The sequence below is a fragment of the Bacillus sp. FSL K6-6038 genome (genome assembly GCF_038050455.1).
Lineage (GTDB): Bacteria > Bacillota > Bacilli > Bacillales > Bacillaceae_G > Bacillus_A > Bacillus_A pseudomycoides.
On sequence record NZ_JBBOUH010000001.1, the window covers coordinates 2,134,804 to 2,250,146 of the forward strand.

The window sequence follows — 115,343 nt, forward strand, 5'->3', positions numbered from 1 at the left end:
CCCCTTCCTCAAGCACGTGTAGGGCATAGCCCAGGTGGTAGGGAGGGGATGAATGTTGGTCGTGCATAGCACGAAGTTTCTATTTCCTTTTTATGTAATTTTGTGTATACTAGCAGAAAAGGGAACGTACATTCTATTTCGTGTTTAGGAATCTGAAAAACTATATCGAAAAAAGGGGGAGGGGATGACAATGTTGCTAAGCCAAAAATACGAGATTTTCCCAACCAAAGAACAAAAAGAAACGTTAGATGGTTGGCTACAATATTGTCGTCAAGCTTATAACTCTGCTTTTTTAGATAAACAAAGAAAATATAAGGAAAACAAACGATTGTATACACGTTCTGATATGCAAAAGCAACAAGTAATCGATAAGAAGAGGTATCCTTTTCTCAAAGAAGTGCCATCACAGCCCTTACAAGAAGTATTTTTACGATTGGAAAAGGCATATGATGGCTTTTTTCGTGGGGATGTGGGCTATCCAAAATTGAAAAAGTATAAAGACTATAATAGTTTCACTTTTCCTCAATTTGGATTCAAACCGAACGGGAAACACCGCTTTGCGATGTCATTTGCAGAGAACGGAAAATTATATAACAAACGATTAGGGGAAATGGATATCCATCTGCATCGTCCAATAGAAGGAACCATTAAACAATTGATTATAAAACGCCAATCTAAGAGATGATACGCTATTTTTAGTGTCGAAAGACAAGTTGTACCTTCCTCTATTACGATAGAAAATGCGATTGGTATAGATGTGGGACTGAATAAATATGCTGCTCTTTCCAATGAAACCGTATTTGAAAATCCAAGATTTCTTCTGCAAAAAGAAAAGCTACTGAAGAAAGCGCAGCGTAACCTTTCGAAGAAAAAGAAAGGCTCTGCGAACTATAAGAAACAAGCAGAACGGATTCGGAACCTTCACGAAAAGGTAGCGAACCAAAGAAAAGATTTTTTGCATAAATTAAGTTTTCACCTTACGCAAATGTATTCGGTGATTTGTATAGAGAATCTCGATATCCGAAGCATGGTTCGGAATCGAAACGTATCAAAGTCGATTTCTGATGCAGGCTGGGGCGCTTTTCGCAAGGTGCTTATGTATAAGTGCGAAAAAATTGGAGGTCTTCTTGTGAAAGTAGATCCAGCATACACATCACAAGATTGTTCTGGTTGTGGAAATCGTGTGAACAAATCACTTTCTATTCGGACGCATATTTGTGCAAAGTGTGGAACGGTATTAGACAGGGATCATAATGCAAGTCTAAACATTTTGCGAAAAGGGTTAGAACAATTACTTGTGAGAACGACTGAAGACTGAAACTGTAGGGCAAGGTTGTGTCCCAACAGTATAAACGACGCCTGTGGAGAGTATGTAAGACTGCTTGGATTCTCAAGCAGCAACACTCTATGAAACAGGAAGCCCCTTCTTCAAACGACTCGTAAGAGTGTTAAGGAGGGGGCATTCACTTAAAAGACCTTTCTATTTTGAAATAATTGGTAGAGTCGTGGCCGTTTTTTGACCACAAATGTGCAGAGCGTTTTGGATTAAAAGTGATATATTTGTATTGTGAGAAGTGGCGGAAAACACCTTAATCGAACTTAATTAAATACGAGCACACAAACATAACTTGTCTACTATGAAGACCGTTATCCTATGGGGTAGCGGTCTTTAATTTGTTTAAGTGAGGTGGAAAAACGATGGGAAAGCGAGAGCTTATTAATTTAATTAAAGGGCTATTTTTTGCTCACAAATGATATAAAAGCGCGTGAAAACATATGAAATTTATTTTTATGATAAAATAAAAAGTGCCATAAATGCTTGTTACACAAGCATTTATGGCACTTTTGTAATTTTCATATTTTACAATATGAACGCCTTTGAAACTGTTCATTCTTCTCCAAGATTCAACGAGATAGGCTTAGAAACCTTGGTATATAAGAGTCTCTAAGCGCTATTCTTTCTTTATGCTCATATTAGAATTTTTCAGTGTTTTATTTGATATTTTCATAAGGTTTTACTATGTTCTCAAAGTTTTCTGCAGCTTGTTGCTGCATATTTTGTGTGATATGGCTATACTTGTCTAAAGTCATTTGAATAGAAGAATGACCTAAGCGATCTTGAACTATCTTAATGAGAATTATAATTTGTAGAAACAATATACTCTTATACTTAAAGTATTCAGCATGACATTACAGTACAGACTCTCGTTCAATATCGAAAATGTCTATCTCATTTTGCTCAAATAAATCTTCAAGCTTAGTTGAACCATTTTGTTGAGCAAATAAATATTCTTTTTCTGATATTGGGACAGCAAGCAACCATGCGACTTTTTTGTCTGGGAAATCAATTGTTTGTAACTGATCTTCCCACAGAAATGGTGGCACAAAAAACATATGTTTCATTTCACTGTTAGGATAATAAAACTTCAACACATCCAAAAATATTTGACCTGGATAGATTGACATTTTTGAATTGATTAGACAAAAAGCACATGTTGCTAGTACATTTGTGTAATTATTATAAGTTGTTGCGCTCGCACCAACAATTTCTACTCGTAAAGACTTTTCATCTATAGATCGTCCTATTGAATGCATATACAAGCCAATAGTAGAATACGATGTAACCCCCTCACAAGGTCTATCCCTTGTTGATAAAATATCTATATTACTTATACTATTATCATCCCAATATTTAGAAACAACAGGATTACTTCCAAACGCTTTTAAAGCTGATTTAGCAATTATTTTACTTTCATTTGATATCCCCATTATACTCTCCTCTCTTTCGCTAATACTTCTTAATAATTTCAGTCTCCAAAATAATCATCCGTTAAATCTTCACCTTTATGACTCCTATTCGATGACGGAAGTTCAGGGCGGTAATGATCAGGATTGTTATGTTCATCTAAAAACTGTTCTCTTGTTATTCCTCTTTCTTGAGCACTGTTCTTATGCTTTCCAAATTCATAACCTGGTTTATGCCCCATATCATATCCCAAGGCTCATCTTTATTCATTATTTCATTGGTTATTGGATCCCTTACGTGACTATCTTCACCTTTAGCATTATCCCAGACATCATCTTTTACGCCCTTTCTATATCCTGAAGGTCTTGTGTAAGTTTTATCGCCTGAGTCACTTTCAATACCATTTTCTTTTTTATACTCATCCCAAGCTCTTACTCATTTTATCCTTACTATAATTACCTTTGTTGGCAGTTTGAAATTCATTCCATGTCAATGGATTAGAACTACTACTACCAGAAGACGAAGAAGACTGGATTTTTTGAAGAGCATCCTTACCATTTTGAATTGTATTATACCAAATGAATCCACTATGTGTAATTTTGTTCTTTTCAAGCGATTTCTGTAATTAGAGATTGGTGAGTGCTATCTTCCATAATTTATTGAGAAGGAGAGGGGAGGGCGCTTTTGTATTAGACGAAGCACAAGTGAAAGAAGAAGAGAAGGGGAAGGTATAGTATTTCTCAAGATATCTAACGCAAAAACAGAGGTAGGGTAGACTCTCTTGCTTATATAATGCTTTAAAAGTCAGTTCACTCATTAAAAGGTGGAAAATGAGTAATAATGGTGATTATTCTTTATCTGTAATTTTCTCTTCTAAAGTACTACGTTTCTATGATTCTCTATCTTGGGAGGATATTGATGTTGTTGGTACTTTAGATGCAAGATTAGGGTTTATAATTGATGAAAAAATTAATGGATCACCACAGTACAAAGTACACAATTCGAAATGGATTACGTACTATATTACCGCTAGTGAGTCTTATGTAAATTGGTTTAGATAACGGTATGCGAAAAGTACCGATTACAAACGGTACGAAAAATGCTATTAAACGATGGGTTTCCGTTAGGGGAGAAGTGAGTACGAAGCAATTATTCTGTAATATATCTGGTGAGTTGTTTAAACAGCGAGGACTACACCAAATGATTGCTCGTTATGGAAGGATGGCGATGATAGAGAATGTTAGAGTAAGCCCGCATACGTTTCGTCATACATGCGCTAAGTTTTACTTAAAGAATGGTGGAGACTTATTTTCTTTACAAAAAATACTGGGTCATACAGATATTGCAATGACGCGACGTTACGTACAATTTATGTACGAGGATGTTGTAGCGCTTCATAAACAATATTCGCTAATAAAATCGTTGGAATTATAAATAGCTTTAAGGTATAACGTCACTTTTAACAGTGGCGTTATATTTATGGTATGTATTTCTTATTATTCGAATATCGGTTAACATATAGTCATAAAAAGTTTTATGACTATAAAAACCTTGAAAAGCTAAAAGCCAATCAAGGTCAAAGTTTAAGTAGTGATTATTATTTATGATCTTCCATTTCCCATACTTTCTTTCCATCCGCTAAGAATATTGCACTTGGCGGATCATCATAGAGAGAAATTTCAACCAATGAACTTCTCTCTTGTCTTAACCAATCATATACACTGCCTTCGTTAGTAGCAGGATGGGATAAAATATGATTTACTTGAAATGAAACTGCATAATATTCTGTATAATTCACATCATCGTCATCCAACCCATTGTCTGTTTCAAAGAGTGTGTCTGGTTTACCGATAATCTTTAATCCACTTTGCCATTCTATTATCAGTTCACTACCTCCATACTCATCTAATGTTTTTATTAAAGAATTATATTCCATTTGTATCATCCTTTTCTTATGGTTCTAATGGTTTTGAAGGAACTATGTGCGCACCGTCTTTTCCATAGTGTATCATGCCTCTAGTAGTCTCTATATATTTCCCAGTTTGCATATCATAGTATTTTCCTATTACTTGACCAAAGGTATGTGAGTGTAAAGTAATAGTAAAAGCTGACTCAAATTGATATGAGTCAGCTTTGTTAATTGCAACTTTATTCTTTACTTTTTATAGATTCTTTTTAGTGTCTTAAGTGTCTGCTTTAACCATTCTATAGGTGTTAAATTTAAACAGTATATTTAATAATATGTTCTCATTTAAATGTTCAATTTATTTAATAATTTTTCTATTCTCTTCAATTCATTATTACTCTGTTCTACAAGATATTCATCAGGACATTCTTTCAATATATCAAAAAAGTTTTCTGCTCCTTTTAATAAAGCTAATAATAATTCATCTTTATTAAAACATGTTTTTTCTCCTGCAATAGATAATAAAATTTGCTCTTGCGAAATAACCTGCATTTTTACCTCTAAAGGTTGGTCTGGAAAATAAAAACTTACATCGTTTTGATTTTCAAGCAATTCTTCAATTGCATTTATGAAATATGACCATAACTGATCAATCATATCCCACTCTTTAAATCCTAAAATAGTATTTCCGTAATAGTTTATTATTATTGCACCTTCCATATAATCAAAATCAATAACTAGTTCTAAACATTTCGCATCGTCAAAATGTATGAAATATTCAAGAAAGTTACTTTCAATATTATCTAATGAAGTTATTATTTTATCATTTTTTATATACGATTTTACACGAATCATATTAACATCTCCTCGGATTTCTATTTAGGATATAATTGTCCTATTCTGCCATTTTTAAATCCAACAATATATGTTATTCCATCTGCTTTTCCCTCAATTTGATACATACCTTTTGTTCCTTTGGAAATAATTATATCTCTATTCTTACTGATAATTTCTCCTGCTATATTTTGTATATCAGATATTGACAAATCTTTGTTTAAAAATGATTGTTCTTTTTTTACTGAACCATCCCAATAATCTGGATGATGTCTTTCTAAAACATGTTTCATGCCTTTTTTATCAAACATTATTTTGTTTCCATCAACATTCCATTTTTTGATGTGTAATCATGTAAATCATTAATAACTTTTTCTGGTTTTGCAGCTTTACTTACCCCTTTACCACCACCAGAAGACGAAGAAGACTCGAATTTTTGAAGAGTATCCTGAGCATTTTGAATTGATTTATTCAAAACAAACCCACCATGTCCAACAGCACCAAGACCAGCTGCTGTAGCAACTGCATCTAATGGAAGAACAATTGGTGATGCTAACCCACCACTTCCTACTTCTACGACGAAGGTTAAGAAATTAGCCCCGCCTATGACTGAAATACCTTCAAAAATTTCTACAATAGATCCTACCGTTGATAAAACATGTCCAGTAAACCTTCCAGCTTGATAAGTTGTATTGCTTTCTAATTTATTATTATCAGGTGGTGTTAGTCCAATATAGTCTTCTGCAACTACACTGCCAGCGCCTTGTATAAAGTCCCAAGCACTTTCATAAATATCTTCGACATCATGTTTAAACTTATCCAGTAAAGATTCATCTTTTTTCTCACTATTTAATGGACCACACATTGCTCCTTCTTCAATTGAACTACCATTTAAAAGGTTGTCAGCCTGACGCTTCCTATCTTCTTCAATCGCCTGAATGGAAGCCGTCCACTCCATATTCAATCCTTGTGTACTAAACGTACCACTTGCGAGACTAAAGCCTTTTCCACTTTGTACTTCTGCAAGACCTGTTGCAATACTAGCTGCTAATTGAATTGCTGCACTATAGTTATTGCTAGAGGTCTGATTGAATTGATACAGATGATCTAACTTTTCTTGCAGTTTTTTCCTCATGACAGTAAAAAGATTCGCCATAGCGTCCATACCCGGGATTGGCATAGTTTGACTGATGGCTTCCATACTGGTTTTCATTCGGTCAATTTCTTTAATTTGTTCGAGTAACTCTTGTTCAATGACATCAGTTGAAGATACCTTGGATTCAAATTGACTTGGAAAGGCATCATTCTGACGGATTAGTTCCTCACATAAGTAAATGATTCCTTGTGCTAAAGGACGAAAGGTTTGCACAATTTTGCGCGACCGTGGTATTAGCGTAGAAAAAGGATTATGGACGCATAGCGACGTAACGCATCATCTTGGCGGTACAGATCACGAAGACCCACTAGACTATTTACGGAGTCACGGAGTATCAGAAGCTCAATTCCGTGCAGATGTGAAGCGTGCATACAATAATGCTAATATAGAAGTTTCTATTCCTGAGTAACCATCTAAACCAGAAGAAAAGCCTACTGCTGTAACTGATGGTGTAGCGTACATTCAAGGCTACAATGTGAATTTACGTAAAGGTCCTGATGCAAGCTATTCTGTTATTCGTCAGTTAAATAAACCAGAATCATATATTGTGTGGGCTGAAAAAGATGGATGGTTAAATCTTGGTGGAGAGCAATGGATTAAATACGATTCTTCTTATGTGAAATTCGATAAGAAAAGCGCAGTGGATTCATCTATCGTAGGAAAACGTGTTGTGTCCAAAGTGGACAACCTACGTTTCTATGATTCTCCATCTTGGCAGGATAAAGATGTAGTTGGTACCTTAGATGTAGGACTAGGATTCACTATTGATGCGAAAGTAAGTGTGAGTGGTTCACTTCAATATCAAGTGCACAATTCGAAAGGCAACACGTTCTACATCACCGCAAGCAACTCCTATGTAAATGTACGTTAACGCAAAAGAAACCGGCTCTGTAATCGGAGTCGGTTTTATATATTACATAGCATACTTCGTCCGTGTTAAATAGGATTAGGTGGAAGTATAGAATCACCAATTGGATCTAATTTACGAGGTGTAAGCCGTTTTGAATGTATTTGTATTAACGTACTTGATTTCACTGATAACTCTCTAGGGAAACCGGCTTTAAAAAGTAAGATATAATCGCTGATTAGTAAATTAGAAAAGATATACGTACTACATTAAGGTAAGTAACGCATATGTTTACATGAAATAATAAAGAAAAGCCGACTCCTTGTCATGAAGTGCACCCCGATTGTTAGACACAGTCTAACAATCGGAGGTGCACTTTTTTATGGCTAAATTTTCTTCAAAAGAAAAAATACGAGCGATAAGACGATATTTAGAGGGGACTGAAGGTGGAAAAACAATTGCTAAATCTATTGATGTTCACCCCAGTATGCTCTATCAGTGGATTAAACAATATGAATCCTTAGGTGAAAATGCTTTTGAAAAACGCTATACATCCTACTCTACCCAGTATAAACTAGATGTACTTAATTATATGAACGAACAAGGGACATCTATCAGGGAAACAGCGGCGCTTTTCAATATTCCTTCTTACGAAACACTTCGAAAATGGAAAGTAGCTTATGAAACAGGAGGATTGGATGCCCTACAATCAAAGAAAAAGGGGCGTCCATCCATGGAAAAGAAAAAAACAAATACAACTAAAGATCAAGGAATAGTTGAAGGTTCGATAGAGGCACTACAAGCGGAAAATGAGCGTTTACGTATGGAAAATGCATATTTAAAAAAGTTGAATGCCTTAGTTCAAAACAAGGAGAAATCACGAAACAAGACAAAGCCCAAGTAGTCTATGAATTAAGGCATGAATTTTCAGTGAAGGTGCTACTTCAGCTCGCAGGTATTCCGCGCAGTACGTATTATTATTGGGTTAAAAGATTCAATCTTCCTGATTCAGATGTAGAACTAAAAGGATTGATTCGAACCATTTATGACGAACATGAGGGGCTTTATGGTTATCGTCGTATTCGTGATGAACTTACGAATCGCGGACATAAAGTAAATCATAAAAAAGTGTATCGTATCATGAAAGAATTGGGATTAAAATGTCTCGTTCGTATGAAAAAATATCGCTCTTATAAAGGAACAGTTGGAAAAATTGCACCTAATATTTTAAATCGTAACTTCCAAGCTGAAAAACCAAATAAAAAGTGGGTTACGGATATTACGGAGTTTAAATTATTTGGAGAAAAGCTATATCTATCGCCAATGTTGGACGTATTTAATGGTGAAATTATCACATACACAATTGGTTCAAGACCAACTTATTCACTTGTTTCAACGATGTTAGACCAAGCGTTTGAACACTTAACAGTCAAAGATACACTCTTGATCCATTCTGATCAAGGTTGGCACTATCAAATGAAACAATACCGTCATTCCCTTGCTAAACGTGGCATTACACAAAGCATGTCTCGTAAAGGAAACTGTTACGATAACGCAGTGATTGAAAACTTCTTTGGCATCATGAAGTCAAAATTTCTGTATCGAAAAGAATTTAAGAGTATAGAACATTTTAAGAAAGAACTAGCAAAATATATAAAGTACTATAATCATAAAAGAATTAAGGCAAAACTAAAAGGCATGAGCCCGGTACAATACCGGACCCATGCCCAAAAGGTTGCCTAATGAAATAACCTGTCTAACTTTATGGGGTCACTTCAGTCAGGAATTGGCTTTAATAAATACCTTACTCTAGTTAGAGTCACGGTTTCGTAAGTAATTTTCATACTCTGCTAACCATACTAACATCAAGTTTTTTAATTCAATAGTTTCAATTTCACAAGTATTTTCTCCATCTTCATAAAAACGGTGTAAAATTTTTGTGCAATCTGCTTTTATTGCTAAGTTACAACTATTTCCGCTTATCTCAAGAAAATCTAATTCCCCATTTAGTACTTTATCTAAATACTGTATACCATGATTGCTATGAATATCATCTTCTAATAAATCTGCAATTAAAGAAATTTTTTCTGGTAATTCAATCATTAGGGTATTTAAGGGACCCTCATAAATTCTATATGTATATTTCATAAGCAAATATTGTCTCCTTTATAAATTAATAGAGTGGAAATGCTGAAATGATTCTTCCGTTTGAAGCAATAAATAATCTAATCTTCATACCATTTGGAGCGGTACCAATATATCTATTTCCTGTTCCAGAGTAAACTTTATTATTATACGCTACTTCAATGGCTTTGAGGACCTCTATTCTACCACAATGATCTGGGAAAAATGTTGAAGGTAACCGTTTTGGTATACCATTTACTGAAACTTCAGCTTCGTATACACCATAACGGTTTGGTGGTCTTGTAACTCTTAGAACTTCCCCTTCACCCATTATACTTTTATGATGATATCCTCCAGCATCTCCTGCGCGATCAATATTCCCGTGAAATATATGTTCAACGGTACGATTGTTTTTATAAATAGAATTAGGATGAGATTTAAACGGATTAAAGAATAAGAAAGTATCTTTAGCTTGTCTAAGATCAGGCGTATCAAATCTAGATCGTATGTTATTTCCACCTGCATAAGCAACTTGATTTTTTGGCATTAGAATATTATTCAACATGTCAACGCTTTGCTTAAACTTATCGAAATTTATTACGTTTTTAATACCTTGTATAAAGTTTACACTTTCACTAAGTTTTGAGGTTTCACCTAACCTTGAAAATTTACCGAATTTTGAAATTTTATCTACACCTTTTGTTCCTACCAATAATTGGGCAGCTGCTAATTTAACTTGCATTTCTACATTTCCAAACCATTTAGCTCTGCTATTCCAATCTCCATTTACAACATCTTGATTCCATGAATCAGAAATAGCTTGTTCTACAGCAGCAAATGTTTCGTCGATATGAGAAAGGGCATACACAGCGCTCTCAAAACTATCTATTGGGTGTAAGACTGTATTTAATATTCCTTTAAGTTCATCTAATACAGCTTCATTTTGTCCTTTTTTGTAGTTATAATATTGCCCGAGCAAAGGAGTATTTTCTATCTGATGAAAAAGTTTTTCGGACAACTGATCCATCGCTTCTATTTTGTTTTCGACAGCATCTTTAAATTTATCAAGTAACGATTTGTCTATTGTACTCTCTTCCTCAGACTGACGCTTCCTATCTTCTGTAATCGCTTGGATAGAATTCGTCCACTCCATATTTAACCCTTGTGTACTAAACGTACCACTTGCGAGACTAAAGCCTTTTCCACTTTGCACTTCTGCAAGACCCGTCGCAATGCTAGCGGCTAATTGAATTGCTGTACTATAGTTATTGCTAGATGTTTGATTAAATTCATGCAGATGATCTAACTTTTCTTGAAGTTTGTGCCTCATGGCAGTAAAAAGATTCGCCATAGCGTCCATACCTGGGAGTGGCATGGCTTGACTGATGGCTTCCATACTTGTTTTCATTCGATCAATTTCTTGAATTTGTTCTAATATTTCTTGTTCGATTACATCCGTTGAAGCTACCTGTGATTGAAATTGACTTGGAAAGGCATCATTCTGACGGATTAATTCTTCACATAAGTAAATAATCCCTTGTGCTAAAGGACGAAAGGTTTGTACAAAAAATGATTTTGCACTGCTATATGTTTGTCCTTGTAGAACCGTATCAATTGCAAAAGCGTCAATCGACTGAATAGCTTGTTCCATACCTTGAATGGTAGCGGTACATACAGCATTCATGCTTTGAGTTTGGTTTTGTACTTCTCCTAAATACATATTTAAACTCATGCATTGGCCTCCCTTGCTAATTGTTGTTGCTGATAGGAAAGGTCGTTTTCTAAATCGCCAAGGTCTCGTTTCTCTTTAAGCAACGTTTCTTTTTGATTTTCCAATTCGAATGTAAGTTTTCGCTCAATGTGTTGTGCTTCTTGACGCATATTTATAAAGAAATGAGATAATTCTTTATCCCCATATTATATTGATGATGCAAAAGGCTGGTTAGGTTGGGTTGAACATCCATCGTTTGAAGATGTGAAAAAACTGTTTGCATCATGGAGTTTTGATGAGAAGAGATTACTTTTGAATGGTAAATCAATTTTAGAAGAAGAAACGGATGCTTTAGTTATTAGTAAAGACTCGAAATATAAAAAAGTTAAAGTTGAAGCTGATCTCTTAATCCACAATAAACTTCAAGCTCCTTCTAATGTGGCTGTTTGGTTTCATAAAGAAAAACGTTACAATAGCGGAAAGTGGATTGTAGAGTTTAATGATCTTCCTCGTTGGGGTTTTAATAGAAGTGTAGATCGTTCTGGTGGTCTATTTCACATTAAAGAAAGTGGTATCTATGATGTACATGCTTACCTGTCTGCATTAGCCCAAACAGCGGATGCTGAACATATTCTAGAAATCCCCATATTAGATGCAAGTGGAAAAACAATTGAAGAACATGAAATTGCAGGTGAAATTGCGGGCTATGTAGGTAAATGGGTTAGGATGACAGGTAGTTTTCAGTGGTACTTTACAGCAGGGCAAAAATTCAAAGTTGTTTATAACAATAAAGACAAAGATCAGATGTATGTTTGGGAAGCAAGAACTACTGTTACCCAGTTATCAAAAGGTTTAGATGAAAATAATGCGGTTTAATAAGTAAGCGTACAGAAGTAGGCTTTTTTATTTTGGATAAAATACGGCTTTGATACGCAAACATCTGAATTACATTCACAGTGAATAGGGTTGTCTCATAATATATAAAGATTGATTTATTAAGGTGGACGAAGGGTGTGAGCGTATGGAAGACGTATATAAAAAAATTGACAGCCTAAAAACGGAACAAAAAGAAATCATGAGAGATATTCGCAATTTAGAAACTCGTACAACTATTAACGAAAAAGACATTTTTACAATTAATAAGCAGTTAGAAAAAATTAGCATGAATACAACATGGATTTTACGAATTGTTATTAGTGCAATAGTTATGGCAGTTTTAGGATTGATAATAAAAGGTGGTATTTAAAGTATATGTTTAAATGTGGTTATAAAGGGGGACAATCGTCTCTCTTTTTATTTTGCTCGAAAGGGTGTGAGAACAATGTAGAAAAAGATAAATAAGAGTCGATTAAAGAGAATCAAAAAATCAAACAAAAAAATTCGATGGAGATGTTTAATAATGACTAATAATTCTAATGAGGTAAATCAAGCAGTAGTTGAAGAGGTAATTAAAGAGGTCCGAAGACGTTTCGGTTTAATTCCAGGATTCTTCAGTGAGGATAAGGAAGCAGGTGCTATCTTCCTAAATAAAGGTAATTATGAAAGTAGCATTTGGATGGATGGTGAAGGGCTTTTTTATGAGGACGATGTACCTTGGGAAGAGCTTATTATTACAAATGCAGTAGCTGACACTGATACACCCCCAATGCTACGTAGACATGGAAACTGGGTTCACATGACAGGTGCGATTAGATTGGTTAAAAACCAACAAGTATTCACAAGAATAACACCAGATATTGCACCACGCCAAGACTCACCATTCTCTGCTACAGCGTATTTAGATAATGACCCAAATTATCCAGTTGCAGCCGAAGTGATTGTTCATAAAGACGGAAGAGTTTCTACCTATCTTCCAGTATCAACAGCTCGTTATGTATCATTCTCGTTATCATACCCAATTAAGTGATGGTAAGCAGTAAAGGATATTATCAGTTAAATAGCAATAAAAAGGGAGCATAAATGATGCTTCTTTTTTATTGTCAAAAAGGGGATGAGAACATTGGAGAAATACAACGAATGTGAGATTGATAAAAAAGATTATGAAAATGTAAAAATCCGTCTCGCAATTGTGGAAAGTAAAGTTGAAAAGATTGAGGAAAACATTGAAAAAATTCTAAGTAATACTAATTGGTTAGTAAAAACCATTGTTGGTGGTATTATCGCAACTATTCTCACGTTCCTTTTGAAAGGAGGTGGTATGTAATGATTGAAATTAGTGTAATGATTGCCATTGTAGTAGGTCTTTCACAGATTGCAAAAACGATTGGATTACAAACAAAATACATTCCGTTATTAAATTTAACGCTTGGCATTGTGCTAGGCGTTTTATTTTTGTCCCAAGACATCAAAACAAGCATATTTCAAGGAATAATCATTGGGCTTACAGCGAGTGGATTATTTGACCACACAAAAATTTTGAAAAAGGATGCTGATACTAAATGAAAAAAACAATGAAACATCTTACCTCACTTCTTATGATTCTAGTACTTGCGGTATCTTTTACAACAAGTGCTTTTGCTGATAGAACACTTATTATTCCAGATTTACCTAAACAACCATATCGTTATGGTGTAGGGGCTTATGAAGGCGTTGTGGCACATTCCACAGCAACACCCGAAGCCAGCTATTAATATACAAAAGTATGAATCTCATACATGGCGTTCAGCTTTCGTACATTATGCAGTTGACTGGAATGAAACAATCAAAATTGCTGATACAAAATACATCGCTTATGGTGCAGGACCAGGTGCAAATAAACGTTTTGTACACGTTGAACTTTGCGAAACTGCAGACTATGGTAAATTTAAACGCTCTTATGAAAAGTACGTTAAATTGTTAGCTAAAATCTTAAAAGATAACAATCTATCTGTTGAAAAAGGATTGTGGACTCACTATGATGTAACAAAGTATCTTGGTGGTACAGATCACGAAGACCCACTGGATTATTTACGTAGTCATGGTGTATCAGGAGTACAATTTCGTGCTGATGTGAAACATGCATATAATAACAGTGACGTTTCTGTTCCAGAGCAAACATCTAAACCAGGCGAACCAGTCGCTAATGTGGAAGGAACTGCATATATTGAAGGTAACAATGTAAATCTTCGTAAAGGACCAGATGCAAGTTACTCTGTTATTCGTCAGTTAAATAAACCAGAATCCTATAAAGTATGGGGCGAAAAAGATGGGTGGCTAAACCTTGGCGGGAATCAGTGGGTATATAACAATCCTTCTTACATCAAATTTGAGAAGAAAGAGTCAGTTAATCCGATTGTAGGAAAGCGTGTTGTCTCCAAAGTGGACAACCTACGTTTCTATGATTCTCCATCTTGGCAGGATAAAGATGTTGCTGGGTCTCTAGATGCAGGATTAGGCTTTACCATCGACACTAAAGTTGATGTGAACGGTTCACTACAATACAAAGTACACAACAGTAAGGGCAAAACATACTATGTAACTGCTAGCGAAGCCTTTGTATATGTGAAATGAAAATCCGGCTCTTGCGAGTCGGATTTTCTTTAACTCTATTAAAATGATATAATGATTAATTGAAATATAGTTGCTTTTAGTAAAGTTTTGCAGTTAGCTATTTAAAAGTGTAAGTATATCTCTTTTAAATATAGCAGCTATTTCCGCTTCCTCTAATGAATCTCCCCATCTAAAAACTATATCATCTTTTGGACAAAGATGAATAGAAAGGTTAAAATAATCTATTTCATCTTTCCATTGGTTATATTCATTAAATGCTTTTCCGAAGATTCTGCTAATGTTTTCTTCCATAAGCATATCACTATTTTTACTTGAAATAATTGTAAATCTTTTAGGGTTACTAGAAACTATTTCAATGGCAGCTGGAAGTTCCTCAAGACAAAACTCTGCAATGCTTGAGTAGAAAGTTGTTCCTCCAACTTCCATTTCAACTTCTGAACCCTTATTAAATTTCTCAAGTTGCCATTTGGTTTGAAGAGCCTTCCATACCTTTCGGTATTTTTCAATCTTAGAGTTTTTGTCTTTGATTTCAATAGCTGCAAGCAAGTAGAATTTGTAGACATTAGTTAAATTATGTTTCATAAATACTTGCTTGATTTCAGTGCCACATACTTCTTTGAATTGTTTTTTTTCATCTGGGCTAAATAACATGGAGCCATTAACACTGAATACACTTAAATTTGGTAAATTACCGACTCTTTTGATTGCTTCATCCTTACTAAACCATTTATAGTATGAGAATGCATCTTCTTCTACTTCATTCCAACACTTCATTTTACCACCTCAATTTTAATAGTCATAATGATTTCCATGTACATCATTGAAATGTGATCCTCTATTTTGGGATGGATCATCTGGGTAAGTATGACCGCCTGAATGCTCTCTTATAATCTTACCATCTTTGAAATGATAGTCTCTTCCAGGTATAGGGTTTCCTCTTTTATCTACAGCTGGTGTAACCTTAGTTGGCTGTTCATTAACAGGAATACCGCTTGCTCTCTTAGCTTCGTTGAAAGCTCCACTTCTCTTAGCTCCTTTAGGAGTGAAATTTGGCGGTCTTTGTCCTTTTTCTGCTTTTACATAGTCTTTGTAGTTAGGTTTCCCTGTCTGTTTAACTCCTTCACCAGACCTATCAAAAGAAGACTGGAACCTTTGAAGAGTATCCTGAGCATTTTGAATTGATTTATTCAAAACAAACCCACCATGTCCAACAGCACCAAGCCCCGCCGCTGTAGCAACTGCATCTAATGGAAGAACAATTGGTGATGCTAACCCACCACTTCCTACTTCTGCGACGAAGGTTAAGAAGGCACATAGTACAGCAACTCCAGAAGCTCCAGCTATTAATATTCAAAAATACGAAACTCGTACATGGCGAAATGCATTCGTACACTATGCAGTCGATTGGAATGAAACAATCCAAATCGCTGATACAAAATACATCGCTTACGGTGGAGGACCTGGCGCGAATAAACGTTTTGTACATGTAGAGCTTTGCGAAACTACAGATTATGATAAATTTAAACGTTCATATGACAAATACGTGAAGCTACTAGCTAAAATTTTACGTGACCGCGGATTATCTGTAGAAAAAGGATTATGGACTCACTATGATGTTACGAAGTACCTTGGTGGCACAGACCATGAAGATCCACTTGATTACTTACGTAGTCACGGTGTATCAGAAGCTCAATTCCGCGCTAATGTACAACGTGCATACAATAATGGTGACGTTTCTGTTCCAGAGCAACCATCTAAACCAGCAGAAGTACCAACTGCAAATGTTGAAGGAGTTGCATATATTCAAGGTAATAATATAAATCTACGCAAAGGCCCAGATGCAAGCTACTCTGTTATTCGTCAACTAAACAAACCAGAAGCATACCAAGTTTGGGGCGAAAAAGATGGATGGCTAAACCTTGGCGGGAATCAGTGGGTATATAACAATCCTTCTTACATCAAGTTTGAGAAGAAAGAGCTAGTTAATTCGATTGTAGGAAAACGTGTTGTTTCAAAAGTGGACAACCTACGATTCTATGATTCTCCTTCTTGGCAGGATAAAGATGTAGCTGGCACAGTTGATGTAGGATTAGGATTTACCATTGATGCAAAAGTAACTGTCAATGGATTACCACAATACAAAGTTCACAACAGGAAAAGTAAGACATACTATGTAACAGCAAATGAAGCCTATGTATATGTGAAGTAATATGAAAAGCCAGTCCCTATTAAAGGAGCCGGCTTATATATTTGTTCATTTCATTATGCTTCATATGCCATGCTATCAGGAAAGTCTTCGTTTTTTTTAAGACAACGTACAATTCTAGTACATGCACAATCAAAATAATATTTTCTCATTGTTTCTGAGTCTACTGAAGCTTGCTCTAAATCATAAAACATTCTTTCTTTTTTATTATAATACATTTTCCCTACCTTATCGGGTAATTCAGAAGGGTAGTATTGATAAACGACAATTTCTTCATCTTCAAATTCTTTAGTCATTAATAAACATACAGCCATATATAATCCTCCTAATTTATTCTTTATCTATTTTTGGTATATCCCATGATCGACCGGATCTCACAGTAGCATCATGTGCTTCTCTATATGTTGTTTTAAATATTCCTTCAAATCTTGCCTCAAATACCTCATGACGAATTAAATCCATATCTTCTTTCAGAAACTCCCCACTTTCAAGTCGTTGCCATCCTCTAGCTATAGGATAATCGGGATCAAATCTTCCATAACGTGTATCTAAATGATGTTCTTTGAGAAATACGTGCTCTTTAGCTCTTCTTATATGTCTTTCATGTATTCCAGTATTTTCAGCTATAGCTTTAACATCAGTAGTCGATTTTCTTATTTGACTATACGCCTTTTCTGAATATGCCTCTCTACGGAAATATTCATCTACAGAAATACTACCATTTCTTCCGCCGGAATTAATATAAACTGAACGATCTACTTTCGATGCCTTTTTTGCTGTATCAGCAGCCTCGGCCGCTTTGGCAGTCATCTTAACACCTTTACCAACTTTAGCGAGTTTTCCGAATGGTGTAAGGCCGGCTACAGCCATAACACCTGCCCCAGCACGTTCCCACCCCGAAAGTTTTTCGCCGGTAGAGGGATCAACACCATCCCAAGCCCGACGAACATCATATCCACCACTTATTTCACCAGCTATATCTCTTGCTAATTTTTTACCACCAAAACCTTTTTCTTCTGATTCCGATGAAGGTCTACCATCAATTACATTACGGCTAGTGAAATTTTAACAAAGCCGACTCATATCACGTTGAGTCGGCTTTGTTTATTGTAATTTTATTTTTTACTTTTTAAAGCTTCTTTTAGTGTTTCAAGGGTCTGTTTTAACCATTCTATAGGTGTTAAGTTTAATGCTGGGTAATAAATATAAGTATTATATTTAATAAATTCCTCTTTTTCGCTATCAGTTAAATTACTGTTTAAAAATGAAAGTATATCATTTTTAGTATTTTCAATACAGATTTTAGTAACTTCCATTATAAATTCATTAAGGGCTTCCTCAGGCGATTCAATGTCTTGGTGAAATGTTCCTGCTAAAAAATCACCTAATTCTTCATAAGGGTTATATCTATCTTCCATATAAATTCTCCTCTACTTTACTGGATATCCTGTTATAATAAAACTTCCTTGGTTATTTTTTTCAAAACAATTATAGCATTTGCCACATCTAAAGCACTATTTGATCCTCTTTCGATATATCGTCCAATTATAGTATTACCTTTATATCTTAGCGGTAAAGTTAGTCTGCTATTAGGATTGTTTAACCACCTATTTATTTTTGCTATATTTTGCGGATTACCTAATACTTCATTAGCTATTCTCTCTGCTGTAGCTCTATCAGTGAAAGTTGATTACACTTATTTATCGTTTTATGTAATCTTGGAGTATACTACAGAGCTGGCTATCTCAGATTTACACAACGTAGAGCTATCACTACATTGGTTACTATATAGTTTTGATATGAGTTTAGCTAAAAAGGATCGCATCGAGGTCGGGGTTTACCTATTTAGCACACCTCTGAACATTACCTGTGAGTGTGTAACCTACGAGTAATAAAAAGCCAATTAGAATACCTTTAAATCACTTATATAGTGACCTAGAAGTTATTCTAATTGGCTTTTCTTGTTTAATACATAGGTCTGATTCGATTATACGTACTCAATTTCGCTGATAATTCTCTAGGAAAATAGCGTTAAAATGGACGTTAGCCCTTCCAAAAGTAAACGGCTTAAACTTCTATACGAAAGTAAATGTCGGTTGATATCCGCAGTATAAGGTGCATAATTTGAAAGGGTATACGTACTACATTACGGCTAGCGAAAATTATGTGAGTTGGCTTAGATAATTTGAAGGGAAATATAAACCTTGTCCACTAAGTTTATATTTATTTCGGATTTTCTTCTCTAAATTTTTTAACTGCATCTGTCCAAATAAGAATTAATTTCCTTAATTCTTTTGTATCTATTTTACACCAATCACCCATACCATCATCGGCAAGATTGTCATAAATACTCGTTTCTTCTTTTCGAATCTCAAGACCACACACATTACCACTTAATTCTGTATATTCGATTTCTTCATTTAATACAGCATCTATCGCATTTATTGCGTAAGATGGAGAGGCACCTTGAATATCAGACATCAAAAAAGTTGCTATTAAATATTTTTTTTCATCCTCCATTTTAATTATTAATGATTTATTGCCACTCTTAAATTGTATTGTATCAAATTGATATGAAATCATTGTTGTGTTCTCCTTTTTGATATTTAATATAAAGGGTATGCAGAAATTATCTTTCCGTCTCCATTAATATACATTTGAATTTCCATGCCATTTGGTAGATCTCCAACATAAGTATTACGAGTCCCTGGAACAAATTGTTTATTTCTATAGGCTTCATTAATTGCATTAACAATTTCTTGTGCATCCCAGTCTTTGGGAAAGAACGTTGATATTCCTCCATTTGATGTTTTAGGAACACCATTAACCTCAATTTCTGCTCTATATACACCGTATTGGTTTGGAGACGATTCTGTTCCAGGTATTGGTCTACCTGGCGAATTTGGCATAACTTCTGAATGGTATCCTACTGCTTGACCTCTTGCATTAATTTCTCCTTCAAAAACATGTTTTACGGCTCTATCATCCCTAAAATTCCCTGTATCTTTGAGATCGTCGATTGAATCAATAAATTTTTTAACTTTGGTCTCTTCACCTATAGTTATTTTTGTATCACTCTTCAAACCACCTCCACCACTAGCAAACTGATGGGTCGATAGCTTTTCTTCAGCTTGTTTAAAATCAGGTATATCAAATCTTGAACGTATATTATTTCCACCAGAGAAAGCATAAGAAACATCTTTCTTAAAAGATTGTAAAATTTCCGATGCTTGCTTCAATTCTTTTACTAGCGTTACGCCTTTAGCTAATGTACTTGCTCCACCTGCTCCTTTTATTCCTTTTGTGACCAGGCTTGCTTTACCTAGTCCTTTATCAGCGATTAGACCGATAGCTATTTGTGTTAATCCATAAGTAGTCCATTGTGTACGGCTCTCTGCATCGCCATCTATTATATCTCGTTTCATAGTACTTGAAAATGCATGCCACATATTTTTTGCCGTTTCATCCAAATGTAAAATCGCATATGTAACATTAATAAAAGTTCCTATATCCATATTCCTTATATCCATGTTACTTAAAGTTTCCATGGACTTGATTCCATCTTCAACAGCTTTCCCTGTTCCGATTACAGTACCATTCCACATCTTTTTTACCGTTTCGAACATTTTAACTACATCGTCTACCTTATCGTCCCAAGCCTTTCTAATCGGGGATTTTTCTTCTAGCCTACCGCACATTTCTCCATCTTTAATTGAATGGTCAGCTTTTCGGGGTTTCTCTTCTGTAATCGCTTGAATGGAAGCTGTCCACTCCATATTCAACCCTTGCGTACTAAATGTGCCACTTGCAAGACTAAACCCTTTGCCACTTTGCACTTCTGCAAGACCAGTAGCAATACTAGCTGCTAATTGAATTGCTGTACTATAGCTATTGCTAGAGGTCTGATTGAATTGATACAGATGATCTAACTTTTCTTGCAGTTTTTGCCTCATGACAGTAAAAAGATTCGCCATGGCGTCCATACTCGGGATTGGCATAGCTTGACTGACAGCTTCCATACTGGTTTTCATTCGGTCAATTTCTTTAATTTGTTCTAATATTTCTTGTTCGATTACATCTGTGGAAGCAACTTGTGATTGAAAATCACTTGGAAAAGCATCATTTTGACGAGTTAATTCTTCACACAAATAAATAATTCCTTGTGCTAAAGGAAGAAAGGCTTCTACAAAAAAAGCTTTTGCACTATCATATGTTTGCCCTTGCAAGACAGTATCGCTTGCGAAAGCTTCAATCGACTGAATGGCTTGTTCCATACCTTGAATGGTAGCGGTACATACAGCGTTCATACTTTGAGTTTGGCTTTGCACTTCTCCTAGATACATATTTAAACTCATGCATTGATCTCCCTTGCTAATTGTTGTTGCTGATAGGAAAGGTCGTTTTCTAAATCACTAAGGTCTCGTCTTTTTTTAAGCAACGTTTCTTTTTGGTTTTCCAATTCGAATGTAAGTTTTCGCTCAATGTGTTGTGTTTCTTGCCGCATATTCGTAAAAAAATGAGATAATTCTTTATCCCCATGCCAAGTTTCTAGAATTCGGTTAAACAAACGATTGCTTCGACTTTTCCATTCGTGAAAATCTGCTTCCGCTTGTTCCTGTGTTTGAATCGCAGATTGATTCCGGTCCAGTTCTACGAATACACTTCGTAATTTTTGATTTAATTGATTGATTTGTTTTTCAATATCTTGACTCATCTTTTTCCTCCTACCGTTTTACGTTTACGTAGGTTGTCACATTAGCGAAAAGTGTTGTGAAGTTCGTTATCCATTCTCTCAAATTCTTTAGCTACCGAATGAATATTATCGACCGCTTGTTGAAAAGCGGCGGAAAATTGTCTAGTCAAATCTAACATTTGTTGATTCGCTTCCTGCGCTTTGGAATTAACAGTTAGCGTAGTACGCGCCGCCTTTGTTATAGAACGATTTGTCGCACTTTGAATCGTATCTGAAGCGTTCCTCATTTGTGTAGCGATTTGTTGTGCGGTTTGAAAATTACTTTGAAATTGTCCCATCGCATAAATCCTTTCTATATTTCTATGAACGTATTAAGGAAGGGGAGTGCCTAGTATGTATGTCCATTATCCTACTGTTCTTCATAGGAACACTCCTGGAAAAATATTGCGAATTTAATTATAACAATAATTGGCTATGTGTTCCTTAAAAAATTCTTTTTTATTCTACATCCACAAATTTATTAAAGTGATTATAATATAAGGCTTATTGTGGTGATTTATGTTAAATTAACAATTATTAAAGTAAAAGTTATTTAATACGGTTCAATAAAAAATGATATTTTTTGCTCACATTTTGCTCACGAATGATATAAAAACGTGTGAAAAAATATGAAAGTTACTTTTAAAATAAAATATAACTTAACAAATAAAAAGTGCCATAAATGCTTGTTATACAAGCGTTTATGGCATTTTTATAGTTTTATATTACACAAAATGAACAAGCTTAAAACTGTTCATTCTTCTCCCAAGATTCCACAATGTAATGAGCAATTGTCGGATTAAATCCTTTTCCAACTAAGAACATAATTGCAGCAACCTCTGTCATTGCGTGTTGTTGAGAGGTATGTTTTGCTTCATTCATACCGTACTCTACCCATGGTTTTACGAAATCTAATACAGGTTTCTTTAACGACAAATAGTGTGTACCAACAACTTGTTGAATTTGTTGTTGTGTTGGTTCAGTGGGAATAGCTGTAGTAGGCCCTGGTGGCAAGATTTGTGGTTGAGTGGAATCTAATGTTCGTGCAGGTGGTGAAACACGTGTATCCTGGTATGGTTGATACATTTGTGGTTGCTGATATGGAGCTTGTTGAGCTACGTAAGGATTCTGTTGGTACTGAGTTTCCTGACCTGGTTGTGTTACGTAAGGATTTTGATGGTGTTGAGTTTCATGAGGTTGCTGAGTTGTATATGGATTTTGATGGTATTGAGCTTCTTGAGTTTGTTGTGCTAAGTATGAATTCTGTTGATATTGAAATTCTTGTTGCTCTGGTTCTTGTTCTTCAAACTGCTGCTCTTGATATCGTTGTTCTTGATTTTGAGGATAGTATGGTTGCTCTGGATAAGGGTATTTATTATTGTAGAACATTTTTATTTCCTCCTTCATGATCGTACGTACAAAACAGTCTATGGGCGGACAAGAAAATATGTGATGAAAAAATGAGAGCGTGTTACAATAAGAAATTGGGTGAAGATAAATGAAAAAACAAGAAAAAATACAAAAAACAGTTGCTTTTGTAAGGAATATTTTAGAAACAGATGCTAGTGGGCATGATTGGTATCATATTGAACGTGTACATAAATTGGCGCTTTCTTTGTCTGAAAAAGAAGGTGGGGATCGTTTTGTAATTGAGATGGCAGCTTTACTTCATGATGTAGCGGATGAGAAGTTAAATGAAAGTGAAGAAGCTGGTATGAAAAAAGTTTCTGATTGGCTAGAAGGATTGAATGTTACTGAAGAAGAAAATGAACATATCCTTCATATTATAATGAATATGTCATATAAAGGTGGGCATGGTGGCAAGGTAAGCACATTAGAAGGGAAAATCGTTCAAGATGCAGATCGTTTAGATGCACTTGGTGCAATTGGTATTGCCCGAACGTTTGCTTACGGCGGTGCAAAAGGACGTTTAATGTATGATCCGAACATTCCACCTCGAGAAGAGATGACAAAAGAAGAATATCGAAAAAATGATGATCCATCGTTAAATCATTTCTACGAAAAGCTTTTGAAGTTGAAAGATTTAATGAATACGGATGCTGCAAAACGAGAGGCTGAAATTCGCCATCGTTATATGGAAGAGTTTATAGAACAATTTATGAAAGAGTGGAATGCACAAATATGAAAATGCTAACAGTGGAAAACGTATCGAAATCATATGGAGATAAACCATTATTTGATGGACTATCATTTAGTATTGCAGAGGGTCAACGTGCAGGGATTATTGGAGTAAACGGTACAGGGAAATCTACATTATTAAAAATTATTGCAGGGGTAGAGATTCCAGATACAGGTGATATGACACATACGCGTGGTTATACAATTAGCTATTTATCACAGCAACCGGATTTTAATGAAAATTTAACAGTGCTTGAGCAAGTATTCCACGGTGATACGCCGCTAATTCGCCTTCTTCGTGAATACGAACAAGCGTTATTAAACATAGAAAAAGACCCGAGTAATGAAAAAGTGCAAGAACAATTATTTACAGTGCAGCAACGTATGGATGCGATGAATGCATGGGAAGCAAATGCGAATGCGAAGTCGCTTTTAACGAAACTCGGAATTACAGATTTCACTGCAACTGTGGGGAACTTATCTGGTGGACAAAAAAAACGTATTGCAATGGCACAGTGCTTTATTGAAACACCTGATTTATTAATTTTAGATGAGCCAACAAACCATCTTGATCATGAAACAGTGGAATGGTTAGAAGAATATTTAGCACGGTATACTGGAGCAGTTTTACTTGTAACACATGATCGTTATTTTTTAAACCGTGTTACAAATCGTATTTTTGAACTAGATAATGGTAATTTGTATAGCTATGAAGGAAACTATAGTACATTTTTAGAAGCAAAGGCACTTCGTGAGGAACAAGAATTAGCACAAGAATCAAAGCGCCAAAATCTATATCGCCGTGAACTTGCTTGGATTCGCCGCGGTGCGAAAGCTCGTTCTACAAAACAAAAAGCACGTATTCAGCGGTTCGAAGAGTTGAAAGAACAAGAAGGTCCAGCAGCGAAGCAATCTGTTGATATTTCACTCAGCGGGAGTCGCTTAGGAAAGAAAGTGCTTGAGTTAAAAGATGTAACGAAGAAATTTGGTGAAAAAACGGTATTACATAATTTTAATCATATTGTGAAACCAGGCGATCGAATCGGTATTATTGGGGCTAATGGTAGCGGGAAATCATCTTTATTAAATATGCTTGCAGGCAAATTATCACCTGACAGTGGTGAAATTGAAGTTGGACAAACTGTGAAAGTTGCTTATTATACGCAAGAAAATGAAGAGATGAATTTAAATCAACGTATGATTGAATATATTAAAGAAATTGCAGAAGTCATTCATACAACAGATGGTAAAGTCATTGGAGTATCCCAAATGCTTGAGCGTTTCTTATTCCAACCGCATTCACATGGAACACCACTTGGTAAACTATCTGGTGGTGAAAGAAGACGTCTGTATTTATTACGTCTTTTAATGGGAGAGCCGAATGTACTTCTATTAGATGAGCCGACAAACGATTTAGATACACAAACGTTAACAGTACTAGAAGACTATTTAGAAGATTTCCCGGGTGTCGTTCTTACGGTATCGCATGATCGCTACTTCTTAGATAAAGTAGTAGATGAATTATTTATCTTTACTGGTGGCGGAGAAGTTCGTGAATTCCTAGGAAGCTATAGTGATTACCTAGATATACAAAAGGCCCAAGAACTATTAGAAAAAGTAGAAGTACAGAAAGAAAAGAAAGTGGAAGAAGCTCCAAAGCAACAACGTAAACGTAAACTTTCCTATCACGAACAACGTGAATGGGAAACCATTGAAGATACGATTGCTGGGCTTGAAGAGAAGCTTGAAACGATTGGAGAAGAACTTGCGAATGTAGGTTCTGATTTTACAAAAGCACAGGAGCTTTCTGAGGCGCAGCAGCAAACAGAAGAAGAACTGGAAAAAGCAATGGAACGCTGGAGCGAACTGTCTGACATCGTTGAAGGTTTAAAATAAAAACAAGCTGCATATATTGAAATGTAAAGAGAAAAACTTTACACTATTGGTAGAACATATTTTAGGAGGGAAAAAATGAGAACATCTAATCCAATGTTGAAAAAAGAAACCTTTCGTAAACAGGGAGCAAGTACGTCTGCGATGACAATTGGCGGAGCTGTAGGCAAAACATTTATTATGCTTGTCTTGCTTCTTGCAACGTCTGTCTATTCATACATACAGATGTATACGGGGAAAATGCAAATGCCAGTTTTAATTGGAGCATTAATTGTGGCTGCAATTATCGCATTTGCGGCTATCTTCTTCCCGAAAATGGCGCCTATTACGGCACCTATTTATGCAGCTGTTGAAGGGATTGTCTTAGGAAGCATTTCAGCAGTATATGCGATTCGTTTTGACAACTCTATTATTTTAAATGCTGTATTACTAACAATTTCAATTTTATTTGCAATGTTAGTTTTATACGCAACTCGTGTTGTAAAGGTAACGGATAAGTTCCGTACAGGCATAATGGCCGCAACGCTTGGGATTTTGGTTATGTACTTGATCGTTTTTCTATTAAACATGTTTGGTGTTACTGTTCCGTATATTCACCAAGGTGGAACAATTGGCATCATCATTAGTGCAGTTGTGATTATCGTTGCTGCATTAAATCTATTACTAGACTTCGATTTAATCGAAAATGGCGCACGTAGTGGAGCTCCAAAATATATGGAGTGGTACAGTGCGATGGGTCTAATGATGACATTAGTATGGTTGTACTTAGAAATTCTTCGTTTCGTTTCTTACTTTGCGAAAAATGACTAATTGAAAGAAATCCTGCATGTTTGAAACATGCAGGATTTCTTTTTGTGTTTTTTTAGATTCAAAGTGATGATTTCTTTTTAGAAATATATTATTTTGCATTTTTTACCTATCTTCTATTTTTTTCTACAATAAAGAAAAAGATATGAGGTGGTATAAATATGATGAATCGAGTTGTATTAATCGGAAGATTGACAAAAGATCCAGAACTATACTACACAAAGCAAGGGATTGCTTATGCACGTATATGCGTTGCGGTAAATAGAGGGTTTCGAAATAGCCTAGGAGAGCAGCAAGCAGACTACATTTACTGCGTCGTCTGGAGAAAATCGGCTGAGAATGTATCAGATTATTGTCAAAAGGGATCGCTTGTTGGGATTACAGGTCGTATTCATACGAGTAATTATGATAGTGAACAGGGGAAAAGAGTGTATAAAACAGAAGTTGTGATTGAAAGAATTACGTTTTTGGAGCGGAAGAAAGAGGAAGCTTCACGGTAGAGAAAGGAGGTATAAACAAAAACTTGGTGTAATTACCAGATAACTATTATTTTTCATTAATCCCTTCCTATAAGTAACTGTCGAGAGATAAAAATATCGTTTTTGGGATGCTTCAAAATCTTAGATTAGTGGGCATATGAGATGATTCCTAGTAGAGAAAATCTAAACCCCTTGTTCAATATGGACAAGGGGTTTTTGTTCAAAGAAAGTATAACTTTTCGATTGCTTTTGCAAGATGTACTGGCGGAAAAAATGACATACGTAGCCAAAACTTTAATTGTTCATTTTTTGAAAAAGATCGACTTTCAATTGTAGTAGCCTGTATAAATCTTTTTCAGGATTTTGTGAATCAATTTTACTTAAGTATTGAAGTTTTGAAGCTAGTTCAGTTTCTTTTGTATCATGTAACACATGAAGAAAAAGGTCATCTTTTCCTTTAAAATGTGTGTAAATGGATTGCTTTTTCATGCCGGCTTTTTCAGCTATTAAAGAAAGGGGTGTTCCTTCATAACCATGAATTGTGAAATATTTTAGAGCTGCATCCTTAATTTTATTACTGTTCAATAAAATCACCTCAAATTTTACGAACGTTCGTCAGTTATATTAGCGAATTAAATAAATGTATGTAAGCGGAAATTATATTTTGATATCTAAACAAATAATTTTAAAGATTTATATTCAATCTAATTAGGAAAAACTTTAAAAGAAGGGGAAAGGATGTTAGGAGGCGAATGGCATCTGCCCGTATTGTTGTTATTTATATGGTGTCGAAGGGTACGGTTTCTTAAATATAAAAAGAGTGCATTCTAAGAAGAAACAATATTGCATTAAAATTTTAGCTCTTCACTTCGTTTTATATACATCGTAATGTGGGTCTAACCTGGAATAGGTCTTAAGTCTGATTTGAAAACGGTTCTTAAGCTCGTTATGGAAAACTAAAAAAATAGTTAAGATAAGAGTATCAAATCGAAGGGAGGCAAGCACAAGATGAAACAATTTCTAACGTTTATCGCAGCCGGTATTTTGGCTTTAATTGCTCTTGGTAGTCTTGCTGGTATTGTAGGATTCGCAATTGGAGCAGGGATTGCGTACTGGAGCTATAAATCATTTGTGCGAGCACAATCATTTTTTGGAAAGTTAGCTTGGGGTATTTTTGGTTTAATCGGCTTGTCAATCGCCCTTTCTCATTCCCCAGCATTGATCGGTATTGTAGCAGTAGTAGTGCTATACTACGGATACCGTGAGTGGAAAAAAGAAAAAGATGTCGTGGTTGATTCTGCTTCAGAAAGTTCTAAACGATATAGCAACTTTGAAGATGAGTGGAACAAGTTAATGAAAAACTAATATAAAATAACTGAAATCATAAAGTAGAAGAGAGGAAGATTAGAATGAAACAATCTTTATTCGGACGTGTACGCGATGCAATTTTAGCAGATTTTCATAATGTATTAGATGAGAAGGAAAGAAAAAATCCAATCGCTATGTTCAACCAATATTTACGCGATAGCGAGCGTGAAGTAACAAAGATTGAGAAATTAATCGAGCGTCATAAAACATTAAAATCTAACTTTGCTCGTGAACTTGAGCAGGCTCGTTATTTCGTAAATAAGCGATCAAAGCAGGCGATCATTGCACAAGAAGCAGGAGAAATGCAATTGCATGAACGTGCAGTAGAAGAAGTAGCATACTATGAAGGGCAAGTATCACGTTTAGAAGAGATGTATGCAGGTGTAGTGGAGCAAATTGATGAGTTAGAACGCCGTCTTTCTGAAATGAAAAATAAGCTAAAAGAAATGAATGCAAAGCGTATGGAATTGATGGCACGTGAAAATATGGCCCATGTGAACCGTCGTATGAATACGGCTCTTCACAAAATGGATGAGAACAACCCGTTCTTACGATTTGAAGAAATTGAAGATCACATTCGTGATTTAGAGCTTCGCATGAATGAAGATCATGAACGTGATACATTTGATATGAAAATTGCAAAACTTGAGCGCGACATGAAAGAAAAGGATGAAGTATCTTTAACAAAATAATTGTAGTGCCATCATAAAATGAGTTTATGGTGGTAGAAAAAAGGTGTTGCAAAGCAATACCTTTTTTTATTTATCCCGTATTAACGGGCAGTAAGACCCTCATCCTAAGATTCAGCGAAAGCAAGGAAGGTAGGGGCTGTTTAAAGTTATTATCAATCTACCTTTTTTGAGCGGAAGAGAGAAGGAACATGATACTAAAAAGGGGTATATCAATAGGGGCAGTTGTTACATGATATTCACCAATTCTATTAAGACTATAATTGTGATTAGAAAAAGCAAGCGTCTCAGTAGGAGTATAGCGATAGAACATGTTACAATACAGCTAAGAACAAGCAATAAAGGAGAGTTTATTTACGTGAAGATTAAAGCAATTGAACCGACGCCAAGTCCAAATACGATGAAAGTTATCTTAAATGAAGTGTTACCATCAGGAGCACGTAATAATTATACAAACGAAAATGCAGAACAAGCACCAGAGCAAGTGCAACACATTTTAAAAATTGAAGGTATTAAAGGTGTATATCATGTTGCGGACTTTCTAGCAGTAGAGAGAAATGCGAAGTATGACTGGAAAGTACTTTTGCAACAAGTTCGTGCTGTGTTTGGAGAAGAAGTCACTGAAGAAGATGAGAGAGAGCAACTTTCACATTTTGGTGAAGTGAAAGTATTCATTCAAATGTTCTTTACGATTCCGATGCAGGTGAAATTAACAGATGGAACAACGGAAGAACGAGTGGGCTTACCAGACCGTTTTAAAGAAGCAATTATGAAAGTGCAAATGTCTGCACCTAACGTTGTGAAAGAGCGTAAATGGGTAGAACAAAGTACACGTTATGGGAATTTTGAAGAAATCGGAAAAGAAGTTGTGGAAGAAATTATCGCTGCTTATCCAGAAGACCGTGTTGAAAAAACTGTAAAAGAATTATTAGATCAAGCGGGTGCTAAAGAAGTAACGATTACAAAGCGTGAACCATATAAAGTAACAGAAGAAATGATGGCGGATCCTGATTGGAAAAACCGTTATGCAGCGCTTGAGCAAATGGATCCAACAGAAGAAGATATTCCTGTATTGAAGAAAGCGCTAGAAGATGAGAAAGTATCTATCCGTCGTTTAGCAACAGCGTACTTAGGTATGGTAAAAGGTGATGAAGTATTACCGTTACTGTATAAAGCTTTACTAGATCGTTCTGTAAGTGTACGCCGCACTGCGGGTGATTGCTTATCAGATGTAGGAGATCCAGCAGCGATGTTTGTTATGATTAAAGCACTTAAAGATCCAAGTAAATTGGTGCGTTGGCGTGCGGCGATGTTCTTATTTGAACTTGGTGATGAAAGTGCAATTCCAGCACTACGCGTAGCGCAAGATGATCCGGAGTTCGAAGTAGCAATGCAAGCTCGTCTAGCATTAGAACGTATTGAAGGCGGAGAAGAAGCGAAAGGATCTGTTTGGAAACAAATGACGGAGTCTCGCAAAGGAGAATAATCATATGATCGTTTTCTATGATAGTAGGTGTCCGATGTGCACGGCAGTCGCAGAGCGTACAAAGAAGCTTGATAAAAAAGATACGATGAAGTTTACCTCTTTTCGTGATAAAGATGTTGTAGAGGAGTATCAACTTTCTACAGAGTTACAAGAGAAGATGGAGCAAAGACTTTACATTTTAAAAAATAACAAATGGTATGACGGGATTGGTAGCGTATATGTTTTAGCAAAAGCTGTGCCGTCATACTGGTTTGTGGTTCCTTTTATCAAGTTATCTATTTTACTTGGATTTGGAAATAAAGTGTATGATTATATTGCAAATAGAAGAAAACTTGTACCAGTTGGTCACTGTCGTGAACGAGTTTGTGAAATTCCATCAAAAAAATGATGGTAACGCTATCTTTCTTTTGCACCTATTATAAGAGCGTGATATGATGAATTTGGAATGAAAGTTGAAGGAGAGATTACAAGATGTCAAATGCATACGAAGAATATATGCGTCAAATGGTAATTCCAATGCGTCAAGAGTTAGTGCGTGCTGGATTTGAAGAATTAACTACAGAAGAAACTGTAAAAGAATATATGGAAAATGCGACAGGTACAACATTAGTTGTCGTAAACTCTGTTTGCGGATGTGCAGCTGGTTTAGCGCGTCCATCAGCTGGTCAAGCGGTTGTACGTTCCGAAAAACAACCAGACCATCTTGTAACTGTATTTGCAGGACAAGATAAAGACGCAACAGCTACAATGCGTGAGTACTTCGGAGATATTCCTCCATCTTCACCATCTATGGCGTTACTAAAAGGAAACGAAGTTGTTCACTTCATTCATCGTCATGAAATTGAAGGAGCAACAATGGAAGAGATTATTAATAACTTAGAACAAGCTTTTGAAAAGCATTGCTAAAAAGGGGGAGTGATTCTCCCTTTTTTCTTTATATATTGAGGTGAAAAGATGATTGTAACAACAGCAGGACGAACGAATAAGGAAATGATAACATATGCAAAAGAGGTAGCGGAAGAATTACAATGCTCTTTTGTAGTACGGAATGATATATCGGTATACAAGCTACATGAGCAGTTTGAACAAGATGTACTCGTTGTAGGAAAGAATCGATTAGCAATTTATCCAAAAGGTACAGAAGAATCGTTCTTTTTCCATCCTAATTCTGCAATGTTTCGTGTGAAAAGATTAATGAGGGGAGAACATGATCCATTTGTACAAGCTGCAAAATTAGAAAAAGGAATGACGGTGTTAGATTGTACGCTCGGTATGGCATCAGATAGTATTGTTGCAAGCTATGTTGTTGGAGAAGAAGGAGCTATAACGGGGCTTGAGGGGAATCGTTACATGGCTTATATAATGAATAAAGGTTTAAAGCAGTGGTGTGCGGGTATTTCAGAAATCGATGAAGCAATGCGTAGAATTAGAGTGAAGAAAACTGAACATTTTGATTTCTTAAAGCGCTGCGAAGACAACTGTTATGATGTTGTTTATCTGGATCCAATGTTTGAAGAAACGGTAATTGAATCAGATGGGATTCGTGGCTTAAAACACTTTGCTTTGTATAATGATGTCACAGATGAAACAATTGCAGAAGCAAAGCGTGTTGCTAGAAAACGTGTTGTCTTAAAGGATCATTTCCGTAGTACACGATTTGAGCGACATAACTTCTTAGTATATAAGCGAAAAAGTGCGAAATTTCATTTTGGTGTAATTGAACCTTGCTAATTATTTGAAAAGATGTATAATAAGCAATAATCAATTATATATGATGTCGTAGATGAAGAGAGTAGTCCTTCTTCAGAAGGAAAGCGAGCTAGGGATGGTGAGAGCCTAGTACGGAGAAGAGGATGAAGCGCACTTCGGAGACGCTGCTTGAAATGAATAGTAGAGTAAGCCGGGGCCCCCTGTCCTCGTTATAAACGGGAAAGTGGTTCTTCGGAACAACAAGGGTGGTACCACGGGTGATAACTCGTCTCTTTTTTAGAGACGGGTTTTTTGTGTTTAAAAAAATAAGGAGGGAGTAACATGGAATATAAAATTCAATTAGCAAAAAGTTTATTTGAAATATTAAAATCAGAATTATCATTGGAACAAATTACAGGTTTAATTGAAACTCCGAAGCAAGATGAATTTGGAGACGCGGCATTCCCTTGTTTTATGCTTGCAAAGCAATATAAAAAAGCACCCGCAATTATCGCGAAAGAAATTGCTGAGAAGTTAAACAATTCATTTTTTACAAAAGTGGAGGCAGTTGGACCATATGTGAACGTATTTTTCAATCGTCACATAGTAAGTGATGATGTATTAAAAGCGATTTTAGTTGAAAAAGAAGAATATGGACAGGGGTACTTTGGGCGAGAAAAAACAGTAGTAATCGATTACTCTTCACCAAATATCGCGAAACCGTTCTCCATGGGACATTTACGTTCAACGATGATCGGGAATTCTTTAAAACATATCGCTGAAAAGTGTGGATATGAGGTTGTAGGAATCAATTATATTGGTGATTGGGGAACGCAGTTTGGGAAATTAATTACCGCATATAAAAAATGGGGAAATGAAGAGCTTGTAAAAGAAGATCCGATTCGCGAATTATTCAAATTATATGTTCATTTCCACGAAGAAGTGAAAGAGTATCCAGAGCTAGAAGAAGAAGGTCGTGCATGGTTTAAGAAATTAGAAGACGGTGATGAAGAAGCAGTTTTTTTATGGAATTGGTTCCGTCATGAATCTTTAAAAGAATTCTCTCGTATTTATGAACTTCTTGGTGTTGAATTTACAAACTTCCAAGGAGAGGCTTTCTATAATGATAAAATGGGCGATTTTGTTGATATTTTAGAAGAAAAAGGGTTATTAGAAGAATCGGATGGAGCACAAGTTGTTAATTTAGAAAAAGAAGATATGCCGCCATGTTTAATTAAAAAATCAGATGGAGCTACACTTTATGCAACGCGCGATTTAACAGCGGCACTATACCGTCAAAACACATATGAATTTGATAAAGCGTTGTATGTAGTAGGCGCAGAACAAAGCTTACACTTCACACAATTTTTCACTGTATTAAAGAAACTTGGTTATAACTGGGTAGATGGTATGGCTCATGTACCATTTGGACTCATTTTAAAAGATGGTAAAAAAATGTCCACACGTAAGGGGAAAGTCGTATTACTTGAGGAGGTATTAGAAGAAGCGATTACGCTTGCAGAGCGAAATATTGAAGAGAAAAATCCGGACTTAAAGCAAAAAGAGGAAGTTGCTAAGCAAGTTGGTGTCGGGGCAGTCATTTTCCATGATTTGAAAAATGAACGTATGCATAATATTGAATTCTCTTTAGAAAAAATGCTGAAGTTCGAAGGGGAAACAGGACCATATGTTCAATATACACATGCGCGTGCTTGCTCCATTTTACGAAAAGAAAATGCTGAATTTGAAACAGAAGCGTTTCAATTAAACGATGATCATAGTTGGAGTACGATAAAATTATTAAATAGATTTCCACAAGTCGTTGAAACAGCCTTCTTCAAAAATGAACCGTCACATATTGCGAAGTATTTGTTAGATGTAGCACAAGCATTTAATAAATATTATGGAAATGTTCGTATTTTAGAAGAGGATAAAGAAAAGGAAAGTAGACTTGCACTTGTTTATGTAGTAACGATTGTGTTAAAAGAAGGATTGCGTTTACTTGGAATGGGTGCTCCGGAAGAGATGTAAATGAGTACAATTTTATCGTGCTATTGTGCAGTGACAATTATTAACGTTACTGTAGTAGTTAATTACAAATAATGTGTTACTGAAGATGATAAATACAAAATAAAGCTTACTATATTGGCAGAATGACAAATCGGGCGTACCATTGACCTGATTTGTTATTTTTTATTTTTCTTACTATTTTTAATAATTATTCATTTTGTTTTTTCTTTACTAAAATTATTCTTTGAAAGAAGGAGATGGTATCTTTTTTTCCTACAATGTATGAAGATGAACTTATAATGCTATTGCAAGATATCATGTTAGAAGTGGTAATACTATCCCTAAACAGACAATCGATAAATTGATGTAAGTCTGTATCTTTTATTTTTTCGCGAATATGGCCATAGCCTTTTTTAAAATCTCATTTTCCTCCTTCAGACGAAGCATTTCTTTCTGCATTCGCTTCAGGTCTTCTAGCGTCATTTCTTCCTCATCAATCGTTGTGATAGGAGAATATTTTTTTATCCATTTATAAATCGGTACTTCTGATACACCATATTCGCTGCTTAGTTCTTTCACAGATCGGCCTGAATGATATAGTTCAACAACCATCTTTTTAAATTCTTCATTAAATTTCTTGTTTGCCATACAGACACTTCCTCCTTGAAATCCATTGTAAGGACTTAACTAAGTTGTGTTCATATGACTATACTAACTCCAGCTTACTATAGTATCATTTTTGAACATCTTACTTTAGCTCAGCACAACGGATAACCGCTTTAATTAAAGGGAATTATCAAAAAGGGTACTATTAAACAGAACAAGCCCAAGAAATGGATAAGGAGTGAGCATGCGATGGACAACATGATAAATGCGGGCAGTTTTGGTTTGCAAAGCGGAACTGCTCAAAAAACGGTTGGCCAGTATTTGTTCGATTGCCTGAAACTGGAGGGCATTACCGAAATTTTCGGCGTCGCAGGGGACTATAATTTTACACTTCTTGATACTTTGGAGTGTTATAACGGCATCCGTTTTATAGAAGGGCGGAACGAACTAAACTCGGGCTATGCCACAGATGGCTATGCAAGAATCAAAGGAATTTCCGCTCTTATTACGACCTTCGGGGTCGGGGAGCTCAGCGCCTGTAATGCGATAGCGGGAGCCAACAGCGAGGGTTGAATATTGTCGGATGGTACAGCACGAATATCCTAGGGAATCAAGATGGTGCAATTTTGGATCATCCGAGGCATTCTTCAACAAAGATTGATTCAAAGTCCATTGGATTAGAACGTATACTAGGGTACAGTCATTTTGATCCTAAAGTTAGAATTGATTATTTTCCTGTCCGAGGAGATAGAAAAGAAGCATGGGATACGGTTGACTTTGAAGGGTGGCTAGGAGAGAGGATGACAATGAAAATCAATTGGCTGGGCATTGATTCTATTTTAGCTGCGCCTCTTATAATTGATCTTTCCCGGTTTATGGATCATGCGCTTCAGAAGGGGAAGGCAGGAATAATGGAACACCTATCACTATTCTTTAAATCCCCAATTGGAACAGATGAATATGCCCTTGATCAGCAATACCAAACGTTATTGGAGTATGTGAAACATTTTGAATATTACACTTAATCTTCTTGGTGACCTTGGAGCTGAAAAAACTATGGAGTATTAGAAAGAGGTGCGGAGAAGGCAAGAGGAATCGCGAAGGTAAATTTAGCGGGAATTAAAGGGCGGGTTGTATATGAGAGGGGATGTTAAGCGTTCCCTTATTTTTATTATTAAATTTATTAAAATACTTTCCTATTGCAGCACAAAGAATCGAGTTAAAAGGAGCATATAAGATTATTGCAATATCTGATAAATTACTTTCAGGTGCTGAACTGTATGGACTGGGATAATAGTATGTTTAAACCAGAGTATATAAAATTCGACCAACTGTTCGATAATTGTAATTGCCTTTGCTAATTTTTCATTCCCTACAGAAAATAAGACTTCTTCTACAGATATGTGTACAAAATCAATTTTAATCTTTTCTTTAAATGGATTGTGATTTTGAATAAAATTTTGTTTTCACTTTTTGATCAAACTTTGTTTTAAAGCCACACAATTTAGGATTAAGATTTTTATGGAGGGGAAGTATAAAGAAAGAAGGAATATACATTGTTGATTCTAAAGAAGTAGTTAGCAGTAATTTGAGGCAAAGATGATTGTGATATTGCATTCCATAAAAAAGAATGTTACTCTAAAAATAGAATTATGAGAGGACTGATGGATGAATAATGATTAACTAATCTATATTTTAATTTGAAATTAATAACTTCAAACTACAAAATATAGGGTTAGTCTATCCATTTTTATAAATCAGTTCATACTTTATTTGTCATGATTCCAATGATTAATAAGAACTTATTAAGTATAAGTGAGATACTAATCCTTCCGATTACAAATTGGGAGGATTTTTTTATTCTCTTATAGGTAAGTTGATATTTATTAATCCGTAACTGTAACCTAACAAATAAAGGAGAGAGAAAAATGAGTAATTCAGACACTATTGTTACACATGTAATGCTCTATATAAGTCGTTAATATCCATCAAACTTATATGGAGAAATTAAAAAATTGATGGATATTCCGACTTTATATGAAAAGTGTTGATATATAAAGGAGGAATTATTATGTCAATGATAAAAGTTCAAGACTTAACTTTTTCATACCCAGGTAGCTTTGATAATATTTTTGAAGGTGTAAACTTTCAAATAGATACAGATTGGAAACTAGGGTTTATTGGTAGAAACGGACGAGGTAAAACGACATTCTTTAATTTATTATTAGGTAATTATGAGTATAGTGGGAAGATCACTTCTTCGGTAGAATTTAATTATTTCCCTTACCCAGTTTCGGATAAGAACAAGTTCACTCATGAAATCCTTGAAGAAATTTGTCCCCAAGCAGAAGATTGGGAATTTCTGCGTGAAATATCCTATTTAAATGTTGATGCCGAGGCCATGTATCGACCATTTAAAACATTATCAAATGGAGAACAAACAAAGGTGTTGCTTGCTGCACTGTTTTTGAATGAGGGTCAATTTCTATTAATTGATGAGCCAACAAATCATCTAGACACTGATGCACGAAAGATGGTCTCTGATTATCTAAGGAGGAAAAAAGGGTTTATTTTGATTTCACATGACAGAATCTTTTTAGATGGATGCGTTGACCATATCTTATCTATAAATAGAGCAAATATTGAAGTTCAAAGTGGTAACTATTCTTCTTGGAAGTTAAATTTTGATAGACAGCAGGAACACGAAGAGGCTACAAATGAGCGTCTACAAAAAGACATAGGGAGATTAAAACAGTCTTCAAAGCGTTCAGCAGGTTGGTCTCATCAAGTGGAAGCTTCCAAAAATGGAACAAGGAATTCAGGATCTAAGTTAGATAAGGGTTTTGTAGGACATAAAGCGGCCAAGATGATGAAGAGAACGAAGAACCTTGAATCAAGGCAACAAAAAGCTATTGAAGAAAAGTCAAAATTACTAAAAAATGTGGAGAAAACTGAGTCGTTAAAATTAGAACAATTGAAATTTCAGTCAAATGAATTGGTTGTTTTGGCTGATGTGTCTGTTAAGTATGATGACCAAATAGTAAATGAACCAATTAGCTTCATAGTTGAACAAGGGGATCGAATTGTACTTGATGGAAAGAATGGAAGCGGGAAAAGTAGTATCCTAAAACTAATTCTAGGACATCCAATACAGCATACAGGCTCAGTTAATTTAGGTTCAGGACTCATCATTTCCTATGTCCAACAAGATACTTCTCATTTGAAGGGATCGTTATCGGACTTTATTGAAGAGCACGAGATTGATGAGACGTTATTTAAATCCATCCTACGTAAGATGGATTTTGACCGAATTCAATTTGAGAAAGATATATTTCATTATTCTGGTGGACAAAAGAAAAAGCTGCTTATCGCTAAAAGTTTATGTGAGAAAACTCATTTATATATATGGGATGAACCATTAAATTTTATTGATATTTATTCGCGTATGCAGATTGAAGAGCTTATTCAACAATTTAATCCCACAATGGTTATTGTTGAGCATGATAAGGCATTTCAACAAACAGTTGCAACAAAAACTATATCTATATAGTTCAAAGTGAGTGATTGAAGATATAATCAGTAAATCAAGTCATTAAACTATAGGGCGCTTTAATGGAGTGATGAAAAAAGCCTAATTTCTCTACAATAAATTGAGAAATTAGGCTTTTTAATAGGAAAAGTAGGATACATATTAACAGAATGCACTCATAAATGGGAATATGATATAAGACCATAAGGTTTTCATACTATTAAAGAAGATGTTTAGGTTTGAATGATACAGGATTAGTTGTGTAATATTACCAATTGTGAATATAAAATAAAGTCACTACTTGGTTTATCTAGAGGTTAATCAATTAACAGGTATTATAGTTGAACAAGCAATACAATAAATGATTAAACTTATTTATAAAAAAATAATTTGTTAGAATATTTTAAGAGCAAGTTTTGATCAATCTTTTTTCAAAACACGCTCTTTCTTTTTGTTCTTTTATCAAGGTCATTTGCATTAATTTGAACAAACTTCATTCTAAAACAACACGTGGGTTTTATGTTAGTACGTTGGTTGTACCACATCGCTATCAAGCCAATAAAACAAAATACCCCCTAAAATGAAAAAATACGCTATTCTTTATGTAGAATCATAGGAAAGGATGGCGTTTTTGTATGTCTATTTCTGTATCTGATGAATTACAACTATTTGCTCAAGAGATTCAAAGTTTTTTATCTCCAAATATCTTACGAGATCTTGCTAGAGATGTTGGTTTCGTGCAACGAACCAGTAAATACCAAGCATAACATGAATTTAAATATCAATTTATAAGTTAACAAGCATATATTCTTAATATTTTGATTGAAGAAAGCAGCAACTATATCGTTGCTGCTTTCTCATTTTCGTTATTGACTACTGATAAGTGGTGTTATGTAAACTTCAGATGTATACGATATTCATTAAAAAATGTACGACTTATTCTAACTCTACAGTGATAGAATGTAATAAATCTATATTTTTACAGGTGATAGGAGGAATGATTTTTGTATAAAAAACTTAGAAAATATCATATATTAGGTTCCTTAACCCTTATCATTAGTGGCTGTTCGATTTCAAAAGGATACGATACACCACAAGAAGCATTAAAGCACGGATTAAAACCAACAAGTGATGCAGAAACAAATAAATATTCTGTTTTAGAGCGTATTATAAAAATAGATGGAAAAACAGCCTTTTTTGTTACACCTAGTGATTACATTTCAATAGCAGATTTAGAAATAAAAAATGGAAAATGGACTGTTAGTGGGATGACAGGAGGAACAAATGTAAGTGAGTTAGAAGTACAAGATTCTGGTATATCACCTACTATGGGAATATCAAATGGAAAAGTTATTTCTGGTTATCTTAAGAACCCATCTATTAGCAAGGTATCATATGAATCCACCCCAGGACATATTGTAGATTTAGATAAATTCTTACCAAACGAACCAAAGTATAAAGGATGGAGTTTATGGTACGTGATCCTTCCTAATAAATTAGATGATGGTCCAAAATCGTTAGATCTCATTACGACTGTTTTAGAATTTAAAGATACAAACGGCACTATTATAAAATATAAGAACTGATCATTTATAAACAACTTCCGATTTCGAAAATTATATAAAAAAGCTAACATCTTTCTTCAAAATGGTTTCTTATTATTTATTGTGAAATGAGGGTTTTCGAGTTGTTTTTGATCAATGTTTATTTCAAAGCTACATTTACACCTGTTGAATTTTAGAAATATTGTTTCTGTATATCTAAATTAACAATTTTTAAGTGGAGAAGAAAAGATAAATATTTAATGTTACAACTTTAAATGAATACGAGTATAAATGTATAGATGTACATTTATACTCAAGGTGGAATTAGAAATTCTATATGAGTAACAGTAATAAATATAATCATTAGAATAGGATCTCAGTAACGATAATAATTGTTTCAAAAGGAAGAACTATGTACGTTATTATGGAGTATATAAGCTTTTATAGTAACGATGATAGTTGTCTCTGGACAGCTATTTACGTACAGTAAAACGCCGAAGAAATAAGAAGTTAGGTGGGAGATAAACTACCCGTAAAAGCCAAATTGATGAAGGCTAATAATCGGAGGGAATGAAGGAAACCTCCACTGATTATTAGCCTTCACTTTATATTATTTACAATATATCCAAAAAAGATAGAGATATATTGTAAAATTAGTATTAAGCTTTACAAGTGAAAGAGGTCAAAAAGAAGATCGTAAAACTGAAAATTAAGAAATTTCCAAATAGGAAATGGGGGATTTTAATGAGAAAAATGATATTATATAGCGATCAAATACAAGAAGATAGAAAATTGGATTATGAGCTTTTAAGGTTATTAAATAAAGAAAACCCTTCAATAGCATATCTTCGATCATCTTCAGATGAAACAGGAAAGTATTTTAATAATGTAGTTAAATATTATAGAGATTTAGGAATTAGCAAAGTAGAATATTTTGATTTAGATAAAGAATACGATGAAAGAAAGGTTAATAACATATTTAATTATGATGCAATACATCTTTCAGGTGGAAATACATTTCGCTTTTTAAACTCCCTAAGAAAAAGAAATTTATTACATTCATTAAAATCTTATGTGGAAAATGGTGGGGTTTTAATTGGTGTTAGTGCAGGTAGTATAATATCTACTAAAAGTATTGATACAGCTCAATTTGTAGACGAGGATATTATAGGACTAGAGGATAGAAGCTCTTTAGGTTTTGTAGATTTTGATTTTATGCCTCATTGGAGTGAGGAGCAAAGTGAAAAATATTTAGAATTATTAAAGGATTATTCCAGGCTGAAAAATAGGACAATTTATGCTTGTAAAGATGGTGATGGGATAGTTATTGATGGAGAAGATATTAAATTGATTGGAAATGTTATAAAAATCTAATTTGGCTTCAATTTATCAAATACATTTTGTCTAAATGAGCTGAACAGATGTCTAGATACATTAAGAACTTATGGACATGAAAAAGTGTTTTTATATCTAGAAAATATTTTTATCATTTGCTCAAAGTAGGGAACGAAATCAGCAATTTCAATATAAACAGAAGGAGGTAGCTCAATTGAAAGAGTATGATTGGGATAATAAGTTGGAGTATTTGAGAAATACAAGGGATCTATATTATAACGATGATTATCTAAGTTTTTTGGTGAATTCAGTTTGGAAAATCTCTAAACCAGTTCATATTGTTGACTATGGTTGTGGATATGGTTATTTAGGTCTGAAACTATTACCTCTGTTACCAATAGGGTCTAGATATACAGGAATTGATAAGGGGAAGAAACTAATTAATAAAGCAAGAGAGTTATTCCGCATTCTTCCATATGAAGCAGACTTTCTTGAGGCAGATGTTACTGAAATTGAATTAGAAAGTAAGTATGATATAGCAGTATGTCATGCTTTTTTATTACATATGAACGATCCAAAGACAATGTTACAAAAAATGATAGACTCGGTCGTTGATGAAGGTAATATCATATGCTTTGAACCACATTGGATTTCGAATATGTCTTCGTATAGTCTTAACAATCTAGAGCAATCAGAAATTGTTCAGATTGGTGTTCTTCAAAAATTATTTGAAAAAGATGCAAAACGAAATGGTAAAGATGGAAACATCGGTATTAAATTACCAACATATCTAAGTGAGCTAGGGGTAGAAAATGTTGAATGTAGAGTTAGTGATAAGATTAATTTTCTTAATGTTAATGAGGATCAAAGAGATAAACAGCAATTGTATCAATCACTCAAGGAAGAGGGAATCGGTAATACTCCTGCTGAAAAAGAAGAATTCATTGAACGTTTAATAAATCGAGGGCTGATATACAATGAAGCGATGGTGCAGTACGAAGCAGAATTACAATTTTCTAAAGCATTCACTATAGATTCTTCTTTAGTATATGCTCCAAGTATGAAAATTACTTTTGGCATAGTGAAAAGCAAGTAATGTAAATAAAGAAATGAGTTAGGACTTCTAACGCTGTATACATGTTAGAAGTCTTATTTTTTAGTTTGATAGTATTTTCTAAAAGAAAATATGTCAAAATCGTGTACGAATGAAAATAGATTCGATATTAATTTTGAAAACCTCGCTTAAATCACCCATTTCCTATGGAAAAACAGAGATAGTCTTGTTATGATAACAAGCATAGTCCTTTTTTATAACTATAATAGATAGAATTGTGAGAAAAGTCCGAGAAAAGGACGCGCACAAGGGAGGAACAACATGAAGCGTGTTGCTTGGTTTACTGATAGTACAACTGCAAACTTTACAACAAGTGCAGATAATTTTGTTATACCGATTGAAATTGTTATTAATGGAACGGCTTACAAAGACTGTGAAGAAGGTGTTCGTGAACGTGTCTACGATGCATTAAAACAGGGTATAACTGTAACTACGTCACAACCTAATTTTGGAGATATGGTTGCACTCTTCTCTAAATGTAAAGAAGAATATGAAGAGGGATTTGCAATCACAATTAGTGGGAAAGTAAGTGGCACTTATCAAAATATGATACTTGCAGCAGAAATGGCAGGATTTCCTCTAGTTGTAATAGATAGTGAAACAACGAGTTATCCAATGGATGAAATTTTAACAAAAGCGCAAACGTTATACCGTAAGGGTATGACTTTACAAGATATACAAAAGACAATACAACATGTGGAACGTAGTCCTTATTATGTATTTCCAAAGGATTTGAAAGGTCTATATGCAAGTGGACGTGTGAAAGGTGTACAATTTATACTAGGCAGTCTACTAAGTGTAAACCTAATTCTAGAAGTAAAACATGGCGAACTTGTGTTGGAGAAGAAAGTTCGTAAAATACAAAAATGTAAAGAATATATGCGAAGCGAACTTGAAAAAGAAATGCCGAACGTAGTCCATGTTTTCCATGCGAATGATGAAGAAGGGGCAGAAGAATGGATTGCTGATTTCAGAGCAGTATTTCCTGAAATGAAGTTTTTAATTTACCCACTTCCTATATCTTTTGCTGTTCATGCAGGTGCTGGAACAATTGCGATTAGCTTTTTGAAAGGGGAAACCCGTGAATAATTCACGGGTTTTTTTGATGTGCCAGTTCTTATTTTTTTATGTTGATGGAAATAATTTAGAGAATGAGAGATGAAGTGTTTTAGTAATAAGTAAGTGATTAACCATTAAAATAAATTAACGTGATAAGATTTCCAACATACGATATATGCTGGAGGTCGTATGTTGTTCATAGTAATAACCTAATGTCATTTTTTCATTTTCCACAAAAACAAGCACAGATAACATAAAAGAAGAACACTAAATATGTAGAAAGCATTTGTAAATCCAAATAAATCTGATAAACTTCCGCTAAGCATCGGTCCGAAAAACATACCAATTGAGTAGGCTGTATTATAGATTGCAAAAAGTATTCCATATGCATGAACTCCGTTTTTGTCTGCGAGATATGTAAGTTCTGGTAAAGCAGGTGCTAGTAAAAGGCTAAAACTAATTCCAAGGATAGCAAGTACAAATATTTCCAGGGCGGTATGAGAAACAATCACTGTAAATGGGAAACATAAAGCAGCCAAAGCTATGCCTACTGCCATCGTTTGTTTTCTGCCAATTTTAGTTGAAAGTGTGCCAATGATTGGTGCGGTAAATCCATATGCGAGAGTTGGAACGGCAAATAGGAGTCCGATTTTCCCAGGGCTAAGGTGTAAGGTGTCTTGTAAGTAGAGTGGAAGAGTTGGCTCTAAAGCGCTAGGTAAGGCCGATCCTAGAATAATAATACCGATCATAATAAATAGGGAACGCATATTCAAGATAGATCGATAGCTAATTCGTTGGTTTGAGCTGGATTTTGGTTCATTATGAAGTAATGTTATTCGTAATATACCATCAATGAGTGCAATACTGGCAGCGATAATAAAGGGAAGATGATACCCTCCCCATTGATAAAGTGCCCCGCCGATTGTTGGACCAAGGAGCATCCCAGCTGCTTGTCCCGATAAAGCGAGACCCATGGCCTTTCCGCGTTCTTGCAGAGGGAACACATCTGCTAGAAGTGCTAATCCAGCTGTCCATGTTGCTGCTGCAGATATACCTTGTAGCATTCTTGCGAGCACGAGCAACCAGAAACTATTTGCAAGTCCGAATAATAGAGTCGCTGCTGCAAGTCCAAATAAGCCTAGAATCATAGGGAGGCGTCTTCCAACCTTATCGGAAACCACTCCTAAAATGGGAGTAGCAAGAAGTAAAGTAATAGCGTAACTACCGAATAAAAAGCCAATCTCTGTTTGGGAAGCACCTAGTGTTTCTGCGTACCGTGGTAAGATTGGGACAATCATTCCGTAGATGAGCATATCCGTAAAGACAGCTACTGCTACAACCCATAACGAAGCTTTTTGCACGCGAGACATTTTTAACCTAGCTTCCATCATTTTTCCTCCGTGTTCTTCTTATTTTCTAATCGAGATAACATTTTTTCCATTTTTTCAATGAAACGTAGCTGTATTTCACATTGTTCATAAATATTTTCAAAAATCAGGCTCACATGCTCTGGAATGTCTATCATTTTTTCTTTAATAGATTGTCCAGCTTTCATATTCTCGTACATTTCTATAATTTTCTTTTTTTGATCTTGTAAGGCGGATGAAATGTGTTCAAGAGAAACAGTATTTGTATCGAAAAAAGTAAGTGCTGTATATAACTCTGTTGGGAATACGACTGAAGATTGCTGGAATGACTGAAGCATGAGTGTATAGAATTCATCTTTTCCAGCAGGTGTAACACTATAAATTGCTTTGGAACGATTGCCCGTTTTTTCAACGGCATCAAGCTCTACTAATCCTTCTTTATCCATTTTTTTTAAAGCATGATAAATCGAAGCGGGAAAAACACCTGCCCAAGTGTCTGTTTGTGCTGATTGCATAGCTTGTTGTAATTCGTATCCAGACATAGGACCGTATTGCATGAGTAAACCTAGCACCATTAAACGTGTCATATGTATCCTCCGTTCAAATAGAAAATATAGAATACTAAACGTTTAGTATTTGTTTATAATATATGTGGAAATATTTGTTTTGTCAATAAAAGGATGGGAATTATTATGTCCCGTTATTTCAGGAAATAAGACCCACCCCAAAATTCAGCGAAAGTAAAGAAGTTTAGATGGGATACAAACACCGTATAAAATTTTGATTTATAAGTGGTGATTAACTTAATAAAATAAATTTTATTTCACCAAATTAAACAAAATACATGAAAAAATAGTTATTTTTATTCTTTTTAAACTATAATTTAAATAATATTTTCTATTATCGAGGATTATATAAGATTTTAATTGAATACATGATATATGCTGTGTAGAATCTAAGCAAGCGGATAAGAATACTGCTTACTGATGCGCAAGAAAAATAATTACTAGAGGTGAATGCATGTTAGAATTTAGGCGATTAGAGATGTGTTTGAAGGAGAAACGATTTGTAGATGGATTACAGGATGTAAATAACGAAATTGCACATATAAAAGAAACCAATACGTTCTCCTATGTGAAGGAATGGCTTTCTTTGATTTCAGGGCATGAGGAATTTGATACGCTAATCCGTCTTACAGATGAAGGGCTTATGCATCAATATAGTGCCTTCCTAATTCGCTATTCATATAAAAAATTTCCAAATATGAGAACGCTCTCTTTATATTGTGATGAGCTAATTGATGACCGAAAAGTACTTGATGCTGAAAAGTTATTAAAAGACGCTTTGGACGATATAAAGGCAGAACAAATAGATTCTGATATTTTATCAAAAGCCTACTTTACATTAGTAAGATGCCTTTTAGAAATGAAACGAAATGAAGAAGCATTCCAATATATGAAAAAAGCTGAGAGTTATAGTACACGTCCAGTCTTTGATAAATGGGGCTATTTTTATATACAAATAGGAGAATGGGAGAAAGCGGAGCACTCACTTTTAGCTGGGATGGAACATAAGGAAAATGAAGAACTAGCGGTTTATTTATTATCACAGCTATATGCATATAAAGGTGAACAGAAACGAGCATTGCAATTGATTAATGATGCGATAGATCAGTTTCCGCAAGTACCGTATTTTTATTTCGAAAAGGTGAAACATTTACTAGATTTACAGTGTTATGAGGAAATGTTAACTGTAATAGATAAGATCGATCAGATATTACCGTACCATTCGTATAAAGCTTATTTTACACATTTACGTGCAGAAGCGTTGTATAAAATGAATAAGAACGAGGAGTTACTTGCTCTATTAAAAACGGAAGTATGTTTGAAAGAGTCACTATATCATAATATAGAAAAATACCCGAATGGGAAAAAAGTAAAATTGCCATTAGTACCAATCGTACAAAAAGATAATTATTGTGTTCCAGCGAGCTTGGAGATGATGCTTCGCTTATGGGGAGAAAGTCGTACACAAGATGAAGTCGCAAATCATATATTTGATGTAACAGGATCAAAATTTTCAGATACGGTTACTTATTTAGAAGAATTGGGCTATGTTTGTCGTTATTTCAAGGGGAACGAAAAGAACTATAAAGCATTACTCGATCAAAATATTCCTGTTTTATTAAGTATAGATATTGAACATGCATCCCATGTTCAAGTTCTTTCTGGATATGATGATCAGTTACAATCTTTTTTTGTTCAAGATCCTAATTTCTTGGAACCGCTTTTTGTTGAATATGAGAAGTTACAGGAAAGATATCGCTACACCGATGGTTTATCTATCGTATTTGTTCCTAAGGAGAAAAAGGAACAATTGTCATTTTTAGTAGAAGAGGAAGATGTATACTTCCGAAAGCTATTCTCTCTGACGGATCATTTAGAAGAGCAGGATAAAAAAGGGATTGAAAAACTCGTATTATTTTTACAAGAGACAAATGAAAATCCATACACGTGGTTATACACAATCAAACATATGGATGTTGAAGTGAATCAAGAGTTTATTCTTTTTTGTGCTGAAAGGTTAATGGAAAGATATCCGGATTCAGATTTTGTTAAGCTACATAGTGCACAATGCTTTATCCGTATTCAAGATCTGGAGCGGGCTAGTGATGTCTTGCGAAGTGTTGAGAAAAAGAATAATCAAGCATTGTATCATTTTATACATGGCCGTTATTCTTTAGAGAAAGAAGAGTATGAGGAAGCAATTTCTAGCTTCCGCTCATCGTTACAATTAGATGCGGATCAGCCAATCGCATGGAGTTTTCTGGCATTATCATATATGTATATAGATCAGTCTGAACAGGGCTTGCAAATGTCGCAAATTGCATTGCAACGTCATCCTGATAGGTTTATTCTTGTGAATCATGGTTTAGTTTTAATGGATTTAGAGCGTTATGAGGAAGCATATGAAGTGTTTAATGATTTATTGAAAGAATATAAGTATGAAGCACATATATGGTATGAAAGAGCCAAATGTGCGCATCAAATGGAGAAATTGCATTTAGCAATCAAAGGACTTCGCATCGCCATTCAATTAGACAAAACGGTACCATATCCATATGTAAAACTCTCAGAAATATATGAATCAGATCTAGAAGATAAGAAGAGTGCAGAAGCAATTTTATCGCGGGGTATCGAAAATTGCGAAGAATCATCATCATTATATACTCGATTAGGGGATTTGTATTTTCAAAATGATGAATTTGGAGAAGCTGAAAAAATATATAAACGTTCTTTAGAAGGAAATGATGGAGACGTTTATTCTCATTTTGGTTTAGTTCAAATTTATATGGCAAAAGAACAGTATAATGATGCAAAGCATTATATTTTCAGCATGGAAAAGAAATTTGAACAAAATGATGAGTTTCTAATGAATGCAGGAATGGTATTGTGGGACGCTGAAATGGAATTAGGGGCTAATGAAGAACAATTAAAGATAGCGTTGTCAAAGTTAGAAAATGGCATCCGATGTTTGAAAAATAATATAGCGAATGTTTTAGAAGAATATGTAAATAGAGTTGAAGGGACACCATTTGTACAACGTGGGATAGCATTTTTAAGAAAACTAGAAAAAGAAAGAGCGGATATTACCGAGTATGGCTGTTATGCTGGTATTTTATATGAATCTCTTGGACAATACGATCAAGCAATGAAACGATACCATCAAGCAATAAAGCATAGACCGAGTACTCTTCCGTATTTTCGTATTGGTGAATCCCTTATGGTATTAGGGGAATTGGAAGACGCAAAAAGAGCATATGAATCTTGCTTAGAAATAGATGCAAACTTTATAGGAGTACATTTGAAGTTAGCGGAAATATACGAAAAAGAAGAAAACCGTTTAAAAGAACAACATCATATGCTTCAGGCAATGATCCAAGAACCGATGATTGTAAATATGGAGTATTTGGCAGAGCTTTCAGTAGAAAATTCTCTTCATAAAGAGCTTCTATCTGAGTTAGAGAAATTGGCTGGCAGAGTGAATGAAATGTGGCGTTTAGACGCTCTTGCATATGTATATGGCGCCATGAAAGATGTAGATAAAGAACAAGAACTAATGGAAGAAGCTTTGCAAATGGATGAAGAACATGTGGAAGTACGATATCATTATGCAAAAGTACTTGTTAAAAAGCGAAATCCGGAAGAAATTACATTTGTTACAAATTTAATAAAGCAAGATATTGAAAATGAACGTGTATTTGAAGTGTATGTTCAAGCGATGGAACAAAGGCGGAAATTATCTCAAATACGAGATTCCCTTCATTTGCTGCCAATTAAGAAAAAAGAAAGAAGTACTGCATTTATGTACGCTGCATCTGCACTTGCTGAGAGACTGAGTAAGCAACAACAAAATGAAGAGCCAAAGAAATCAATCCTTACAAGAGCATTTTATCGAATGAAAAACCGTGCGAAAGAAATTTCCCTTATTACAATTGTTATTGATTTATTTGAAATTTCCTTAAAATTTAATGCTAAAAATAGTATGGCAGCGCAGCGTTTAGCGATATTTTATGAAAATGGGAATATGATTACAGAAGCGATAGATGTATTACAAACATCTTTAGAAAACATTTGGAATACTAGCGCGGCACGGCAACTTGTAAATCTTCTCATCGAACATGGTGATGAAAATGAAGAGATGTTAAGAGATGCTCTTGAAATAATAAAGCAGATGAGTAAAGAAGAGCCAAATGATTATGACATGCTCTTGTTACATTCAAATGTTTTGTTCATGTTAGGGGAAGAAAAACAGGCAGAAAAGATCTGTTTACAATTAATCGAAAGAATGCCTTTTGTGAGCCGTGCATTCCTTGCTCTAGCGGAAATATATCAAAGTGAAGAAAGATTTGAAGAGTCTATTGCAATGCTGGAAGAGGGAGTACTGCACCATCCGCAAGATCATGCAATGTTTCTCGCTTTAGCAGCGTCTTATCATCAGATTGGAAAAACAGAAAGGGCAGAAGAACTAACAAATCATATACTATCTTTTGATTCTTCAGATTTATTAGTTCGATACAACAGAGCATGCTATTTAGCTGTTTTAAATCGAAATGCTGAAGCGAAAGCAGAACTTGAAACTGTTCTTCATGAGGATGAAACTGGATTTTTTGCAGAGCTTGCAGAAGAAGATGAAGAGTTAGAGGAAGTGTGGGAAACAATAAAGTAATAGCAACTGTTCATGATGTATAAAATTCGAGAACTAGGACGAAAATGAAAATATATTTTTGAATTGATTGACAATTGTCTGTTTCATGGAATAAAATAACTTTTAATAAAAGTATACAAATCTGAAGACGAGAAAGAGTAAAATATTGTACTGTTCCCCAGAGAGCCGGCGCCTTGCTGAAAGCCGGTGTACAGACTTTATTTGAAAATCATCTCCGAGGAGCCGTGGCTGAATAAAGTAAGCTCGGACGGATGTCTACCGTTACAAAGAACGCGTATGTTAGTACGTTGCTAAGTGCTATTAGTTAAGATGCTAATAGAATTAGGGTGGTAACGCGGGTAAACCCGTCCCTGTTTATAGGGACGGGTTTTTTTTGTGCTTTTACAAATTTTCAAAGGAGTGATTGTAAATGGAGAAGGTAAATGTAAAAGAATCAGCTGTAGGGAGAGAAACACGAATTCGCAAGCAGTGGAATAAGCAGAATATCTTTGAACAATCCATTCGAAATCGTGAAGGTGCACAATCTTTCGTTTTTTATGAGGGGCCACCAACTGCAAATGGACTGCCACACGTGGGGCATGCGCTCGGACGGACGATTAAAGATTTAGTAGCGAGATATAAAACAATGACTGGATATAAAGTACTTCGAAAAGCTGGATGGGATACACACGGATTACCGGTAGAATTGGGAGTTGAAAAACAGCTTGGTATTTCTGGTAAACATGAGATTGAAGAGTACGGAATTGAACCATTTATTCAAAAATGTAAAGAAAGTGTATTTACGTATGAGAAGCAGTGGCGTGAATTTACTGAGAGCATTGGATATTGGGTCGATATGGAAGCCCCGTACGTAACTTTGGAAAATCCTTATATCGAGAGTGTATGGCATATTCTTGGGACTATTCATGAAAAAGGGCTGCTATATAAAGGACATCGAGTTTCGCCATACTGTCCAAGTTGTCAAACATCACTTAGTTCACATGAAGTAGCGCAAGGATATAAAACAGTAAAAGATTTAAGTGCAACGGTAAAGTTTAAAGTATTGCATAGTCAAAATGAATACTTTCTTGGATGGACAACAACGCCATGGACTCTTCCAGCCAATGTAGCACTTGCTGTACATCCAGATATGGAGTATGTGAAAGCACAGCAAGCTGATTCGGTTTATATTGTTGCAAAAGAGCTGGCAAGCAATGTATTAAAAGAAGATTATCAAGTATTGTCTACCCATAAAGGAGAAGAATTAGTAGGTACTTCATATGCAGCACCATTTCCTATGGATGAAGTTACGAATGGCTATCGTGTTATTTCGGCAGACTTTGTTACGGGAGATAGTGGTACGGGGCTTGTTCATATCGCACCAGCGTATGGAGAAGATGATTATAAAGTTGTACAGAATCAAGGATTATCATTCCTTCATGTTGTGAATGAACAAGGTAAGTATACGGAAGCTGTTCCATTTTTACAAGGGAAGTTTGTGAAAGAATGTGATGTTGATATTGTTCGTTACTTAGCGCAGGAAGGATTGTTATACTCTAAAGAAAAATATGAACATAGTTATCCGCATTGCTGGCGCTGTGATTCACCACTCTTGTATTATGCTGGAGAAAGCTGGTTCATTCGGACAACTGAGATCAAAGAGACATTCTTAAAGAATAATGATGCAGTCACATGGTATCCAGATCATATGAAACATGGGCGATTTGGAAAGTTTTTAGAGAATATGGTGGACTGGAATATTAGCCGAAAACGATACTGGGGAACACCGTTAAACGTATGGGAATGCAAAAACTGTGATCATCAATTTGCACCGAAGAGCATCGATGAATTAAGAAAACATAGCGTAGGGCATACAGCAGAAAATTTAGAACTGCATAAACCGTATGTAGATGAAGTGAAGGTATGCTGTGAAAAATGTGGTAGTTCGATGACTCGTACGCCAGAAGTAATCGACGTTTGGTTTGATAGCGGTTCGATGCCATTTGCACAGTATCATTATCCGTTTGAAAATAAAGAGCTTTTTGAGGAACAATTTCCAGCTGATGTAATCGCTGAAGGTGTCGATCAAACGCGTGGTTGGTTTTATAGTTTATTAGCAGTAGCGGCTTTATATACCGGAAAAGTACCATATAAACGTGTATTATCTCTTGGGCATGTGTTAGATGAACAAGGACAGAAAATGTCTAAAAGTAAAGGGAATGCATTAGATCCAGTAGAATTAGTCGAGAAATTTGGTGCAGATGCATTAAGATGGGCACTTCTTGTTGATAGTGCACCTTGGAATGCAAAGCGTTTTTCTGAAAGAACTGTGCAAGAGGCGAAGTCAAAACTAGTAGATACACTTGTGAATGTATATAGCTTCTATGTTTTATATACAAACTTAGATAAATACAATCCAAAAGAAAAGTATGAGGTCAAGCGGACGAAATTAGATGAGTGGGTATTATCACGTCTTCATAGTACAGTGAAACAAGTAAGAAATGCATTAGACAAGTATCAATTTACAAATGCAGCGCGTGAAATTGCGGTTCTTGTAGATGAGGTTAGTAACTGGTATGTAAGACGTTCGCGCAATCGTTTTTGGGAGTCTGGCATGAATCCTGAAAAGGCAGCTGCATATGAAACGCTTCATGAAGTGCTTGTTACGCTTAGTAAATTACTTGCTCCGTTTACTCCATTTGTCGCGGAAGATATTCATCTTAACTTAGAAGGAAATAGTGTTCATTTAACAGATTATCCAACAGCGGATGAAAAGCTTATTCAAACCAAGTTAGAGCAAGAAATGAATGCCGTTTTACAAGTTGTTGAGCTGGGACGTAGCAACCGAAATCAGCATGGATTAAAAGTGAAGCAACCATTAGCAGAGCTTGTATTACTTGAGCACCATGAGCAGAAAGTGGACTGGGAATCCTATCGTGATATTGTTATGGATGAACTGAACGTAAAAGCATTTCATGTAGAATTAGATGAAACACAGTATACATCGTACCAATTAAAGCTCGATTTTAAGACTGCAGGACCGAAGTTCGGGAAGAACGTTAACGCTGTAAATCAATGGCTAAAACAATTATCGCAAGAAGAAGTACAAAACTTTGTTTCGACTGAAAAAGCATTGTGTAAGCTTGTATCTGGGGAAGAAGTTGTTGTAACGCTTGAAGATGTATTAGTAGAACAAGTACCCAAAGTAGGGTTTTCTAATACTACAAATGGACAATATACGGTAATGTTAGATACGAATGTGACAGATGAACTATTACAAGAAGGAGTGGCGCGAGAATTTATTCGAGCTGTTCAAGAGTATCGAAAACAATTGAATTTACCAGTTAATTTACGAGTAGATGTTATTTTGGATACAGAGGATGAATTACAAAACACTCTAACAAAGCATAAAGATTTATTAGAAGAAAATTTATTAGTAAAACAATTTACGTTTAAAGCATTGTCACAAGAAGAGGATGAAATTTCTTTAGGTGAGAAAAAGGTTCGTATTAAACTGAGTCCAGCTAGCTAAATGAAAAATAGGATATAGATGGAAAGTTCGAATTTTTTATAAAAGTAACTTGAGAATGGAGCGTAAAAAATTACAAGAATCCCTGCGGAATGTCGGGCAGGGATTCAGGGGTAAAGAGGGTTATTTGTATTTGTCGAAACATGTCGTTTTCAACAAGTTAATATTACCACCAATTTTCAGAAACTCATCATGTTAAATGTGTCTGAATTGTATATAAACTGTGTATAAATTTAAACAAAAATGCTATTTTACCTTATAAAACAAAAGTATGATAATCCTTATAAATAATTGCTGAATGATAAACTTACAAAAATGCTTTTAAAAGTTCTTGAACTAATGGAAGTACTCCACCTACAAATTTCAAAACTGCCATTGCGATTTCCATATTATTTCCTCCTCTTTCTTGTAAGATGTGATAAATGTTTATACCATTATTATAGAAAGTACTTATAACAATATAAATACATTTCAATATATAATATTTCAAATTTATTTATATTTTATATTGTTATAATAGAAAGGATAAATTCTACAGCATTTTTCGATGAACTGAATAACTAAAGAACATGAAAGTTTCCCTACTTAAAAAGGAAGAGAATTATAAAAATTCTCTTCCTTTTTTATGTGTACATAAACATTGCTTATCTATCTGAAAGTACATGTATACTATACGATTAGTGGCTCTGGTGCAAATATGTTGCGCCCTTAAATAATTCATACAGATACGTAATCAAGTGTTCGTAAAGGTATAAGCTTACATAAAATAGAAATACTATCGTTGTGTATGGTAAGTATTTCATTATACAGGAGAGATGTTGTATGACTACTAATAAACGAAATGATTCAGAAAAGGAATTTGAACCTTCAATAATTAACTTAAATGATGAGTTAAATATAATTGATAATGGGGTTACAGAGAGAGTAGTCGCTTATCAAAATTTGCAAGCTGAAGATACAGTTACACTTTTTTGGGGAGATGAATGGAATATAGAAGAAGCTGAGAAGAAAAAGATGGATTGTAATCGACCAAATGACGTTAAACAATATTAATTAACATCATGGAACATCTGTCAGTCAATCATACAGAAGCGATTTTAGGAACGTTATGAATAAAGAAACTGATGATTTCCTCAGACAAAAACAAAGCATCTCATTACTATTGAGATGCTTATTCAAATCAAGCATGAATTAACTATTATTATTTAAAAGAAATACAACAATTTATTTGATCTTTCAAAGTTAGAAAGTGGACAAGGAGCTTTTCATCCAAGTTTAACACATGCGGACAGAGCTCTGTTAAGAGGTATTAGAAGCTCATTCGGTCTTATTAACGGACAAACGTATCGAGTTAAAAGTGTAAGTCTCCAATACATTACCTCAACTTTGGATTATGCCATGTAAAATAGTATGTGTTATCAGTAATTTATTACATAATGTTATACAGTATTCCCCTATATATGGAAAAATAGAGTGATAAATTAATAACTTATCCAGTGATTTTTCTCATAACCCACTCTATAGGTCCTCTAGACAATTTATTTCTCCATAAAATACTAAATAATATACTAAAAATGAAGAAACAAATGGCAAATATTAATACGAAAGATAAAGATTGATTTTCAAGTCTGTGTAAAAGGATCAATGTTCCGATGCCTAAAATGACGTGACTTACATAATGAGTTAAAGTTAATTGTCCGGTTTTAACGATGGCCCCAATAAACCAATTTTTTTCATACCTCTCAGTAATAAATAAGCAAAGGATCAAGATTATTAAAGCAGATCCGGTGGCAGATAAGATGTATAAAATGTTTGGTAAAATAGGTCCTGTATTAAATAAAAAGGTAGAGGGTTCTTTTCCGATATAGGGGATGAAAAAATGAGTCAATACTTTTGACAACAATTCAGCAGTTGTTGAAATGATTAGGCTGATTATTAATAGTTTTTTTCTAATTTTATTATTATGAAGATCCATTCGTCCAATCAGCATACCAACTAAGAAGAACGAGAACCATGGGAAAATAGGGTGGTAGCCGTTAAAGAATAAATTACGGAGGAATCCTTTTACTGACCAGAAATCTATATAGTTTATAAAAGGAATGGGGCCTCCCCAGCCTTCAAAGGCATTAAAGGTTAATTGGAGGTATTGTGCAATGAGTAAAATGAGTATCGATAACCAAAGCAATATCTTTTTATTTATTGTAATGAAGAAGGCTGCAATAAAGAGATACACGCCGTAGTAGTGTAATATATCACCTGTCCAGTCGATTGTGTATAACAATAAGCCTAATACAAATAAGAACAACGATCGCTTCCAAATCATTTTTCGACTAGCCATAATTTTAATTGGATTACTACTAGAAACGGATGATTTAGTCATAAGGGAGATTCCTATACCTGCAAGTATGACAAATAGAGCAGAAGCGCGACCCTCAAATAGTGACATAAAGGCTATTAACCATGGAGGGCCATTACCTTCAGCCCCGGTTATAACCATGAAATTAACAATTAGCATTCCAAACATAGCCCATGCTCTAGCAAAATCTAATCCAATAATTCTTCTTTTAATTTCCATGGGAAACACGTCCTTTAAATATGCTATGCACAGCTTCAATCCATATTTGTTTATAATCCATGTTTGTATCAAACATCATGAAATTCCCGATATTATCAAGCACCAATGCGAGCATATGAGCTTTGGCTGTCAGGTTATCATCCTCAATAAGTTGCAATGAATTTGCTTTAGTAAGAAGTGCTTCAAATCCCTTTAAATATTTTCTTTGTATGGAAAGGAGCCGTTCATTATAATTGTTATTTCTAGATGCAAGTAACAAGTATTCTTGTAGGACACGGTTAAAATAAGGATCTTTATCTTGTTCATCGATCATGTTTACACCAATTTCAATACATTTTTCAATAAAATTGTTTTTTGTAAATTCATCAGTCTTAAAGAAGGTTGAAAATTGAACTGCCTGACATAGCTCATCAAATAAGCCTTCGATTAACGCATCTTTAGATTTGAAGTAATAATAAATAGATGGTTTTGCGATTCCGACTTCCTCGGCAATCATTGTGTATGTGGTCTTAGCGATTCCGTGCTCTGCGAATAAACGATAGCTTGCCTCGATTATTGCAGAAAGGGTTTCCTCACTTTTACTCATAATTGAGCCTCCTAACATGTAAGATCATATTCAGAATAGCATGCATTAAAACATTTTTCAACCTATCGTTAGGTAAAAAACAGCCCGTTTTTTATTGCCACCATATGAGTTACGACTGGTAAATGTCTAATTAAAAACAAACATTTCTGCTTAATATCCATAGCGAATAATATCTTTCGAAAGTATTTATCATTTTGATACACAAATATTGAGAAAATATTACTTTCTTTATTAATATAAAAAAGATAAAGGTAATATAATTGATCTTATAGAATTACTCGTACATTCAAAATTTATTAAGAGAGTGGAGAGTGATTCTAATGTTCAAAAAAAGGATGGTAGCAATTGCTACAGCAATACCGTTAGTGTTAGGTACAGTATCGGTTGTTTCAGCGGTAGAAGAGAAACAAGTAAAGATAGACAGGTATTCTCCTCAGGAAAAAGCAGCCGAATATTTAAAAGCGAATGCCGCGCAATATTCATTAAAGACAGATTTATCAGACTTGCAGTATATTTCAACTACTGATACACAGGTAGCTTCATATGTTAGATTTCAACAAGTAGTAAATGGTTCCCCTGTATTTTCAAAACAAATAACCGTGACTCTTAATGGGAAAGGACAAGGGGTGCTTGCTGTTTCTGATTATCAACCTGTTCAAAATGTGAAAGAAATAAAGCAAAAAATTAGTGAAAAAGATGCAGAGCAAAAATCAAAGGTATATGTTGGTGGAGAAAGTGAACAAAATTTATGGGCTCCAACAATGAAAGAATTCGGGTATATCATTGAAGAGGGAGTTGCCATTCCTGTATACCGAGTTGTAGTTCACTCTAATCAACCATTTGGTGCATGGGAAACATTCATTGACGCTGAAAATGGAAAACTACTAAAAAAGGTAGATATAAACCGTAAAGCGGAGGGAACAGGGAAAGTGTTTTTGTCGAATCCTGTCGTAACAAGTGGTAGTGTAACTGGATTAAAGGATAATAATGATGCAGATTCAGCAGCATTAAATAATCAATTAAAAACAGTTACTTTAAAAGGTTTAAATGGAACAGGCTTTTTAGTTGGAGATTATGTCACAATTTCTTCAAAGGCAAAAACAAAATCTTCAACTCTTCAATTTAATTACACACGTTCAAATGATAGTTTTGAAGATGTAATGGCATATTATCATATCGATACTTTACAACGTTATATCCAGCAAATAGGATTTAAGAACATTAACAATCGCTCTATTAAAGTAAATGTGAACGGAACGAGAGATGATAATTCTTTCTATTCTCCGTCAACAAAAGATTTAACATTCGGAACTGGTGGAGTAGATGATGCTGAAGATGCAGGAATCATCGCACATGAATATGGGCATTCGATTCAAGATAATCAAGTTCCGGGCTTTGGTAGTTCTCCAGAAGGTGGGGCGATGGGAGAGGGATTTGGAGATTTCTTAGGTGCAACTTATGAAGATGCTACATCAACTACAGGATATGGAAAAGCATGTGTAGGAGAATGGGATGCGACTTCTTATTCAAGTTCAAATCCAACATGTTTGCGTCGATTAGATAATAATAAGGTGTACCCAAGAGATGTGCAAAATGAAGTACATGCAGACGGAGAAATTTGGTCCCAAGGAGAGTATGAAATGGCACAATCCTTTGGCCGTGATGTAGCCACAAAAATCATTTTACAATCGCACTGGTCATTAACGCCAAATGCTAAATTCCGAGATGGGGCAAAAGCGATTAAACAAGCAGATGCTCTTCTATATGGTGGGCAACATGCGGCGGAAATTGATCGGATTTGGGCGGCAAGAGGAATTAGTACAAATTAAGAATATGAATGAATAATAAAGAAACCCTGGCATAACACCGATTATGCCGGGGTTTCTTTATTATTTGTATTTACTATCAAAAATTACCTATCCAGTCATCTAGGAGTTTTCCAGATTTATTGATTCACTGGCGTATAGGCTGTCTGAGAGAAAGTAGGTACAATTTGATTTAATACTACATCTAATGATTGACCATGGGCTAGCAAGAGTTCATCAAGGAAGCGCTGTCCTTCAGTAGATGAAGTGAGAATGGTAGTTACTAGCTGTGGATCAAATATAGTATGTGGTGAGATTGCTAATGAGTTTACTGCCCAATACATTCCGTATAATTTGAAATCACGCTCGGTTGTGGCATATTTAAGAAATAAATCCATATATTTTTGGCCAAAAGAAATCCCTTTCAATTGCTGTGAACTCACATATTCGACACCTTTCCACTGCAAATCAGTAGCACAATTGAGCCACCAAGCTGGTTCGATTACATCTTGCATTTTTTTGAGAACTCTTTGTTCGAAATGAGGGATAGGGTTATGTTGTTGTTCTTGCAAGCAAGACTCGAGTACTTCTACTTCAATTGCAGCAACGGTCATTCCTTGACCGAAAATTGGATCGTAAATACAGAATGCGTCTCCCAAGACTAACAATCCAGAGGGCCATCGATCCATTTGTTCAAAGTGATGACGAAACAGTTCTGGAACACGATAACTCCGAGGAGAGGATATTGGTTCAAACTCATGCAATGTTTCTCCAATTATCGGACTTGGGAGCTGGGAAATAACCTGCTCAAACTCTTCGGCATTTGTAGGAGGATAATGTCCACCAGGACGATAGATTAGCACCTCGGCTATATTATTTTCAATAAAGGAAAAGACACCTGTAAAAGTTTCTTTAGTTGGCTGCCCTGCAATATTGATTGTGTCCCATTTTTCTGTGAGATGTAGTAGGTGGAAGGGAACCTTATAGCGGCGAGTACTATATCCAAGGGAGACTTTCAAGCGATCTGAATCTGGCACATCATAACCCTGATCTTGAAGCCAATTTACGAGTTTAGAGGAACGACCACTAGCATCAACTATCAAATCAGCATTTAGTGTTCGTACTTGTTCAGATTTTCCGCGTTCTGAGACTTGGACTCCTGTAACAGTTGTTTGATCAATCGTCATTAATAAACCAATTACGTTATGATTTGTGAGAAAACTAATATTAGAAATTTTTTGTACTTGTTTACGAAGTGTCCATTCAAGCAAAGCTCTACTGAATTTGACATCATTCCGTGGATATTGCATTTCTATCGTACCGTATTGATTCATGTTATGGATGGTTTTATTTAGTACTGAGGGTGCACCTTGTGCTGCTAAATCATTTTCATAGCCTGGAAAGAGTCGTTCTGTAATTAATTTACCACGCTGGGTAAAACGATGTGGATGGAAGGCTTGTGGAGTACCAGGACGGTTGTCAGGTCTTTCTGGAAAAGTATCTTTATCGACTATAAGCACTTCTTTATAGTAGGTAGAAAGTACTCTTGCAGTTAGTAACCCTCCAATACCACCCCCAATGATAATTGCTCGTTCTGTTTTTCCTGTTGTTAGTGCATAGTTGGTATGAGTCATAATTTTCAACCTCCATTTATCAGGTGAATTTTAATCAGTATTTTTCATTCCACATTGGTTATTAGTGATTGACTGAGGTTTTTCCTGCTTGCTAAATTAAATATTCTGCATTAAGGTCATTTAATGGAGCCACGCTAGGAAGTTGAAAGGTAGTTAGAGTTTTTAAAGGGAAAAAGAATGATACAAAAAAGCGTCATTCTTTCCTAATATTTTTTAGAAAGACCAACGCAATTTTCCATTTAATATATTTGTTTTATAAGTTTGAAGATATAGATATGATTATTGCAAGAAATCTTTTCTAATCTTGTAGAAGAATTTTATTTTTGAGATTCCTTAAAAACAAAATGCTCTTTAAACTTTCTTCCCTCAACTTTTTGACCATTTCGCATTGCACGGAAAGGATGTTCTTGCCATGTAATCATGACATCTACCTCGTTTGTTTTTACAGAAACAGGGAAATTTGCATGTTCAAACCCTGTTTTTCCACTTGCTAATCGAGATTCTTTTAAAGAAAAGAGTTCATATTTTGTTTCCGTGTTTGATTCATTTCGGAATACTTCCACTTGTACGTTATATACTTCATCTTTTCCAATGTTTTGTACTGAGAAGTGATACGTGTGAAAAACATCTTTTTTAGGTTGTAACATGTTTTTGTCTGTTTTCTTTACTTCGTCAATATTTACTTTCCATTGTTTTGAATTCTGTGAGATGGGTAATGATTGTGGGGAATAAGCGTATGCTTGATTTGTCATTATCGTGCATAATAGTAAGAGTAAGAAACTTATAATTTTTCTCATGTATAGACCTCCAGAAGAAATTTACTAATAATATGCCTAGGAAAACAAATTGTTATGTAATGAAATAGTTTCTTTCTGAGTGGAAGGGGAAGTCATGATGCAAAAGAACTTGAAGAAGTGGCAAATCAAACTGATGTTGTGTTATTGAAAGGGTCGCGAGGAATGACATTAGAAGAAATTGTTTCAGAATGGATTTGAAATTAAAATCAGAAAATAATGAAAAAACACCTTGCATTTTCTCTTTTAAAGGAATAGAATACTCTGTAAATATAAAAAGTGATGAACAGGAAAAATACATGATGTAAGGGTCTCCAGAGAGCAATCAACTGCTGAAAAGATTGCGATACCGCATGATGGAAAGACACCTGTGAGCGTTGTTTTGAACGTGAAGGTTAGTAAAAGCAAACGGTACCTACCGTTATCAGGTTTAAGATGGTCAGTATGACAATTTGGGTGGTACCGCGGAAAAATCCGTCCCTATTTATAGGGGCGGATTTTTGTATTCTTTGAAAGGAGGTGAGTGGCCGTGGATGATGATGATGATAACAATAATGTAAATAAATATGAAAATATAGGAGGAAACAATAATGGATCAATCAATGAAGCGGTCACTCGTTCGTGAATGTAAAACATGTAGTAAAAAGGTGGTTTTACTACAAGGTTGGGTGAAAAAAATTCGGCATTTGGGGAATATCAGTTTTTTATTATTACGTGACCGAACAGGTGTTATTCAATGCGTGTTAGAAAAAGAATTAGCGGGATATAAAGTAGACGTAGAAAGTGTTGTTCAAATTATTGGCGAACTTGTGGAAACCACAAAAACAGAATTAGGTGTGGAACTGCTTGTAGAAGAAGTAAAAGTGTTAAATACTGCTGAGCCACTTCCTTTTGAAGTGAATAAAAGAAAGCTGCAAGTTGGTTTAGATCAAATGTTGAATGAGCGCGTCATATCGCTTCGGCATGAACGGATACAAGCCATTTTTACGATTCAATCTACGCTCGTACAGGCATTTAGTGAATTTTTAATAGAGAACGATTTCACACGTATATTTACGCCGAAAATCGTTTCTCAAGGAGCAGAAGGGGGAGCGAATGTTTTTAAACTCCCTTATTTTCAGAAAGAGGCATATTTAGCTCAATCTCCTCAGTTTTATAAACAGATGATGGTAGCAGGTGGTTTTGAACTTGTTTTTGAAATTGCTCCTGTTTATCGAGCTGAGCATCATAACTCTTCTCGGCATTTGAATGAATATATATCATTAGATGTAGAGATGGGTTTTATTGAAGACTTTTATGAAGTGATGGCATTAGAGGCAGATGTTTTACGTTATATGTTTGAACAAGTACGACAGAAATGTGAAAAAGAATTAGTGCTCTTGCAAGTTACGGTTCCTATAATTACAGAAATTCCAAAGATTACACTTGCAGAGGCGCAGAGCATTTTAAAAACAAAGTACCAAAAAGAATCACCAGCAGGCGACTTAGATACAGAAGGGGAAAAACTAGTTGGAAAATATGTGAAGGAAACATACGGTAGTGATTTTGTCTTTATCACACATTATCCGAAAGAAGCGAGACCGATGTACACGATGCCGAATAAAGAAAATCAAGCTGTTACGGATTCTTTTGACTTATTATATAAAGGATTAGAGATTACATCAGGTGCGCAGCGAATTCATGAGTATCGTATGTTACTTGCTTCTTTTAAAGAAAAAGGGTTACAGCCAGAAAACTTCGAGTCTTATATTAATACATTCCGATATGGATGTCCGCCTCATGGTGGTTTTGGGATTGGGTTAGAAAGGCTTGTATATAAGTTTTTAGAACTATCAAATGTGAGAGAAGCGAGTGCATTTCCGAGAGATTGTACGCGTCTCGTGCCATAAAGAAAAAGAATCTTCGCGCTTGTTGCGAAGATTCTTTTTTAGTGATAGAAATTTGTATAGTTAAGTTTCTTTCTTTCGACAAAAAAATAAATAACTTACTTGACAGTCATAAATATAACCGATATAATTCGTAGTAATTTCAAAAGAAATTATATTCAGAATATTAGAGTGCGTTGAATAGGAGTAGTAAGGTCATGTGTTTGTACAGAGAGCTATGGGTTGGTGTGACATAGTCAAATGACATCCTGAACTCGCCTAGGAGCAGTAAGGTGGAACAGAAGTCTAATTCTTAGTAAATCTTAACGGTTAACCTTCGATAACAGGTTTGTAATCAAACGATTACTGCTAAGGTGGATTCATAATGGAATCAATAAGGGTGGTACCGCGTTAAGTAAATGGCTTAGCGTCTCTTTATATATAGAGATGCTGGGCCATTTTTTATTATATATAGGAAGAAATGGAGGGTTTATTTGTATTGGTTAATAATATTTATTTATTAATATAAAAAGATGTAATTAGGAGGAAAATAGGATGAAACAGACGGAGCAGTGGACTTCGAAATTAGGATTTATAATGGCTGCAGCAGGATCTGCAATTGGGCTTGGAGCAATATGGAAGTTTCCTTATATTGCTGGAAAGAGCGGGGGAGGAGCATTCTTTTTAATCTTTATATTGTTTACGGTATTAATAGGTCTTCCGTTATTGATAGCTGAATTTATGATAGGGCGCAGTACACAAAAACAAGCAATCGGAGCATTTAAAAGTATCGCACCAAATACAGGCTGGCATTGGATTGGGCGTCTTGGCGTTGGAACTTGTTTTATTTTGTTATCATTTTATAGTGTTGTTGGTGGCTGGGTACTAATCTATTTATTCAGAGGAATAACTGGACAACTGATTACACCGCAGCAAAATTATAGTTCACTATTTACAGAAACAATTGGGGATCCGGTTTGGGCAATTGTTGGCCATTTTGCTTTTATGTTTATTACGATTTGGGTTGTATCAAAAGGGGTACAAAATGGAATCGAAAAAGCGAGTAAATATATGTTACCAGCATTGTTCGTTCTGTTTGTTGCTCTTATTGTACGCTCCTTAACACTTGATGATGCGATGAAAGGAGTCAAATTCTTCTTACAGCCTGATTTCTCAAAAATCACATCAGAAAGTATTTTGTTTGCAATGGGGCAATCATTCTTTGCTATTAGCATTGGGATATCCATCATGGTCACGTATAGTTCTTATTTAAATAAAAAAGAAAGTTTGCCACGCTCAGCGGTAACAATTGTTGGACTAAACTTATTTGTTTCTTTATTCGCTGGTCTAGCTATTTTCCCAGCAGTATTTTCACTAGGAATGGAACCGACAGAAGGACCAGGGTTACTATTTATTGTATTACCTTCAGTTTTTAGTCAAATTCCATTTGGTAGCTTTTTCTTAACAGTATTTCTTGCACTATTCACATTTGCAACGTTAACATCTGCGTTTTCACTACTTGAAACGGTTGTTTCAGCACTAGCGAATGGACAGCAGGAAAGAAGAAAGAAATTGTCATGGATCATTGGATTTTTAATTTTCTTAGTTGGTATCCCATCTGCACTTTCATTTGGTGTATGGAATGATATTACAATCTTCGGTAAAAATATTTTTGATGCGGTAGACTTTTTATCTAGTAATATTTTAATGCCACTTGGAGCTTTATTCATTAGTATTTTCGTTTCATTTAAAATGGAGAAAAAGGTATTAGAAGCAGAATTTTTTGTTGGCGGTAATTACGGGAAAGCATTGTTTACTTGCTGGGTGTTTTTACTTCGATATGTTGCTCCGATTTCGATTGTTATTGTCTTTTTGAATGTGATTGGGATTATTTAAAATTAAATAATTGAATATTCCGAAATTATTAAGGTGTATTTAAGGAAAAAACCAACCGAATTATTAAAAAATGCGGTTGGTTTTTATCCTGTATAAGTAAATCAATTTTATTTATTAAAAGTTATTTTCCCTTTAACATTATTTACTTTTATTTTATCGCTTTTAGCACCTAAGATGGTAACATTCTTTTCAATATTATTGATAGCGGCTGAACCATCACCAATTTTGGCTCTTATAGATCCTTTTATATCCTTAATAACAACTTTGCCGTTGTTATTATCAAGATTAATGTCAGACTTTGTATGCACAATATCTACATTTCCATCTCTATTTGTGACACTTACAGTTCCATTAACGTTGGAAATGTCAATATTACCGTTGACATTAAGTATATTTATATCTGAATCGAGGTTAGAGATTTTGATATCGCCGTCTCTATGAGTTTTTTTAAATTCAACTTTTATGTTTTTAGGTAATGATAGTTTGACATCAACCCAAGTTTCGCTATTGCTAAAAAATTGTCCATCAAAAGAAGTGTTTAAAGTTGCAATTCCATTTTGGGCTGAAAGATCTAGTTTTAATTTATCCATGCTGATACCTTTAGCCTTTGCAGTAATAGAAGCTTCTATTTTATCTGATTTAGGATTTGTTGAAATATCAATATTGCCGTTACGGTTATCTAATGTTAACGTTTTAACATCAGTAGCGGATAGCTCCAGTTGTTGTTCTTTTGTTTTACTTTCGGAATTTGAACAACCAGTAAGTATAAGAGTTATTAATATACAGAATTTAATCCATCTTTTTTTCAATGTATTTTCCTCCAGTCTTTAATAAAAAATTTAAGCGACATCTTTTTTTACGAATATGGGGTATGCAATTCCATGCATGATGAATATATGAATTAGGATAAATAGTATAGAAAAACTGAAAGTCATGCCCTCTACAGGGGGATTCTCATATACGAAACTTGATAAATCCGTATGAGAGAAGATGAAATATTTTGTCCAGCTGAAACCTTTTAATGAGATACTCATGACAAAACCCGCAATTGCTACTAAAAGAGAAAATACGATAGAGAATGTAGTGCTTTTAAACGCCGCTGAAATCATAAAAGCTAAAGTTACAACAATAATTAAGTAAGGAATCTTAAATAATAAGCTACCAATTAGTGCCTGAAGGAAGCTTGTTTTTTGAACGGCATGATCTTTGACAAATAAGTATTCACCATTTATTCCATCAAAGCCTAAAAGAATGCCACTAAATAGAATGGAAAGAAGGAACGTCATTACGATTAAGAAAAATCCAAATAATAAAGTAGAAATATATTTAGAAAAATATATTTGTGTGCGAGTAGCGGTTCGTGTTAATAAAAATTTAATTGTACCGGATTGAAATTCACTTGCAACAATTTCACCAGCTATTATGAGTGTAAGAATGGAGATAGCTATTAAAAAATTTGTACTTTGTCCAATCGTAAAGAACCATGCATTGTTTGTTGGTTTTATATTACTGTCAATGTAATAATTATTTAGTAAAAGTTTTTTTTCATTTTCTATTTTTTCAATAGGTAATTTTAGAGATTCTTTTTCAACTTGAAGTAATGCATTTTCTTCAATAAGAGATGTCTTCCAGTCATCCCCATAATTAACTTGGCTGGAAAGCTTTACGTTTAGGAATTGAATGAAAATAAATACAACCATAACACCTACCATAATCCAAGTTCTTTTTCGTTTGAAAATTTTCATATTTTCATTTTTTATTAGATTAATCATTGTGCACTTCATCTCCAGTCATTTCAATAAATTTGTCTTCTAAAGTTGTTTTAATGGTTTGAACACCATAAACATTCACTCCATTTTTGGCTAATGTATCGCAAATTTCAGGTATATGTTCTTTACTTATTTTGATCGTAATGACATTTTGATTTGTTATGATTTCTTCACCTATTACTGATTTTTGTAAGAGTGGGATTGCTAAGTCTGTTCGGTCTACTTCAAATTGTACAGCTTGTATCTGTTCTTTCGTAATATCTTTTATATCATGTATACCAATTAAATCTCCTTTGTCTATAATAGCGATGCGATCACACATCATTTCCATTTCGGCCATTAGATGGCTTGAAACAACAATTGCTACATTTTCGTCTGTAGCTAGTTGTTTTAAATGAAACCTTAAATCTCTAATTCCTTGAGGGTCTAATCCATTTGTAGGTTCATCTAAAATGAGAAGGGCAGGTTTGTGTACCAAAGCAATTGCAAGAGCAAGCCGCTGTTTCATTCCTAAAGAATAAGTGGAAACTTTATTATGAATACTTTTTTCCAACCCAACTAAAGAAACAACCACATCTAAACGTTCTTTTGGAATATTAGGTGTCATTCTAGAGAAGTGAAGGAGGTTATCATAGCCAGATAAAAATTTGTATAAATCAGGATTCTCAACAATCACTCCAATATGTTTCATAGCTTCTTTAAAGTCTTTGCTTGTGTCTTTTTTGTTAATTGTGACTGTTCCACTGGTTTTGGAGATTAAGCCAACAATCATTTTAATTGTAGTGGATTTTCCAGCACCATTTGGGCCTAGAAGACCAAGAATTTCTCCTTTTCGAGCATCAAATGATAATTGATTAACGAGTGTGCGCCTTCCAATTTTCTTAGTTAAGTTCTGTACTTTTAAAATACACATATTTTGTTCACTCCCTTAATATTAGTGACATGTTTCGGCTACTAACATAGCAAAAAGAATGTAATATAAGGCAGTGACAAAGTGTCATAACCTTGCTATGATGAAAATGGAAAAATAGGGGATATGTATAATATTCATCTTGATAGGGGGTATATGAAAGTTGAATGACATAAAAAATAAGTTACTTTGGCAGGAATGGGTAATGATACTTATTCGGATCACTTGGATTGTTGCAATTGTTACTTTGACATATCAAGATAATCCAAACTTTCCACTTGAGATTGTTTTTATAAGTACATTTCTGTCTTATGTCATACCTGTCATATTATATAAATTACAAAGTGAATTATATGTAGTAACAGAAATTATCTTAGTAGGTGGACTTTCGCTTTATTTTGCATATACATATCATTTGGCTCAGTTTTTATCTCCTGCAATTTTAACGCTTGCATTTTTTTGTCGTGGAAAAGTAAATTTCTATGCATTACCTGCAATGATAATTATCTGTGTATTGGGAGTTTTCTTGAATTTCGGGTTTGATCGAAATAAGCTGCTTCTAAGTATATTTGATGTTCTCTTTATATATGGCGTAGGTCATTTACTACAAAGAGTTGTTTATTCTATGGATGCTATTAAGAAAAAACTGAAATTGATTAAAGATAAGAATGCAATTTTAGAACAATATTCGTCCCAAGTAGAAAGAATAACTTTGCTTGAGGAAAGGGATAGAATGGCAAGAGAATTACATGATACGATAGGATATAAATTTACTTCGGTTATATTGAGTATGGAAACATTACGACCACATCTAGCAACCAAGGAGGGAGAGGGAAAATTACAAGAAATAATAGATATATCACGATCTGCATTAGATAATATTCGAAGACAGGTTCACGAAATGGATCCTCAAGAGGAATCAAATCTAGATGTGTCTTTATTGAACTTAATAGAAGAGTTTAAAAGTAATACAAATGTTCATGTTGTTTTCCGTACGGTTGGAGAATATTATCCAATGGCTAAAAAACTGAAGAGAACTTTCTGTCGGTGTTTACAAGAGGCAATGACAAACGCAACAAGACATGGGGGAGCAGAAACGATACAAGTTCTTTTACAATATCATAAAAATTATGTGATGCTTCAAATACAAGATGACGGTATAGGCATGGAAGTTATGCAGGAGGGCTTTGGTTTATCGGGAATGAGAGAACGCCTAAGTGAATATCATGGAAATTTGAGTATTGATTCCACTAAGGATACAGGAACAATTGTGACTTGTTTGATTCCGACCTTACATAAAGAAGAATCATTTGCCCAAGATAAGATTCATATATTAATAGTAGATGATCAGCCTATCATTTCAGATAGCTTAGAACTTTTATTGGATAAATACGGTTTTCGCGTATCGGTTGCGAATAGTGGGGCACAAGCCTTAAAGCAATGTGAAGAAAGGCAGCCAAATGTTGTTCTTATGGATATACAAATGCCTAAGATGAATGGGATTACAACAATGAAGAAAATCAAAAATAGGTGGCCAGATACTAAAATAATTATGGTCACAACTTTTGAAGAAACTTCTAGTGTTTCAGAAGCGATTGAAGCGGGAGCAGAGGGATATGTACTTAAATCTGTTCAACCAGAAGAGTTAGTAGCGGCTATTCGATTAGTACATTTAGGTGGGACAATGCTATCTCAGGACGTGGCGACTCGCTTATTTAAAGAATATAGTCCAATGCCGAAAAAGCCTCCTTATGAATTGACTCCTCGTGAAATGGACGTATTAGGATATCTTAAAGAAGGACTTCGATATAAAGAGATTGCAGCAAAGTTATTTTTATCAGAAGGAACTGTAAGAAATTATGCTTCTTCTATTTATATGAAACTTCAAGTATCAGGAAGGGGAGAAGCTGTAAAAAAAGCATTGGATGAAGCTTTTCTATAAAAATTTAAAATGGAGGATGAGAAAATGTACTATTATGTTACGGATATATAACATGTACGGATTCGTGGTCCTCCTATTTGTATATGGTGTCGAAATATAAAAAATAGGAGGAGAAAGAGATGAAACAAGAAAAAGAGGTGCTATTACAAGGTAAAATGGTGAAAGTACGCGGAAAAAAGCTGTATGTGGAGATGCATAGATCACTAGAGAAGCATCCTGTATTGTATCTTCATGGAGGTCCTGGAGAGATGTGTTTTGATTTTTCCTATCATCAAGCACATAGATTACAAGATTCTTTTCGACTCATTGCCATTGATCAACGTGGGGTAGGACGTTCAGAGGAAATTGGACAGAAAGAGCCATTTGGATTGCAAGATCTTATCGAAGACTGCGAAGAGCTAAGGAAGATGTTACAAATTGAAAAATGGTCTGTTATTGGACATTCCTTTGGTGGGTTTCTAGCGTTGTTTTATGCAGAAATGTACCCACAATCTATTCAAAAAATTATTTTTGAAGGGCCAACGTTTGATTTTGCATTAACTAGTAGAGCGTTATTAAAAAAGACAGGAACTTTGTTAATGGAGTATGGGAAAGAACAGCAGGGAAAAGAGTGTATAGCTATCGCAGAGAGTAATGCTAGTCCAGAGGAATTGCTAGAAGCTTATTCGAAATTAAGTGATGAATTAGAAGAAAACAGAATGGAAATATATAATTAAGTTGAGGATGAAACGGATTATAGTTTATATAGTGAGGGAGAATGGGAAGAGTTTTATAAGCGTTCCGCAATTCATTTTATAAGATTGAAAGAGGAAGGGGAAATTTATCAATCTTTATTATTAAAATTAAAAGATGTCGAGAATCCAATGTTGCTAATCATAGGAAAACACGATGTAGTAACTTGTGAAAAACACATTGAAGTATTTCAAAGAGATACTCAAAATGGTAAAGTCATAGTCTTTGAAGAATGTGGTCATACACCGCATTATGAAGCAGCGAATCAATTTGCAGAAACGGTAATTGATTTTTTGAAGTGAATTAGAAAAAGGTGCTTCATAAAAATGAGAAGCACCTTTTTTCTTCATGTTTAAATTTCAGGATGGAAGATTGTAATGTTAGGCCATTTACTTTGCCAGTTCTTTTTTTGTAATCTTTTTTTATACATATTAGTGCGCTCTTTCGTTTCGAGGAAATGAGGTGTTGGCTTCACCTGTAACGTGAGAACATCTTCTATTCCGCAAGGGGCGGTTAATACAATATTATCTTGGTCATCTAATGTAACTCCAAGAGCAGTCGCTGTTTCTGGGAATTTAGAAATTGCATCGACTGAAGATGAATAAGGTGGCATGTTATTGACTACATGCATGCGAGCTTGATTTTTCACTGACCATGGAATAGTAGAATCTATACTTTTAAGCTTATTTTCTAATTTTTCTTCGGTGGATTCACTTATATGTAATGGGTCAAAATAGATGATATCTATATCTGGCGTTAGAGTTCTTACTTCGTATCCATGGAGAACATCCCAAATTTTAGAACGAACAAACCCAGCACAAATCCACCAATCAGGAAGTTGTAATGATTTTGCTGTCTGCAATATTTCCATCATCCAAGTATCGTTTTGTATGAGTTTAATAATATCTTGTTCTGTTTTCATATGCATACATATCTCTCCTTATTAAATGTGCTCTTTCATTACATGTTTTTTTGTATACTTCAATTTTTGTATATTGTTTGTTTTCATCATTCGAATGAATGAACCGCCTGTTTCAAAGTTTTGAATTACATACCCAAATAGCTTTGTGAAAGTAGGATATAGAATAATTGCGAGCAGTGTACCGATGGAAGCTGTGAATAAAACGAGACGTATTGTTCTTTCTAAATCAATAGAAGAGTCTATCTTGGCCTGATCAACGATACCGCCAAGTAAAAAAGCTTGCAGTAAGTTGGATGTTCGTGAAACCAGCAACACCAACCCAACTACGGATAGGGAAACAGCAATCTTTTTTTAACGCATACCTGCTAAGTGAATACTATAAGAACTCGTTTCGACTGCATGGATGATAATCGTGAAAGCCATTATGAAAATTAATGTTATCGTCACCTTTGGTCACCATTTTTCTATGAAATTATACTTATAATACAACAAGAACATAGTTTTGAGTATATATATTCGTGGCTCAGACTGTTGGGAAGAAGCTAATGTGTGAAAAAACAACATAAATATTCAAAATAAATAAATATTTTGATAATATAGAAAGGATGGTGATTTTTCTGTTAGAGGGGGATTTGTGTCATGCATACATATTATAGTAATCGTGCAAAAGAGTATGAAGCAGGGATGTATACAACATTTCTATTTGATTTAGATGGAACATTAACAGATCCGAAAGAAGGAATTATAAATTCGGTTTTATATGCATTGCGAAAAATGGGAATAGATGAACCGAATCAGAAAGAGCTAGATTCTTTTATTGGTCCACCAATTCAGCATTCGTTTGCAGATAGATACGGAATGGACGAAAAACAAGTAGAGCAAGCTGTTACATATTTTCGTGAATATCTAAAGCGAAGCGGCCTACTTGAGAATAGTGTATATGAGATGATTCCCTATATTTTACAAAAGTTAAAAGATGAAGAGAAACGATTATTTGTTGCAACTTCAAAACCCACTGTATTTGCAAAATAAGTTTTAGAACACTTTAACTTGATTCATTTTTTTGAAGAAATTGTAGGCAGTAATTTAGATGGAACTCGAATAAAGAAAGATGAAATTATTGAATATATTTTGCATACAAATCCAGAGTTGCAAAGAGAAGAGATAGTGATGATTGGGGATAGAAAGCATGACATGATAGGAGCTAATTGTAATGGGATTGACTCTATCGGTGTATTGTATGGATATGGGGATGAAGAAGAATTAAAAGAAGCAGGGGCGACGCATATTGTGAAACATGTCGAAGAGTTGCGAAGCTTTTGTGCAAAAGACAGAAGTTTTAAAATATAAAACAAAAAAGCAAATCCCTTTATAACGAGTAATAGTTAAATCGTTTTCGTTTAAAGGGATTTTTCATATGTAATAGAATAGTAATAAATATGCTATTTTAATTATAAAAATTTTGTTAGAAAAGGGGGAGGAATGTCAGTATTTGAATCGTTATAAAAGCGATATTTTGTAGGGATACATAGAAAAAATCCGGATTAAAAAGATTGAATTTTCAGTCGAAGGAAGGTGAGAGAATTGGAGCTAGTTATTATTTTATTAGCACTTAGTTTACTTATGTTTGTTGCCTATAGAGGATTTTCTGTTATTTTATTCGCACCGATTTTTGCTCTATTTGCAGTATTTTTAACAGAACCTAGTTTTGTACTGCCTTTCTTTTCGAATATTTTTATGGAGAAAATGGTAGGCTTTATTAAGTTGTATTTTCCAGTTTTCTTACTAGGTGCTATTTTCGGTAAAGTAGTAGAAATGTCTGGAATTGCAGATTCTATAGCTAAGACAATTATTGAAATAGTGGGTGAAAAACGGACCATTTTGGCTATCGTTTTAATGGGGGCTGTTTTAACTTATAGCGGTGTGAGTGTTTATGTTGTTGTGTTTGCAATATATCCATTTGCTGCAAAATTGTTTCGTCAAGCGAATATTCCGAAGCGCTTAATACCTGGAACAATCGTTCTTGGAGCTGTCACGTTTACGATGGATGCACTCCCAGGATCACCGCAAATTCAAAATGTAATCCCGACAACATTTTTTAAAACAGATATTTATGCAGCACCTATACTTGGTATTATTGGTGCTATTTTTGTCTTAACGTTAGGATTGATCTATTTAGAGAGTCGACGTAAGAAGGCGAAAGCAGCTGGAGAAGGATATTTTGGTTTTGAAGATGGGAATTCTGAAATGGCAGCATCACTGGAGTTAGAGCAAAAGAATCATACTTCTCTTCAAAGTATTAAAATTTCAAGAGTACAGCAAGTCGTTGCTTTTGTACCACTTATTTTAGTAGGAGTTATGAATAAGTTTTTTACAATAACAATACCAAAATGGTATCCAAATGGTTTTGATTTTTCCTCAATTGGAATGAAATCGTTTGGTAAGATAGAGTTAAGCGCAGTACTTGGTATTTGGTCTGTAGAATTAGCACTCATCATTGGGATTATAACAACGCTTTTATTATATTGGAAGCGTGTTGTAACAGGATTTCAAGCAGGATTGAATACAAGTATTGGAGGAGCATTGCTTGCAACAATGAATACAGGAGCAGAATTCGGCTTTGGTGGCGTAATTGCAGCACTTCCAGGGTTTGCGATTATGCGAGATAGCATTTCTGCAACATTTACTAATCCACTCGTAAATGGAGCGGTGACAACGAATATTCTTGCTGGTATTACTGGTTCAGCATCGGGAGGAATGGGAATTGTATTAAGTGCAATGGGAGATAAATTTATTGCAGCGGCAGAACAATATCATATTCCACTTGAAGTTATGCATCGTATTGTTTCAATGGCATCGGGAGGGATGGATACACTTCCACATAACGGAGCAATTATTACAATCCTTACTGTTACAGGATTGACACATAAACAATCGTATCGTGATATATTTGCTGTGACAATATTGAAAACGGTCGCTGTATTTTTAGTAATTGCTTTTTATATGTTTACAGGAATCTACTAATAAATTTATTAGTCTGGGAGGAAATAATTAATCGAAGTGGAATATTACATTTGATAATTTATACAATGGAAATTTCACATTATAAAATATTTAGTAGGGAAAGAAGGAGTGGGTTATTTGCAAGAAATCGCAGAGTTTCGTATGCCAAAGAACGTTTTGTACGGGAGAAATTCACTGGATAAATTAGGAGAACAAGCAATTAAACTAGGGAAAAAAGCTTTCATTATCAGTGATTCTATTATGAAAAAACTTGGTTATATTGATGCGTGTGTGAAACTACTAAAAGCGAAAAAAATAGATGTTATTACTTATGAAAATGTAAATGCGGAACCAACAAATATTCATGTTTTAGAAGCGTTAACGATATGTGCAGAGTCAAAATGTGATTTTATTATTGGGCTTGGTGGAGGAAGTTGTATTGACGCAGCAAAAGCTGTTGCAGTTCTGTTTGCGAATGGAGGAGAGATTGAAGATTATGTTCAAAATCATGTGGAAATAGAAAAGCAACCATTACCCCTTATTGCAATTCCAACAACATCTGGTACAGGCTCAGAAGTTACAAGTGTTGCTGTTATTACAAATACAAAAACAGATGTCAAAATGATGATTAAGCACCCAAATTTCACGCCACAAATCGCGATTATCGATCCCTTATTGACACGTTCTGTTCCACCGAATATTACTGCAGCAACAGGTATTGACGCACTATGTCATGCAATTGAAGCATATCTTTCTAGATTTTCGCAACCGCTTACAGATGTATTAGCACTTGCAGCAATTGGAGCGATTATGAAACACTTGCGGATTGCCTATGAAAAGGGGACAGATATAGAAGCACGAGAAGCAATGATGATTGCATCCTTACAAGCTGGCATTGCTTTTTCAAACGCATCGGTCACTTTAGTCCATGGAATGTCACGCCCAATTGGAGCACTATTTCATGTACCCCATGGTATATCAAATGCGATGTTACTACCAGCAGTTTTAGAGTTTACAAAAATTTGCTCAGTCAAACGCCTCGCAGATATTGGGCGGATTATAAATCCGGAATTACATTCATTATCTGATGAAGAGCTTGCTAACCATGCTATTTTTGAAATAAAGAAACTCTGTTTGGATCTACGTATTCCTAATCTTAGGGAGTACGGAATTGATCAGGTTGAATTTGAAAATGCTCTTTCAAAAATGGCGAAAGATGCATTGGCTAGTGGGAGTCCGAGTAATAACCCACGCATCCCTTCTTATCATGAGGTGAAAAAATTATATCGTATATGTTTTGACTATCAATATGAAAATTCTATAAGTACCTCAATAGATTTCTGAATATTATTAAAATATTTCCACGGAAATGAAAAGGGGGCAGGAGATGGAATTAGTAATTATTTTATTGGCTCTTTGCATGCTGATGTTTGTTGCCTATCGTGGTTTTTCGGTTATATTATTTGCCCCAATTTGCGCGCTATTTGCGGTTTTATTAACAGAGCCAAGTCACGTATTACCTTTTTTCTCTAATATTTTTATGGAAAAAATGGTTGGGTTTATTAAATTATATTTTCCAGTATTCTTACTCGGAGCAATTTTCGGTAAGGTAGTAGAAATGTCAGGGATTGCGAAGTCTATTGCAAAAACAATTATTCAGCTAGTTGGTGTCAAACGTTCCATGCTAGCAATTGTTCTGATGGGTGCTATATTAACCTATAGTGGCGTCAGTTTGTTTGTAGTTGCTTTTGCGGTATATCCATTTGCAGCTAATTTATTTCGAGAGGCTAATATTCCAAAACGATTAATACCAGGAACAATTGCTCTTGGAGCAATTACATTTACAATGGATGCTCTTCCAGGGACACCGCAAATTCAAAATGTTATTCCAACGACATTTTTTAAAACAGACATTTATGCAGCACCATTTCTTGGAATCATTGGAGCGGTCTTTGTATTTCTTGTTGGTATGTTGTATTTAGAAAGAAGACGAAAAAAGGCAGAGGAAAGTGGTGAAGGTTATTACGGTTGTGGAAATGAGAATTCTGAAATGGCAGCCACAACTGAAACAGAACAAAATATAAAACCAGCTATTCATACTCCCGAAATTACACCACTTCGCCAAGTACTTGCTTTTATACCGCTTATTTTAGTGGGGGTAATGAATAAAGTTTTTACAGTGATGATTCCAACATGGTATCCAAAGGGATTTGATTTTTCATCTATTGGATTAAAAACATTTGGCAAAGTGGAACTTTCTGGTGTGCTAGGCGTATGGTCTGTTGAACTGGCACTATTAATCGGAATTATTACAACGATAATTTTAAATTGGAAACGCTTATTTACAGGATTTCAAGCTGGCTTAAATGCAAGTATTGGTGGTGCATTGCTTGCTGCTATGAATACTGGAGCAGAATATGGTTTTGGGGGAGTTATAGCAGCATTACCCGGCTTCGGTGTCATTCGGGACAGTATTTCTACGACGTTCACAAATCCTCTCGTAAATGGTGCAGTTACTACAAATGTCCTTGCGGGAATTACTGGATCAGCATCAGGAGGAATGGGGATTGCTTTAAGTGCGATGTCGGAGAAATACATTGCGGCGGCAGAGCAATATAATATTCCATTTGAAGTGATGCATAGGATTATTTCAATGGCATCAGGAGGAATGGATACATTACCACATAACGGTGCTGTCATTACATTATTGGCAGTAACTGGATTAACACATAAGCAATCCTATCGTGATATTTTTGCAATTACTATTATTAAAACAATAGCTGTATTTGTTGTGATTGGTGTTTATAGCTTAACTGGAATTGTATAAGAAAGAACTAAAAAAGGACATTTGTTTGTTTAACAAATGTCCTTTTTGTTATGTTAAAATTACATAATAATGTTGTATAAATTTTAAATGAGAAAATAAGGGGGAATGGGTAAGATGAAAATGATAGGTCTTATTGGTGGAATGAGCTGGGAGTCTTCTTCTGAATATTATCGCATTATTAATGAAGAAGTAAAAAAGAGGTTAGGAGGATTACATTCCGCGAAATGTCTTTTATATAGCGTTGATTTTGAAGAGATTGAACAATATCAATCTGAAGGTGATTGGGGAAAAGCGGGGAACGTATTAGGAGAAGCTGCATATTCTCTTGAGAAAGCTGGTGCAGACTTCATTGTTATTTGTACGAATACAATGCATAAAGTGATTAGTAATATTAAAGATAAGGTGAGTATTCCTATTTTACATATCGCGGATGCAACAGCTATGGAAATAAAGAAACAAGGAATTCGATCAGTTGGTTTACTCGGAACGAAATATACAATGGAACAAGATTTTTACAAATCACGTATAGAAGAAAAGGGTATGAGAGTAATGATACCAAATGAAACAGATAGGGAATTAGTAAATAGAATCATATATAACGAGTTATGTTTAGGAAAGGTTAATCAAACATCAAGAGATTCCTATAAAGAAATAATAAATCGTTTCGTACAAAATGGAGCAGAAGGAATTATATTAGGTTGTACGGAAATAGGGCTATTAGTAAAACAGGAAGATTCTCAAGTTCCTTTATTTGATACAACTTTTATACATGCTGTTGAAGCTGTAAACATCTCTTTAGGAGGTTATTTGGATGTGGTGAAAAAGAATAAAAAATAATTACATAACTTTATTATGTAAACTAATCCGATTGTGTCGATGGAAAATATTCAGAAGATACTTTATAATGTAAGTGGTTACAAAAAAGGGGGAGTATGGATGTTTTCACTTCGGCCAATTGCTTTTGTACATAATGAAAGAAAAATGATAATGGATGATGAATGGGGAGATGTACAATCTCTTATTACATTAACGGATTCATATGCAGAAGAGAGTATACAAGGAATTGAAGATTTTTCACATATTGAAGTAATCTTTTATTTTCATAAAGTGAAAGATGAACAGATTCAATATTCGGCTAGACATCCACGAAATAATAAGGAATATCCGAAAATAGGTATTTTTGCACAGCGGGGGAAAAATCGTCCCAATCGATTGGGGGCGACAATTGCAAAAGTTGTAAGGCGAGAAGGAAAATCAATTGTAGTTGAAGGATTAGATGCAATTGACGGTACACCTATATTGGATATAAAGCCTGTTATGAGAGAATTTTTACCGAATGAAGATATTTTACAACCTGAATGGGTAACGGACCTTATGAAGGAGTATTGGAAAGGAAGCGAAGTAAAGTGAAAATATATGAAGCGACAATTGAAGATTTAGATGGAGTAGCATCAGTATTTAATAATTATCGTACCTTTTATAAACAAGAGTCGAATGTGGAAGAAGCACGAGTATTTTTGCGTAATCGCATAGAGCGAAAAGAATCTGTAATTTTTGTAGCTGTTGAAGATGGGGAGTATCTTGGATTCACACAATTATATCCTTCTTTTTCATCAGTTTCGATGAAAGAATTATGGATTTTAAATGACCTATTTGTACAAGAAGGTAAACGCGGCGCAGGTATTGGAAAAAAATTATTAGAAGCGGCTAGAATTTTCGCACTAGAGAACGGTGCAAAAGGATTAAAATTACAAACAGAAATAGATAACATATCAGCACAGCGATTATATGCCGAGAATGGATATTTGAGAGATAATCGTTATTTTCATTATGAATTAACTTTCTAAATTCAATATTAATACAGGCGAAAATACAAACCGAACTCTATTATTCAACGTATATTACTATTGTGCCAGTTCCTATGAATACAACGTACAATATTATTTGCGATTGCTTGTAGATTTGTATATGAAAAATAAAACCCCTAACATATTACTTTTGATTAATATGTTAGGGTTTTTTTAAATAAGGTGCTTCTTAAATTTGTGTTGTAATTCGTTTCAGAATCCAAATGACAGCATCTTGAAAGTTTTCTGCAATATAATCTGGTTCAATATCAGCCCATTTATCGCGATATGTATGTAATGCGTCATGCCCGGCACCCGTTTGAACTAATATCGTTGTTGCATTCACATTTGCGCCAGCAACGATATCAGTCCAGCGATCGCCAATAACGATACATTTTGTTAAATCAAGCTCATGTTTTTTTGATGCTTGCAGAAGCATACCTGTACTTGGCTTTCGACATTCGCATCCATCTCCATGTCTGTGAGGACAAAGATAGATGTCATCAAAACCAAAAGCTTCTAGTTCTTGAATAAAATCTTCTATACTTGCTTTTCCATCAGCAATACCAGGTTGATTTGTAAAGGAAAATAGTTTTATATTTTGTTCTTTTAATGCACGTAAGGCGTCTTGTGTAAATGGAAATAAGGTAAATTCACCAGGATAATGTACGATAGTATCTCCTCCGATGGTTCCATCACGATCGATAAATATTGCTTGAATGTTTGTCATAATAGTAGTTCCCTTCAACTAGTAAATTAAAAGTATTTTACAAATCGATATCCGTTTATTTCGTATCCTAATTTTTTATAGAATGGATGAGCATCTGTTCTTTGCGTACCACTTACAAGCCATGTTCCAATACAGTTATGCTCTTTAGCTAACTGTTCAGCATACTCCATTAAAATTTGTCCAATTCCTTTTCTTCTTGCTGTGGAGTCAACACTAATAATGGATATTTCCCCGTATCGTGTCACATCTTCTAAGTTCTCACGTATACGAAATCCAAGGAATCCAAATATATGATCATCTTCTTCGTAAACATATAAGAAGTCAAATGGGCTCATTTCAACAAATTGTAAGCGATTTTGCATGTCTACATAAGAAATATCAGAACCTTTTAATTCTTTTGTTAGTGAACAAAGTGCTTCTATATCGTTCACAGTTGCTTTTCGAATGTGAGATTTCATACTCTCAACTCCATCTATAAATATAAATTAACAACTCCAAATGTTAAATATTCTGTTAAAAAGTGTTTTTTCCTGCTAGTAGTACGAATATAAACATTTAATATATTAGATATATAGAATAATATTTTAAGAAGAAATATGTTATGATTTTCCTGGAGTTTATTGTAAGTGGGAAGAGGGGAAGTAATTTGTTACAGGTCAATATTCGATCAGCGGGTTATGAAGCAGGAGAAAAAACAATCCATGATATAGCATTTTCAATTGAAAAAGGTGAACTAGTTGCTCTTATTGGTGCAAATGGAGCTGGGAAAAGTACGACAATTAAATCAATGCTTGGCTTACTTGCAAATATGGAGGGTGAAATTTCGTTTGGTGAAAAAGAGAATCCGTATGCATATGTGCCAGAACACCCAACGTATTATGATTATTTAACATTATGGGAGCACATTGAATTGTTAATGGCTGCACGTGGGTGTGAAATAGGGAGCTGGGAGGAACGCGCACAGGAGTTATTACATACATTTCGAATGGAAAAGCATAAGCATGAATACTTATCAAAGTTTTCAAAAGGTATGAAACAAAAATCAATGTTGATTTTGGCTTTTTTAACGGAACCAGACTTTTATATTATTGATGAACCGTTTATTGGATTAGATCCAGTAGCAACACGAGAATTTTTAAATTTCTTATATAAAGAAAAAGAGCGGGGAGTAGGGATTTTACTGTGTACCCATGTGCTAGATACAGCGGAAAGAATCTGTGAACGATTTTTACTTATTTCACAAGGAACGTTATTAGCAAACGGTAATCTACAAACAATTCAATCCCTAGCAGAAATGCCAGAGAGTCCATTATTAGATTGTTTTGATGCAATCGTAAGGCGGGAACAACATGATGAAACAACAATTTTATAAAAGGTTGCGTCATGAACTGAAAAGAAAATGGAAATCCATTCAGTCTGTAACTGATTGGACAATCGCATTATATTTTATCGTTCCAGTACTTGTATTTAGCGGGATTTATTATCGTTCGTTATGGACAAGAGAATTATCTGCAGAAGAACCGGCTTATTTTTTATTGGGCTTGTTTGTATTTTTCTTTGTTACATATTCAAGAGGAATGCGTTCGTTTTTTGAGCAAGCAGATAGCCTGTTTTTAATTCAGCATCCAGTTCACATGAAAAAATTAATGAAATATGGCATGGTATACACATGTATTCGAATAAGTATAACAAATATCATTGTAACGCTCATTATGTTACCTATATTGGTTAAGAGTATGGGGGCTTCTCTTTTACAAGTCGTATTATTTTGGCTGTCCTTTACCGTTTTTCGGTGTATGTTATCACTATTGGTAAGATATATAGATGTGCGTGGAGGGAAGCGCTGGGTATTATGGATTGTAAAGATTATCGTATTTTTTATGAGTTTTATTTGTTTGGGAAGTGGTATGTTTTTAGGTTTTAAACATCCAGTATATGCAATGCTATTTATCATTGTATTGATTGGAATTAGTTTGATATTGATAAAACAAAAAATGAACTATCAACGTTTCTTTTTTAAGGAAGTTGAAAAAGAAAAGGAAGAGGGTATGCGCTGGACAACGGAAATCATGCACTTTAGTGGTCAAATAACGAAGCCAAGTAATAACTCGAGACCATGGTTGTTTCCACGTTCGAAGCATATACTAGGGAAAAAATCTGATTCGCGTATTATTGAATCATTTTTTAAGGAGTATTTTCGATCAGGTGCTTCTTTAAGTTTTTATATTAAAATTATCTTTATGAGTGCAGTATCGATAAAAGTAACACCATGGTGGATTGCGCTTATTATTATTGTATTTGCCTGTGTTGCAATTGCACTTTATTCAGGGGATCAATGGAATGAATTTGTTAAAAAAATGTTTCTCCAATTATATTGTGATCAAGGGAAGTTATTATTGTTAAAAGGAAGAGCGGGAATGTCCTTGTTTGTTCCGGCTGTTTTGATTTACGGCATAGTTATACTTGGCCAGTTTTATTTATTACCAGCTATTATCGTAGGAAGCCTACTATTAATATTAATAGGCTGGATTGTATTCATACCATAGAAAAAAGAGCCATAATGGCTCTTTTTTAGTCTGTAATTGACTGGTAAATAAAATATAAGAGAACAAAAATGCTCACGACGGAGTACATGACATCTAGAGTCATTAAAAATCCTCCTCACTATTGTTGTACTTATATTATATGAAATCTGACTATTACATATTCAAATGAAAAAAATATGAAAGTTAATAAATTTGTAAAGTGCAAAAATTAGCATCATTTTGTATAATGGAAGAAACAACCGTTATACAAATATAAGTAGTGAAAGGGGAGGGAATAAAAAATGCCAAATTGGTTTAGAAAGACGTTAGTCGCATTAATTACTGTATTTACATTTGGTTTAGTGACGCCTCCTTCTATTTTGCTTGATAATGCAAAAGCGGACAAGCCTACAACAAGGCAACAAAATTTGGAGCAGACGTCCTATACATATGAAGAAAATCGAGAGAGGTTAACCGCAGAGACCTTTGTGACCTATGCAATGCAAGAAGCTGAGAAACAATCTATGCAAAAGTTTGGTTCTAAAATTGGACCTGTCATTGAAGATGAATTTAAAGATATTATTCTACCTAAAATAGAAGAAGCAATTGCAGAGCTTACAACAGATGTACCGGAAGAGTCTTTACAATCATTAGCAATTTCACAGAAACCAGCAGGCGGCAATAACGAAAAGATTTTTCATGTATATGATACGAAAACAGGAAATGATTTACTACGTTTCCATGTAAGGCGGGATCATCCACCACAAGATGGATATTATTTTAATTTCCACTACCATCGCTTTGATGATGGATATACAGCGCATCATGAGTTAGGAGATATTTATTGGAATACGAATATGCCGCCGAAATGGCTGTCGTGATAAAAAGAACGAGGAGATGTCCTTGTTCTTTTTTGTTTTTATAAATGTGAAAATTAAAGGTGAAGCGGATCTTAACAGCGAATAGAATATGTTTAGATTTGTTCAAAAAAGAGGCTAAGGGAGTATTCATTATGTTGAAATATGTTGTATTTGATTTTGACGGTACATTAGTAGATTCACAAGATATATTTGTTCCTATTTATAATCAACTTGCTGAGAAGCATGGGTATAAAACGGTAAGTGAAGAAGAAATTGAACCTTTAAGAAAATTATCTATTCCTGAAAGGTGTAAACAGCTTCATGTACCACTTTATAAATTGCCTATATTAGCGCTAGAGTTTTATAAACTATACCAGCCATCTATTAAAGATCTAGTCTTATTTAATGGCATGAAGGAAGTGCTAGATGAATTACATAGAAAGGGTTATGGAATAGCAGTAATATCCTCTAATTCAGAAGAGCATATTAGAGCATTTCTACATAACAATCAAATAAAAAATATTCAAGAAGTTTTTTGTTCGAAAAATTTGTTTGGGAAAGATAAAATTATCAAGAAATTTTTAAAAGAAAAAAAGTTAACAGAAGCTGATATGCTGTATGTTGGTGATGAGCAACGAGATATTGTTGCATGTAAAAAAGTTGGCGTAAACGTCGTATGGGTTGGATGGGGATATGATGTGATGGAAACGATAAAAGAAGATTCTCCAAATTATATGGTAAATACACCAAATGAAATTTTACATATAGTTGAGTCTGTTCATTAAAATGAAAGAAAGAGAAGGGGATGCAGCAGTTTGAACCTGGTATTCATCATATTGAATTTTGGGTAGCAAATTTAGAGGAATCCATATGTTTTTATAGTAGGTTGTTCTCTATCATTGGCTGGAAACAGTTGAATGAGAGTGCATTTAGTACAGGGAAGATTGAAATATATTTCAAGGAAGTAGATGAAAAGATTGTAAGAACGTTAGGGCCGAGGCATATTTGTTATCAGGCTGTTAGTAGAGCTGTAGTTGATAAGGTCACTAATTTCTTACAAAATGTACAAGCGGAGATTATTCGTGGGCCGATTGAGACGAATCATTACTCAGATGGATATTATACTGTGGATTTTTATGATCCGAATGGGTTTGTTGTAGAAGTGGCTTATACGCCTAATGTGGAAATGTGAGGAGAGATCTTATTACCCGTTAATACGGGATAAATAATAGAGGAAAGTATAGCTTTCCTCTATTATAAGTTTAGATTGTTGTATTTTTATTTAATCTTCGTAAATGTAAGAGGCTGTGTACTTAACATAACTGGTACATGTAATTGGATTGTTTGGAATTCCCCTTTTATATCCATCTCATAAGCAAGCAACACATTCATTTCTATTTGGAATAAGTCTAATGTTGCATAAAACATATCATAATGATGGTGATGTAACCGAACTTTTAGTTCTGTGAACTGTAAATATAACTCTTCATTTTGTTTATACACTTCTAGTGTTCCATAAGCAGGGTGTTCGAATGTTCCAATATAGTCTTCTAATGCATGAGAAGGTACGGTCTCTTTTACTTGTTCTGGAAGTGATTGGTTTACTTCTTTCATCATTTCTTTCAATTGAGCGGTGTCTTCTATAGCACGCTTATGCCAATCAATTGTTTCCAATCCGAGGAGTTCGTCATAGATTTGATTTGCAAGATAACTAGGAAGTAAGGTGCTTCCGGCGTTCGTTAATATGACAAGGCCTATATTTTCTTTTGGAATAAATGAGACAAGTGCAGAAAATCCATCGATACCTCCGCTATGATGAATTACTTTATAGCCACGGTAAGAACTAATAAACCAACCAAGACCATAACTATTTACTGGTGATTCAGGGGGCGATAAAAGTGGCTGATCAGGAATTGTATTGTGCGGCGTATACATTTGTTGTAATAATTCAGAAGATAGTAATTCGTGATCTCCTGTTTTTCCTTGATTAAGATGGAAAAGTACCCAATTTGCCATATCTGCAATTGTTGAATTGATGCATCCAGCAGCTCCTACTGTATCAATATTACGGAATGGTACCTCTTTTATTTCTCCATCTTTCTCAACGTAAGGCAATGCGTAGTCATTCGTATTTTGTGAGTCTGTGACAGAGAAGTTTGTTTGCTCCATTTGAAGTGGTGCTAAAATATGTTCTTTGGCGTATTGCTCCCATGTCTGATTTGTAATGTTTTCTACAATATAGCTAATTGTTGCATACATTAAGTTGTTATATAAGAAAGCTGTGCGAAATGGTGCATCAAGTGATAAATGCTTTATTTTTTCAACGATGTCTTTTCGAGTTAAGGAAGAGTTGTACCAAAGAGCATCATGACGACTAACGCCAGAGCGATGGGAAGCTAAATCACGTGCTGTAATTTGGGAGCTTGCAAGTATATCTGATAAAGCGAAGGTAGGGATATAAGATTGAACAGGAGTATCCCAATCAAACTTTTTTTGTTGTGCTAATAGGCTTAAAGATAGGGTGCCAAATGCCTTGGTCGCAGATCCAATTGCAAAGCGTGTTTGAGGCGTAACCGGTTTTTTCTGTTTTGAATCACGATAGCCAAATCCTTCTGAAACAATGACTTCTCCATCTTTTATAACTGCGACAGCAGCCCCAGGAACGTGTAGATCTTTCATCATTTTTTCAATTGTTGTTTGTAATGAACTAATAACAGGAATTTCAATTTTAGACATGCTTCTAACCTCCAAATATTATTTTATACTTCCGCACTATAGTTTCTTTGGTAAAGAGTGAAATACCTCTTAAAAGATGAAAAGTTAAGAATTTTGTAAGATTCATTAAAATGGATATCCTATACTAGATTTCTGTTAATACTTACTATATTGAAATATTTTTCAATAAGTTTTACTGAGAATTTTGCATGCAGAATTATTTTTTGTATGATAAACTCCATATAGGAAATAGATGCGAAAGAGGGTTTTTCTTACATATGAAACATGCTGAATATGAATACTTAAATCTGTGTCGCCATGTGATGGAGCATGGTACAAAAAAAGAAGATCGTACAGGAACAGGGACTGTATCTGTATTTGGATATCAAATGCGTTTTGACCTTAGCAAGGGATTCCCTTTGTTAACGACAAAGCGTGTGCCATTCCGCTTAGTAGCTAGTGAACTTCTTTGGTTCATGAAAGGCGATACAAACATTCGTTATTTACTACAAAATAACAATAATATTTGGAATGAATGGGCGTTTAAAAGCTGGGTAGAAAGCGATGCGTATGAAGGGCCAGATATGACGGACTTTGGACTTCGCTCTCAGCAGGATGAAGAGTTTAAGAAACAATATGATGAGCAAATGGATTTGTTTAAAAAGAATGTACTGGAAGATGATGATTTTGCAAATCAGTATGGCTATTTAGGAGATGTATATGGAAAACAATGGCGTGCTTGGAAAACGACAGCAGGTGAGACGATTGATCAGTTAAAAGATGTAATCGAAATGATTAAGAAAACACCAGATTCTCGTCGCTTACTTGTTTCTGCTTGGAATCCTGAAGATGTGCCAAGTATGGCACTTCCGCCTTGTCATACGCTATTTCAATTTTACGTAGCAGACGGAAAGCTTTCGTGTCAGTTATATCAACGAAGCGGTGATATTTTCCTTGGCATTCCATTTAATATTGCAAGCTACTCATTGTTAACACATTTAATCGCGCACGAATGTGGTTTAGAAGCAGGAGAGTTCGTTCATACGATTGGAGACGCACATATTTACACAAATCATTTTGAACAAGTGGAAAAGCAGTTAGCGCGTGAACCACGTCCGTTTCCAACGCTAAAATTAAATCCAGATGTAAAGTCTGTTTTTGATTTTGAAATGGAGGATTTAACATTAGAAGGTTATGATCCACATCCTGCAATTAAAGCGCCTGTCGCAGTGTAAACGCAAAAGGAGATGAAAATATGATTATTTCATTTATGGTCGCAATGGATGAAAATAAAGTCATCGGTAAGGATAATAAATTACCGTGGCATTTACCAAGTGAATTGCAATATGTTAAGAAGACAACAATGGGTCACCCACTTATTATGGGGAGAAAAAACTATGAAGCGATTGGAAGACCACTTCCAGGAAGACGAAATATTATCGTAACGCGCAATATGAATTATCATGTAGAAGGCTGTGAAATTGCGCAGTCAGTAGAAGAAGTATTTGAGTTATGTAAAAATGAAGAAGAAATTTTTATTTTTGGTGGAGCGCAAATTTACGAATTGTTCTTACCATATGTGAACAAGCTTTATATAACAAAGATTCACCATTCATTTGAAGGAGATACATTCTTCCCAGAAATGAATATGAAAGAGTGGAAAGAAGTTTTTGTGGAAAAAGGTGTTACGGATGAAAAGAATCCGTACACATATTACTATCACATATATGAAAAACAAAAATAATCATAAAAAGATTGATGTGTATGTTCACATCAATCTTTTTATTTGGATAATAAGATAAAACTTTATGAATGAACTTTTTTGATGATATAATGGTAGAGGTTGTAAGTTTTAGTAGCTTAGGAAAAATCCATAAAAGACAGATTTATATTTATTATTTCTTTGCTTAACTAAAGGAGGAGAATCGGTTGAAAAAACTATGGGGATTGCTTTTTCTTTGCTTCACACTCATGCTAGTAGGATGTGGTAAAGAAGAAAAGCCAGAACAAGCATTTGATACATATGCAAAAGCGTGGAATAAGCAAAAATTTGCAGATATGTATGATCAATTGTCAGAAGATGCAAAAAAATCTATTTCAAAAAAAGATTTTACAGAGAAGTATGAAAAGATTTATGCGGGTATTGAGGTTAAAAATCTAAAGATAGAAACAGGAAAAGTAAAAGAGGATAAAGAAGATAAAGGGCCAGTTCCTTTTAATGTGAGTATGGATACGGTTGGTGGGAAAATTTCCTTTTCTCACGAAGCAAAGCTTGTGAAAGAGAAAGATGGAGATAAAGAATCTTGGAAAATAGACTGGACTCCAGATTTTATTTTTCCAGGCATGACAAAAGACAGTAAAGTACGTATGCAAACGTTTCAAGCGAAGCGTGGGGAGATATATGATCGTAATGGAAAAGGACTTGCAACGAATGGAAGAGCAAATGAAATTGGCATCATTCCAGGTAAACTAGGAGAGGCTGCACCACAGACAAAGGAAACAATTGGAAAGTTGCTGAATATGTCTGTAGAAGAGATAGATCAAAAGCTTGCGGCAAAATGGATTAAACCAGATTCATTTGTACCAATTGGGATTTTACAAGAAGGTGCAACGCAAAATGATTATATTTCTTTAGACGGTGTAACGACTCGACAAGTCAATGTTCGTACATATCCATTGGGAGAGGCTGCTGCTCATTTAACAGGATATATGGGGAAAGTGAATGCAGAAGATTTAAAGGATTTACAGAAAAAAGGATATCAGGCAGATGACCCAGTTGGAAAAGCTGGTTTGGAGCAAGTATTTGAAGAGAAGCTACGTGGTAAAAAAGGTGGCCGTGTCTTCATGGAGGATGCACAAGGAAAAGAGAAAAAAGAATTAGCTAAAATTGAAGCAAAAGATGGAGAAAATGTTACGTTAACAATTGATAGTACAGTTCAGGAAAAAATCTTTAACGAAATGAAGGGAGAAGCTGGTTCAAGTGCAGCGATAAATCCGCAGACTGGTGAAACAATTGCACTTGTGAGTAGCCCTGCGTACAACCCGAATGTAATAGTAAGGGGTGCATCAAAAACACAACGTGAAGCATGGAATAATGATCCGAAAAAGCCAATGACAAATCGCTTTACACAAGCATCGGCACCAGGTTCTGTATTTAAAGCAATTACAGGTGCGATTGGTCTTGAAACGAAAACAATTGATCCAAAAGAGGAATTGAAAATTGAAGGATTACAATGGACAAAAGATTCTTCATGGGGAAATTATTATGTAACACGTGTAAAAGATGCAAGTCCAATTGATTTTGATAAAGCAATGAAGTTTTCTGATAACATTTACTTTGCACAACAAGCAATAAAAATTGGGAAAGATAAATTTATGAGTGAAGCAAAGAAATTTGGATTCGATGAAAAGTTACCAATTGAATATCCATTCCCGGTTTCAAAAATTGCAAAAGATGGCATTAAAAATGATATTCAAATGGCTGATACAGGGTATGGACAAGGCCAAGTATTAATGACGCCTCTTCATTTGGCATTAACGTATGCACCGATTGTAAATGAAGGGAATATACCATCTCCACATCTTATTAAAGATGATAAACAAGTTAAACCTTGGAAAGAAAATGTGATTTCTAAAGGGAACCAAGATATATTAAAAAATGCGTTAACAAAAGTAATTAATGATGAAGATGGTACAGGGAAAATTGCTAAGATTGACGGTATGACTCTCGCTGGAAAAACGGGAACAGCTGAGTTAAAAGAGTCGAAGGAAGCAGATGGAAAAGAACTTGGATGGTTCGCTGCTTTTGATGTAAATTCACCGAATATGATTGTTACGATGATGATTGAAGATGTAAAAGGCCGGGGTGGAAGTAACGTACCTGGTGAAAAAGTGAAACATGTTTTTCAAAAGTAATACTTAGGAAAAAGCTATCTCCTTAAAAAAGGAGATAGCTTTTTTCGTGAAGATTGAATAATGAAATGTGAATATTCATTGAAATGGAGATAGGAGAATTATCTACTTACGAAAAAAAAGTAGCTATTTTTTATTGACAGAGAAAGAATGTTTTTGTATTATACTTACATAAGGTAAGTTATTTACTTTTTTATTAAAATCTCAAATTAAAGATAATTATTAAGGGAGAGAATAAAAATGACAAAAGTACTATTTATTACAGCAAATCCAAATTCAGCAGAAGCATCTTTCGGTATGGCAGTAGGGGAATCATTCATTGAAGCATATAAAAATGAACATCCACAAGATGAAGTGGTAACAATTGATCTATTTAACACAACTGTACCAGCAATTGATGCAGAAGTATTTACAGCTTGGGGTAAATTTGCAGCAGGTGAAGGCTTTGAAACGTTAAGCCAAAGCCAACAACAAAAAATTGCAGCAATGAATACAAACTTAGAAACATTTATGAATGCAGATCGTTATGTGTTTGTAACGCCAATGTGGAACTTCAGTTATCCACCAGTAGTAAAAGCATACTTGGATAACTTGTCTATCGCAGGTAAAACTTTTAAATATACTGAAAACGGACCAGTTGGTTTACTAGAAGGGAAAAAAGCACTTCACATTCAAGCTACAGGTGGCGTTTACTCTGAAGGACCATACGCAGCAATGGACTTTGGCCGCAAGCACTTAAATGCAGTATTAGGATTTATGGGTATATCTGATGTAGACTACCTTGCGGTTGAAGGTATGAATGCAAACCCTGAAAAAGCACCAGAAATTAAAGAAGCGGCAATTGCAAATGCTCGCGAATTAGCAAAACGTTTCTAATATAGAAAACTCAAAAATGTCCAAACGCTTGTCGTTTGGACATTTTTTCTTCTTTTTCCTTCGTTTGTCTAGTATAATGAAGGACGGAATGAGAATAAGTGGGGGTTCTATATGATTCAAACGTTTTTTAAAATCTTTTATTTAATTGTAATTGTAATTGGTATTACACCGAGATTATGGCGTATAAAACGAAAAGCACAGACAATGTCGCCACAAGAGAAAGATCGCCTCGTGTATAAAACAACAAACTGGTTTGGTAAGAAAATGGTTCGTGTAGCTGGGTCGACTGTACAAGTAAATGGAATTGAAAATGTGCCGAAAGATAAACCGGTCCTTGTTGTAAGTAATCATCAAAGTGATATGGATATTCCAGTTTTACTTGGGTACTTGAATAAACCGATTGGGTTTGTTTCAAAAGCAGAAATTAAAAAATTTCCGATTGTACCAACTTGGATGGAATTGATGAATTGTGTGTTTATGGATCGTAGTAATCGTCGTCAGTCGCTCCAAGCTATTAAAGATGGAATTGAACTTTTAAAGAATGGACATTCTATCGTAATTTTCCCAGAAGGAACGCGCAGTAAGACGGGCGAAATGGGGGAGTTTAAAGCAGGAAGTTTTCATCTTGCTGTAAAAGCCGGAGTAGCTATTTTACCAGTAACTGTAGATGGAACATATAAGATGTTTGAGGCGAATGGAAATCGCATGAAGCCTGCTCATGCAACAGTAACCATTTCTAAACCAATTACACCTGAGCAATATGCAAGTATGGATATAAAAGAATTAACGCAGCATACGAAAGATATTATTGCGGCTCAATTACATAAGTAATAAAAAAAGTCTCAGCTTGAAAAGCTGAGACTTTTTTATGCAACAGGCAATACATAAAACAAGACGCAGAAGAACATCATTGCACTACCACCTAATACAAAAAGGTGCCAAATTGCATGGTTGAAGGGCAGCTTTTCCCAAAGGAAAAATATAGCCCCTACTGAATATAGGATCCCACCGGTTAACAATAGTGAAAATCCATGCCCGGTTAAATTTTCATAAAGTGGTTTAATAGCGACGATAATGAGCCAGCCCATAATGATATAGCACAGTGTTGACATTTTAATAAAACGGCGTACAAAGAAAATTTTGAAAATAATTCCACCGATGGCCAGCGTCCAAATAATTGCAAGTAATGTCCAGCCGAGTGGCCCTCTTAGAGTAATTAGTAAGAATGGTGTATACGTGCCGGCAATTAAGAGATAGATGGCCGAGTGATCTAAAATTGTAAATAATTTTTCTACTTTCGGGTGGTGGATGCTATGTAATAGCGTAGAAAACAAATATAGTAGAAACATGCTCACGCCGTAAACTGTAAATCCAACAATAGCAGATACAGTACCATGCTTTGATGCATGCATAATTAGTATTATTAATGCAGGAATGCTTAAAATGGCACCGATGCCATGGGTAATCGCATTGGCAATTTCCTCTTTTACGAATTGCGTCATTCGTGTTATTTTTTGAGTCATAATTTGATTCCTTTCATGTTTGATGAAGTAAGGTGTAATTTCCTTTACCATATCATATACATAAGAAATAGAAAATGAAAATTGTTTAAGTGATTATATTTTCGAATTTTTTTGACAAAAGCTAATAGATGCATTGACGTTTACAAAATTTTTTGACAAAATAAAATTAAGTGAGATTAAGGGGGAAGTCATATGCCAAATATTGGGGTTCCGGGTTTAATATTAATTTTAGTACTCGCTTTAATTATTTTCGGTCCAAAAAAGTTACCTGAAATTGGACGAGCTTTTGGGGAAACATTAAAAGAGTTTAAAAAGTCTGCAAAGGGTTTGCATGATGATACGGAAGAAAAGAAATAAATTTCACTAGGTTATTTTGTTTCTATGGTATATAGCGAGTGGGGAATGTGGTGATAAGAGTGGACAATCAAGAGATGAGTGTCATAGAGCATCTTGGAGAGTTAAGAAAGCGACTCATTATAACAGCGCTGACGTTTCTGATTTTTATTGTCATTGGCTTTTCATTTACGAAAGAAATATATAATTTTATCGTAAAAGATTTAAATATGAAATTAACTGTTTTAGGTCCAAGTGATATTTTATGGATTTATTTTGTGATTGCAGCTGTCTTTTCAATTGTATGTACAATACCAGTTGCAGCTTTACAAATTTGGTTATTTGTAAAACCAGCTCTACATGAACATGAGCGTAAAATGACAATTCTGTATATCCCGGCATTATTTCTATTATTTATTGGAGGACTTTGCTTCGGCTATTTTCTGATTTTACCATTTATTTTGCAATTTTTAATGAGTCTTGGTGATGATATGTTTCAGACAATGTTTACGACGGATAAGTATTTTTCGTTTGTGATGAATATGACAGTACCATTTGCTGTGATATTTGAACTTCCTGTCGTTACGATGTTTTTAACTAGTATAGGTGTTCTTAATCCAATAGCACTACAAAAGGTGAGAAGATATGCGTATTTTATTTTAATTGTAATTGCTGTTTGTATTACACCGCCAGACTTTATTTCTGATTTTTCAGTAGCGATACCACTTCTTGTAATTTATGAATTAAGTATTACAGCATCAAAGTTTGTGTATAAGAGGAAAATAAAAAGAGAAATGAATACAGAATCAAAAAGTGCCTCATTATAAAGGCACTTTTTTTATTTATTTGTTATACTATACTTATAACTGTATACAATATAAAGAAGAAAAAAATTATAGAATCTCCGAAATTTAGACAAACTTTTCACTAGTGTAAGTTTATACTGAAGTTATAAATCCAATAAAAAAGAGGATTGATATCGTGATTATGAAAAGTTTTTATTTCACTCATTCAACAGGGAATTGTATCAAAATATTTGAAATCCCTGTCCTACAAGCACAACACCCATTAGCATTTCTAATTCAGTCACGTCTTCAACTATTTATTGCTAAAATTCAAAAACAAAAACAACCGAGATTCTCATACTCTTTTCGCGAATATTTACAAAGTTGCTTAAAGTGGAATGATTATTCAAATGTATATCAAACAAACTCGCTTGAAAAAAATGCATAGTCTAAAATAGAGACAGAGCCAATAAGCTCTGTCATTTTCTTTTTAGACATAAAAGTCAAAGAAATTTGTCGAAAATCACTTCAAACTGTTGAAAGCATTGTGAATACTAGTATAATAACAAGGAGAGCGTATTGGAAAGGGAAGAAGTAAAATATGCAAAAAATTAAAATTGTTACAGACTCAACGGTGGATTTATCACAAGATGTGATTCGAAAATATGATATTCATGTTATTCCATTGTCGATTTCTGTAAATGGAAAAACATACTTAGATCGTGTAGATTTACAGCCGGATGAATTTATTGAAGAAATGCAAAAATCAGAAGAATTACCAAAAACATCACAGCCAGCAGTCGGATCGTTTGTTGAAATGTATGATCGTTTAGGGGAGGACGGTAGCCAAGTTCTTTCCATTCACTTAACGCATGGTTTAAGTGGGTCAGTTGCAACAGCTAATACTGCAGCAACGATGACAGATACGAAAGTTACAGTGGTAGACTCATTGTTTATTACGCATGCTTTATCGTATCAAGTAATTGAAGCAGCAAAAATGGCGAAGGAAGAACGTTCTTTGGAGGATATTTTAAAGCGTGTTGAAGAAGTTCGTAAAAATACTCGTCTATTTGTAGTTGTTGATACGTTAGAAAACCTTGTAAAAGGCGGTCGGATTGGAAAAGGAACAGCTATGATCGGATCTTTATTAAACATTAAGCCAATTGCAAGTATTGATGATGGTGTATATAATCCTGTTGCGAAGGTACGCAGCAAAGGTCAAATTGTGAAAACATTGATAAAAATGTTTGAGGAAGATATAGCTGGTAAAACAGTAAAGGCGGTAGCTGTACCACATGCGAAAGCATTACCGTTAGCGCAAAAAATGAAAGAAGCAGTTGAAAAAATTAGTGGATTTACACAAACGGAAATTTTTTACACAACGCCTATAATTAGCACACACACTGGTGTAGGGGCAATCGGATTTTCATATTTTGCTGAATAGAAAAAGAGCTACTTGAGGGTAGCTCTTTTTATCTTTTCATCTACAGCAACATTTTAAATGAATGAGACTATTTAGGAGTGGGGAAGAAGTTCTATTAATTAAGATGTTATAACTGATTGTAATAGACGATGATAATCGTGATGATGGCGCTTATTGAAATCATAAAGCGTCGTTGTAAATACTCCCTCATATAATATTCCTTTCTCCTTTTATCGGTTCTTATATGAACAGAAAATCAGCAGTTCATTAAAGCCTTAGTTTATAATATGCATAAAAGGGGAAAGGGATTTATAATTTTGCGTGTTCCTTTATGGATTCTTTTTCCTCAGAGGGCATTTTTTCTGGAAAATACGTTTGACCAAGAAATAATACGTGAAGTTGTTCCCAAGGTAACATACGTAAATTCCAGTTGTTACGAAGTCGGGTAATAGCTTCTCTAGGTGTCTCATCAGCAAGTGCAAATGTACCGTAATGTATTGGAATGAAATGCGTTGCTTTTACATCTAAAAAGGCTTGCACTGCTTCCTCGGGGGAAACATGTGATACTTTCATAAACCATTCTGGTTCATATGCACCAATAGGCATTAAGGCGATATTAATAGAAAATCGGTTGCCAATTTCTTTAAACCCTTGGAAATAGCCACTATCACCACAAAAGTAAATTGTTTCATCTGTTGTGCTATTATCGATAACCCATCCACCCCAGTGGGAAGTATTCATATCAAACAATGATCTTCTTGTCCAGTGTTGCGCCGGTACGAAGTGAAATGCTACATCATTAATTTTTGTGAATTCCCACCAGTTATATTCTTCTACTCGCATAAACTTTTTTCTTGTAAATAACTTTTTTAATCCAGTAGGTACTAAGTATAGAACATCTGAATTCAATAGACGAAGTGTAGAAAAGTCCAAATGGTCATAATGACCGTGTGAAATGAGGACAATATCAATCTTAGGTAATTCCTGTAATGTAAGGCCGGGATTCGTTAGCCTCGGTACAAGCTTTATTTTCTTTGACCATACTGGATCTGTTAAAATGTTGAGCCCGTTTGTTTGTATAAGGAATGTTGAGTGACCTATCCATGTAATTGTTGTTTTTTCAGTGTTCGTTCGTAAAAACTGGCTACTCTTTACAGGTGATTGTTCTACTAGATAAGAAAAATCTTTTTTGTTTTGTTTTCGTTCTTTACGCCAACGTAAAAAAGAACGAAGTGGTTTTTTTGTACTAACATTATCCATATTTTCATAGCGCTTTGCCATGAACATCACCTCATTTAAAATCTTTGTAGTTGTATTGTATCGAAATGTTGTAAAGGAAAAAAGTGAGGGGAATTGATTAACGATTAAAAAATTGTAAAAAATAGTGTGGATATCTTTACAAAGCGAGTGACTTATTGAAAATTATTGTGTAAAGAGACGGGAAGGAGATAATTTTAGTAAACAATGAAACAGTTGTCTAGTAATTCGCTCGAAAATAGGAAGTAACATACCTAAATTCGTACGATTTCGTGAACAAATTGGATAAACAATTTTCTCATAGTGTTTACTTTTGTTATGATAAACATGTCATACATAAATTTAGAAAAGAGAAGAGAGGTTTGAAAATGAAGCGTTATCAAAAGCTGATTGGTCTCATAGTTGTTTTTTGCTTCTTTATACTTGCAGGATGCGGCTCAGGATCAAAACTCCGTAAACCATTAAATTGGGATTTAGAAACTTTTCAATACATAAATCAAGATGGTAAAAAGTTTGGAACAAAAGATTTAAAAGGGAAAGTATGGGTGGCTGACTTTATGTTTACCAATTGTCAAACGGTTTGTCCACCAATGACTGCTAATATGGCAAAGCTACAAAAGATGGCGAAAGAGAAAAAATTAGATGTTCAATTCGTTTCGTTTAGTGTAGATCCTGAAGTGGATAAACCAGAGAATTTGAAAGCATTTATACAAAAGTTCACAGATGATACGAAAAATTGGAATTTGCTAACAGGGTACTCATTAGAAGATGTGAAAAAATTTGCAAAGGATAATTTCCAAACGTTAGTAGATAAACCGGAAAATGGTCAAGTCATCCATGGAACATCGTTCTTCTTAGTTGATCAAGAAGGAAAAGTAATGAAGCAATACAGTGGAATTAGTAAGACACCGTACGAAGACATTTTACGTGATATGGAGCGACTCTTGAAATAAAAGAAGGATGCTGGGCATCCTTCTTTTTGGATATGGAAAATATATATATAATGGTTAATCTATGGATAAAATATCGTGCTGTTGTGGAAGTTTTTGAGCGCGGATTTCTAAAATACCATTTTGATAGGAAGCTTTTGCACTTTTTTTCTTAATTAGATATGGAAGCTTAATCATGCGAGAAGCACCTGACATGGATCGCTCACGGCGATAGTAATTATGTGAAACTTCATCTTTTGTTTCTTCCATGATTTCTTCAGTAACAGAGATTTTTAAGTATTCACTTTGAATTTCTATTTGGATTTGTTCCTTTTGAACGCCCGGGAGTTCTGCTTTTATGACCAGTTCTTCTCCAGTTTCATATAGGTCGACAGGGAATGTTAATAAGCGGTTTCCTTTTTGAAAAAAGTGATTCATATCCGCAATTACATCACGTAATGGCGTTTGTTCAAAAAAATCATCAATTTGTTTTAAGTAACTACGAATTGGTGGACGAGACGAAGATTCTTTTTTTTCATCACTCATGTTTTTGCCTCCTAGAAATCAATTTGCAATATCATATGACAAATGTGTGCAAATGTGAGTGCCTATTTTTCATGTTTGCACAAAAAAATTGGGTAAAATGTGAAATGGAGTGATTTTTTTATAGTTTTTATCGCCATATCGAGTTGATTATGCTAGTATAAATAGGGTTGATATAGTAGTATAGAAACAGAATGAAAACTGAAAGAGGGTAAGAAGTATGTGTGGTTTTGTAGGATGTTTATGTGAAAACCCTAGAGAGTTTTCAGAAACAGAAAAACATCAATTTGAAAATATGAATACGATTATTTTCCACCGTGGTCCAGATGACGAGGGATATTTTCGTGATGAACATGTACAATTTGGCTTCCGCCGTTTAAGTATCATTGACTTAGAGGCAGGACATCAGCCGCTAACTTATGAAAATGATCGATATGTAATTATTTTTAATGGTGAAATTTACAACTATGTAGAATTACGTGAAATGCTACTTGAAAAAGGTGCAACATTTGCAACGCAATCTGATACAGAAGTTATTATCGCATTGTATGCACACATGAAAGAGAAATGTGTAGATTACTTACGTGGTATGTTTGCATTTATGATTTGGGATCGTGAAGAAAAGAAACTTTTCGGTGCACGTGACCACTTCGGTATTAAGCCGCTATATATCGCGCAGCAAGGTGATACAACATTCTTTGCATCTGAAAAGAAAAGTATCATGCATGTTATGCAAGATAAAGGGGTAAATCCAACTTCTCTGCAACATTACTTTACGTATCAATATGGACCAGAACCAGAAACATTAACTGTTGATATTAATAAAATCGAACCTGGTCATTATTTCGTAAAAGAAATCGGTAAAGAGATGGAAATTCATCGCTACTGGAAACCATATTTCAATGCTTCAAGTGCGACAAAAGAGGAGCACATTCAAGCGATTCGCGATGTATTGTATGATTCTGTAAAAGTTCATATGCGTAGTGATGTACCAGTAGGTTCATTCTTATCTGGTGGTATCGATTCATCTATCATTGCGTCTATCGCAAGAGAAATGAATCCAAATCTTCTAACATTCTCTGTTGGTTTCGAACGTCGCGGCTTTAGTGAAGTTGATGTAGCAAAAGAAACGGCAGAAAAGTTAGGCGTTACAAACCATAGTGTCTTCATTACAGCGAAAGAATTCATGAACGAATTCCCAAAAATTATTTGGCATATGGATGATCCTTTAGCTGATCCAGCTGCTGTACCGTTGTACTTTGTGGCAAAAGAAGCGCGTAAGCATGTAACAGTAGTTCTTTCTGGTGAAGGTGCGGACGAGCTATTTGGCGGATATAATATTTATCGTGAACCAAACTCGTTAAAAATGTTCTCTTATATTCCTACCCCAGGAAAAAGTGTCTTAAAAGCATTAAGTGGAGCATTAAAAGAAGGATTTAAAGGGAAAAGCTTCTTGGAACGTGGATGTACACCAATTGAAGAACGCTACTATGGTAATGCGAAAATCTTCCGTGAAGAAGAAAAAGCTGAGTTAATGAAGTATTACAATGAAAGTGTTAACTATATGGATATCACGAAGCCATTGTATAATGAAATTAAAGATTATGATGATGTAAGCAAAATGCAATACATCGATATGTTCACATGGCTACGCGGCGACATTTTATTAAAAGCTGATAAAATGACGATGGCAAATTCATTAGAACTTCGTGTGCCATTCTTAGATAAAGAAGTGTTTGACGTTGCGTCTAAAATTCCAACAGAATTAAAAATCGCAAATGGAACAACAAAAGCAATTTTACGTGAAGCAGTGCGCGGAATCGTTCCAGATCACGTGTTAGATCGTAAAAAGCTTGGATTCCCTGTACCAATTCGTCATTGGTTAAAAGATGAAATGCATGACTGGGCTGTTAATATTATTAAAGAAAGCAAAACAGAGCATTTAATCGACAAACAGTATGTATTAAACTTACTGGAAGCACATTGTGCAGATAAAGGCGATTATAGCCGTAAAATTTGGACAGTACTTGCATTTATGGTATGGCACCAAATTTATGTTGAGCATAAATATGATACAAATGAGTTTCATGAAGAAACAAAGCGTGCGTATAGCTTAGTATAAAGTGAAACTGGCATCCGCCACTGATTATTATCCCACCAATAGTGGGATAAATAAGAAAACCTTAAGATTGCATACGATCTTAAGGTTTTTTTCATAAATACGTATTGTAGTTGATACAATAATAATAAAAGGATGGACAAAATATGATTACGTTTGAAAAAGTGAATACAGAAACAAAAAAAGTTGTTGAAGAAATGTTTGCTTCTAATGGTTTGAATATAAAGGAAGTTCAATATTGTATAAAAATTGATGATACATATATTGGTGTAATTGATTATACCGTTGAAGGTGAGCGTGCTATATTATCTAATTTAATAATTCATTTTGATTATCAAGGTTACGGATATGGAACGAACACTTATTTTACATTTGAAGAAATGATGAAGAGTAGAGATATGAAAGATATCAAGGTGTTACAAGGGGATCTAACTAAACAAGCTAAATCTTTTATAGAGGGACTCGGCTTTATATGGAACGGTGAAATGTACATAAAACGCTTCTAAAAGGAAAGAAGTTAACTAAGGAAAGAAATGAATATAAGGCAGGTGGATGTATGACGATGACGTCTGGTTTTTTACTAATAGGGAGTTGTTTTATAGGAGCAGAACTATGCCAAATTTTCATCCGGAAAATGATGCGTAAAAAGCGTAAACCGTATGAATGGCAATACATTCCGGTATTTTTTATTCTGTTTTTTACTTTGTATGTATTACAAAATGCAATCCACTTTCCACCAATGTTGAACATTTTTTTGAAGTTTGGCTTAATATATAGTGGCAGTGGAATGGCTATTCTATTTTGTTTGTTTTGTATACGGCATGTTCATTATCAGTCGTACATATTTATTTTAAATTGGCTCAATCGAGATGATGGAAATCGCCTTACATAAGGTGGTTTTTTTGTTTGTTTTGTAACCAAATTTTTATGTTGTACATAAAATAGGACGAGCATAAATATAAGCTCTATTAAATATAGAAAGGAAATGGTATATGAAGCTAGTTATAGATGCAGGTCATGGCGGATACGATTCCGGTGCTGTTGGAAACGGTTTGGTTGAAAAAAATCTAACACTTCAAATTGCTAAGCGTGTTCGAGATATTTTACTTGCAAATTATGCAATTAATATTAAGATGACGCGCGATAGTGATGTCTTTATCTCATTATCAGAACGTGCAAATATTGCTAATTCTTTCGGAGCAGATTTTTTCATCTCATTTCATATTAATAGTGGCGGTGGAACAGGTTTTGAAAGTTATATTTATAATGGACTATCAGATAGCAGTTCTGCAGCAGCCAAGCAACAAAAGATGCATGTGGCAGTTAATCCTGTTTTAACGAAATACGGTTTGCGTGATCGTGGTGCAAAAAAGGCAAATTATGCAGTACTAAGGGAAACAGCTATGGATGCTTTATTAACAGAAACAGCTTTTATTGATACAACATTTGATGCAAATTTATTAAAAAATCCGCAGTTTATAGAAGATTTATGCCAAGCATATGCAAGAGGAATTGCTGTAATCTTAGGATTAACGGCAAATCCAAACCCACCAAATCCAGAACCGCCAAGTCCAGCTCCTCAAACAAAAGGTGTAGCATATATTCGAGGAAAGAACGTGAATTTAAGAAGCGGCCCATCAACATCATCCTCAGTGATTCGTCAGTTAAATTCTCCAGAATCGTATGTAGTTTATCAGGAAAGTAACGGTTGGCTAGATTTAGGGGCAGGCCAATGGATATATAATGATCCATCGTATATTGATTATGTGAAATACGGAAATAGTGATGGAAGTCCGATTGGAGTGGCGAATATTCGAGGGACGAATGTGAATTTAAGAAGCGGTCCATCAACATCGTCTTCAGTGATTCGTCAGTTAAATTCTCCAGAATCCTATTTAGTATACGCAAACCAAAACAGTTGGCTAAACCTAGGAGGAAATCAGTGGATATATAATGATCCATCTTATATCAAATATGATCAATATTAAAATATAAAAGATTAATAATGGAATTGAATGACACCCTGCCTTGAATGTCTTGCAAACAGAAGAACTTAGAGGGAGGGCTTTTTGTGAGGAAATAATATATTAAAATTATAAACATGCTAATTGGACTTATCATTGTAATAGCTATGCAATTCGTGTCGAAAAGGGCAAGTCAAAACATGTGTTATGCATTGATTGAAGTGACAATTACTTTTGTATGCCTGTTCATTTTCCATGTTTATCGGTAGGATGAAATTGTATCCATGTTGGAATAGTTGAGAGAACATATTTTAGAAAAATTTTAAAAATATATTGACAACTTTTAGTCAATACATTAATCTTTAAAATGTTAATGATAATCAATTTCATCCAGGAGGACATATGACCCGAACTAAAAATATCTTTATTCTCTGCATTGTAATGTTAACGGTTATGATTGCAGGATGTGGAAAAGAAGAGAAGAAAGAAACGAATACAGCAGCAGAAGGAAAAGAATCGTATGTAATTAAGCATGCGATGGGGGAAACAACGATTAAAGGAATACCTAAAAGAGTCGTTGTCCTAACAAATGAAGGTGCCGAGGCACTTTTAGCGGTAGGAGTTACACCGGTTGGTTCTACAAAACCAAGAGCTGGTGAAGAATGGTATCCGCATTTAGCAAAAGACTTGAAAGATACAAAAGTTGTAGGAACTGAGCGTGACGTTAATTTAGAGGCGATTATGAAATTAAAGCCTGATTTAATTATTGGGAATAAGATGCGGCATGAAAAAGTATATGAACAATTAAAAGAGATTGCACCTACTGTTTATGCTGAAACACTACGCGGGGATTGGAAAGAAAACTTTACGTTATACACAAAAGCCGTAAATAAAGAAAAAGAAGGTCAAAAAGCGCTGGATGATTATAAGAAGCGTATTGAAGCGATAAAAGAGAAACTAGGAGATAAAATAGTATCTAAAGTTTCTATCATTCGTTTCGTTCCAGGTGATGTTCGTATTTATCAAAAGAATTCATTCTCTGGTGTTGTTTTGCAAGATATCGGATTTAAGAGGCCACCACTTCAAGATAAGGATGATTTTGCGATAAAAGGTGTTACAAAAGAGCAAATTCCAAATATGGATGGAGACTATTTATTCTATTTCGCATCTGATAAAGATGCTAATAAAAATAATGAAGGAAATACGATAGCGAAAGAATGGACAGAAGACCCACTCTTTAAACAGCTACAAGCTTCCAAAAATAATAAAGTATTCGAAGTAGATGAAGTTATTTGGAATACAGCAGGCGGCATTAAAGCGGCAAATCTTATGTTGGATGATATTGAAAAATACTTTCTGAAATAAGTAAATAACCTATAAAAACACATCACTATTAAATTGTGATGTGTTTTTATATTCTTAAATAACTGAAAAATCATCACTATTAAGTGCAAATAAGTTGTAAAATGAAAATAATTATTAGGAAAGGAGTGGTAATATGGCAACAGGTGTTCATAAAGATTGGATTTTGTTTAATGGAAGAATTGTGAATATGAAGGAAGAACAGCCAATGGTTGCATTAGAAGAGCGAGGTTTACAATTTGGTGATGGTATATATGAAGTGTTTCGTTTATATAATGGGAAACCTCACCTACTAGATTTACACTTAGAAAGATTCTTTAAATCTATGAAGGAAATTCATCTTGTTCCACCTTTTACAAAAGAAGAATTAATTGAACAACTTCAGCAATTAATTGAGAAAAATCAATTTCAAGAAGATGGGAATGTGTATATTCAAATTTCAAGAGGCATGCAGCCACGAAATCATGTATATGAATCAAATCTAGAGCCAACTTGTTTTGCAAACATTGTTTCATTCCCGAGACCGCTATCTCTAATGGAAAAGGGAATAAAAGTAACAGTGGAAGAGGATATTCGCTGGAAGTTTTGCCATATCAAATCTTTAAATCTTCTTCCTAATATTATGATTAAGAATAAAATTAATGAAGAAGGGTATCAAGAAGCGATATTAGTTCGAGATGGAATTGTAACAGAAGGATGCCATTCGAATTTCTTTATTATAAAAAATAATAAAGTGATTACGCACCCAGCGGATCAACTTATTTTACATGGAATTACTCGTCATCATGTCATTTCATTAGCAACAGCTCTACATATTGAAGTAGAAGAGCGAGGGTTTTCATTACAAGAAGTATACGAGGCAGATGAATGCTTCTTTACAGCAACACCCCTTGAAATACTCCCTGTCATTCAAATTGGAGACGAATCATTTGGTAATGGTGAACGGGGACCTGTTACAAGGAAGTTACAAGAAGCTTATGAAGAAAGCATCGCTACCTTTAAAGTAATAAATTGAATGCGCAAGGAAAATGAAGCTGGTATTCCTCCAGCTTTTTTTCGTGATATAATTATAAGCATAGGACAATTTTTGAAAATGCTATTAAAGGGGATTTTATGTATATGAATTATGAAGCATTTAAAGAAGTAATTCACGGACGACGCAGTGTTCGGAAGTTTACAGAACAAGAAGTATCTATTGGTGACATAGAGGAAATTATTGATTGTGCTCGTTATGCTCCAAGCGATACGAACTCACAAACGTGGGAATTTATTGTTATTATGAATCGGGATAAAATTAAAGAAATTGAGCAAATGACATGGGATGCTTTACATAAATTGGCTGAAAAAGCAACGGGAAAAGGAGAAGAAAAAGCAGGCAAATTACTTACGCGTTCGTTTGGACCATATGCAACTGCTTTTTCTGATGCACCGGTTTTAATCGTATGTTTAGCTACACCATATGAGTCAAAGTTTCGTGAAAAGATATTTGATCCAATTGACTTCGTTCCAGATTCAGTATGGGAAGAAGAGGGGATTAAGAGTAGTTGTTTAGCTGCGCAAAATTTAATGTTAGCAGCATATGCAAGAGGTCTTGGGACCTGCCCGATGACAGGGCCGGTGTTATTAGCTCAAAATGAACTGCGACAATATTTACAGATTGATCCTGAGAAACAAATTAATATGGTAATTTCGCTAGGGTATCCAAAAGATAAACCGAAGAAACTTGCTCGAAAAGAAGTAAAAGATATTACAAAGTTTATTTTGTAGGATGTTATGTGAAAAATTAGAAAAAGACATTGGATGTATCAATGTCTTTTTCTAATTTTTCTAGAGGAGAATATTTTTTAGTGATAATGGGCTAGAATGGAGAGTAAGAAGGAATTTCTAATTATTTCTTGAAAAAATTAATGATGTTAAAAAAGAAAGTATGGTACAGTAATGATGAACAGAATGTTTGTTCACGGAAGTTTAAAAAACTGAACTTAGAACAGATAATTATTTCTGTATAATAAATAAAGAATAAATTTACAGGGGGGATGAATTTTGAAGAAATTCATAATCACTGGATTGTCTGCTTTGTTACTAGTGGGGTGTGGTGTCCCGAATGGAAAAGAAGAAACTCAGCCAGTAAAAGAAGAACAAGTTGTAAATGCAAGTGATGAGAGTGTGACTCCTTTTCCAGAGGGAACAATGCCAATTGGTGAAGGGAAAGTAAAAGTAATCACGCCAGATGGTACTTCTGAAGATGGGAAGATACCAACTGTATTTGTAAAGAAGGATACTCTAATTCAGCAAGTTGAATTAGAACTTGCCGATTTTCAAAATGATAAAGAAACATTCGTATTCGTAGATAATATATTTGAAGATAAACATCATGTTACTAGCATGACGCAGACAACAGTAGAATTAAAACAAAAAACGTTAGAGACAGGGTATCATACAATAACTGCAGTTCAATTTGAAAATAATGATCCAGCGGGAAAAGTTATTAACTTTGTACAGGCTAAATTTGAAAATAAACCTGCACATTAAAAAGGTAATACTCTGTTATGTTAGAGAGGGAAAGGTACATCACGATAAAGAGTGATGTACCTTTTTGGTTTTTATTCCGATTCTACCATTTGCGGGCAGTAAGACTCCCACCTCAAAATTCGGTGAAAATAAAGAAATTAGGTGGGAGAGTAACTGCCCATAAAAGCCCGATTGGTGAGGGGAAATAATTAATGGAGGATGGAGAATCCCCCACTGATTAAAGTTTCAATTTATCTTTTTATAAATACACATTAAGAAGAATTTGAATAAGTTACAATAAGAATTAGCACAAATTATCAAAAAATATTTTGATGAAAATATAAAATAGATTAAAAGAGGGGGGAGTGAAGATGGATTATTTCGAAAAAATCCAAAACTCTATTGAATTTATTGAAAGCAATCTACAGGACAGACTTAATGTTGTTGAAGTTTCTTCGCAATCTTGTTTTTCTCCGTTTCATTTTCAAAGGCTGTTTCAAGCGATTACAGGTTTTTCTGTACAAGAATATATAAGAAATAGAAGGCTATCTGAAGCTGCCATTTCATTAAGGGAAACAAGAAAGAATATATTAGAAATTGCGATTGATTTTCAATATAACTCACAAGAGGCATTTACACGGGCATTTGTAAATTATTTTGGAATGACTCCTGCTAAATATCGAAAGTCAGAAATCGCTTTACATTTACAAGCTAAAATGAATTTTTTTGACTATAAAAAGGAGATGAAGGGAGACTTGATTATGAATAAACCTAATATTGTACAATTAAGCAAAAGGGATATTATCGGTTTTGAATATAAAACTAATCTAAACAATGAAAAATACTTTGAGGAAATTCCAAAATTTTATTTTGACTTTGGAAGTAATGAATATTATTTGAGGATTCTTGAGAAAATTGCACCTAATATGTCATATGGTATCGCATGTAATTTTCATGATGATGGTAATTTTTCGTTCATTATTGGAGAAGAAGTACAGGGGAGTGCTGCAGAATTAGACGATGGGTTTGTTAATTTTGAAATTCCAAAAGGTAAATATGCTGAATTCAAAGTAAATGGTTCGACTGATTTAGTTCAAAATACGAGAAGGTATATTTATGGTACATGGCTACCAAACTCGAATTATGAAAGAAGAGAAGGACCAGATTTTGAAATTACCGATGTATTGCAATCAATATATCCAAATCAAATGAAAGTGATAATATATGTACCTATACTTTAAATATAAATGTTTCGTAGGGATTTGTTTGAAAATGTCGAATAAAATATATTGCGTCGTAAAAACACGTTTTCTATTGTTTAGCGTGAAACGAGTAGGGAGGAGAATGAGTGATGAAACGTGCTCTTATAAATATTGATTATACATATGATTTTGTAGCAGAAGATGGTGCTTTAACGTGTGGAAAGCCGGGACAAGATATTGAACAGCATCTTGTAGCGATTACGAAGCAGTATATTGAAAACGGAGATTATGTTGTGTTTGCCATTGATAAACATGAAAAGAATGATTCCTATCATCCTGAGACACAATTATTTCCACCACATAATATAGCGGGAACAAAAGGAAGAGATTTATACGGAGAGTTACAAAAGGTGTATGAAAAATATCAAGACAATGAGAATGTATACTATATGGACAAAACACGTTATAGTGCTTTTGCTGGAACGGACTTAGAAATGAAACTAAGAGAAAGAGGAATACAAGAAGTCCACCTTGTTGGTGTATGTACGGATATTTGTGTTCTACATACAGCAGTGGATGCCTATAATAAAGGATTTCACATCGTTGTACATGAAAAAGCAGTGGCTTCTTTTAATGAACAAGGACATGAGTTTGCAATTGGACACTTTAAGTCTTGTTTACATGCCGAAGTGCAGTGAAGAGAAACAAAAATGCGGGATAAAAGGAATGGAACAATACTTAGACGGCTCTTGGTCGTTCGGAACTGCAAGATTAGTAAACAAATACAACAAATCGAAAAGTTATTGATATAGAGTAAAGAAGCTGATACATTCAGCTTCTTTTTTAATTTATAGTATTTAGAAATTTCTTAATGTTATAATGGTAGTTGGTGATGAACATGAATTATGATGAAAAGCAAATGCGCCGGTTAGAGGCGTTAAAAGAAATTGCAGAGTTGTTAAATGAGGCAACTGATTTACAGGAAATGTTGGAAAAAGTATTACATACATTATTGCAAGTTATGAATTTACAAACAGGTTGGATTTTTTTTATTGATGAAAAAGGAACGCATCGTATGCTTGTTGATAGGAATTTGCCACCAGCACTCACATGGCGGGAAAAGAAGCCGATGTGTGAAGGAGATTGTTGGTGCGTGAATCGATTCGTAAATGGACGTTTAGAAAAGGCAACAAATATCATTGAGTGTAAACGAATTGAAGATGCTATTGAATATAATTGGGGAGAGACCGAAGAGATTACACACCATGCGACGATTCCTCTTCGTGCTGGCAGCGAGAAGTTCGGTTTATTAAATGTTGCTTCACCTCATAAAACACATTTTTCAGAAGAAGAACTAGCGTTATTAGAGGCGATTGCATTCCAAATTGGAACAACGATACAACGAATTAGGCTAGTTGAGAAAGAGCACAAATATGTAATTGTAGCGGAGAGAAATCGACTCGCACGTGATTTACACGATTCGGTGAAACAATTGCTATTTTCTATTATGTTAACTGCTAGAGGGACTCTTGATATGGCAAAGGACAAAGAATTACAAGAGATGCTCCGTTACATAGGGGAATTATCGCAAGAAGCGCTGCAAGAGATGACATTATTAATTTGGCAATTACGGCCAGAAGGATTAGAAAAAGGGCTTGCAGAAGCAGTACAGAATTACGGAAAGCTATTAGGTATTCAAGTAGCAATTCGAATTGATGGAGTTATTTCAATTGGTGATGAAATAGAAGAAGTACTGTGGCGTGTGAGTCAGGAAGCCTTACATAATTGTAAAAAACATGCTTCATGTGAGAGAGTATCTGTTAGCTTGAAAATAGAAAATAATAAGTTGAACTTTCAAATTGAAGATGACGGCATTGGGTTTATTAGAGAAACAGTGAGAGATTCAGCACTTGGTTTAAAAAGTATGAAAGAACGAATTGAATTGATGAAAGGAACATTTCGAATAAGAACGAAACCGGGACAGGGGACAAAGATTGAGATTCAATTACCGGTTTGAAAGGGAGAAACACATTGAAAATTAAATTATTACTTGTAGAGGATCATCATATTGTGCGAAGGGGACTTGTATTCTTCTTAAAAACGAAAGAGGAATTTGAAATTATAGGAGAAGCAGAGAATGGGGAAGAGGCGTTAGCGTTTGTTCGAAAAGAAAGGCCAGATGTAGTATTAATGGATTTATCAATGCCGAAAATGGATGGAATTGAAGCGACAAAAAGATTGAAGCAATATGATGCGACAATTAAAATCCTTATGTTAAGCAGTTTTTCAGAGCAAGATTACGTTCTTCCAGCGATGGAAGCTGGTGCGGATGGTTATCAACTAAAAGAAGTACAGCCAGATCAACTTGTTGCTTCTATTATTGCTGTACATCAAGGCAATGCAAATTTCCATCCGAAAGTAACGCCTGCTTTGTTAGGACGACCGGCAGTGAAAGAGGAAAAAAAAGATAGTTTTTCTATGCTGACAAAAAGGGAAAAAGAAGTACTGCGTGAAATTGCGAAAGGAAGAAGTAATAAAGAAATTGCAGCAGAGCTTCATATTACAGAACAGACAGTTAAAACACATGTTTCAAATGTACTTGCTAAATTAGAAGTAGATGATCGGACGCAAGCGGCTTTGTATGCTGTGAAAAATGGTGTTGTATAGGAAGATGTTGAGGTGCCAGTAGCTATCCGCTCGTATGAACAAAATTGTTTAAATCTATCCGAATGTGTAGGAGAATACATAACAGAAAACAATGAAGCGATTCAGATTACAAGTTCAAATAACCAATTCTATGTTACGATTCCAAAACGTTACGGAGTATTATATAAGTTTAAAATTTTGCCTAGTCGCATGTAAAATGAAACGATAACATTCCGTGCTACATATATTGATGAAGAGGTAGAAGTCAATATAAGAACAGGATTATTACGGTATAAAGACGTCACTGCAAAATATACAAAAGCATATAAAATACATAACAATACCAATAAAGATTTTTCTTCTTTCGATAATTAGGTACGATAGAGCTACTATGGAAGGGGAAGATACATCATGTCTGGTACAAAAAGTGGAATAGGAAAGATTCGGGCTTCATTAAATGGTTTATCACCGAAGCTTCGAAGTATTGCTGAACATATTATTAAACATCCGCAAGATGCTGTACATAAATCAATTACGGAATTAGCTGAAGTTACTAGTAGTTCAGAAGCGACTATAGTTGTTGTTGCTTTGGAATAAAGTTTGATAAAAATGAAGTCACAAACCTTTATTTAACAGCAACAACAAAAACTCCATTTTGAAAAAAAGATTGATCAAAATGGAGTTACTCTTTTTAACTAAGTATGAGATTTTTATAAAAAAGTTTAATCAAAGCTCACTTAGAATCTTTTACTTGAAGGAATAAAGCATCGCATCTTTTTTATGAACATCGTTAATTTAGAATGAATTTTGACCATATCTGTAATTACTTGTAAAACGTTATACATAGAAAGGAATTTTAGGATAAATATAGAAGTGGTATGTTTTTTAGTTTTAAAGGGGCTAAAGCGCATCTATTTTATGTTTTGAGAGGGAGAATTGGAAAATCATATGAAGAATTTTAAAAAAAGTACAGGTAAAATTTTACTAGCATCTGGATTAGTAGTTTCTATGTCAGCTTGTAGTGTAACTAGTTTATTTGGAGACAAAGAAAAAACAAATGCTGAATCTAGTAAACAAGAAAGTAAGGAAACTAAGACAGAAGGAACAAGTTCAGCTAAGTCAGAAAGTAAATCATCTGAAACAAAGGAAAAATCAACTAACTCGAAAGAAGAAAGTAAAGATGTTCAAATGGTTCGAGTTTTAGCAGAAGATTATCCACAATTTATGATAGACATTGAGAAAGATTTAGTAAGACGTTTAGATTACTATGATTCTTCTGTAAAAGATTATGATAAAGGAAGTAAGTCAAAAGCAGAAGTTATAGATGCTCTTAAAGACTTAAATAAAGTATTTGATAAACTGGAACATATAGATGCTCCTTCTAAGTACAAGAACGACCATAAAGAAGTACTAAAAGCTGTTACAAGTTTAAGGGAAACTTTTGGGCATATAGAAAAGGTAATTAATGATAAAGATTCTAATAGTGATTCTATTAGAACAAGTGTTGATAAGGCAAACAATTCTCTAAGGGAAGCCAAATCACATTGGAAACCTGTATTTGATAAATTAAAGACAGAAGTTAATGGTGGTTCGACTTCAAGTAGTTCTGCTAGTAGTTCTGATTCAACAAGTTTAGCTAGTGTTAGTCAGACTAAGACATCTGATAGCCAAGCTAAAACTGGTATATTTGAAGGTACTACAATTGGTACACAAGAAGAAAGAGATATGCAGTATAAAAACGTGCAGAATAACCTCAAAGACGGTACTGAAATCATCGGTAATTGGGGTATTGATTTTGGTAACGGAGTAAAAACTACGCTAGTACTAAAAGGTGACAAAACATTTGTTACTTATGCGAATGGTTCTTATCCAAGTGAAGATAACATTTTATCAGGAACATATAAAGTAGATGTTAATGCAAAACAGGTAATGTTAGTAGTCGATAAAGCAAAGAAAGACGGGCAAGAAGTGAAGGTACAAACTAGCTTTGTATCTTATAAAATAGAAAACTACGATGGTAAAACGTTACAAATTTATCACATGGACGATAACATTCATATTCGTTATGTAAAACAATAAATAATTAGCAAAAAACTCTGTAAAATGATTTTTACAGAGTTTTTTTTGTTAGTTCTAATTTATTATAAACGATCAGACTTTTTTTATAAATTATCAAACTTTATTTCAAACCCACAACAATACGATGAGCAAATTGTTGGTTTGGAATAAAGTTCAATTAAAATCGTGCTACAAATGTTGATTTTACAATAGAAGAAACCCACCCATTTTGAAAAAAAGATTAATCAAAATGGATGGGTATAATTTTGTGAAGGAGTTATTTTTTTAAAAAAAGTTTGATTAAAACTCACTTAGAATTCTTTAATCGAAAAGGAATACAACGGTGCAACTTTTTTGTAAACGGTATAACTTTCTTTAAAACGGTACATCTTTTTTATAAACAGTACGACTTTATTTCAAAGCTACAGTTGTTTCAGCACTTCGAAATCAGTTCGGCGGACACGCTGTTGTAAAGAATGATTAATTGATATATCAGGAACTCATACGAAAGTATGAGTTCTTTTTGTATTTCTCATACTATTTTCTCAAAGCTTTTCCCTCTTTTTACTGTTTTTTGTGTAGAATTTTCTGATAGTATAGTGGTAGAACTTAAAACAAAGGGGAGAAATAAACATGAAATTAGTTGTAATTAACGGAACACCACGTAAATTTGGTAGAACACGTGTCATTGCAAAATATATTGCAGAACAATTTGAAGGAGAGTTATATGATTTAGCAACAGAACAATTGCCTTTATATAACGGTGAAGAATCACAACGTGAACTAGAAGCGGTAACTAAATTAAAAACAATAGTGAAAGAAGCTGATGGTGTTGTCCTTTGCACACCTGAATATCATAATGCGATGAGTGGTGCGCTCAAAAATGCATTAGATTTCTTAAGTAGCAGTGAATTTGTCCATAAACCAGTTGCTTTATTGGCGGTTGCAGGCGGCGGAAAAGGCGGTATAAACGCGCTTAATAGCATGCGTATTGTCGCGCGAGGCGTATATGCAAATGCGATTCCAAAACAAGTTGTACTAGACGGTTTATACGTACAAGATGGTGAACTTAGTGAAGATGCAAAACCATTAATTCATGATCTTTTCAAAGAGTTAAAAGCATATATGGGTGTGTATAAAGAAGTGAAGAAGCAATTAGGGGTTGAGTGATAATTTTTTAGAGGGCAATGTTCTATTATTCATTGCCTCTAGCACCTTTGTGAAAACGATTTCAATTAATAAGGTCCACAGAATAGTGATATAAATAGAAGAATTTTTAATAAAATTGATTTTATGTATGGAAATTAAGGTGGTGAATAAGGATGATTACACATTTTTCAGAGCTGAGATTACAGACAGTATCTATTCAAGGCGTAGAACAAGTATATGGAGAACGCCTCGGGATCCCAATTTTATTAAAAACGGATAAACAGATAAGTTTTCGATTAGCGCCACATGTAACTTTATCTTTTGAAGAAGCATATGAGCCAATTTCACCTGCTCATTTTGCTTTTCAAGTACCATTTTCAAAATTTTATGAAGCAGCAAAACGGATTCAGGAATCTGGTTTGCTTATTGTAAAATGGGAAGACGGTCATGACATTGATGAAGAGGATAATCGATTAAATTTATATTTTCGCGATGGGGATGGAAATCTTCTAGAGATTATTGCACATAAATATATTGATGAAGGTGTTTTAGTTCCACATACACCTTTAAACATTCTTTATATGAGAGAAATAGGTTGCCCAGTTGAAAATGTACCTATATTTAGAGAATGGCTAAAATCTAATTTATGCATGAAAACATTTGAAGATGGTGGAATTTTCAACTTTATGATTGGTGGCACAGCCCATATTGTTGCAAGTTGGAAGGGGAGAACTTGGATTCCAATTGCAATGAAAGCTTTGCCTCCAAAGATACATGTTTCATTTGGAACACCAAGTCTACACTTCATACAAAAGGTTCAGAATCATCTAAGACAAAATGATGTACCTTGTCAGTTTAGTAAGAATGAACTATCGTTTGTTCAAGAAGGATATTCTTTTTCTATACAACATACTCCGCATTTTAAAGCTGATATTCCTAATAAGTTAAATTTGCCACTTTCTATTTAAGTGGTATTTTTTTGACTTGTATTCAAAACACCTGTTGCTTCATTCGTTTAATTGCTATACACATATTAACGATCTGGATACGTTTCTTGTAAAAAAACGACAGATTGTTTAATTAATGCTTTTAGAACATTAAGATCAATATCTGCTACTTTATTAATGTATATACACGCTTTTCCAGATGTATGTTTTCCAAAGTCTTTTAATAATTCTTCTCGCTTAGGGTCACCCGTCGCAAAATATAAACTAATCTTGGCTTTACGAGGGGAAAAGCCTACTAATGGTGCATCTCCTTCATGACCAGATGCATATTTATAGTGGTATGTACCAAATCCAATTATGCTTGGTCCCCACATCTTTGCTGGATAACCTGTTGTTTCAGTAAAGATATCTAATAACTGATATGCGTCTTCTCGTTTTTTTAGGCTGTCAACATTTTCAATAAACTCGATTACACTATTGTTGGTTTCTGTTGTTTTGAGTTTATACATAATAGAATCGCCCCCTTTTTAGATATAGGTTTTATCGCATATTTCATTATAATACATAGTTTGAATCAAAGTTACAGAATCTCATGTATTCTTAAAAGAAATAAAAACTTTTGAATAAAAATTTACTTTCTCTTTTCATCCTTAAAAATAACACAAAATTATTTCATTTCATCTAACTTACCTTTTTTTCTAAGTAAATCGGCTTTTGTTATATCTCTAGAAATAATAAATAGAAATAAGTTAACCAAGACTAAAATGACATCTATACAAATGACCCAAGAATCACTTTTTATAAAAGAATTAGTCATAACCAATATTAATAAGCTAATTCCTGAAATTAAACGTACTTTGTTTTGTCCTATTTTCAACATAAAATCATCTCCTTTTCACTATATTACAATATTCTTATTGTATTTAATATATATTAAATTATAAGCATGTAATGAATGCACTAAATGTAACCTTTTATCCCGAATAAACGGGAAGGAATATCCTCACCTCAAGATGCAGAGAGAAACAAGGATGTTAGGTGGGAGATCAACTGCCCGTAAAAGTCCGATTGGTGAGGGCTAATAATCAGTGTGGGAAAGAAAACCCCACTGATTAAAGTTTCACTTTATCTTGATATCCCAAAAATAAAAAATACTCTTGAAATAAGGAGAAACTTCCAATAAATCCATTGTATGACGAGAGAGAAAATACAAAATCTATAAAGGAACCATAAAAAAAGAGGATGTGAAACAAAATGGGAAAAACGAAAGCGTTAGGATCAGCGAAACATAAAGGAAATCAAACTCAGTGTCATACATCTTCTAAAAAAGGGCGTAATGCTCAAAACGCAGGACAACGTAGTCACTAAAAAACACTTCTGTCTCCCTTTCTTTTTCTATATAATATAAAGAAAGGGAGTGTAAGCTTATATATGAACAAATGGATATTACTTGTTATTTTATTATTTCCACCATTATGCATAATGTATATGACATATCGAATGAAAAAAGTTGCTTGTGAAAAGTTAAGTGATAACGCTCCATATGTATTAATTTTAGGTGCAAAATTATTTGGGGATAAACCTTCTTTATCTCTTCAAAATCGACTGGATGTAGCCTTAATGTATTTAAATTCTCATCCGGAAACAAAAGTAATTGTATCTGGAGGACAAGGTGAAGATGAGGACATTCCTGAAGCACATAGCATGCGAAATTATTTAATAAAACATGGAATTGAAGAGAATCGTATTTTCATTGAGGATCGTTCGACAAGTACTTATGAAAATCTAAAGTTTAGCATGGATTTATATCATGTAATGCACGCGGTAGTTGTGAGTAATACATATCATCTATATCGAACAAAAATTATTGCTAAGCGTTTAGGAATGCAGATGGAGTCACTCGCGGCACCAACGCCAAGGCGTTCAGAGAAGAAAGCATATATACGTGAATATGCAGCAATTATTAAAACAGTATTATTCGATCATTAGAGCTCAAGTAAGGGCTCTTTTTTCGTGAATAAAAAGCGTATCATTTGAAAAGAAGGAAAGATTCTATCAGAATGAAAGAAACAATAATAAGGGAGTTGTATTTGTGATTCGATTTAATCATGTGTCAAAAGCATATGAAGATGGTACAAAAGCAGTAGATTCATTACATTTAGAAATTAAAAAAGGAGAGTTTTTTGTCCTTATCGGTCCGAGTGGTTGCGGAAAAACAACAACGATGAAAATGATTAATCGTTTAATTGAAACGACAGAAGGTTC

General features: G+C 34.5%; 109 protein-coding genes, 16 pseudogenes and 4 other annotated features (1 of these 129 running past the window's edge). Of the genes and pseudogenes, 81 read left to right on the top strand and 44 right to left on the bottom strand.

Annotation, left to right across the window (positions count from 1 at the left end; genetic code table 11):
- The first annotated feature begins 184 nt into the window (after nt 1–184).
- Nucleotides 185–1,318: pseudogene (locus NSQ40_RS11015) on the top strand (RNA-guided endonuclease InsQ/TnpB family protein).
- A gap of 674 nt (nt 1,319–1,992) precedes the next feature.
- Here NSQ40_RS11015 and NSQ40_RS11020 read toward each other — a convergent pair.
- From NSQ40_RS11020 to NSQ40_RS11030, 3 genes and pseudogenes are all read right to left on the bottom strand, one after another.
- Nucleotides 1,993–2,130 (bottom strand): annotated as a pseudogene (locus NSQ40_RS11020) (site-specific integrase); the annotation flags it as partial.
- 60 nt (nt 2,131–2,190) lie between these two features.
- The gene (locus NSQ40_RS11025; protein ID WP_097787489.1) at nt 2,191–2,769 is read right to left on the bottom strand and encodes a suppressor of fused domain protein; all 579 of its coding nucleotides are present in this window, start codon (nt 2,767–2,769) and stop codon (nt 2,191–2,193) included.
- Nucleotides 2,770–2,807: 38 nt separating this feature from the next.
- Nucleotides 2,808–2,999, bottom strand: a complete 192-nt coding sequence (locus NSQ40_RS11030) for an HNH/ENDO VII family nuclease (protein ID WP_003204387.1) — start codon at nt 2,997–2,999, stop codon at nt 2,808–2,810.
- 577 nt (nt 3,000–3,576) lie between these two features.
- Between NSQ40_RS11030 and NSQ40_RS11035 the strand changes: the two genes are divergently transcribed.
- Both NSQ40_RS11035 and NSQ40_RS11040 read left to right on the top strand, forming a co-directional pair.
- Entirely contained in the window at nt 3,577–3,807 is a 231-nt protein-coding gene (locus NSQ40_RS11035) for a hypothetical protein (protein ID WP_003209972.1), read from the top strand.
- 4 nt (nt 3,808–3,811) lie between these two features.
- Nucleotides 3,812–4,180: a tyrosine-type recombinase/integrase gene (locus NSQ40_RS11040; RefSeq protein WP_003209971.1), complete on the top strand. Its 369-nt coding sequence runs from the start codon at nt 3,812–3,814 to the stop codon at nt 4,178–4,180.
- Nucleotides 4,181–4,343: 163 nt separating this feature from the next.
- Here NSQ40_RS11040 and NSQ40_RS11045 read toward each other — a convergent pair whose 3' ends face one another.
- The 5 genes and pseudogenes from NSQ40_RS11045 to NSQ40_RS29455 form a co-directional block, all read right to left on the bottom strand.
- Entirely contained in the window at nt 4,344–4,682 is a 339-nt protein-coding gene (locus tag NSQ40_RS11045; protein WP_003209970.1) for a hypothetical protein, read from the bottom strand.
- Between the two features lie 16 nt (nt 4,683–4,698).
- Nucleotides 4,699–4,824, bottom strand: a pseudogene (locus NSQ40_RS11050) (polymorphic toxin type 50 domain-containing protein); the annotation flags it as partial.
- Between the two features lie 173 nt (nt 4,825–4,997).
- Nucleotides 4,998–5,507: a hypothetical protein gene (locus NSQ40_RS11055; RefSeq protein WP_003209969.1), complete on the bottom strand. Its 510-nt coding sequence runs from the start codon at nt 5,505–5,507 to the stop codon at nt 4,998–5,000.
- A gap of 20 nt (nt 5,508–5,527) precedes the next feature.
- Entirely contained in the window at nt 5,528–5,797 is a 270-nt protein-coding gene (locus NSQ40_RS11060) for a hypothetical protein (protein ID WP_258248370.1), read from the bottom strand.
- Between the two features lie 104 nt (nt 5,798–5,901).
- Nucleotides 5,902–6,855 (bottom strand): annotated as a pseudogene (locus NSQ40_RS29455) (hypothetical protein); the annotation flags it as partial.
- 1 nt (nt 6,856) lies between these two features.
- Here NSQ40_RS29455 and NSQ40_RS11070 point away from each other — a divergent pair.
- Nucleotides 6,857–7,513, top strand: a pseudogene (locus NSQ40_RS11070) (N-acetylmuramoyl-L-alanine amidase); the annotation flags it as partial.
- Nucleotides 7,514–7,871: 358 nt separating this feature from the next.
- Nucleotides 7,872–9,232 (top strand): IS3 family transposase gene (locus tag NSQ40_RS11075; protein ID WP_341286108.1). Its coding sequence is split into 2 segments (ribosomal slippage): nt 7,872–8,328 and nt 8,328–9,232, totalling 1,362 coding nucleotides; the frame shifts between segments, so codons are not numbered across the junction.
- A 66-nt stretch (nt 9,233–9,298) separates the two neighbouring features.
- On the opposite strand, the gene NSQ40_RS11080 is transcribed toward NSQ40_RS11075, so the two are convergent.
- The 3 genes and pseudogenes from NSQ40_RS11080 to NSQ40_RS11090 all read right to left on the bottom strand — a co-directional run.
- Nucleotides 9,299–9,637 carry a hypothetical protein gene (locus tag NSQ40_RS11080; protein WP_026008706.1) on the bottom strand — a complete coding sequence of 113 codons (339 nt, stop codon included), beginning with the start codon at nt 9,635–9,637 and terminating at the stop codon, nt 9,299–9,301.
- A 25-nt stretch (nt 9,638–9,662) separates the two neighbouring features.
- Nucleotides 9,663–11,345 carry an EndoU domain-containing protein gene (locus NSQ40_RS11085; protein ID WP_341286109.1) on the bottom strand — a complete coding sequence of 561 codons (1,683 nt, stop codon included), beginning with the start codon at nt 11,343–11,345 and terminating at the stop codon, nt 9,663–9,665.
- Nucleotides 11,342–11,530, bottom strand: a pseudogene (locus tag NSQ40_RS11090) (DUF3958 family protein); the annotation flags it as partial. The gene NSQ40_RS11085 and the pseudogene NSQ40_RS11090, both read right to left, overlap by 4 nt.
- A gap of 58 nt (nt 11,531–11,588) precedes the next feature.
- Here NSQ40_RS11090 and NSQ40_RS11095 point away from each other — a divergent pair.
- From NSQ40_RS11095 to NSQ40_RS11120, 6 genes and pseudogenes are all read left to right on the top strand, one after another.
- Nucleotides 11,589–12,200 carry a hypothetical protein gene (locus tag NSQ40_RS11095; RefSeq protein ID WP_179863912.1) on the top strand — a complete coding sequence of 204 codons (612 nt, stop codon included), beginning with the start codon at nt 11,589–11,591 and terminating at the stop codon, nt 12,198–12,200.
- Between the two features lie 145 nt (nt 12,201–12,345).
- Complete coding sequence (locus tag NSQ40_RS11100; RefSeq protein WP_141521854.1) at nt 12,346–12,570, top strand: hemolysin XhlA family protein; 225 nt, start codon at nt 12,346–12,348, stop codon at nt 12,568–12,570.
- A gap of 153 nt (nt 12,571–12,723) precedes the next feature.
- Entirely contained in the window at nt 12,724–13,230 is a 507-nt protein-coding gene (locus tag NSQ40_RS11105) for a hypothetical protein (protein ID WP_097787512.1), read from the top strand.
- An 84-nt stretch (nt 13,231–13,314) separates the two neighbouring features.
- Nucleotides 13,315–13,527 (top strand): hemolysin XhlA family protein, encoded by a 213-nt coding sequence (locus NSQ40_RS11110; protein WP_003209952.1) that lies wholly within the window; start codon nt 13,315–13,317, stop codon nt 13,525–13,527.
- On the top strand, nt 13,527–13,766 hold the full coding sequence (locus tag NSQ40_RS11115) for a hypothetical protein (RefSeq protein WP_003209953.1): 240 nt from the start codon (nt 13,527–13,529) through the stop codon (nt 13,764–13,766). Before NSQ40_RS11110 ends, NSQ40_RS11115 begins: the two co-directional genes overlap by 1 nt.
- Nucleotides 13,763–14,813, top strand: a pseudogene (locus tag NSQ40_RS11120) (N-acetylmuramoyl-L-alanine amidase). The gene NSQ40_RS11115 and the pseudogene NSQ40_RS11120 overlap by 4 nt, the downstream one beginning before the upstream one ends.
- A gap of 93 nt (nt 14,814–14,906) precedes the next feature.
- Here the strand turns inward: NSQ40_RS11120 and NSQ40_RS11125 are convergent.
- Both NSQ40_RS11125 and NSQ40_RS11130 read right to left on the bottom strand, forming a co-directional pair.
- Nucleotides 14,907–15,587 (bottom strand): hypothetical protein, encoded by a 681-nt coding sequence (locus tag NSQ40_RS11125; protein WP_258248458.1) that lies wholly within the window; start codon nt 15,585–15,587, stop codon nt 14,907–14,909.
- 15 nt (nt 15,588–15,602) lie between these two features.
- A pseudogene (locus NSQ40_RS11130) lies at nt 15,603–16,088 on the bottom strand (HNH/endonuclease VII fold putative polymorphic toxin); the annotation flags it as partial.
- Between NSQ40_RS11130 and NSQ40_RS11135 the strand changes: the two are divergent.
- Nucleotides 16,072–17,022 (top strand): N-acetylmuramoyl-L-alanine amidase, encoded by a 951-nt coding sequence (locus NSQ40_RS11135; RefSeq protein ID WP_050775681.1) that lies wholly within the window; start codon nt 16,072–16,074, stop codon nt 17,020–17,022. The pseudogene NSQ40_RS11130 and the gene NSQ40_RS11135 overlap by 17 nt on opposite strands.
- Nucleotides 17,023–17,075: 53 nt before the next feature.
- Here the strand turns inward: NSQ40_RS11135 and NSQ40_RS11140 are convergent, their stop codons facing one another.
- The 9 genes and pseudogenes from NSQ40_RS11140 to NSQ40_RS11180 form a co-directional block, all read right to left on the bottom strand.
- On the bottom strand, nt 17,076–17,333 hold the full coding sequence (locus NSQ40_RS11140) for a hypothetical protein (protein WP_003203822.1): 258 nt from the start codon (nt 17,331–17,333) through the stop codon (nt 17,076–17,078).
- 16 nt (nt 17,334–17,349) lie between these two features.
- Nucleotides 17,350–18,057 (bottom strand): annotated as a pseudogene (locus tag NSQ40_RS11145) (pre-toxin TG domain-containing protein); the annotation flags it as partial.
- Between the two features lie 77 nt (nt 18,058–18,134).
- Entirely contained in the window at nt 18,135–18,437 is a 303-nt protein-coding gene (locus tag NSQ40_RS11150) for a contact-dependent growth inhibition system immunity protein (protein WP_003203825.1), read from the bottom strand.
- 32 nt (nt 18,438–18,469) lie between these two features.
- Nucleotides 18,470–18,676, bottom strand: a complete 207-nt coding sequence (locus tag NSQ40_RS11155) for a hypothetical protein (RefSeq protein WP_239500048.1) — start codon at nt 18,674–18,676, stop codon at nt 18,470–18,472.
- Between the two features lie 566 nt (nt 18,677–19,242).
- Nucleotides 19,243–19,602, bottom strand: coding sequence for a hypothetical protein (locus NSQ40_RS11160; RefSeq protein ID WP_224796129.1), 360 nt, complete (start codon nt 19,600–19,602; stop codon nt 19,243–19,245).
- A 23-nt stretch (nt 19,603–19,625) separates the two neighbouring features.
- On the bottom strand, nt 19,626–21,374 hold the full coding sequence (locus tag NSQ40_RS11165; RefSeq protein WP_341286110.1) for an EndoU domain-containing protein: 1,749 nt from the start codon (nt 21,372–21,374) through the stop codon (nt 19,626–19,628).
- Nucleotides 21,371–21,733 (bottom strand): DUF3958 family protein, encoded by a 363-nt coding sequence (locus tag NSQ40_RS11170; RefSeq protein ID WP_098114752.1) that lies wholly within the window; start codon nt 21,731–21,733, stop codon nt 21,371–21,373. Before NSQ40_RS11170 ends, NSQ40_RS11165 begins: the two co-directional genes overlap by 4 nt.
- A 41-nt stretch (nt 21,734–21,774) precedes the next feature.
- Nucleotides 21,775–22,050: a TIGR04197 family type VII secretion effector gene (locus NSQ40_RS11175; RefSeq protein ID WP_097787294.1), complete on the bottom strand. Its 276-nt coding sequence runs from the start codon at nt 22,048–22,050 to the stop codon at nt 21,775–21,777.
- A gap of 445 nt (nt 22,051–22,495) precedes the next feature.
- Entirely contained in the window at nt 22,496–23,140 is a 645-nt protein-coding gene (locus NSQ40_RS11180; RefSeq protein ID WP_097795835.1) for a hypothetical protein, read from the bottom strand.
- A 109-nt stretch (nt 23,141–23,249) separates the two neighbouring features.
- Here NSQ40_RS11180 and NSQ40_RS11185 point away from each other — a divergent pair, with 109 nt between their 5' ends.
- From NSQ40_RS11185 to NSQ40_RS11200, 4 genes are all read left to right on the top strand, one after another.
- Nucleotides 23,250–23,897 (top strand): HD domain-containing protein, encoded by a 648-nt coding sequence (locus NSQ40_RS11185; protein WP_040119477.1) that lies wholly within the window; start codon nt 23,250–23,252, stop codon nt 23,895–23,897.
- A complete protein-coding gene (locus tag NSQ40_RS11190) occupies nt 23,894–25,786 on the top strand; it encodes an ABC-F family ATP-binding cassette domain-containing protein (RefSeq protein WP_097787297.1) in 1,893 nt (630 codons plus the stop codon). Before NSQ40_RS11185 ends, NSQ40_RS11190 begins: the two co-directional genes overlap by 4 nt.
- A 75-nt stretch (nt 25,787–25,861) precedes the next feature.
- On the top strand, nt 25,862–26,593 hold the full coding sequence (locus NSQ40_RS11195) for a Bax inhibitor-1/YccA family protein (protein WP_003197270.1): 732 nt from the start codon (nt 25,862–25,864) through the stop codon (nt 26,591–26,593).
- A gap of 158 nt (nt 26,594–26,751) precedes the next feature.
- Nucleotides 26,752–27,090: a single-stranded DNA-binding protein gene (locus NSQ40_RS11200; RefSeq protein ID WP_003207079.1), complete on the top strand. Its 339-nt coding sequence runs from the start codon at nt 26,752–26,754 to the stop codon at nt 27,088–27,090.
- Nucleotides 27,091–27,363: 273 nt separating this feature from the next.
- On the opposite strand, the gene NSQ40_RS11205 is transcribed toward NSQ40_RS11200, so the two are convergent.
- A complete protein-coding gene (locus NSQ40_RS11205) occupies nt 27,364–27,654 on the bottom strand; it encodes a TetR/AcrR family transcriptional regulator (RefSeq protein ID WP_258248459.1) in 291 nt (96 codons plus the stop codon).
- A gap of 423 nt (nt 27,655–28,077) precedes the next feature.
- Here NSQ40_RS11205 and NSQ40_RS11210 point away from each other — a divergent pair, with 423 nt between their 5' ends.
- The 7 genes from NSQ40_RS11210 to argS all read left to right on the top strand — a co-directional run bounded on the left by NSQ40_RS11210 (nt 28,078) and on the right by argS (nt 34,332).
- On the top strand, nt 28,078–28,434 hold the full coding sequence (locus tag NSQ40_RS11210; protein ID WP_003197275.1) for a lmo0954 family membrane protein: 357 nt from the start codon (nt 28,078–28,080) through the stop codon (nt 28,432–28,434).
- A gap of 44 nt (nt 28,435–28,478) precedes the next feature.
- Entirely contained in the window at nt 28,479–29,129 is a 651-nt protein-coding gene (locus NSQ40_RS11215; protein WP_098102102.1) for a PspA/IM30 family protein, read from the top strand.
- 355 nt (nt 29,130–29,484) lie between these two features.
- Nucleotides 29,485–30,612, top strand: a complete 1,128-nt coding sequence (locus NSQ40_RS11220; RefSeq protein ID WP_003197279.1) for a conserved virulence factor C family protein — start codon at nt 29,485–29,487, stop codon at nt 30,610–30,612.
- A gap of 4 nt (nt 30,613–30,616) precedes the next feature.
- The gene (locus NSQ40_RS11225; protein WP_033796106.1) at nt 30,617–31,000 is read left to right on the top strand and encodes a thiol-disulfide oxidoreductase DCC family protein; all 384 of its coding nucleotides are present in this window, start codon (nt 30,617–30,619) and stop codon (nt 30,998–31,000) included.
- Nucleotides 31,001–31,083: 83 nt separating this feature from the next.
- Nucleotides 31,084–31,518 (top strand): BrxA/BrxB family bacilliredoxin, encoded by a 435-nt coding sequence (locus tag NSQ40_RS11230; protein ID WP_003197283.1) that lies wholly within the window; start codon nt 31,084–31,086, stop codon nt 31,516–31,518.
- Nucleotides 31,519–31,566: 48 nt separating this feature from the next.
- Entirely contained in the window at nt 31,567–32,343 is a 777-nt protein-coding gene (locus NSQ40_RS11235) for a class I SAM-dependent methyltransferase (RefSeq protein ID WP_003197286.1), read from the top strand.
- A 40-nt stretch (nt 32,344–32,383) separates the two neighbouring features.
- Nucleotides 32,384–32,598 (top strand) — a binding site (T-box leader).
- A 45-nt stretch (nt 32,599–32,643) separates the two neighbouring features.
- On the top strand, nt 32,644–34,332 hold the full coding sequence (gene argS / locus NSQ40_RS11240; RefSeq protein ID WP_098102105.1) for an arginine--tRNA ligase: 1,689 nt from the start codon (nt 32,644–32,646) through the stop codon (nt 34,330–34,332).
- A 232-nt stretch (nt 34,333–34,564) separates the two neighbouring features.
- Here argS and NSQ40_RS11245 read toward each other — a convergent pair.
- Nucleotides 34,565–34,959: pseudogene (locus NSQ40_RS11245) on the bottom strand (transposase); the annotation flags it as partial.
- Between the two features lie 207 nt (nt 34,960–35,166).
- Here NSQ40_RS11245 and NSQ40_RS11250 point away from each other — a divergent pair.
- From NSQ40_RS11250 to NSQ40_RS11285, 8 genes and pseudogenes are all read left to right on the top strand, one after another.
- A pseudogene (locus NSQ40_RS11250) lies at nt 35,167–35,484 on the top strand (thiamine pyrophosphate-binding protein); the annotation flags it as partial.
- A gap of 2 nt (nt 35,485–35,486) precedes the next feature.
- A complete protein-coding gene (locus tag NSQ40_RS11255; RefSeq protein ID WP_003197292.1) occupies nt 35,487–35,942 on the top strand; it encodes an inositol-3-phosphate synthase in 456 nt (151 codons plus the stop codon).
- A gap of 1,046 nt (nt 35,943–36,988) precedes the next feature.
- Nucleotides 36,989–38,467, top strand: a complete 1,479-nt coding sequence (locus NSQ40_RS11260) for an Lsa family ABC-F type ribosomal protection protein (protein WP_098201325.1) — start codon at nt 36,989–36,991, stop codon at nt 38,465–38,467.
- Nucleotides 38,468–39,081: 614 nt separating this feature from the next.
- Nucleotides 39,082–39,213: a hypothetical protein gene (locus NSQ40_RS11265; RefSeq protein WP_003197296.1), complete on the top strand. Its 132-nt coding sequence runs from the start codon at nt 39,082–39,084 to the stop codon at nt 39,211–39,213.
- A gap of 237 nt (nt 39,214–39,450) precedes the next feature.
- Nucleotides 39,451–40,032, top strand: a complete 582-nt coding sequence (locus NSQ40_RS11270) for a hypothetical protein (RefSeq protein ID WP_003197299.1) — start codon at nt 39,451–39,453, stop codon at nt 40,030–40,032.
- A gap of 702 nt (nt 40,033–40,734) precedes the next feature.
- The gene (locus NSQ40_RS11275; protein WP_026008632.1) at nt 40,735–41,364 is read left to right on the top strand and encodes a Type 1 glutamine amidotransferase-like domain-containing protein; all 630 of its coding nucleotides are present in this window, start codon (nt 40,735–40,737) and stop codon (nt 41,362–41,364) included.
- A gap of 175 nt (nt 41,365–41,539) precedes the next feature.
- A complete protein-coding gene (locus tag NSQ40_RS11280; protein ID WP_018782109.1) occupies nt 41,540–42,421 on the top strand; it encodes a methyltransferase domain-containing protein in 882 nt (293 codons plus the stop codon).
- A 279-nt stretch (nt 42,422–42,700) separates the two neighbouring features.
- Entirely contained in the window at nt 42,701–43,528 is an 828-nt protein-coding gene (locus tag NSQ40_RS11285) for a DegV family protein (RefSeq protein ID WP_003207097.1), read from the top strand.
- Between the two features lie 185 nt (nt 43,529–43,713).
- Here the strand turns inward: NSQ40_RS11285 and NSQ40_RS11290 are convergent, their stop codons facing one another.
- Nucleotides 43,714–44,886, bottom strand: coding sequence for an MFS transporter (locus tag NSQ40_RS11290; RefSeq protein ID WP_098101074.1), 1,173 nt, complete (start codon nt 44,884–44,886; stop codon nt 43,714–43,716).
- Complete coding sequence (locus NSQ40_RS11295; protein ID WP_003197308.1) at nt 44,886–45,452, bottom strand: PadR family transcriptional regulator; 567 nt, start codon at nt 45,450–45,452, stop codon at nt 44,886–44,888. The genes NSQ40_RS11290 and NSQ40_RS11295 overlap by 1 nt, the downstream gene beginning before the upstream one ends.
- 433 nt (nt 45,453–45,885) lie before the next feature.
- On the opposite strand from NSQ40_RS11295, the gene NSQ40_RS11300 reads away from it, so the two are divergent.
- Nucleotides 45,886–50,094: a bacteriocin-processing peptidase family protein gene (locus NSQ40_RS11300; RefSeq protein ID WP_098101075.1), complete on the top strand. Its 4,209-nt coding sequence runs from the start codon at nt 45,886–45,888 to the stop codon at nt 50,092–50,094.
- A 115-nt stretch (nt 50,095–50,209) separates the two neighbouring features.
- Nucleotides 50,210–50,449, top strand: a binding site (T-box leader).
- Nucleotides 50,450–50,503: 54 nt separating this feature from the next.
- Nucleotides 50,504–53,605, top strand: a complete 3,102-nt coding sequence (gene ileS / locus NSQ40_RS11305; RefSeq protein ID WP_258248460.1) for an isoleucine--tRNA ligase — start codon at nt 50,504–50,506, stop codon at nt 53,603–53,605.
- A gap of 304 nt (nt 53,606–53,909) precedes the next feature.
- Here the strand turns inward: ileS and NSQ40_RS11310 are convergent, their stop codons facing one another.
- Nucleotides 53,910–54,092 carry a hypothetical protein gene (locus tag NSQ40_RS11310; RefSeq protein WP_033797322.1) on the bottom strand — a complete coding sequence of 61 codons (183 nt, stop codon included), beginning with the start codon at nt 54,090–54,092 and terminating at the stop codon, nt 53,910–53,912.
- A 332-nt stretch (nt 54,093–54,424) separates the two neighbouring features.
- Here NSQ40_RS11310 and NSQ40_RS11315 point away from each other — a divergent pair, with 332 nt between their 5' ends.
- Together NSQ40_RS11315 and NSQ40_RS11320 are read left to right on the top strand one after the other, a co-directional pair.
- Nucleotides 54,425–54,655, top strand: a complete 231-nt coding sequence (locus NSQ40_RS11315; protein WP_003197316.1) for a hypothetical protein — start codon at nt 54,425–54,427, stop codon at nt 54,653–54,655.
- Between the two features lie 165 nt (nt 54,656–54,820).
- A pseudogene (locus NSQ40_RS11320) lies at nt 54,821–55,076 on the top strand (sensor histidine kinase); the annotation flags it as partial.
- A gap of 15 nt (nt 55,077–55,091) precedes the next feature.
- On the opposite strand, the gene NSQ40_RS11325 reads toward NSQ40_RS11320, so the two are convergent.
- Complete coding sequence (locus NSQ40_RS11325; RefSeq protein WP_033796113.1) at nt 55,092–56,177, bottom strand: DUF418 domain-containing protein; 1,086 nt, start codon at nt 56,175–56,177, stop codon at nt 55,092–55,094.
- A complete protein-coding gene (locus NSQ40_RS11330; protein ID WP_033796114.1) occupies nt 56,167–56,763 on the bottom strand; it encodes a TetR/AcrR family transcriptional regulator in 597 nt (198 codons plus the stop codon). Before NSQ40_RS11330 ends, NSQ40_RS11325 begins: the two co-directional genes overlap by 11 nt.
- A gap of 320 nt (nt 56,764–57,083) precedes the next feature.
- On the opposite strand from NSQ40_RS11330, the gene NSQ40_RS11335 reads away from it, so the two are divergent.
- The gene (locus NSQ40_RS11335; protein ID WP_258248461.1) at nt 57,084–58,592 is read left to right on the top strand and encodes a M36 family metallopeptidase; all 1,509 of its coding nucleotides are present in this window, start codon (nt 57,084–57,086) and stop codon (nt 58,590–58,592) included.
- 116 nt (nt 58,593–58,708) lie between these two features.
- Here the strand turns inward: NSQ40_RS11335 and NSQ40_RS11340 are convergent, their stop codons facing one another.
- Nucleotides 58,709–60,202, bottom strand: a complete 1,494-nt coding sequence (locus NSQ40_RS11340; RefSeq protein ID WP_003197324.1) for an NAD(P)/FAD-dependent oxidoreductase — start codon at nt 60,200–60,202, stop codon at nt 58,709–58,711.
- Nucleotides 60,203–60,519: 317 nt separating this feature from the next.
- Nucleotides 60,520–60,999 carry a hypothetical protein gene (locus NSQ40_RS11345; RefSeq protein WP_258248462.1) on the bottom strand — a complete coding sequence of 160 codons (480 nt, stop codon included), beginning with the start codon at nt 60,997–60,999 and terminating at the stop codon, nt 60,520–60,522.
- A gap of 270 nt (nt 61,000–61,269) precedes the next feature.
- Nucleotides 61,270–61,481: a binding site (T-box leader), on the top strand.
- Between the two features lie 105 nt (nt 61,482–61,586).
- On the opposite strand from NSQ40_RS11345, the gene aspS reads away from it, so the two are divergent.
- Both aspS and NSQ40_RS11355 read left to right on the top strand, forming a co-directional pair.
- The gene (gene aspS / locus NSQ40_RS11350) at nt 61,587–62,885 is read left to right on the top strand and encodes an aspartate--tRNA(Asn) ligase (protein WP_033797324.1); all 1,299 of its coding nucleotides are present in this window, start codon (nt 61,587–61,589) and stop codon (nt 62,883–62,885) included.
- Between the two features lie 164 nt (nt 62,886–63,049).
- Nucleotides 63,050–63,299: a binding site (T-box leader), on the top strand.
- Between the two features lie 117 nt (nt 63,300–63,416).
- Nucleotides 63,417–64,757: a sodium-dependent transporter gene (locus NSQ40_RS11355; RefSeq protein WP_033797325.1), complete on the top strand. Its 1,341-nt coding sequence runs from the start codon at nt 63,417–63,419 to the stop codon at nt 64,755–64,757.
- A gap of 107 nt (nt 64,758–64,864) precedes the next feature.
- Here NSQ40_RS11355 and NSQ40_RS11360 read toward each other — a convergent pair whose 3' ends face one another.
- The 3 genes from NSQ40_RS11360 to NSQ40_RS11370 are packed head-to-tail and all read right to left on the bottom strand — an operon-like array spanning nt 64,865 to nt 67,439.
- Nucleotides 64,865–65,566: a hypothetical protein gene (locus NSQ40_RS11360; protein WP_003197333.1), complete on the bottom strand. Its 702-nt coding sequence runs from the start codon at nt 65,564–65,566 to the stop codon at nt 64,865–64,867.
- 30 nt (nt 65,567–65,596) lie between these two features.
- Nucleotides 65,597–66,529 (bottom strand): ABC transporter permease, encoded by a 933-nt coding sequence (locus NSQ40_RS11365; RefSeq protein WP_033797326.1) that lies wholly within the window; start codon nt 66,527–66,529, stop codon nt 65,597–65,599.
- A complete protein-coding gene (locus tag NSQ40_RS11370) occupies nt 66,522–67,439 on the bottom strand; it encodes an ABC transporter ATP-binding protein (protein WP_003197336.1) in 918 nt (305 codons plus the stop codon). The genes NSQ40_RS11365 and NSQ40_RS11370 overlap by 8 nt, the downstream gene beginning before the upstream one ends.
- A 202-nt stretch (nt 67,440–67,641) precedes the next feature.
- Between NSQ40_RS11370 and NSQ40_RS11375 the strand changes: the two genes are divergently transcribed.
- The gene (locus tag NSQ40_RS11375; RefSeq protein ID WP_445684662.1) at nt 67,642–69,378 is read left to right on the top strand and encodes a response regulator; all 1,737 of its coding nucleotides are present in this window, start codon (nt 67,642–67,644) and stop codon (nt 69,376–69,378) included.
- A gap of 119 nt (nt 69,379–69,497) precedes the next feature.
- Nucleotides 69,498–70,412, top strand: a pseudogene (locus NSQ40_RS11380) (alpha/beta fold hydrolase).
- A gap of 50 nt (nt 70,413–70,462) precedes the next feature.
- Here the strand turns inward: NSQ40_RS11380 and NSQ40_RS11385 are convergent.
- Nucleotides 70,463–71,038 (bottom strand): nucleotidyltransferase family protein, encoded by a 576-nt coding sequence (locus tag NSQ40_RS11385; protein WP_003197342.1) that lies wholly within the window; start codon nt 71,036–71,038, stop codon nt 70,463–70,465.
- Nucleotides 71,039–71,071: 33 nt separating this feature from the next.
- A pseudogene (locus NSQ40_RS11390) lies at nt 71,072–71,479 on the bottom strand (lipid II flippase family protein); the annotation flags it as partial.
- A gap of 237 nt (nt 71,480–71,716) precedes the next feature.
- Here NSQ40_RS11390 and NSQ40_RS11395 point away from each other — a divergent pair.
- The 7 genes and pseudogenes from NSQ40_RS11395 to NSQ40_RS11425 all read left to right on the top strand — a co-directional run bounded on the left by NSQ40_RS11395 (nt 71,717) and on the right by NSQ40_RS11425 (nt 78,709).
- Nucleotides 71,717–72,382 (top strand): annotated as a pseudogene (locus tag NSQ40_RS11395) (HAD family hydrolase).
- Nucleotides 72,383–72,616: 234 nt separating this feature from the next.
- A complete protein-coding gene (locus NSQ40_RS11400) occupies nt 72,617–74,056 on the top strand; it encodes a GntP family permease (RefSeq protein ID WP_018766439.1) in 1,440 nt (479 codons plus the stop codon).
- A 108-nt stretch (nt 74,057–74,164) separates the two neighbouring features.
- Nucleotides 74,165–75,379, top strand: coding sequence for an iron-containing alcohol dehydrogenase (locus NSQ40_RS11405; protein WP_098101082.1), 1,215 nt, complete (start codon nt 74,165–74,167; stop codon nt 75,377–75,379).
- 43 nt (nt 75,380–75,422) lie between these two features.
- Nucleotides 75,423–76,862 carry a GntP family permease gene (locus NSQ40_RS11410; RefSeq protein ID WP_098101083.1) on the top strand — a complete coding sequence of 480 codons (1,440 nt, stop codon included), beginning with the start codon at nt 75,423–75,425 and terminating at the stop codon, nt 76,860–76,862.
- Nucleotides 76,863–76,976: 114 nt separating this feature from the next.
- Entirely contained in the window at nt 76,977–77,699 is a 723-nt protein-coding gene (locus tag NSQ40_RS11415) for an aspartate/glutamate racemase family protein (RefSeq protein ID WP_033796120.1), read from the top strand.
- A 99-nt stretch (nt 77,700–77,798) separates the two neighbouring features.
- A complete protein-coding gene (locus NSQ40_RS11420) occupies nt 77,799–78,272 on the top strand; it encodes an SAM-dependent methyltransferase (protein WP_006094725.1) in 474 nt (157 codons plus the stop codon).
- Nucleotides 78,269–78,709 (top strand): GNAT family N-acetyltransferase, encoded by a 441-nt coding sequence (locus NSQ40_RS11425; RefSeq protein ID WP_016114691.1) that lies wholly within the window; start codon nt 78,269–78,271, stop codon nt 78,707–78,709. The genes NSQ40_RS11420 and NSQ40_RS11425 overlap by 4 nt, the downstream gene beginning before the upstream one ends.
- A 190-nt stretch (nt 78,710–78,899) precedes the next feature.
- On the opposite strand, the gene NSQ40_RS11430 is transcribed toward NSQ40_RS11425, so the two are convergent.
- A complete protein-coding gene (locus NSQ40_RS11430; RefSeq protein ID WP_003197361.1) occupies nt 78,900–79,439 on the bottom strand; it encodes an HAD-IIIA family hydrolase in 540 nt (179 codons plus the stop codon).
- Nucleotides 79,440–79,465: 26 nt separating this feature from the next.
- Entirely contained in the window at nt 79,466–79,897 is a 432-nt protein-coding gene (locus NSQ40_RS11435; RefSeq protein WP_003197363.1) for a GNAT family N-acetyltransferase, read from the bottom strand.
- A gap of 188 nt (nt 79,898–80,085) precedes the next feature.
- Between NSQ40_RS11435 and NSQ40_RS11440 the strand changes: the two genes are divergently transcribed.
- The 5 genes from NSQ40_RS11440 (at nt 80,086) to NSQ40_RS11460 (ending at nt 84,016) form a co-directional block, all read left to right on the top strand.
- Nucleotides 80,086–80,811 carry an ABC transporter ATP-binding protein gene (locus tag NSQ40_RS11440; protein ID WP_016114694.1) on the top strand — a complete coding sequence of 242 codons (726 nt, stop codon included), beginning with the start codon at nt 80,086–80,088 and terminating at the stop codon, nt 80,809–80,811.
- Nucleotides 80,789–81,985 (top strand): ABC transporter permease, encoded by a 1,197-nt coding sequence (locus tag NSQ40_RS11445; protein WP_098101084.1) that lies wholly within the window; start codon nt 80,789–80,791, stop codon nt 81,983–81,985. Before NSQ40_RS11440 ends, NSQ40_RS11445 begins: the two co-directional genes overlap by 23 nt.
- A 281-nt stretch (nt 81,986–82,266) precedes the next feature.
- On the top strand, nt 82,267–82,845 hold the full coding sequence (locus tag NSQ40_RS11450) for a YpjP family protein (RefSeq protein ID WP_003207109.1): 579 nt from the start codon (nt 82,267–82,269) through the stop codon (nt 82,843–82,845).
- Nucleotides 82,846–82,976: 131 nt separating this feature from the next.
- A complete protein-coding gene (locus NSQ40_RS11455) occupies nt 82,977–83,609 on the top strand; it encodes an HAD-IA family hydrolase (RefSeq protein ID WP_098101085.1) in 633 nt (210 codons plus the stop codon).
- Nucleotides 83,610–83,629: 20 nt separating this feature from the next.
- Nucleotides 83,630–84,016 carry a VOC family protein gene (locus NSQ40_RS11460; RefSeq protein WP_003197372.1) on the top strand — a complete coding sequence of 129 codons (387 nt, stop codon included), beginning with the start codon at nt 83,630–83,632 and terminating at the stop codon, nt 84,014–84,016.
- A gap of 86 nt (nt 84,017–84,102) precedes the next feature.
- Here NSQ40_RS11460 and NSQ40_RS11465 read toward each other — a convergent pair whose 3' ends face one another.
- Nucleotides 84,103–85,560, bottom strand: coding sequence for a serine hydrolase (locus NSQ40_RS11465; RefSeq protein ID WP_003197374.1), 1,458 nt, complete (start codon nt 85,558–85,560; stop codon nt 84,103–84,105).
- A gap of 257 nt (nt 85,561–85,817) precedes the next feature.
- Here NSQ40_RS11465 and NSQ40_RS11470 point away from each other — a divergent pair, with 257 nt between their 5' ends.
- The 5 genes from NSQ40_RS11470 to NSQ40_RS11490 all read left to right on the top strand — a co-directional run bounded on the left by NSQ40_RS11470 (nt 85,818) and on the right by NSQ40_RS11490 (nt 91,158).
- Entirely contained in the window at nt 85,818–86,774 is a 957-nt protein-coding gene (locus NSQ40_RS11470) for a thymidylate synthase (RefSeq protein ID WP_003197376.1), read from the top strand.
- Between the two features lie 20 nt (nt 86,775–86,794).
- Entirely contained in the window at nt 86,795–87,283 is a 489-nt protein-coding gene (locus NSQ40_RS11475) for a dihydrofolate reductase (protein ID WP_003197378.1), read from the top strand.
- A gap of 185 nt (nt 87,284–87,468) precedes the next feature.
- Nucleotides 87,469–89,454 (top strand): penicillin-binding transpeptidase domain-containing protein, encoded by a 1,986-nt coding sequence (locus NSQ40_RS11480; RefSeq protein WP_033797331.1) that lies wholly within the window; start codon nt 87,469–87,471, stop codon nt 89,452–89,454.
- 237 nt (nt 89,455–89,691) lie between these two features.
- Nucleotides 89,692–90,327 (top strand): FMN-dependent NADH-azoreductase, encoded by a 636-nt coding sequence (locus tag NSQ40_RS11485; protein ID WP_033797332.1) that lies wholly within the window; start codon nt 89,692–89,694, stop codon nt 90,325–90,327.
- A gap of 111 nt (nt 90,328–90,438) precedes the next feature.
- Nucleotides 90,439–91,158, top strand: a complete 720-nt coding sequence (locus NSQ40_RS11490) for a lysophospholipid acyltransferase family protein (RefSeq protein ID WP_003207115.1) — start codon at nt 90,439–90,441, stop codon at nt 91,156–91,158.
- Nucleotides 91,159–91,193: 35 nt separating this feature from the next.
- On the opposite strand, the gene trhA is transcribed toward NSQ40_RS11490, so the two are convergent.
- Complete coding sequence (trhA, locus tag NSQ40_RS11495) at nt 91,194–91,850, bottom strand: PAQR family membrane homeostasis protein TrhA (protein WP_018766426.1); 657 nt, start codon at nt 91,848–91,850, stop codon at nt 91,194–91,196.
- 192 nt (nt 91,851–92,042) lie between these two features.
- Between trhA and tatA the strand changes: the two genes are divergently transcribed.
- The 4 genes from tatA (at nt 92,043) to NSQ40_RS11515 (ending at nt 94,412) form a co-directional block, all read left to right on the top strand.
- On the top strand, nt 92,043–92,207 hold the full coding sequence (tatA, locus tag NSQ40_RS11500; protein WP_001132888.1) for a twin-arginine translocase TatA/TatE family subunit: 165 nt from the start codon (nt 92,043–92,045) through the stop codon (nt 92,205–92,207).
- A 74-nt stretch (nt 92,208–92,281) separates the two neighbouring features.
- Nucleotides 92,282–93,010, top strand: a complete 729-nt coding sequence (gene tatC / locus NSQ40_RS11505) for a twin-arginine translocase subunit TatC (protein ID WP_016114704.1) — start codon at nt 92,282–92,284, stop codon at nt 93,008–93,010.
- Nucleotides 93,011–93,164: 154 nt separating this feature from the next.
- Nucleotides 93,165–93,416 (top strand): DUF2535 family protein, encoded by a 252-nt coding sequence (locus NSQ40_RS11510; protein ID WP_000605583.1) that lies wholly within the window; start codon nt 93,165–93,167, stop codon nt 93,414–93,416.
- 153 nt (nt 93,417–93,569) lie between these two features.
- Complete coding sequence (locus NSQ40_RS11515; protein WP_003207116.1) at nt 93,570–94,412, top strand: DegV family protein; 843 nt, start codon at nt 93,570–93,572, stop codon at nt 94,410–94,412.
- Nucleotides 94,413–94,700: 288 nt separating this feature from the next.
- On the opposite strand, the gene NSQ40_RS11520 is transcribed toward NSQ40_RS11515, so the two are convergent.
- Complete coding sequence (locus NSQ40_RS11520; protein WP_258248465.1) at nt 94,701–95,672, bottom strand: MBL fold metallo-hydrolase; 972 nt, start codon at nt 95,670–95,672, stop codon at nt 94,701–94,703.
- A gap of 344 nt (nt 95,673–96,016) precedes the next feature.
- Between NSQ40_RS11520 and NSQ40_RS11525 the strand changes: the two genes are divergently transcribed.
- A complete protein-coding gene (locus NSQ40_RS11525; protein ID WP_018766424.1) occupies nt 96,017–96,601 on the top strand; it encodes an SCO family protein in 585 nt (194 codons plus the stop codon).
- 54 nt (nt 96,602–96,655) lie between these two features.
- On the opposite strand, the gene NSQ40_RS11530 is transcribed toward NSQ40_RS11525, so the two are convergent.
- On the bottom strand, nt 96,656–97,123 hold the full coding sequence (locus NSQ40_RS11530) for an Hsp20/alpha crystallin family protein (protein ID WP_003207117.1): 468 nt from the start codon (nt 97,121–97,123) through the stop codon (nt 96,656–96,658).
- Between the two features lie 217 nt (nt 97,124–97,340).
- Between NSQ40_RS11530 and asnB the strand changes: the two genes are divergently transcribed.
- The 17 genes and pseudogenes from asnB (at nt 97,341) to NSQ40_RS11615 (ending at nt 113,099) form a co-directional block, all read left to right on the top strand.
- Nucleotides 97,341–99,242, top strand: coding sequence for an asparagine synthase (glutamine-hydrolyzing) (gene asnB, locus NSQ40_RS11535; RefSeq protein ID WP_003197399.1), 1,902 nt, complete (start codon nt 97,341–97,343; stop codon nt 99,240–99,242).
- A 143-nt stretch (nt 99,243–99,385) separates the two neighbouring features.
- The gene (locus NSQ40_RS11540; protein WP_033797335.1) at nt 99,386–99,745 is read left to right on the top strand and encodes a GNAT family N-acetyltransferase; all 360 of its coding nucleotides are present in this window, start codon (nt 99,386–99,388) and stop codon (nt 99,743–99,745) included.
- A 56-nt stretch (nt 99,746–99,801) separates the two neighbouring features.
- Nucleotides 99,802–100,131: a hypothetical protein gene (locus NSQ40_RS11545; RefSeq protein ID WP_018766421.1), complete on the top strand. Its 330-nt coding sequence runs from the start codon at nt 99,802–99,804 to the stop codon at nt 100,129–100,131.
- Between the two features lie 100 nt (nt 100,132–100,231).
- A complete protein-coding gene (locus tag NSQ40_RS11550; protein WP_003207118.1) occupies nt 100,232–101,227 on the top strand; it encodes an N-acetylmuramoyl-L-alanine amidase in 996 nt (331 codons plus the stop codon).
- Between the two features lie 378 nt (nt 101,228–101,605).
- A complete protein-coding gene (locus tag NSQ40_RS11555) occupies nt 101,606–102,568 on the top strand; it encodes an ABC transporter substrate-binding protein (RefSeq protein ID WP_098159106.1) in 963 nt (320 codons plus the stop codon).
- Nucleotides 102,569–102,701: 133 nt separating this feature from the next.
- On the top strand, nt 102,702–103,580 hold the full coding sequence (gene dat / locus NSQ40_RS11560; RefSeq protein ID WP_003197405.1) for a D-amino-acid transaminase: 879 nt from the start codon (nt 102,702–102,704) through the stop codon (nt 103,578–103,580).
- A 104-nt stretch (nt 103,581–103,684) separates the two neighbouring features.
- Nucleotides 103,685–104,332 carry a nitroreductase family protein gene (locus NSQ40_RS11565; RefSeq protein ID WP_097786732.1) on the top strand — a complete coding sequence of 216 codons (648 nt, stop codon included), beginning with the start codon at nt 103,685–103,687 and terminating at the stop codon, nt 104,330–104,332.
- Between the two features lie 276 nt (nt 104,333–104,608).
- A complete protein-coding gene (locus NSQ40_RS11570) occupies nt 104,609–105,097 on the top strand; it encodes a hypothetical protein (RefSeq protein ID WP_033796125.1) in 489 nt (162 codons plus the stop codon).
- Nucleotides 105,098–105,447: 350 nt separating this feature from the next.
- Nucleotides 105,448–106,317, top strand: coding sequence for an AraC family transcriptional regulator (locus NSQ40_RS11575; protein ID WP_097787516.1), 870 nt, complete (start codon nt 105,448–105,450; stop codon nt 106,315–106,317).
- A 110-nt stretch (nt 106,318–106,427) separates the two neighbouring features.
- Nucleotides 106,428–106,976, top strand: coding sequence for a cysteine hydrolase family protein (locus tag NSQ40_RS11580; RefSeq protein WP_018766414.1), 549 nt, complete (start codon nt 106,428–106,430; stop codon nt 106,974–106,976).
- Between the two features lie 200 nt (nt 106,977–107,176).
- Nucleotides 107,177–108,295 (top strand): GAF domain-containing sensor histidine kinase, encoded by a 1,119-nt coding sequence (locus tag NSQ40_RS11585; RefSeq protein ID WP_141521867.1) that lies wholly within the window; start codon nt 107,177–107,179, stop codon nt 108,293–108,295.
- Nucleotides 108,296–108,309: 14 nt separating this feature from the next.
- Complete coding sequence (locus NSQ40_RS11590) at nt 108,310–108,945, top strand: response regulator (RefSeq protein ID WP_003197417.1); 636 nt, start codon at nt 108,310–108,312, stop codon at nt 108,943–108,945.
- A 12-nt stretch (nt 108,946–108,957) separates the two neighbouring features.
- A complete protein-coding gene (locus NSQ40_RS11595) occupies nt 108,958–109,140 on the top strand; it encodes a hypothetical protein (protein WP_018766411.1) in 183 nt (60 codons plus the stop codon).
- Between the two features lie 195 nt (nt 109,141–109,335).
- Nucleotides 109,336–109,500: pseudogene (locus NSQ40_RS11600) on the top strand (MurR/RpiR family transcriptional regulator); the annotation flags it as partial.
- A gap of 372 nt (nt 109,501–109,872) precedes the next feature.
- Nucleotides 109,873–111,003, top strand: a complete 1,131-nt coding sequence (locus tag NSQ40_RS11605) for a DUF3994 domain-containing protein (protein WP_097787174.1) — start codon at nt 109,873–109,875, stop codon at nt 111,001–111,003.
- A 612-nt stretch (nt 111,004–111,615) separates the two neighbouring features.
- Nucleotides 111,616–112,152, top strand: coding sequence for an NADPH-dependent FMN reductase (locus NSQ40_RS11610; RefSeq protein WP_003197434.1), 537 nt, complete (start codon nt 111,616–111,618; stop codon nt 112,150–112,152).
- Between the two features lie 152 nt (nt 112,153–112,304).
- Nucleotides 112,305–113,099, top strand: coding sequence for a VOC family protein (locus NSQ40_RS11615; RefSeq protein WP_006094748.1), 795 nt, complete (start codon nt 112,305–112,307; stop codon nt 113,097–113,099).
- Nucleotides 113,100–113,164: 65 nt separating this feature from the next.
- Here NSQ40_RS11615 and NSQ40_RS11620 read toward each other — a convergent pair whose 3' ends face one another.
- Together NSQ40_RS11620 and NSQ40_RS11625 are read right to left on the bottom strand one after the other, a co-directional pair.
- Nucleotides 113,165–113,587 carry a DUF1801 domain-containing protein gene (locus tag NSQ40_RS11620; RefSeq protein ID WP_003197438.1) on the bottom strand — a complete coding sequence of 141 codons (423 nt, stop codon included), beginning with the start codon at nt 113,585–113,587 and terminating at the stop codon, nt 113,165–113,167.
- Nucleotides 113,588–113,745: 158 nt separating this feature from the next.
- Nucleotides 113,746–113,958 (bottom strand): hypothetical protein, encoded by a 213-nt coding sequence (locus tag NSQ40_RS11625; RefSeq protein WP_003197440.1) that lies wholly within the window; start codon nt 113,956–113,958, stop codon nt 113,746–113,748.
- 551 nt (nt 113,959–114,509) lie between these two features.
- On the opposite strand from NSQ40_RS11625, the gene NSQ40_RS11630 reads away from it, so the two are divergent.
- Both NSQ40_RS11630 and NSQ40_RS11635 read left to right on the top strand, forming a co-directional pair.
- A complete protein-coding gene (locus tag NSQ40_RS11630) occupies nt 114,510–115,067 on the top strand; it encodes a YdcF family protein (RefSeq protein WP_006094751.1) in 558 nt (185 codons plus the stop codon).
- Nucleotides 115,068–115,170: 103 nt separating this feature from the next.
- Nucleotides 115,171–115,343 carry the 5' portion of an ABC transporter ATP-binding protein gene (locus NSQ40_RS11635; RefSeq protein ID WP_003207125.1) on the top strand. Its footprint extends 781 nt past the window's final position, so only the first 173 of its 954 coding nucleotides appear in the window; it begins with the start codon at nt 115,171–115,173; its stop codon lies beyond the right edge, outside the window.

Coding starts and splice junctions, on each gene's coding strand:
- NSQ40_RS11025 (WP_097787489.1), bottom strand. CDS start 2,769: ATGGGGATATCAAATGAAAGTAAAATAATTGCTAAATCAGCTTTAAAA.
- NSQ40_RS11035 (WP_003209972.1), top strand. CDS start 3,577: ATGAGTAATAATGGTGATTATTCTTTATCTGTAATTTTCTCTTCTAAA.
- NSQ40_RS11040 (WP_003209971.1), top strand. CDS start 3,812: ATGCGAAAAGTACCGATTACAAACGGTACGAAAAATGCTATTAAACGA.
- NSQ40_RS11045 (WP_003209970.1), bottom strand. CDS start 4,682: ATGGAATATAATTCTTTAATAAAAACATTAGATGAGTATGGAGGTAGT.
- NSQ40_RS11055 (WP_003209969.1), bottom strand. CDS start 5,507: ATGATTCGTGTAAAATCGTATATAAAAAATGATAAAATAATAACTTCA.
- NSQ40_RS11060 (WP_258248370.1), bottom strand. CDS start 5,797: ATGTTTGATAAAAAAGGCATGAAACATGTTTTAGAAAGACATCATCCA.
- NSQ40_RS11080 (WP_026008706.1), bottom strand. CDS start 9,637: ATGAAATATACATATAGAATTTATGAGGGTCCCTTAAATACCCTAATG.
- NSQ40_RS11085 (WP_341286109.1), bottom strand. CDS start 11,345: ATGAGTTTAAATATGTATTTAGGAGAAGTACAAAACCAAACTCAAAGC.
- NSQ40_RS11100 (WP_141521854.1), top strand. CDS start 12,346: ATGGAAGACGTATATAAAAAAATTGACAGCCTAAAAACGGAACAAAAA.
- NSQ40_RS11105 (WP_097787512.1), top strand. CDS start 12,724: ATGACTAATAATTCTAATGAGGTAAATCAAGCAGTAGTTGAAGAGGTA.
- NSQ40_RS11110 (WP_003209952.1), top strand. CDS start 13,315: ATGAGAACATTGGAGAAATACAACGAATGTGAGATTGATAAAAAAGAT.
- NSQ40_RS11115 (WP_003209953.1), top strand. CDS start 13,527: ATGATTGAAATTAGTGTAATGATTGCCATTGTAGTAGGTCTTTCACAG.
- NSQ40_RS11125 (WP_258248458.1), bottom strand. CDS start 15,587: ATGAAGTGTTGGAATGAAGTAGAAGAAGATGCATTCTCATACTATAAA.
- NSQ40_RS11140 (WP_003203822.1), bottom strand. CDS start 17,333: ATGGCTGTATGTTTATTAATGACTAAAGAATTTGAAGATGAAGAAATT.
- NSQ40_RS11150 (WP_003203825.1), bottom strand. CDS start 18,437: ATGGAAGATAGATATAACCCTTATGAAGAATTAGGTGATTTTTTAGCA.
- NSQ40_RS11160 (WP_224796129.1), bottom strand. CDS start 19,602: ATGATTTCATATCAATTTGATACAATACAATTTAAGAGTGGCAATAAA.
- NSQ40_RS11165 (WP_341286110.1), bottom strand. CDS start 21,374: ATGAGTTTAAATATGTATCTAGGAGAAGTGCAAAGCCAAACTCAAAGT.
- NSQ40_RS11170 (WP_098114752.1), bottom strand. CDS start 21,733: ATGAGTCAAGATATTGAAAAACAAATCAATCAATTAAATCAAAAATTA.
- NSQ40_RS11175 (WP_097787294.1), bottom strand. CDS start 22,050: ATGGGACAATTTCAAAGTAATTTTCAAACCGCACAACAAATCGCTACA.
- NSQ40_RS11180 (WP_097795835.1), bottom strand. CDS start 23,140: ATGTTCTACAATAATAAATACCCTTATCCAGAGCAACCATACTATCCT.
- NSQ40_RS11185 (WP_040119477.1), top strand. CDS start 23,250: ATGAAAAAACAAGAAAAAATACAAAAAACAGTTGCTTTTGTAAGGAAT.
- NSQ40_RS11190 (WP_097787297.1), top strand. CDS start 23,894: ATGAAAATGCTAACAGTGGAAAACGTATCGAAATCATATGGAGATAAA.
- NSQ40_RS11195 (WP_003197270.1), top strand. CDS start 25,862: ATGAGAACATCTAATCCAATGTTGAAAAAAGAAACCTTTCGTAAACAG.
- NSQ40_RS11200 (WP_003207079.1), top strand. CDS start 26,752: ATGATGAATCGAGTTGTATTAATCGGAAGATTGACAAAAGATCCAGAA.
- NSQ40_RS11210 (WP_003197275.1), top strand. CDS start 28,078: ATGAAACAATTTCTAACGTTTATCGCAGCCGGTATTTTGGCTTTAATT.
- NSQ40_RS11215 (WP_098102102.1), top strand. CDS start 28,479: ATGAAACAATCTTTATTCGGACGTGTACGCGATGCAATTTTAGCAGAT.
- NSQ40_RS11225 (WP_033796106.1), top strand. CDS start 30,617: ATGATCGTTTTCTATGATAGTAGGTGTCCGATGTGCACGGCAGTCGCA.
- NSQ40_RS11230 (WP_003197283.1), top strand. CDS start 31,084: ATGTCAAATGCATACGAAGAATATATGCGTCAAATGGTAATTCCAATG.
- NSQ40_RS11235 (WP_003197286.1), top strand. CDS start 31,567: ATGATTGTAACAACAGCAGGACGAACGAATAAGGAAATGATAACATAT.
- argS (WP_098102105.1), top strand. CDS start 32,644: ATGGAATATAAAATTCAATTAGCAAAAAGTTTATTTGAAATATTAAAA.
- NSQ40_RS11260 (WP_098201325.1), top strand. CDS start 36,989: ATGTCAATGATAAAAGTTCAAGACTTAACTTTTTCATACCCAGGTAGC.
- NSQ40_RS11265 (WP_003197296.1), top strand. CDS start 39,082: ATGTCTATTTCTGTATCTGATGAATTACAACTATTTGCTCAAGAGATT.
- NSQ40_RS11275 (WP_026008632.1), top strand. CDS start 40,735: ATGAGAAAAATGATATTATATAGCGATCAAATACAAGAAGATAGAAAA.
- NSQ40_RS11285 (WP_003207097.1), top strand. CDS start 42,701: ATGAAGCGTGTTGCTTGGTTTACTGATAGTACAACTGCAAACTTTACA.
- NSQ40_RS11290 (WP_098101074.1), bottom strand. CDS start 44,886: ATGGAAGCTAGGTTAAAAATGTCTCGCGTGCAAAAAGCTTCGTTATGG.
- NSQ40_RS11295 (WP_003197308.1), bottom strand. CDS start 45,452: ATGACACGTTTAATGGTGCTAGGTTTACTCATGCAATACGGTCCTATG.
- NSQ40_RS11300 (WP_098101075.1), top strand. CDS start 45,886: ATGTTAGAATTTAGGCGATTAGAGATGTGTTTGAAGGAGAAACGATTT.
- ileS (WP_258248460.1), top strand. CDS start 50,504: ATGGAGAAGGTAAATGTAAAAGAATCAGCTGTAGGGAGAGAAACACGA.
- NSQ40_RS11315 (WP_003197316.1), top strand. CDS start 54,425: ATGACTACTAATAAACGAAATGATTCAGAAAAGGAATTTGAACCTTCA.
- NSQ40_RS11325 (WP_033796113.1), bottom strand. CDS start 56,177: ATGGAAATTAAAAGAAGAATTATTGGATTAGATTTTGCTAGAGCATGG.
- NSQ40_RS11330 (WP_033796114.1), bottom strand. CDS start 56,763: ATGAGTAAAAGTGAGGAAACCCTTTCTGCAATAATCGAGGCAAGCTAT.
- NSQ40_RS11335 (WP_258248461.1), top strand. CDS start 57,084: ATGTTCAAAAAAAGGATGGTAGCAATTGCTACAGCAATACCGTTAGTG.
- NSQ40_RS11340 (WP_003197324.1), bottom strand. CDS start 60,202: ATGACTCATACCAACTATGCACTAACAACAGGAAAAACAGAACGAGCA.
- NSQ40_RS11345 (WP_258248462.1), bottom strand. CDS start 60,999: ATGAGAAAAATTATAAGTTTCTTACTCTTACTATTATGCACGATAATG.
- aspS (WP_033797324.1), top strand. CDS start 61,587: ATGGATCAATCAATGAAGCGGTCACTCGTTCGTGAATGTAAAACATGT.
- NSQ40_RS11355 (WP_033797325.1), top strand. CDS start 63,417: ATGAAACAGACGGAGCAGTGGACTTCGAAATTAGGATTTATAATGGCT.
- NSQ40_RS11365 (WP_033797326.1), bottom strand. CDS start 66,529: ATGATTAATCTAATAAAAAATGAAAATATGAAAATTTTCAAACGAAAA.
- NSQ40_RS11370 (WP_003197336.1), bottom strand. CDS start 67,439: ATGTGTATTTTAAAAGTACAGAACTTAACTAAGAAAATTGGAAGGCGC.
- NSQ40_RS11375 (WP_445684662.1), top strand. CDS start 67,642: ATGATACTTATTCGGATCACTTGGATTGTTGCAATTGTTACTTTGACA.
- NSQ40_RS11385 (WP_003197342.1), bottom strand. CDS start 71,038: ATGCATATGAAAACAGAACAAGATATTATTAAACTCATACAAAACGAT.
- NSQ40_RS11410 (WP_098101083.1), top strand. CDS start 75,423: ATGGAATTAGTAATTATTTTATTGGCTCTTTGCATGCTGATGTTTGTT.
- NSQ40_RS11415 (WP_033796120.1), top strand. CDS start 76,977: ATGAAAATGATAGGTCTTATTGGTGGAATGAGCTGGGAGTCTTCTTCT.
- NSQ40_RS11420 (WP_006094725.1), top strand. CDS start 77,799: ATGTTTTCACTTCGGCCAATTGCTTTTGTACATAATGAAAGAAAAATG.
- NSQ40_RS11430 (WP_003197361.1), bottom strand. CDS start 79,439: ATGACAAACATTCAAGCAATATTTATCGATCGTGATGGAACCATCGGA.
- NSQ40_RS11435 (WP_003197363.1), bottom strand. CDS start 79,897: ATGAAATCTCACATTCGAAAAGCAACTGTGAACGATATAGAAGCACTT.
- NSQ40_RS11445 (WP_098101084.1), top strand. CDS start 80,789: ATGATGAAACAACAATTTTATAAAAGGTTGCGTCATGAACTGAAAAGA.
- NSQ40_RS11450 (WP_003207109.1), top strand. CDS start 82,267: ATGCCAAATTGGTTTAGAAAGACGTTAGTCGCATTAATTACTGTATTT.
- NSQ40_RS11455 (WP_098101085.1), top strand. CDS start 82,977: ATGTTGAAATATGTTGTATTTGATTTTGACGGTACATTAGTAGATTCA.
- NSQ40_RS11460 (WP_003197372.1), top strand. CDS start 83,630: ATGCAGCAGTTTGAACCTGGTATTCATCATATTGAATTTTGGGTAGCA.
- NSQ40_RS11465 (WP_003197374.1), bottom strand. CDS start 85,560: ATGTCTAAAATTGAAATTCCTGTTATTAGTTCATTACAAACAACAATT.
- NSQ40_RS11470 (WP_003197376.1), top strand. CDS start 85,818: ATGAAACATGCTGAATATGAATACTTAAATCTGTGTCGCCATGTGATG.
- NSQ40_RS11475 (WP_003197378.1), top strand. CDS start 86,795: ATGATTATTTCATTTATGGTCGCAATGGATGAAAATAAAGTCATCGGT.
- NSQ40_RS11485 (WP_033797332.1), top strand. CDS start 89,692: ATGACAAAAGTACTATTTATTACAGCAAATCCAAATTCAGCAGAAGCA.
- NSQ40_RS11490 (WP_003207115.1), top strand. CDS start 90,439: ATGATTCAAACGTTTTTTAAAATCTTTTATTTAATTGTAATTGTAATT.
- trhA (WP_018766426.1), bottom strand. CDS start 91,850: ATGACTCAAAAAATAACACGAATGACGCAATTCGTAAAAGAGGAAATT.
- tatA (WP_001132888.1), top strand. CDS start 92,043: ATGCCAAATATTGGGGTTCCGGGTTTAATATTAATTTTAGTACTCGCT.
- tatC (WP_016114704.1), top strand. CDS start 92,282: ATGAGTGTCATAGAGCATCTTGGAGAGTTAAGAAAGCGACTCATTATA.
- NSQ40_RS11515 (WP_003207116.1), top strand. CDS start 93,570: ATGCAAAAAATTAAAATTGTTACAGACTCAACGGTGGATTTATCACAA.
- NSQ40_RS11520 (WP_258248465.1), bottom strand. CDS start 95,672: ATGGCAAAGCGCTATGAAAATATGGATAATGTTAGTACAAAAAAACCA.
- NSQ40_RS11525 (WP_018766424.1), top strand. CDS start 96,017: ATGAAGCGTTATCAAAAGCTGATTGGTCTCATAGTTGTTTTTTGCTTC.
- NSQ40_RS11530 (WP_003207117.1), bottom strand. CDS start 97,123: ATGAGTGATGAAAAAAAAGAATCTTCGTCTCGTCCACCAATTCGTAGT.
- asnB (WP_003197399.1), top strand. CDS start 97,341: ATGTGTGGTTTTGTAGGATGTTTATGTGAAAACCCTAGAGAGTTTTCA.
- NSQ40_RS11540 (WP_033797335.1), top strand. CDS start 99,386: ATGATTACGTTTGAAAAAGTGAATACAGAAACAAAAAAAGTTGTTGAA.
- NSQ40_RS11545 (WP_018766421.1), top strand. CDS start 99,802: ATGACGTCTGGTTTTTTACTAATAGGGAGTTGTTTTATAGGAGCAGAA.
- NSQ40_RS11550 (WP_003207118.1), top strand. CDS start 100,232: ATGAAGCTAGTTATAGATGCAGGTCATGGCGGATACGATTCCGGTGCT.
- NSQ40_RS11555 (WP_098159106.1), top strand. CDS start 101,606: ATGACCCGAACTAAAAATATCTTTATTCTCTGCATTGTAATGTTAACG.
- dat (WP_003197405.1), top strand. CDS start 102,702: ATGGCAACAGGTGTTCATAAAGATTGGATTTTGTTTAATGGAAGAATT.
- NSQ40_RS11565 (WP_097786732.1), top strand. CDS start 103,685: ATGAATTATGAAGCATTTAAAGAAGTAATTCACGGACGACGCAGTGTT.
- NSQ40_RS11575 (WP_097787516.1), top strand. CDS start 105,448: ATGGATTATTTCGAAAAAATCCAAAACTCTATTGAATTTATTGAAAGC.
- NSQ40_RS11580 (WP_018766414.1), top strand. CDS start 106,428: ATGAAACGTGCTCTTATAAATATTGATTATACATATGATTTTGTAGCA.
- NSQ40_RS11585 (WP_141521867.1), top strand. CDS start 107,177: ATGAATTATGATGAAAAGCAAATGCGCCGGTTAGAGGCGTTAAAAGAA.
- NSQ40_RS11605 (WP_097787174.1), top strand. CDS start 109,873: ATGAAGAATTTTAAAAAAAGTACAGGTAAAATTTTACTAGCATCTGGA.
- NSQ40_RS11610 (WP_003197434.1), top strand. CDS start 111,616: ATGAAATTAGTTGTAATTAACGGAACACCACGTAAATTTGGTAGAACA.
- NSQ40_RS11615 (WP_006094748.1), top strand. CDS start 112,305: ATGATTACACATTTTTCAGAGCTGAGATTACAGACAGTATCTATTCAA.
- NSQ40_RS11620 (WP_003197438.1), bottom strand. CDS start 113,587: ATGTATAAACTCAAAACAACAGAAACCAACAATAGTGTAATCGAGTTT.
- NSQ40_RS11625 (WP_003197440.1), bottom strand. CDS start 113,958: ATGTTGAAAATAGGACAAAACAAAGTACGTTTAATTTCAGGAATTAGC.
- NSQ40_RS11630 (WP_006094751.1), top strand. CDS start 114,510: ATGAACAAATGGATATTACTTGTTATTTTATTATTTCCACCATTATGC.